General features: G+C 57.2%; 110 protein-coding genes and 2 tRNA genes (2 of these 112 running past the window's edge). 45 read left to right on the forward strand and 67 right to left on the reverse strand.

Annotated features, from left to right (window positions below; all coding sequences use genetic code 11):
* From mrdA to ABF979_RS01130, 4 genes are all read right to left on the reverse strand, one after another.
* Nucleotides 1-399: the 5' end (the start) of a penicillin-binding protein 2 gene (mrdA, locus tag ABF979_RS01115; RefSeq protein ID WP_415557400.1), read on the reverse strand. Its footprint begins 1,527 nt before the window's first position; only the first 399 of its 1,926 coding nucleotides appear in the window; it begins with the start codon at nt 397-399; its stop codon lies off the left edge, out of view.
* A 65-nt stretch (nt 400-464) separates the two neighbouring features.
* On the reverse strand, nt 465-1,031 hold the full coding sequence (locus tag ABF979_RS01120) for a hypothetical protein (protein ID WP_046899733.1): 567 nt from the start codon (nt 1,029-1,031) through the stop codon (nt 465-467).
* A gap of 4 nt (nt 1,032-1,035) precedes the next feature.
* Entirely contained in the window at nt 1,036-1,968 is a 933-nt protein-coding gene (mreC, locus tag ABF979_RS01125) for a rod shape-determining protein MreC (protein ID WP_415557401.1), read from the reverse strand.
* A gap of 16 nt (nt 1,969-1,984) precedes the next feature.
* Nucleotides 1,985-3,034 (reverse strand): rod shape-determining protein, encoded by a 1,050-nt coding sequence (locus ABF979_RS01130; protein ID WP_007283695.1) that lies wholly within the window; start codon nt 3,032-3,034, stop codon nt 1,985-1,987.
* Nucleotides 3,035-3,340: 306 nt separating this feature from the next.
* Between ABF979_RS01130 and ABF979_RS01135 the strand changes: the two genes are divergently transcribed.
* Nucleotides 3,341-3,598: a hypothetical protein gene (locus tag ABF979_RS01135; RefSeq protein WP_202206516.1), complete on the forward strand. Its 258-nt coding sequence runs from the start codon at nt 3,341-3,343 to the stop codon at nt 3,596-3,598.
* Between the two features lie 44 nt (nt 3,599-3,642).
* Entirely contained in the window at nt 3,643-4,101 is a 459-nt protein-coding gene (locus ABF979_RS01140) for a hypothetical protein (protein ID WP_202206515.1), read from the forward strand.
* A 19-nt stretch (nt 4,102-4,120) separates the two neighbouring features.
* On the opposite strand, the gene ABF979_RS01145 is transcribed toward ABF979_RS01140, so the two are convergent.
* The 3 genes from ABF979_RS01145 to ABF979_RS01155 all read right to left on the reverse strand — a co-directional run bounded on the left by ABF979_RS01145 (nt 4,121) and on the right by ABF979_RS01155 (nt 7,622).
* Entirely contained in the window at nt 4,121-4,888 is a 768-nt protein-coding gene (locus ABF979_RS01145; RefSeq protein WP_415557402.1) for a sulfite exporter TauE/SafE family protein, read from the reverse strand.
* A 114-nt stretch (nt 4,889-5,002) separates the two neighbouring features.
* The gene (locus tag ABF979_RS01150; protein ID WP_215748925.1) at nt 5,003-6,571 is read right to left on the reverse strand and encodes a 2-isopropylmalate synthase; all 1,569 of its coding nucleotides are present in this window, start codon (nt 6,569-6,571) and stop codon (nt 5,003-5,005) included.
* Between the two features lie 205 nt (nt 6,572-6,776).
* On the reverse strand, nt 6,777-7,622 hold the full coding sequence (locus ABF979_RS01155) for an N-acetylmuramoyl-L-alanine amidase family protein (protein WP_252347279.1): 846 nt from the start codon (nt 7,620-7,622) through the stop codon (nt 6,777-6,779).
* Between the two features lie 544 nt (nt 7,623-8,166).
* On the opposite strand from ABF979_RS01155, the gene ABF979_RS01160 reads away from it, so the two are divergent.
* Nucleotides 8,167-10,941 carry an Rne/Rng family ribonuclease gene (locus tag ABF979_RS01160; protein ID WP_415557404.1) on the forward strand — a complete coding sequence of 925 codons (2,775 nt, stop codon included), beginning with the start codon at nt 8,167-8,169 and terminating at the stop codon, nt 10,939-10,941.
* Between the two features lie 66 nt (nt 10,942-11,007).
* Here ABF979_RS01160 and ABF979_RS01165 read toward each other — a convergent pair whose 3' ends face one another.
* The 4 genes from ABF979_RS01165 to xseA form a co-directional block, all read right to left on the reverse strand.
* Entirely contained in the window at nt 11,008-11,859 is an 852-nt protein-coding gene (locus ABF979_RS01165; RefSeq protein WP_415557405.1) for an NmrA family NAD(P)-binding protein, read from the reverse strand.
* 116 nt (nt 11,860-11,975) lie between these two features.
* Nucleotides 11,976-12,329: a zinc ribbon domain-containing protein YjdM gene (locus ABF979_RS01170; protein ID WP_046899740.1), complete on the reverse strand. Its 354-nt coding sequence runs from the start codon at nt 12,327-12,329 to the stop codon at nt 11,976-11,978.
* Between the two features lie 85 nt (nt 12,330-12,414).
* Nucleotides 12,415-12,780, reverse strand: a complete 366-nt coding sequence (locus ABF979_RS01175) for a hypothetical protein (RefSeq protein ID WP_215748930.1) — start codon at nt 12,778-12,780, stop codon at nt 12,415-12,417.
* Nucleotides 12,781-12,825: 45 nt separating this feature from the next.
* Nucleotides 12,826-14,322, reverse strand: coding sequence for an exodeoxyribonuclease VII large subunit (xseA, locus tag ABF979_RS01180; protein WP_415557407.1), 1,497 nt, complete (start codon nt 14,320-14,322; stop codon nt 12,826-12,828).
* Nucleotides 14,323-14,398: 76 nt separating this feature from the next.
* On the opposite strand from xseA, the gene purD reads away from it, so the two are divergent.
* On the forward strand, nt 14,399-15,628 hold the full coding sequence (gene purD / locus ABF979_RS01185) for a phosphoribosylamine--glycine ligase (protein WP_415557408.1): 1,230 nt from the start codon (nt 14,399-14,401) through the stop codon (nt 15,626-15,628).
* Nucleotides 15,629-15,667: 39 nt separating this feature from the next.
* Here purD and ABF979_RS01190 read toward each other — a convergent pair whose 3' ends face one another.
* The 4 genes from ABF979_RS01190 to polA all read right to left on the reverse strand — a co-directional run bounded on the left by ABF979_RS01190 (nt 15,668) and on the right by polA (nt 21,828).
* Nucleotides 15,668-16,684, reverse strand: coding sequence for a hypothetical protein (locus ABF979_RS01190; protein WP_415557409.1), 1,017 nt, complete (start codon nt 16,682-16,684; stop codon nt 15,668-15,670).
* A gap of 81 nt (nt 16,685-16,765) precedes the next feature.
* The gene (locus ABF979_RS01195; protein WP_415557410.1) at nt 16,766-18,415 is read right to left on the reverse strand and encodes an ABC transporter substrate-binding protein; all 1,650 of its coding nucleotides are present in this window, start codon (nt 18,413-18,415) and stop codon (nt 16,766-16,768) included.
* A complete protein-coding gene (locus ABF979_RS01200; RefSeq protein ID WP_064273936.1) occupies nt 18,416-19,024 on the reverse strand; it encodes an SCO family protein in 609 nt (202 codons plus the stop codon).
* A 14-nt stretch (nt 19,025-19,038) separates the two neighbouring features.
* Complete coding sequence (polA, locus tag ABF979_RS01205) at nt 19,039-21,828, reverse strand: DNA polymerase I (RefSeq protein WP_415557411.1); 2,790 nt, start codon at nt 21,826-21,828, stop codon at nt 19,039-19,041.
* A gap of 50 nt (nt 21,829-21,878) precedes the next feature.
* Between polA and ABF979_RS01210 the strand changes: the two genes are divergently transcribed.
* Complete coding sequence (locus tag ABF979_RS01210; protein ID WP_415557412.1) at nt 21,879-22,901, forward strand: alpha/beta hydrolase; 1,023 nt, start codon at nt 21,879-21,881, stop codon at nt 22,899-22,901.
* A gap of 62 nt (nt 22,902-22,963) precedes the next feature.
* Nucleotides 22,964-23,040 (forward strand) — tRNA-Arg (locus ABF979_RS01215).
* A 135-nt stretch (nt 23,041-23,175) separates the two neighbouring features.
* On the opposite strand, the gene ABF979_RS01220 is transcribed toward ABF979_RS01215, so the two are convergent.
* The gene (locus ABF979_RS01220) at nt 23,176-23,988 is read right to left on the reverse strand and encodes a mechanosensitive ion channel family protein (protein ID WP_211500028.1); all 813 of its coding nucleotides are present in this window, start codon (nt 23,986-23,988) and stop codon (nt 23,176-23,178) included.
* Nucleotides 23,989-24,303: 315 nt separating this feature from the next.
* On the opposite strand from ABF979_RS01220, the gene fdhA reads away from it, so the two are divergent.
* A complete protein-coding gene (gene fdhA / locus ABF979_RS01225; protein WP_415557413.1) occupies nt 24,304-25,497 on the forward strand; it encodes a formaldehyde dehydrogenase, glutathione-independent in 1,194 nt (397 codons plus the stop codon).
* A gap of 75 nt (nt 25,498-25,572) precedes the next feature.
* Nucleotides 25,573-26,142, forward strand: coding sequence for an NADPH-dependent FMN reductase (locus tag ABF979_RS01230; protein WP_415557414.1), 570 nt, complete (start codon nt 25,573-25,575; stop codon nt 26,140-26,142).
* Between the two features lie 53 nt (nt 26,143-26,195).
* Here ABF979_RS01230 and ABF979_RS01235 read toward each other — a convergent pair whose 3' ends face one another.
* The 4 genes from ABF979_RS01235 to ABF979_RS01250 form a co-directional block, all read right to left on the reverse strand.
* Complete coding sequence (locus tag ABF979_RS01235; protein WP_415557416.1) at nt 26,196-27,233, reverse strand: DUF6624 domain-containing protein; 1,038 nt, start codon at nt 27,231-27,233, stop codon at nt 26,196-26,198.
* A gap of 122 nt (nt 27,234-27,355) precedes the next feature.
* On the reverse strand, nt 27,356-31,876 hold the full coding sequence (gltB, locus tag ABF979_RS01240; protein ID WP_415557418.1) for a glutamate synthase large subunit: 4,521 nt from the start codon (nt 31,874-31,876) through the stop codon (nt 27,356-27,358).
* On the reverse strand, nt 31,873-33,306 hold the full coding sequence (locus ABF979_RS01245; RefSeq protein ID WP_046899753.1) for an NAD(P)-dependent oxidoreductase: 1,434 nt from the start codon (nt 33,304-33,306) through the stop codon (nt 31,873-31,875). Before ABF979_RS01245 ends, gltB begins: the two co-directional genes overlap by 4 nt.
* A gap of 176 nt (nt 33,307-33,482) precedes the next feature.
* Complete coding sequence (locus tag ABF979_RS01250; protein ID WP_415557419.1) at nt 33,483-34,439, reverse strand: complex I NDUFA9 subunit family protein; 957 nt, start codon at nt 34,437-34,439, stop codon at nt 33,483-33,485.
* A gap of 110 nt (nt 34,440-34,549) precedes the next feature.
* On the opposite strand from ABF979_RS01250, the gene ABF979_RS01255 reads away from it, so the two are divergent.
* The 7 genes from ABF979_RS01255 (at nt 34,550) to rpoN (ending at nt 40,146) form a co-directional block, all read left to right on the forward strand.
* Nucleotides 34,550-34,636, forward strand: a tRNA-Leu gene (locus ABF979_RS01255).
* 62 nt (nt 34,637-34,698) lie between these two features.
* Nucleotides 34,699-35,343, forward strand: a complete 645-nt coding sequence (locus ABF979_RS01260; RefSeq protein ID WP_099210532.1) for a ribonuclease D — start codon at nt 34,699-34,701, stop codon at nt 35,341-35,343.
* A 21-nt stretch (nt 35,344-35,364) separates the two neighbouring features.
* The gene (locus ABF979_RS01265; RefSeq protein ID WP_086634479.1) at nt 35,365-36,351 is read left to right on the forward strand and encodes a KpsF/GutQ family sugar-phosphate isomerase; all 987 of its coding nucleotides are present in this window, start codon (nt 35,365-35,367) and stop codon (nt 36,349-36,351) included.
* Nucleotides 36,348-37,118, forward strand: coding sequence for an LPS export ABC transporter periplasmic protein LptC (gene lptC, locus ABF979_RS01270; RefSeq protein WP_415557420.1), 771 nt, complete (start codon nt 36,348-36,350; stop codon nt 37,116-37,118). Before ABF979_RS01265 ends, lptC begins: the two co-directional genes overlap by 4 nt.
* Nucleotides 37,115-38,059 (forward strand): LptA/OstA family protein, encoded by a 945-nt coding sequence (locus ABF979_RS01275; protein ID WP_415557421.1) that lies wholly within the window; start codon nt 37,115-37,117, stop codon nt 38,057-38,059. The genes lptC and ABF979_RS01275 overlap by 4 nt, the downstream gene beginning before the upstream one ends.
* Nucleotides 38,056-38,811, forward strand: a complete 756-nt coding sequence (gene lptB, locus ABF979_RS01280) for an LPS export ABC transporter ATP-binding protein (RefSeq protein ID WP_046899759.1) — start codon at nt 38,056-38,058, stop codon at nt 38,809-38,811. The genes ABF979_RS01275 and lptB overlap by 4 nt, the downstream gene beginning before the upstream one ends.
* A 9-nt stretch (nt 38,812-38,820) precedes the next feature.
* A complete protein-coding gene (gene rpoN, locus ABF979_RS01285) occupies nt 38,821-40,146 on the forward strand; it encodes an RNA polymerase factor sigma-54 (protein WP_415557423.1) in 1,326 nt (441 codons plus the stop codon).
* Nucleotides 40,147-40,161: 15 nt separating this feature from the next.
* On the opposite strand, the gene ABF979_RS01290 is transcribed toward rpoN, so the two are convergent.
* Both ABF979_RS01290 and ABF979_RS01295 read right to left on the reverse strand, forming a co-directional pair.
* Nucleotides 40,162-41,781, reverse strand: coding sequence for an ABC-F family ATP-binding cassette domain-containing protein (locus ABF979_RS01290; protein WP_046899760.1), 1,620 nt, complete (start codon nt 41,779-41,781; stop codon nt 40,162-40,164).
* Between the two features lie 85 nt (nt 41,782-41,866).
* Complete coding sequence (locus tag ABF979_RS01295; protein WP_415557424.1) at nt 41,867-42,922, reverse strand: hypothetical protein; 1,056 nt, start codon at nt 42,920-42,922, stop codon at nt 41,867-41,869.
* A 255-nt stretch (nt 42,923-43,177) separates the two neighbouring features.
* Between ABF979_RS01295 and fucP the strand changes: the two genes are divergently transcribed.
* Nucleotides 43,178-44,512, forward strand: a complete 1,335-nt coding sequence (fucP, locus tag ABF979_RS01300; protein WP_215748950.1) for an L-fucose:H+ symporter permease — start codon at nt 43,178-43,180, stop codon at nt 44,510-44,512.
* Between the two features lie 160 nt (nt 44,513-44,672).
* On the opposite strand, the gene ABF979_RS01305 is transcribed toward fucP, so the two are convergent.
* The 3 genes from ABF979_RS01305 to ABF979_RS01315 all read right to left on the reverse strand — a co-directional run bounded on the left by ABF979_RS01305 (nt 44,673) and on the right by ABF979_RS01315 (nt 45,885).
* Nucleotides 44,673-45,035, reverse strand: coding sequence for a RidA family protein (locus ABF979_RS01305; RefSeq protein ID WP_415557425.1), 363 nt, complete (start codon nt 45,033-45,035; stop codon nt 44,673-44,675).
* Nucleotides 45,036-45,044: 9 nt separating this feature from the next.
* Complete coding sequence (locus ABF979_RS01310) at nt 45,045-45,296, reverse strand: DUF1150 family protein (protein WP_202206487.1); 252 nt, start codon at nt 45,294-45,296, stop codon at nt 45,045-45,047.
* A 76-nt stretch (nt 45,297-45,372) separates the two neighbouring features.
* On the reverse strand, nt 45,373-45,885 hold the full coding sequence (locus ABF979_RS01315; RefSeq protein WP_415557426.1) for an Hsp20 family protein: 513 nt from the start codon (nt 45,883-45,885) through the stop codon (nt 45,373-45,375).
* Nucleotides 45,886-46,051: 166 nt separating this feature from the next.
* Between ABF979_RS01315 and def the strand changes: the two genes are divergently transcribed.
* The 3 genes from def to truA are packed head-to-tail and all read left to right on the forward strand — an operon-like array spanning nt 46,052 to nt 48,296.
* The gene (def, locus tag ABF979_RS01320; RefSeq protein WP_215749418.1) at nt 46,052-46,606 is read left to right on the forward strand and encodes a peptide deformylase; all 555 of its coding nucleotides are present in this window, start codon (nt 46,052-46,054) and stop codon (nt 46,604-46,606) included.
* 6 nt (nt 46,607-46,612) lie between these two features.
* Complete coding sequence (fmt, locus tag ABF979_RS01325; RefSeq protein ID WP_415557427.1) at nt 46,613-47,524, forward strand: methionyl-tRNA formyltransferase; 912 nt, start codon at nt 46,613-46,615, stop codon at nt 47,522-47,524.
* Nucleotide 47,525: 1 nt separating this feature from the next.
* A complete protein-coding gene (gene truA / locus ABF979_RS01330; protein ID WP_046899768.1) occupies nt 47,526-48,296 on the forward strand; it encodes a tRNA pseudouridine(38-40) synthase TruA in 771 nt (256 codons plus the stop codon).
* A gap of 2 nt (nt 48,297-48,298) precedes the next feature.
* Here the strand turns inward: truA and ABF979_RS01335 are convergent, their stop codons facing one another.
* From ABF979_RS01335 to dapD, 3 genes are read right to left on the reverse strand one after another with little or no spacing between them, the layout of a single operon-like run.
* Nucleotides 48,299-48,877: a hypothetical protein gene (locus ABF979_RS01335; protein WP_215748953.1), complete on the reverse strand. Its 579-nt coding sequence runs from the start codon at nt 48,875-48,877 to the stop codon at nt 48,299-48,301.
* Nucleotides 48,878-48,915: 38 nt separating this feature from the next.
* Nucleotides 48,916-50,061, reverse strand: coding sequence for a succinyl-diaminopimelate desuccinylase (dapE, locus tag ABF979_RS01340; RefSeq protein ID WP_415557429.1), 1,146 nt, complete (start codon nt 50,059-50,061; stop codon nt 48,916-48,918).
* Nucleotides 50,062-50,064: 3 nt separating this feature from the next.
* Entirely contained in the window at nt 50,065-50,895 is an 831-nt protein-coding gene (dapD, locus tag ABF979_RS01345; protein WP_099211095.1) for a 2,3,4,5-tetrahydropyridine-2,6-dicarboxylate N-succinyltransferase, read from the reverse strand.
* A 275-nt stretch (nt 50,896-51,170) separates the two neighbouring features.
* Here dapD and ABF979_RS01350 point away from each other — a divergent pair, with 275 nt between their 5' ends.
* On the forward strand, nt 51,171-52,148 hold the full coding sequence (locus ABF979_RS01350) for a GGDEF domain-containing protein (RefSeq protein ID WP_415557431.1): 978 nt from the start codon (nt 51,171-51,173) through the stop codon (nt 52,146-52,148).
* A gap of 6 nt (nt 52,149-52,154) precedes the next feature.
* Here the strand turns inward: ABF979_RS01350 and argB are convergent, their stop codons facing one another.
* From argB to rpoZ, 25 genes are all read right to left on the reverse strand, one after another.
* Nucleotides 52,155-53,090, reverse strand: a complete 936-nt coding sequence (argB, locus tag ABF979_RS01355) for an acetylglutamate kinase (RefSeq protein WP_202206481.1) — start codon at nt 53,088-53,090, stop codon at nt 52,155-52,157.
* Nucleotides 53,087-53,767, reverse strand: coding sequence for a ribosome biogenesis GTP-binding protein YihA/YsxC (gene yihA, locus ABF979_RS01360; protein ID WP_064273916.1), 681 nt, complete (start codon nt 53,765-53,767; stop codon nt 53,087-53,089). Before yihA ends, argB begins: the two co-directional genes overlap by 4 nt.
* Nucleotides 53,768-53,773: 6 nt before the next feature.
* Entirely contained in the window at nt 53,774-55,495 is a 1,722-nt protein-coding gene (yidC, locus tag ABF979_RS01365; RefSeq protein ID WP_415557434.1) for a membrane protein insertase YidC, read from the reverse strand.
* Nucleotides 55,496-55,585: 90 nt separating this feature from the next.
* Nucleotides 55,586-55,834, reverse strand: coding sequence for a membrane protein insertion efficiency factor YidD (gene yidD, locus ABF979_RS01370; protein WP_086634463.1), 249 nt, complete (start codon nt 55,832-55,834; stop codon nt 55,586-55,588).
* A complete protein-coding gene (rnpA, locus tag ABF979_RS01375) occupies nt 55,831-56,178 on the reverse strand; it encodes a ribonuclease P protein component (protein ID WP_415557540.1) in 348 nt (115 codons plus the stop codon). The genes yidD and rnpA overlap by 4 nt, the downstream gene beginning before the upstream one ends.
* Nucleotides 56,175-56,309 carry a 50S ribosomal protein L34 gene (gene rpmH, locus ABF979_RS01380; RefSeq protein ID WP_202206479.1) on the reverse strand — a complete coding sequence of 45 codons (135 nt, stop codon included), beginning with the start codon at nt 56,307-56,309 and terminating at the stop codon, nt 56,175-56,177. Before rpmH ends, rnpA begins: the two co-directional genes overlap by 4 nt.
* A gap of 335 nt (nt 56,310-56,644) precedes the next feature.
* Nucleotides 56,645-57,034 (reverse strand): lactoylglutathione lyase, encoded by a 390-nt coding sequence (gloA, locus tag ABF979_RS01385; protein WP_046899777.1) that lies wholly within the window; start codon nt 57,032-57,034, stop codon nt 56,645-56,647.
* Nucleotides 57,031-57,876 carry an LpxI family protein gene (locus ABF979_RS01390; protein WP_083956267.1) on the reverse strand — a complete coding sequence of 282 codons (846 nt, stop codon included), beginning with the start codon at nt 57,874-57,876 and terminating at the stop codon, nt 57,031-57,033. Before ABF979_RS01390 ends, gloA begins: the two co-directional genes overlap by 4 nt.
* Before the next feature lie 2 nt (nt 57,877-57,878).
* Entirely contained in the window at nt 57,879-58,736 is an 858-nt protein-coding gene (lpxA, locus tag ABF979_RS01395; RefSeq protein WP_215748961.1) for an acyl-ACP--UDP-N-acetylglucosamine O-acyltransferase, read from the reverse strand.
* A gap of 4 nt (nt 58,737-58,740) precedes the next feature.
* Complete coding sequence (gene fabZ / locus ABF979_RS01400; protein ID WP_080951397.1) at nt 58,741-59,259, reverse strand: 3-hydroxyacyl-ACP dehydratase FabZ; 519 nt, start codon at nt 59,257-59,259, stop codon at nt 58,741-58,743.
* Between the two features lie 102 nt (nt 59,260-59,361).
* Nucleotides 59,362-60,423 carry a UDP-3-O-(3-hydroxymyristoyl)glucosamine N-acyltransferase gene (gene lpxD, locus ABF979_RS01405; RefSeq protein ID WP_415557435.1) on the reverse strand — a complete coding sequence of 354 codons (1,062 nt, stop codon included), beginning with the start codon at nt 60,421-60,423 and terminating at the stop codon, nt 59,362-59,364.
* 11 nt (nt 60,424-60,434) lie between these two features.
* Nucleotides 60,435-61,346 carry an OmpH family outer membrane protein gene (locus ABF979_RS01410; protein ID WP_415557436.1) on the reverse strand — a complete coding sequence of 304 codons (912 nt, stop codon included), beginning with the start codon at nt 61,344-61,346 and terminating at the stop codon, nt 60,435-60,437.
* Between the two features lie 58 nt (nt 61,347-61,404).
* Complete coding sequence (gene bamA / locus ABF979_RS01415; protein ID WP_202206473.1) at nt 61,405-63,879, reverse strand: outer membrane protein assembly factor BamA; 2,475 nt, start codon at nt 63,877-63,879, stop codon at nt 61,405-61,407.
* A 168-nt stretch (nt 63,880-64,047) separates the two neighbouring features.
* On the reverse strand, nt 64,048-65,148 hold the full coding sequence (rseP, locus tag ABF979_RS01420) for an RIP metalloprotease RseP (RefSeq protein WP_415557437.1): 1,101 nt from the start codon (nt 65,146-65,148) through the stop codon (nt 64,048-64,050).
* Nucleotides 65,141-66,364, reverse strand: coding sequence for a 1-deoxy-D-xylulose-5-phosphate reductoisomerase (gene dxr / locus ABF979_RS01425; protein WP_415557438.1), 1,224 nt, complete (start codon nt 66,362-66,364; stop codon nt 65,141-65,143). The genes rseP and dxr overlap by 8 nt, the downstream gene beginning before the upstream one ends.
* Complete coding sequence (locus ABF979_RS01430; protein ID WP_086634457.1) at nt 66,357-67,205, reverse strand: phosphatidate cytidylyltransferase; 849 nt, start codon at nt 67,203-67,205, stop codon at nt 66,357-66,359. The genes dxr and ABF979_RS01430 overlap by 8 nt, the downstream gene beginning before the upstream one ends.
* Nucleotides 67,202-67,963 (reverse strand): polyprenyl diphosphate synthase, encoded by a 762-nt coding sequence (uppS, locus tag ABF979_RS01435; RefSeq protein WP_099210568.1) that lies wholly within the window; start codon nt 67,961-67,963, stop codon nt 67,202-67,204. The genes ABF979_RS01430 and uppS overlap by 4 nt, the downstream gene beginning before the upstream one ends.
* Nucleotides 67,964-67,977: 14 nt before the next feature.
* Entirely contained in the window at nt 67,978-68,544 is a 567-nt protein-coding gene (gene frr / locus ABF979_RS01440) for a ribosome recycling factor (RefSeq protein WP_046899786.1), read from the reverse strand.
* Between the two features lie 70 nt (nt 68,545-68,614).
* Complete coding sequence (gene pyrH, locus ABF979_RS01445; RefSeq protein ID WP_046899787.1) at nt 68,615-69,352, reverse strand: UMP kinase; 738 nt, start codon at nt 69,350-69,352, stop codon at nt 68,615-68,617.
* A 126-nt stretch (nt 69,353-69,478) separates the two neighbouring features.
* Complete coding sequence (gene era, locus ABF979_RS01450) at nt 69,479-70,366, reverse strand: GTPase Era (RefSeq protein WP_046899788.1); 888 nt, start codon at nt 70,364-70,366, stop codon at nt 69,479-69,481.
* A 25-nt stretch (nt 70,367-70,391) separates the two neighbouring features.
* The gene (gene rnc, locus ABF979_RS01455) at nt 70,392-71,126 is read right to left on the reverse strand and encodes a ribonuclease III (RefSeq protein ID WP_046899789.1); all 735 of its coding nucleotides are present in this window, start codon (nt 71,124-71,126) and stop codon (nt 70,392-70,394) included.
* The gene (gene lepB / locus ABF979_RS01460) at nt 71,123-71,917 is read right to left on the reverse strand and encodes a signal peptidase I (RefSeq protein ID WP_415557439.1); all 795 of its coding nucleotides are present in this window, start codon (nt 71,915-71,917) and stop codon (nt 71,123-71,125) included. The genes rnc and lepB overlap by 4 nt, the downstream gene beginning before the upstream one ends.
* A 61-nt stretch (nt 71,918-71,978) precedes the next feature.
* Nucleotides 71,979-72,383 (reverse strand): holo-ACP synthase, encoded by a 405-nt coding sequence (acpS, locus tag ABF979_RS01465; RefSeq protein ID WP_415557440.1) that lies wholly within the window; start codon nt 72,381-72,383, stop codon nt 71,979-71,981.
* Nucleotides 72,384-72,387: 4 nt separating this feature from the next.
* Nucleotides 72,388-74,688, reverse strand: a complete 2,301-nt coding sequence (locus ABF979_RS01470) for a RelA/SpoT family protein (protein WP_415557441.1) — start codon at nt 74,686-74,688, stop codon at nt 72,388-72,390.
* Between the two features lie 38 nt (nt 74,689-74,726).
* Nucleotides 74,727-75,122, reverse strand: a complete 396-nt coding sequence (rpoZ, locus tag ABF979_RS01475; RefSeq protein WP_202206467.1) for a DNA-directed RNA polymerase subunit omega — start codon at nt 75,120-75,122, stop codon at nt 74,727-74,729.
* A gap of 205 nt (nt 75,123-75,327) precedes the next feature.
* Here rpoZ and ABF979_RS01480 point away from each other — a divergent pair, with 205 nt between their 5' ends.
* Nucleotides 75,328-75,933: an NYN domain-containing protein gene (locus ABF979_RS01480; protein WP_215768440.1), complete on the forward strand. Its 606-nt coding sequence runs from the start codon at nt 75,328-75,330 to the stop codon at nt 75,931-75,933.
* Nucleotides 75,930-76,508, forward strand: a complete 579-nt coding sequence (locus ABF979_RS01485; protein ID WP_415557442.1) for a hypothetical protein — start codon at nt 75,930-75,932, stop codon at nt 76,506-76,508. Before ABF979_RS01480 ends, ABF979_RS01485 begins: the two co-directional genes overlap by 4 nt.
* Here the strand turns inward: ABF979_RS01485 and msrQ are convergent.
* On the reverse strand, nt 76,480-77,127 hold the full coding sequence (gene msrQ / locus ABF979_RS01490; protein ID WP_415557443.1) for a protein-methionine-sulfoxide reductase heme-binding subunit MsrQ: 648 nt from the start codon (nt 77,125-77,127) through the stop codon (nt 76,480-76,482). The two genes, ABF979_RS01485 and msrQ, sit on opposite strands and share 29 nt — an antisense overlap.
* The gene (msrP, locus tag ABF979_RS01495; protein WP_346005896.1) at nt 77,114-78,058 is read right to left on the reverse strand and encodes a protein-methionine-sulfoxide reductase catalytic subunit MsrP; all 945 of its coding nucleotides are present in this window, start codon (nt 78,056-78,058) and stop codon (nt 77,114-77,116) included. The genes msrQ and msrP overlap by 14 nt, the downstream gene beginning before the upstream one ends.
* Before the next feature lie 79 nt (nt 78,059-78,137).
* On the opposite strand from msrP, the gene ABF979_RS01500 reads away from it, so the two are divergent.
* A complete protein-coding gene (locus ABF979_RS01500) occupies nt 78,138-79,010 on the forward strand; it encodes an NAD(P)-dependent oxidoreductase (protein WP_415557444.1) in 873 nt (290 codons plus the stop codon).
* Between the two features lie 71 nt (nt 79,011-79,081).
* Nucleotides 79,082-79,690, forward strand: coding sequence for a superoxide dismutase (locus tag ABF979_RS01505; RefSeq protein ID WP_046899798.1), 609 nt, complete (start codon nt 79,082-79,084; stop codon nt 79,688-79,690).
* A 79-nt stretch (nt 79,691-79,769) separates the two neighbouring features.
* Here the strand turns inward: ABF979_RS01505 and yajC are convergent, their stop codons facing one another.
* Nucleotides 79,770-80,114, reverse strand: coding sequence for a preprotein translocase subunit YajC (gene yajC, locus ABF979_RS01510; protein ID WP_086634449.1), 345 nt, complete (start codon nt 80,112-80,114; stop codon nt 79,770-79,772).
* A 17-nt stretch (nt 80,115-80,131) separates the two neighbouring features.
* On the opposite strand from yajC, the gene ABF979_RS01515 reads away from it, so the two are divergent.
* Nucleotides 80,132-81,088, forward strand: coding sequence for an ATP-binding protein (locus ABF979_RS01515; protein ID WP_415557445.1), 957 nt, complete (start codon nt 80,132-80,134; stop codon nt 81,086-81,088).
* A gap of 11 nt (nt 81,089-81,099) precedes the next feature.
* Nucleotides 81,100-81,987: a class A beta-lactamase gene (gene bla, locus ABF979_RS01520; protein WP_415557446.1), complete on the forward strand. Its 888-nt coding sequence runs from the start codon at nt 81,100-81,102 to the stop codon at nt 81,985-81,987.
* Between the two features lie 41 nt (nt 81,988-82,028).
* Here the strand turns inward: bla and ABF979_RS01525 are convergent, their stop codons facing one another.
* The gene (locus tag ABF979_RS01525) at nt 82,029-84,443 is read right to left on the reverse strand and encodes a TonB-dependent receptor (RefSeq protein ID WP_415557447.1); all 2,415 of its coding nucleotides are present in this window, start codon (nt 84,441-84,443) and stop codon (nt 82,029-82,031) included.
* Between the two features lie 260 nt (nt 84,444-84,703).
* Between ABF979_RS01525 and ABF979_RS01530 the strand changes: the two genes are divergently transcribed.
* Both ABF979_RS01530 and ABF979_RS01535 read left to right on the forward strand, forming a co-directional pair.
* Nucleotides 84,704-85,816 carry a Rieske 2Fe-2S domain-containing protein gene (locus ABF979_RS01530; protein WP_415557448.1) on the forward strand — a complete coding sequence of 371 codons (1,113 nt, stop codon included), beginning with the start codon at nt 84,704-84,706 and terminating at the stop codon, nt 85,814-85,816.
* On the forward strand, nt 85,813-86,826 hold the full coding sequence (locus tag ABF979_RS01535) for a bifunctional GNAT family N-acetyltransferase/(deoxy)nucleoside triphosphate pyrophosphohydrolase (protein WP_415557449.1): 1,014 nt from the start codon (nt 85,813-85,815) through the stop codon (nt 86,824-86,826). Before ABF979_RS01530 ends, ABF979_RS01535 begins: the two co-directional genes overlap by 4 nt.
* 42 nt (nt 86,827-86,868) lie before the next feature.
* Here the strand turns inward: ABF979_RS01535 and ABF979_RS01540 are convergent, their stop codons facing one another.
* Nucleotides 86,869-87,762 carry an SMP-30/gluconolactonase/LRE family protein gene (locus tag ABF979_RS01540; protein ID WP_415557450.1) on the reverse strand — a complete coding sequence of 298 codons (894 nt, stop codon included), beginning with the start codon at nt 87,760-87,762 and terminating at the stop codon, nt 86,869-86,871.
* Nucleotides 87,763-87,862: 100 nt separating this feature from the next.
* On the opposite strand from ABF979_RS01540, the gene ABF979_RS01545 reads away from it, so the two are divergent.
* A complete protein-coding gene (locus tag ABF979_RS01545) occupies nt 87,863-88,627 on the forward strand; it encodes a competence/damage-inducible protein A (RefSeq protein ID WP_415557541.1) in 765 nt (254 codons plus the stop codon).
* A gap of 44 nt (nt 88,628-88,671) precedes the next feature.
* Here ABF979_RS01545 and ABF979_RS01550 read toward each other — a convergent pair whose 3' ends face one another.
* Genes ABF979_RS01550 through ABF979_RS01560 form a run of 3 tightly spaced genes read right to left on the reverse strand, consistent with a single transcriptional unit; the run spans nt 88,672 to nt 91,022 of the window.
* Nucleotides 88,672-89,646: an acetyl-CoA carboxylase carboxyltransferase subunit alpha gene (locus ABF979_RS01550; RefSeq protein WP_202206454.1), complete on the reverse strand. Its 975-nt coding sequence runs from the start codon at nt 89,644-89,646 to the stop codon at nt 88,672-88,674.
* 60 nt (nt 89,647-89,706) lie between these two features.
* The gene (locus tag ABF979_RS01555) at nt 89,707-90,615 is read right to left on the reverse strand and encodes a tyrosine recombinase (protein WP_415557451.1); all 909 of its coding nucleotides are present in this window, start codon (nt 90,613-90,615) and stop codon (nt 89,707-89,709) included.
* A 17-nt stretch (nt 90,616-90,632) separates the two neighbouring features.
* Complete coding sequence (locus ABF979_RS01560; RefSeq protein WP_415557452.1) at nt 90,633-91,022, reverse strand: hypothetical protein; 390 nt, start codon at nt 91,020-91,022, stop codon at nt 90,633-90,635.
* 62 nt (nt 91,023-91,084) lie between these two features.
* On the opposite strand from ABF979_RS01560, the gene aroB reads away from it, so the two are divergent.
* The 8 genes from aroB (at nt 91,085) to mtnK (ending at nt 101,290) form a co-directional block, all read left to right on the forward strand.
* The gene (gene aroB / locus ABF979_RS01565) at nt 91,085-92,767 is read left to right on the forward strand and encodes a 3-dehydroquinate synthase (RefSeq protein ID WP_415557453.1); all 1,683 of its coding nucleotides are present in this window, start codon (nt 91,085-91,087) and stop codon (nt 92,765-92,767) included.
* A 319-nt stretch (nt 92,768-93,086) separates the two neighbouring features.
* Complete coding sequence (locus tag ABF979_RS01570) at nt 93,087-94,226, forward strand: OmpA family protein (protein WP_202206451.1); 1,140 nt, start codon at nt 93,087-93,089, stop codon at nt 94,224-94,226.
* A gap of 146 nt (nt 94,227-94,372) precedes the next feature.
* Nucleotides 94,373-94,936 carry a GtrA family protein gene (locus ABF979_RS01575; RefSeq protein ID WP_415557454.1) on the forward strand — a complete coding sequence of 188 codons (564 nt, stop codon included), beginning with the start codon at nt 94,373-94,375 and terminating at the stop codon, nt 94,934-94,936.
* 83 nt (nt 94,937-95,019) lie between these two features.
* A complete protein-coding gene (gene alaS, locus ABF979_RS01580) occupies nt 95,020-97,659 on the forward strand; it encodes an alanine--tRNA ligase (RefSeq protein WP_415557455.1) in 2,640 nt (879 codons plus the stop codon).
* Between the two features lie 116 nt (nt 97,660-97,775).
* The gene (locus tag ABF979_RS01585; protein ID WP_415557456.1) at nt 97,776-98,459 is read left to right on the forward strand and encodes a carbonic anhydrase; all 684 of its coding nucleotides are present in this window, start codon (nt 97,776-97,778) and stop codon (nt 98,457-98,459) included.
* On the forward strand, nt 98,456-99,319 hold the full coding sequence (locus ABF979_RS01590) for an endonuclease/exonuclease/phosphatase family protein (protein WP_415557542.1): 864 nt from the start codon (nt 98,456-98,458) through the stop codon (nt 99,317-99,319). The genes ABF979_RS01585 and ABF979_RS01590 overlap by 4 nt, the downstream gene beginning before the upstream one ends.
* Nucleotides 99,320-99,359: 40 nt before the next feature.
* Nucleotides 99,360-100,100 (forward strand): hypothetical protein, encoded by a 741-nt coding sequence (locus ABF979_RS01595; RefSeq protein WP_415557457.1) that lies wholly within the window; start codon nt 99,360-99,362, stop codon nt 100,098-100,100.
* Entirely contained in the window at nt 100,100-101,290 is a 1,191-nt protein-coding gene (gene mtnK / locus ABF979_RS01600) for an S-methyl-5-thioribose kinase (RefSeq protein WP_415557458.1), read from the forward strand. The genes ABF979_RS01595 and mtnK overlap by 1 nt, the downstream gene beginning before the upstream one ends.
* A 3-nt stretch (nt 101,291-101,293) precedes the next feature.
* On the opposite strand, the gene ABF979_RS01605 is transcribed toward mtnK, so the two are convergent.
* The 3 genes from ABF979_RS01605 to rpsD all read right to left on the reverse strand — a co-directional run bounded on the left by ABF979_RS01605 (nt 101,294) and on the right by rpsD (nt 104,549).
* The gene (locus tag ABF979_RS01605) at nt 101,294-102,151 is read right to left on the reverse strand and encodes a PhzF family phenazine biosynthesis protein (RefSeq protein ID WP_415557459.1); all 858 of its coding nucleotides are present in this window, start codon (nt 102,149-102,151) and stop codon (nt 101,294-101,296) included.
* Nucleotides 102,152-102,265: 114 nt separating this feature from the next.
* Complete coding sequence (locus tag ABF979_RS01610) at nt 102,266-103,813, reverse strand: peptide chain release factor 3 (RefSeq protein WP_415557460.1); 1,548 nt, start codon at nt 103,811-103,813, stop codon at nt 102,266-102,268.
* A 118-nt stretch (nt 103,814-103,931) separates the two neighbouring features.
* Nucleotides 103,932-104,549 (reverse strand): 30S ribosomal protein S4, encoded by a 618-nt coding sequence (rpsD, locus tag ABF979_RS01615; RefSeq protein WP_007282513.1) that lies wholly within the window; start codon nt 104,547-104,549, stop codon nt 103,932-103,934.
* Nucleotides 104,550-104,896: 347 nt separating this feature from the next.
* Between rpsD and ABF979_RS01620 the strand changes: the two genes are divergently transcribed.
* Together ABF979_RS01620 and ABF979_RS01625 are read left to right on the forward strand one after the other, a co-directional pair.
* Complete coding sequence (locus ABF979_RS01620; protein WP_202206444.1) at nt 104,897-105,367, forward strand: BON domain-containing protein; 471 nt, start codon at nt 104,897-104,899, stop codon at nt 105,365-105,367.
* 57 nt (nt 105,368-105,424) lie between these two features.
* Nucleotides 105,425-106,669, forward strand: coding sequence for an MFS transporter (locus ABF979_RS01625; RefSeq protein ID WP_415557461.1), 1,245 nt, complete (start codon nt 105,425-105,427; stop codon nt 106,667-106,669).
* Here ABF979_RS01625 and ABF979_RS01630 read toward each other — a convergent pair.
* Complete coding sequence (locus tag ABF979_RS01630; protein WP_415557462.1) at nt 106,632-108,014, reverse strand: MATE family efflux transporter; 1,383 nt, start codon at nt 108,012-108,014, stop codon at nt 106,632-106,634. The two genes, ABF979_RS01625 and ABF979_RS01630, sit on opposite strands and share 38 nt — an antisense overlap.
* Before the next feature lie 87 nt (nt 108,015-108,101).
* On the opposite strand from ABF979_RS01630, the gene cysS reads away from it, so the two are divergent.
* Genes cysS through ABF979_RS01650 form a run of 4 tightly spaced genes read left to right on the forward strand, consistent with a single transcriptional unit; the run spans nt 108,102 to nt 112,094 of the window.
* Complete coding sequence (cysS, locus tag ABF979_RS01635) at nt 108,102-109,460, forward strand: cysteine--tRNA ligase (RefSeq protein ID WP_415557463.1); 1,359 nt, start codon at nt 108,102-108,104, stop codon at nt 109,458-109,460.
* 4 nt (nt 109,461-109,464) lie between these two features.
* On the forward strand, nt 109,465-110,241 hold the full coding sequence (locus ABF979_RS01640) for an RNA methyltransferase (protein ID WP_415557464.1): 777 nt from the start codon (nt 109,465-109,467) through the stop codon (nt 110,239-110,241).
* Between the two features lie 31 nt (nt 110,242-110,272).
* The gene (locus tag ABF979_RS01645) at nt 110,273-111,232 is read left to right on the forward strand and encodes an ion channel (RefSeq protein ID WP_415557543.1); all 960 of its coding nucleotides are present in this window, start codon (nt 110,273-110,275) and stop codon (nt 111,230-111,232) included.
* Nucleotides 111,225-112,094, forward strand: coding sequence for an aldose 1-epimerase family protein (locus tag ABF979_RS01650; protein ID WP_415557465.1), 870 nt, complete (start codon nt 111,225-111,227; stop codon nt 112,092-112,094). Before ABF979_RS01645 ends, ABF979_RS01650 begins: the two co-directional genes overlap by 8 nt.
* A gap of 48 nt (nt 112,095-112,142) precedes the next feature.
* Here ABF979_RS01650 and gltX read toward each other — a convergent pair whose 3' ends face one another.
* Nucleotides 112,143-113,477: a glutamate--tRNA ligase gene (gene gltX / locus ABF979_RS01655; RefSeq protein ID WP_415557466.1), complete on the reverse strand. Its 1,335-nt coding sequence runs from the start codon at nt 113,475-113,477 to the stop codon at nt 112,143-112,145.
* Nucleotides 113,478-113,769: 292 nt separating this feature from the next.
* Here gltX and ABF979_RS01660 point away from each other — a divergent pair, with 292 nt between their 5' ends.
* Together ABF979_RS01660 and ABF979_RS01665 are read left to right on the forward strand one after the other, a co-directional pair.
* Entirely contained in the window at nt 113,770-114,363 is a 594-nt protein-coding gene (locus tag ABF979_RS01660) for a LemA family protein (RefSeq protein WP_046900877.1), read from the forward strand.
* Between the two features lie 23 nt (nt 114,364-114,386).
* Nucleotides 114,387-115,226: a TPM domain-containing protein gene (locus ABF979_RS01665; RefSeq protein ID WP_415557467.1), complete on the forward strand. Its 840-nt coding sequence runs from the start codon at nt 114,387-114,389 to the stop codon at nt 115,224-115,226.
* 27 nt (nt 115,227-115,253) lie between these two features.
* On the opposite strand, the gene ABF979_RS01670 is transcribed toward ABF979_RS01665, so the two are convergent.
* Nucleotides 115,254-115,343, reverse strand: the 3' portion of a protein-coding gene (locus tag ABF979_RS01670; protein WP_415557468.1) for a glycosyltransferase. 984 nt of this gene lie beyond the right edge of the window; the window shows 90 of its 1,074 coding nt (coding positions 985-1,074); its start codon lies off the right edge, out of view — the gene reads right to left on this strand; it ends in the stop codon at nt 115,254-115,256.

Below are 115,343 nucleotides of genomic sequence, written 5' to 3' on the forward strand. Positions count from 1 at the left end.
ATCGCGCTCAATGCGTGCCCGATCATGCTCATCCAGCGGCACAATCTGTGCAAACCGTTCGATGACAGAAGCGATATCAGTCGTTTCTTCTGGCATCAGGAGCGCGCGCCAGCTGACCTTGTTATCAGCAAGGGCCACACCAAAGCGGTCATGGACGGTTCCGCGTGCGGGGGCCAGCAGACGCTTGCTGGTACGGTTACGCTCCGCAAGCTGGCGGAGATGGTCGCCCTCAACTGTCTGGATATTGTAAAGTCGTCGCCCCAGAGCCCCCAGAACACCAGCCTGGACCGCCATCACTACAAGGGCACGACGCGTGAAGACGCCACGCCCGGAGCGAACAGGCACGTCCTGGCTTCGCGAGCGTAGCAGGGTCCGAAAAGGGCGTTTTCTGGAAAACATCAGGTCAGGCGTTCAAGTCCGGAAAAGAAAGCGGCGATTTGCGCGGAGAGCGCGAAAATGCGCCGTCAGGCCTGATCGGGATTGGCAAACGTGCGGCGGCCCCAGACAAACAGCGCGGTAAGACTGGGATAGATACCGATTGTTAGCGCAGCCTGAAAGAGGCCCGGTGCGGGCGATAATAGCGCAAATGCATGCAGACAGACGAGAGCCCACTGAAAAAAGGATGCCAGCGCCGCCAGAAAGCTGAAAATCAGCCAGCAGGCTACGAATCCCAGGCGGGACAACCCATAGCGCCAGTGATGGGCCACTCCGTAAATCACGAGCAGTGACAGAAGGATGGCACCCGGCGGACCAAAACTGAACAGCTCCAGAACGAGTCCGCACACAAAGACTGCCAGGGCCGGCATGGAACGTGGGCGACTAAAGGCCCAGAACCAGACTGTACACATGGCGATGCCAAACTGAAGCTCTGCCTGCCCGGGAATTCCAAACGGTGCAGACAGCAGAACCGCAACCAGAATGATAAACAGCGACGGCATGGCCGCACGAACAAACATGTCCAGCCGGCGGCGGAGCGTCTGTTTCGGCTCAACAGCAGAATGCAAATGAGGGGTGGAGTTTTCGGCAACCATCCGATTATTGCCCTCCCTTCCCCAAAGGTTCAGACATTCCCGGCAATTTGGGAAACGACAATCCGCCTGGCAACGCAGGTTCTGCAGGAGGACGCCGGATCTTGACGCGCCCTGGCGCATCAGGGGCTTGGCCGCCGTCGTCACCGTAGTCAAAGACGCGCACGATATCCAGACGGCGCAAGTCCGCGTCCGGCATTACAACCGGCCGGTTGGGAGCGAGGTAATGAACCGTGCCAATCGGAAGGCCTGCAGGCATTGCGCTCTGCCCGCGCGTCTCCACACGTTCCCCTTCAATGGGATGGTGGTCCTGCGGGTAATAAATCAGTCGGGGTGTATCCGTGTCATCCCCGGCCATAATGGCATCTCCATGAGATGCCGCCAGCGTGACAGGAATTCGGCTGGCATCATCATTGATGAGCAGAACACGAACCGTATGAGGCCCGACCTCCGTGACACGCCCTAACAATCCAGACGAATCCAACGCTACATCACCCATATGAACCTGATGCCCGCTGCCAACATCCAGCAGAACAGCGCGTGAGTAAGGCCCACCATCATCACGCGTAACGCGGCCGGTCACATACTGGGGGATACTTTCCGGAATCCAGTGAAGACTATTCTTCAGGCGGCCATTTTCGGCTGCCAGAGCCACAGCCACATCATACCAGTGGCGCAGAGCATGGTTCTCATCTCGCAGACGAGAGTTCTCCCGTGCAAGATCCGTCGCACCCCGTAGATCTACAAGCCAGTCCCGCAGTTTGGCCTGAGGCAGAACAAGAGCCTGATAAGCAGGCGCCAGAATATCCGTGGCCTGCAGACGTGCCCCATCCACTACCGGCCGCCGAACCAGCCCAAGCAGGACCAGTGCCACTGCGAAGAGGATCAGGATCGGCAGAGTTGCGCGGGCAAACACCTGCCGAGTGTGGATAGAGAACACTGGACTGTGTCCGGGTTCAGTACATGCTGCTCAGAACACTGCGCAGACGGCGCATTTCTTCGAGCGCACGACCCGTTCCCAGCGCCACGCACGACAGCGCATTCTCAGCCACGGTCACAGGAAGCCCCGTGTAGAGACGCAGAACCTCATCGAGGCGGTACAGGAGCGCACCGCCGCCGGAGAGGACAATGCCCTTGTCCACGATATCGGCAGCCAGCTCAGGTGGCGTATTTTCCAGTGCTGTCGTCACAGCATCCACGATCTGCATGACCGGCTCTGCCAGACTTTCGGCAATCTGGGCCTGGCTGACCATTACTTCACGCGGCACGCCGTTGATCAGGTCCCTGCCTTTGATTTCCGTGATGGGGCCATCCGGATTGGATGGATCATCCGGCATCATGGCAGCACCAAGCTCGATCTTGATACGCTCGGCAGAGCTTTCGCCCACGAGAAGATTATAGGTCTTCCGGATGTAGGAGATGATGGCCTCGTCCATCTTGTCTCCACCAACGCGGGCAGAACGGGCATAGACGATGCCACCGAGCGAGATCACAGCCACTTCCGTGGTTCCGCCACCGATATCCACGATCATGCTGCCAGACGGTTCAGTGACCGGAAGCCCTGCACCGATTGCGGCTGCCATCGGCTCTTCGATCAGCATGACCTTGCGGGCCCCCGCGCTCTCGGCACTTTCCTGAATGGCCCGACGTTCAACAGCCGTCGCGCCGGAAGGAACGCAGATGATGATCTGCGGACTCGCGAAGGCCCGGCGATTATGCACTTTACGGATGAAGTGCTTGATCATCTCTTCCGCGACTTCGAAGTCCGCAATAACGCCGTCTCGCAGCGGACGGATGGCGGTGATGTTGCCAGGCGTACGCCCGACCATCTGCTTGGCTTCGTTACCAACAGCCAGAACCTGCTTTTTGCCGCGCACTTCAGCGATGGCAACCACAGATGGCTCATCGAGCACAATACCGCGGCCTTTAACGTAAACGAGCGTGTTGGCAGTGCCGAGGTCGATCGCCATGTCAGCAGACATGAGACCCAGCAGACGAGAAAACATCCAAAACTCCTGGCGCGGCTCTGTGCGGCAGACAGATTATATATCGTTAAGGTGGGGCGGGCTCCCCGCGGGTGGACTTAACGATGCAAAGGCCGTTCAGCAAGGGTAACAGTCCCGATAATGTCATTAGCGACGAACAACTTTTCATCACGAGAGATCAGGACATGGAAAAAAAATCTTTCCGCGCCTCAATCTTGCCACCCTTCAGTCACGTTCTCCACGTTACCACTATATGGTCTTATCCGACATTCCTTTCCGAAAGCAGGGGAAGCGTCGGAGAAACCAAAACAGAACAGGACATAAAAAATGAATATGACCAAGACTCCCCGCCTGATCGCCGTCCTGACCCTCTGTGGCGCTGCTCTTGCGGGCTGCGGTAGCCCGTACGACAGTGGAGCTCGTGCAGGCTCTGGCGCCCTTGTCGGTGCAGGTGCCGGCGCTGCAATCGGCGCCTTGGCTGGCGGCGGTCGCGGCGCGGCTATCGGTGCACTCGCAGGTGGTGGTACAGGCGCTGCTGTTGGTGCAGCAACCACGCCAAGCCAGCGTTCACGGAACGGTTACTGAGCCTGTTATCGGGCTAGCGACCATGAATTCTAAGGATTTGTGACATGAGGTCCGTTATCGACCGCTCTGCTTTTCGGGGCGTAGCTCTGATTGGCGCTTTTGCGACCGTTCTTTCCCTAGGCGGTTGCCAGGGAAACTATGACCCGGGATCGCGCGCCCTTGGCGGCGGTCTTCTGGGAGGCGGCGCAGGTGCGGCCATCGGCGCACTGGCCGGCGGCGGTCGCGGAGCTGCCATTGGTGCGCTTGCTGGTGGCGCACTTGGGGCAACGACGGGCGCCGTTACAGCGCCCAATCGCCCGAGCTACCAGCAGGGCGGGTACCAGAACGGTTACCCCCAGCAAGGTGGCTACCCTCAGGGATATCAGCAGCAGAACGGTCAGTATCCGACCTATCCGCAGCAGCAATATCAGTGCCCACCCAACACGAACTGCCAGAACCCCTACCCTCAGCAGCAGGGCTACAACAACGGCGGTTACCCTCAGCAGAGCAACTACGGCTACTAAGCTTTACGGTTTCCGGATGTCAGATCATCCGGAAACCAATAACGGCCAGAAGAATACCCAGCACCCAGCGCTGGGTATCTTCATGCAATTTCCCTGCACATAACGTCCCCAGAATAATACCCGGGATGGATCCCATCAGAAGCGCCAGAAGGACGGCGGTATCCACCGCGCCCTCCAGCCAGTGACCTCCCCCTGCAATCAGCGTGAGCGGAACTGCATGAGCGATATCCGTTGCAACGAGCGTTCGTGTTGTCAGGCGCGGATAAAGCATCGTCAAGGCGGCCATGCCGACAGCTCCAGCCCCCACGGAAGACAGCGTCACCAACGTCCCAAGTAAAACACCAAGCAGAACCGTTAAAATCGTTTCAGCCCGGTCGCTCAGGGGTTTACGCCCTTCAGCCCATGCTCTCAGCCTTGGCTTCAGCAAAATTGCCGGCGCCGTGAGAAGCAGTGCCACACCGAGAACAACCTGAATGAGACGGGACGCGGCGTCGGACATGCCCGCATGGTGCAGGAAAATCAGGCACAAGAGACCTGCAGGGAGACTCCCCGCCATCTGCCAGCCAACAATCTTCCAGTTCACAACGCCCATATGGCGATTGAGGCCGGTACCAACAATTTTCGTAACGGCTGCGTAAAGCAGGTCTGTTCCGACGGCTGACTGAGGCTTCGCCCCGAACAGCAGGATCAGCAGTGGTGTCATGAGGGACCCTCCCCCCACTCCGGTCATGCCTACCAGAAAGCCTACAAATAGACCCGACGCCGTATAAAGCCACGAATGCGGCATAGCTGCCCCTTCCAAATTCAGAAGGAGACAATATCAATCGTGTTATTTTTGTCTAGATCATCAATAAACTATATTAATTAGTTTATTGATGATCTCTCATGGTTCGTTCGAAGCTTAGAGTGCTTCAGGCTCAGTCCGCTCGCGCTTGGTGAGCAGCTTATTCAGGGCATGGATATAGGCACGAACAGCAGACACAACCGTATCGGCATCAGCACCCTGACCGTCTACGAGCTTGCCATTCTCTTGCAGACGAACCGTTGTACGTGCCTGAGCGTCTGTCCCTTCCGTGACGTTAGCCACCGAGAACAGCGCCAGTTCTGCTGAATGAGGGAATGCCTCACCGATGGCACGGAATGCCGCATCAACCGGGCCATTTCCACTGACAGCCGCATACTGGATGGCGCCATCAACGCTGATTTCCAGCTTGACCTGAGACTTCTGCTTGGTACCGGAAGCAACTTCCAGAGAAATCAGATGAACGCGCTCGTGGTCGCGGCTTTCGTCATCAACCAGTGCGCAGATATCGTCATCGAACACGACCTTTTTGCTGTCAGCTAGATCCTTAAACCGGGCAAAAGCAGCGTTCAGAGCCTCGTCTTCGAGCGGCGGGTAGCCCAGCTGTGCCAGCTTATCGCGGAATGCTGCGCGACCGGAATGCTTGCCCATCACCAGTGAGCTCTTATTCCAGCCCACGCTTTCCGGTGTCATGATCTCATAAGTAGCTGCATTCTTCAGAACACCGTCCTGATGAATACCACTTTCATGGGCGAAAGCGTTCCGGCCAACGATGGCCTTGTTCGGCTGCACGTCGAAGCCTGTGATCGTCGCCAGCATGCGGGACATGCCCAGCAGCTTCGGCGTCTCGATGCCGGTCACCTTGCCGTACTGGTCATGACGCGTCCGCAGCGCCATGACGATTTCTTCCAGCGCAGCATTACCAGCACGCTCACCGATGCCATTGATCGTGCATTCGATCTGACGCGCACCGCCTTCGACAGCAGCCAGCGTATTCGCAACGCCCAGACCCAGATCGTTATGGTTATGCGTAGAGAAAATCACCTGATCCGCCCCCGGAACACGCTCACGCAGCATGGTAAAGATGCGGCGCATTTCTTCAGGCGTTGCAAAGCCAACCGTGTCGGGAATGTTAATGGTGTTCGCACCATTTTTGATGGCGACTTCAACACAGCGGCACAGGAAGTCAGGGTCCGTACGGGAACCATCTTCGGCAGACCATTCCACGTCATCCGTGTACTGGCGTGCCTTCTGATTGCCAGAAGCAATGATGTCCAGAACCGTTTCAGGTTCCATCCGCAGCTTATACTTCATGTGCAGTGGAGATGTGGAAATAAAGTTATGAATACGGGAGCGTTCAGCACCCTTCAGAGCTTCGCCGCAGGACTCAATGTCGCGCTTGCCACCACTGCGAGCAAGACCGCAGATAACAGAGCCACGCACTTGCTCCGCAATGCTGCGAACACTCTCGAAGTCATCCTTGGATGCGACCGGAAAGCCAGCCTCAATAACGTCCACACCCAGAGCGCTCAACGCATGAGCCATGCGGAGCTTCTCTTCGAGGTTCATGGAGAAACCGGGGGACTGTTCACCGTCACGCAGCGTCGTATCAAAAATGATAACGCGGTCGTCGGAAATCGTACCGAAGGACGGATGTTGGAAAGTCATGTCTTGATCATCTCGCTGGTCAGGAAATTTTCTGGTCTGTCATCCCCTGAACGCAACGGAACGCTGCCCGCCTTGATGTGGCGTTCAGGGGCCGATAAGTCGAAGCGAGAGGATCGAAAGAAATGTCATGGGCACGGAAAATGTCCGATTCTTTCGTCATGCGCAACCCACATGACTAAAAACTCTGCCCTGCGTTCTTTCAGGGTCAACCTGTCATCACACCGGGGCGGGTTGAAAAGTACCGATCGACCGCAGTTTTCATAGCACTGGCAACCTGCGTGCGATGCACAGCCTGCCGTAACGCAGCCTCATCCAGCCGGTTGGACATGAAACCCATCTCCACCAGAACTGACGGTATTTCTGCGGACTTCAACACCACAAAAGCCGCATGGCGTGACGGATGCGTCAGCAGCCCTATGCGACTACGAAATGCGCCTACAACGCTTGATGCCATGTGCGCAGACCCACGCCGCGTTTCTTCAGAAACCAGGCTGGAAAGGATCTGCTGGACGTCGGGAGACATGCCATGAAATGCTGGGCCGCCAAACCGATCTGCACTATTCTCCCGCTGGGCCAGAGCCGCTGTTTGAGCATCCGACGCTCCGCTGGAAAGCGTATAGACACTCGCCCCGCGAACATCACGGTCATGCAGTGCATCGGCGTGCATAGAGATAAAAAGATGCGCCTGATGCTGCTGGGCCATTTCCACGCGCCCTTCCAGGGGAATGAAATGGTCCTCTGAACGGGTCATAGCCACGCGGTACTGTCCGGATGCCAGAAGCTGGCGCCGCAGTTCTGTCGCCGCAGCTTCGGCAATATGTTTCTCATACGTACCGGAAATACCGATTGCGCCAGGATCTTTCCCACCATGTCCGGGATCCAGCATGACCAGCGGTTTGGGTGGCGGCGCATTTCGGTGAACGGCCGGGGCCTGAAGCGGTTTGGCAGAGGGAGAATGCGCTGTCAGATGCTTAGTCCGGGCGCCGGCTCCCAAGGGAGCCACCGTGGAGAGGCAGGCAAGACCTTCCATTACCATGCGTCGCGTCAGCATCCGTTTACCCTGCGTCTTTTCGATCATCTTGACCTTCAATCATAACAGACACAGGACAATGTCTGAAACAAGGCAAAGCACCTTTTGGAGAGCCGTAAAAAGCCCTGCTTGCCAGCGGCCCTTCTTTAAGTCATCCTGTGCACCAAGGACCTGAAGAGAGCGGTCCGATCGTTTGTGGGCTTTTATCCTTTCCCCACAACGCTCCCGCCTCGATCGTCCGAGCCGCGACGCCCCATCGTTTGACATGTGCCGGACATTTTCTGCGCCATGTCCTGATCGGGCTGCTCCGGCAGAATTAGTTCAGTCCGGCACAGGCTCACAACCTGACCGGAGTGCGTTTTCATCCGGTACCAGACCACGGGCCGGACGTCTGTCAGGGGTCGAATGTCACGCGACGTGATCACAGCCAGGAGCCTAACCGAAACGGGACCAGATGCGTCCCGCGGTTTGGCATTCCGGCTGATCCGCCCCCTCCACCCCGTACAATCAGGTGTTCCCTCTGGCCCAAAGCGCCACACTGGAGCATCGTGGAGTTCAGTTTTCCATGACCAAGCGTATGCTTATCGACACCACACACGCGGAAGAAACGCGTGTTGTGGTCATGGACGGTGACCGCGTTGAAGATTACGACGTCGAGACATCATCCAGAAAACAGCTCAAGGGCAATATTTACCTTGCCAAGGTCATCCGCGTTGAGCCGAGCCTTCAGGCTGCTTTCGTAGAATACGGCGGAAACCGTCACGGCTTCCTCGCCTTCAGCGAAATTCACCCGGATTACTTCCAGATCCCCGTCGCAGATCGCGAGAAGCTTCTGGCCATCCAGGAAGAAGAAGTTGCGTCTGAACAACGCGCTGAACTTCCGGACAGTGAGGAAGAGCCCGCCTCTGACGAGACGGAAGAGAACGACAACCAGGATCGTCGCGCGCCAGAAACCGTTGGTGGCGAGCACGACACAGGTGAGGAAAGCGCGGCTTCGCGTCGTACGGCCCGCTTCCTACGCAACTACAAGATCCAGGAAGTCATCCGCCGCCGTCAGGTCCTGCTCGTTCAGGTCGTGAAGGAAGAGCGTGGCAACAAGGGCGCGGCCCTTACCACCTACGTCTCTCTCGCTGGCCGTTATTGCGTCCTGATGCCGAACGCCCTGCGTGGTGGTGGTGTCTCTCGCAAGATTACGTCTGACACGGATCGTCGCCGTCTGCGCGACATCATCGCAGAACTGAACCTGCCCAAGACGATGGCCATGATCGTCCGGACCGCAGGTGCAGGTCGTCCAGGACCGGAAATCGTTCGGGACTGTGAATACCTGCTTCAGCTTTGGGACGACATTCGCTCACACGCGCTGTCATCCGTTGCTCCAACGCTGGTTTATGAGGAAGCAAGCCTCATCAAGCGCGCCATTCGCGACCTGTTCTCCAAAGACATCGAAGACATCATGGTCGACGGTGAGTCTGCTTGGAGAAGTGCGCGCGAGTTCATGCGTCTGCTGATGCCGCACAACGCTGGCAAGGTGAAGCTCTGGCAGAACCGTGGACAGAGCCTCTTCGCGCGTTACAACGTCGAAGGGCATCTGGATGCGATGTTCTCCCCGACCGCACGCCTGAAGTCTGGTGGCTATCTGGTTATCAATCAGACGGAAGCACTTGTCGCCATCGACGTGAACTCCGGTAAATCCACATCACAGCGCAACATTGAGGAAACGGCACTCCGCACGAACCTTGAAGCTGCTGAAGAAGTTGCGCGCCAGCTGCGCCTGCGTGATCTGGCCGGCCTTGTCGTCATTGACTTTATCGACATGGAAAGCCGTCGCCATAACGCCCAGGTCGAGAAGCGCCTTAAGGAATCCCTGCGTACTGATCGCGCGCGCATTCAGGTCGGACATATCTCTCATTTCGGCCTGCTCGAAATGTCCCGCCAGCGCCTGCGTCCGTCCATCGCTGAGTCGCTACTGACGCCTTGCCCGCACTGTCAGGGCACTGGCTTCATTCGCGGTACGGAAAGCTCTGCTCTTCATGTGCTGCGTGCAATCGATGAAGAAGGCACCCGCCAGCGTGCCGCCGAGATCGATGTTCATATCGGATCGGACATTGCGCTTTACATTCTGAACAACAAGCGTGACTGGCTGTCGGACATTGAGCAGCGTCACCGCATGCGCGTGATCTTCCGCACGGAAGAAGATCTGCCCGCAGCAGACATGCGCATCGAGCGTATCCGTCCGCAGACGGCTGCACCGGCACCAGAGCCAGTACCGGCTCAGATTGCTGCACCTCACAACGTCCGCACGATCGAAATCATTGAGGACGAGGCGCCTGTCGTTCCTCAGGCGGCCGCTGCTGAAGCACAGGCTGAGCCTGCCCGGGGTGAAGACGTCGAAGTCAACACGGGTGACGAGGAAGAGGGCAACAACGGCAACCGTCGTCGTCGCCGTCGTCGCCGTCGTGGTCGTCGTGATCAGAATGGCGAGAACGAGACCGTTCAGGGCAATGCTGCCGAACCAAACGGCGAACAGCCTTCCGTCCACCGGTCTGACGATGAAACCGAAGAAGTCGGTCTTATCCCGGGTCGTCGCCGGACGCGCTTCAAGCGTGTTCAGAAGGAAGACGAAGTCGCAGCAGAAGCCCCGGTGCAGGAAAAGGTGTCCGTCCAGGAAGAAGCACCTAAGCCAGCACGCCACGCTCCGGTGCAGCAGCCTTCCCAGCGCCGCCGGGAAGAACGCCAGCCTGTTTCGCGGGGATATGCTGGCCCGACGCCGGCTGATCCGTTCGGTGGAAGCTTCGATATTTTCGATGTGATCGAACAGGCTGAAATGGAGCAGGCTTCCCGCCCGCTTCAGACATCTACAGCAACCCCTGCCCGCCTTTCTGTCGAGAGCGCTCCGGTAGTTGACGTTGTCGAGGCCGCTGCCGAGCCGATTGCTGCAGAACAGGAAAAACCAAAGCGCACCAGAGGCCGCCGCAGCAGCAAGGCTGTGAAGGCTGAAGCAGCGGCACCGGTAGTGGCAGAAGAAGTCGTCGTGGCTGCTCTGGCCGCTCCGACGGAAGAGGAAGCTCCGGCAAAGCCAAAGCGTCCACGCACCCGTCGCACGACCAAGGCTACAGAAGCCAAGGCAGACGACGTTGTTGTGGAAGCAATGGCTTCGGAGGCCTCAGCTCCTGTCGCCGAGGAAGAGGCAACCGCCAAGCCGAAGCGTGCTCGCGCCCGTCGCGCAACCAAGGCTGTCAAAGCCGACGATGCCACAGCAGATGATGGAAACACGTTACAGCCCATCAACATTGACGAGTTGCCACCGGTGACGCGTCGCATGGGCTGGTGGAAGCGGTAACACCTGCTTCTCATCCCAACAAAAAGCCGACCGGATATTTCCCGGTCGGCTTTTTTTATGCCCGGTTTACGCGTAACGCTTCAGGCAAGCTTCAAGGCTTGTGGAGCCCCGCACGGGGTCTGCGGGGCGGTCATAATGTTGATAAACAAAGAGCCCGGTCATGTTCGCATAAGACTGCGCGGCCTCTTTCGAGAAGCCATTTCCGCGATAGGCCTCATACCACCTCTCCTGAGGAATGACCTGCACTTGGATGGCGCGACCTAACAGTCTGGAAAGGACAGCAGCAACATCTGAAGGGGTGTAGCTCTCCGGCCCCTCAATATTGTGGATACCCCTCTCTTCGACGTCAGACATCAGTAACTGACCTGCCAGGCTTCCAACGTCTTCTGGAGCGACCATGGGAAACGCCTGTGTTGGCGGCAGAAATGTCTGTAGCACTCCTGTTGCTTTTGCAGCGCTTATCGCCGCCGCCCAGTTGCTTATGTAATAGGCCGCGCGGACAATACACACCGGAACGTTCAGGGCCTGCGCACCCTGTTCCAGCTCATACAAAACGCCGAGATCGCCACAGTGCTCACCAGGCTGCACGCCATAGGTGGATTGCACGACGACCTTTTCCAGAGCAACGCCCCGCAGTGCTTTCAAAATGGAGCATACGGTCTTGCGTTCTTCTACATCCGTATTGCCAGACACTGCCGCAGGGGGATTGAGAACGAATACGCGTTGCGCCCTCTGAAAAAGTGCCCTCAGAGTATCGGTATCATTCACATCCACTGCCGCATAATCTACGCCGGCGTGGCGTTGTTCAAAGGCCGCAACAACCTGCCGGGTTACTACCGTGACGTTATGCCCAGCCGTCACAACAGTTTGTGCGACAGCGCGGCCGACATGGCCTGTCCCGCCAAGAATGACATACATGCCTACATCCCCTGTATTGCCCAATGGCGTATGCCCCAGAACGGCATCAGCCTTCGCAAGGAGACCTCACGAAGGCTGATGAAAGCACACACGATGTTACTAAATGGCGTACCCTGTCAGGATTTTTTTACAAATTCAGACTTCAGGTTCATGGCCCCAATTCCCGCGATCTTACAGGCAATATTATGTCCGTCCGTCGCATCAACAAGACGAATGTTCTTGACCTTGGTGCCGCTTTTCACAACCAGCGAAGATCCTTTGACTTTCAGGTCCTTCACAACCGTAACGCTGTCACCATCTACAAGAACATTGCCATTGGCATCTTTGATTTCCGCAGATGCGTCGCCAGCGTCAGCCTGACCGCCCTCTTCCGGATTCCATTCATTGCCGCAGTCCGGACAGACCCACAGGGTCCCATCCGGATAAACATGCTCCGACCCACATTTGGGACATTTCAGCTCATCAGTCATATCAAACCTCACTCTTTCGTGAGATCCACTTTAAAGCACTGAAGATGATAGGGAAATGCGCCAGCTCAATCTGCCCGGAAAACTTTTACCGGCAGACGCTCTTATTGCCGTTTGCCGCAATGAACGTTCCCGTCAAAGGTTCAAAACACGCATTCTGCGGGCAGGACGATGTTGTGGTGGCTAAACCCTGCGCATAGAGCGCTGATCCTGCCAGATTGGCTTCACGCTGCGCTGTCCCGCAAAGCGGCGTATTTGACGGTGCAGACGGGTCATTCAGAAGCACCTTATGACCATCCGCCGGAGCTTCTTCGGCCAATCCCGGAGCAAAATCCTGCGGGGGAATCTTTTGGGCTGGAGCCTGCACGGCTGCATGAGAAGACGTGGCGGAAGGCTGCTCCGCACAAGCTGCCAGAAGAGGCAGGACAACAAGGCTCAACCAGAACGAACGCATGTGAACTCCGGATCACAAACCGGGCCACGCCCGGACACTTCACCATTAAAGACCCAGATCGGCCTGGGACGTAAGAAGGGTATCGAGTTTTGCCCCACGTTGGCCGTCAGCGAAAGACAGAACCACACGTCCGTTCAAAGGTTCCGCGTCGGAATGGGTCACGGGGCGCCCCTTGCTATCCTGGACGAGCACATATCCCCTGCTGAGGATCGCCCTCGGGGAGACCGCTTCCAGATGACTTCCCAACCCATCAAGACGCGCTTTCTGAAGCCTGAGGGCGCTATTGAGCGTTTCAGGAGACAGTCTCTGTCGTTCTACCCGAAGGTGGAACCGTTGGGACGCGCGTTGCCATGCCGTGACAAGAGCGGTCTCTGACGCACGAAGAGCGCTCTGTCGCCGTTCAATCATTAAACGTGGTGACGGAAGCTGCCTTGAGGGCGCAGTCAGGGCGGCCCTCGCCCGGCTGACAATCAGTTCCGGCGACGGCAGTTGCCGTACTGGAGCATCCAGGCGGCTTCTTGCGCGCATGACAAAGGCTGGAAGAGCAAGATCAAGGCGCTGGCTCCGGTCATCCAACCGCATGCGTGCAGTCTCAAGAAGAGACGGCAGATCTGGCAGTCGCGATGTAGCCTGCTCCAGCCTTGCCCGGGATGTCTGCATGATGCGGCTCAAACCACCTGCCAGACGAGCCGTCCGATGTGCCAGATCTGCGACCAGTTCAGAGCGCAAGGGCACGGCCATTTCTGCCGCAGCCGTTGGCGTCGGTGCACGGCGGTCTGAGACAAGATCGATCAGTGTAGTGTCTGTCTCGTGACCAACAGCAGAAATAACCGGGATGGGACAGGCTGCAACGGCACGCAAAACACGCTCATCATTGAAGGCCATAAGATCTTCAAGAGAGCCACCACCACGGGCCACAATCAGAACATCCGGGCGACGAGACCTCTGTGCCATACCGTCAATGGCCGCAGCGATCTGGGCCGCAGCCCCCTCTCCCTGTACGGCAACAGGCCACAACAACACATCCCGGGGAAAGCGACGTTCAATGGTCGTACGAATATCATGAAGAACCGCCCCGGACCGTGAGGTCACGACACCGACAAGCGATGGCAGAAACGGAATGGGCTTCTTGCGATCGGCTTCGAACAGTCCCTCATCCAGCAGTTTGCGACGCAGGCGCTCGATATTGGCGAGCAGAGCCCCCTCGCCTGCGAATTCCATCCGATCAATGATGAGCTGATAACTGGAGCGCTCGCCGTAGGACGAGACCTTCCCCGTCGCGATGACTTCATTACCGTTCTCGGGCGCCATACCCAGACGCGACACCGTTCCACGCCAGATGACGCCGGAGATCTTTCCACCCTCATCTTTCAGGGACAGATAGATATGCCCCGACGGGTAACGCTTGAGTTCCGTCACCTCACCACGCACACGAACACGCCCGAATCCGGTCTCAAGCGTGCGCTTGATGGCTCCGGAAATCTCGGAAACTGAATATTGCGGCACATTCCCGCGTGCAGACGCGGCATCACTCTCCATCATGGCGCCAGTCTATGCTACGCACGCCGTCAGACGAAGCCCTGATCTCAGGGACCCGCAGATGAAAAGGGAGAGCGGAATGCGCGTTTTGCTGGTCGGTTCCGGAGGGCGCGAACACGCCCTGGCAACATGTCTGGCGCGCTCGCCCAGTCTTTCGGCCCTTTATGCGGCGCCTGGCAATCCCGGCATGACGTCTTTGGCCACCTTGGTTCCCCTCAAGGTTGATGACGTCTCTGGTCTTGTTGCCTTCGCAAAAGAGCAGAAAATTGATCTGATCGTCCCCGGACCTGAAGCCCCTTTGGTCGCAGGCCTTGCTGATGCCTGTGCGGACGCTGGCATTCCATGTGCTGGCCCGACCAGGGCGGCAGCTCTGCTGGAGGGTAGCAAAGCCTTCACCAAAGAAGTGGCAGACGCAGCAGCCATTCCAACTGCAAAATGGGAGCGCTTTGAAGAAGAGGCTCCTGCCCTTGAATTTGTGCGTCGACGCGGCGCACCGATCGTGGTGAAAGCCGATGGACTAGCCGCCGGTAAAGGCGTCGTCGTAGCGTTGAGCGTAGACGAGGCAGAGGATGCCATTCGCAAGCTGGGCATGCCGCTTGTGATTGAAGAATGCCTTGTGGGCGAAGAGGTCTCCCTTTTCGCATTCTGCTCGGACGAAAAGGCCGTTCTGATCGGTGCAGCCCGCGACCACAAGCGTCTGGGCGATGGTGATACGGGGCCAAACACCGGCGGTATGGGTGCCATTTCCCCACCACCCGGCTTTGATCGCGCGGCTCAGGAAAAGGCGCTGGACCTCAGCGTGCGCCCGATGCTGGCGGAAATGGTGCGTCGCGGGACGCCTTTCCGTGGCGTGATTTTCGCTGGCCTGATGCTGACGAATGAAGGCCCAAAGCTGATTGAATACAATGTCCGCTTTGGTGATCCGGAAGCGCAGGCACTCCTGATCCGCCTCAAGTCAGACCTGCTTCCTATTCTTGCAGCTCTCGCAGACGGCAATCTCGATCATGCCGCTGCCGACTTCTCCGACGAAGCGTCTATCTCACTGGTGCTGGCTGCTAATGGCTACCCGGATGCCGCGAAAAAGGGCGGTCGCATTTCGGGCATCGAACGCGCCGAAGCCGTCCCGGGCGTTTCGGTTTTCCATGCTGGGACAAAGCTGGTCGATGGCGTTCTTGTCGCGGATGGTGGACGTGTTCTGACAGTCTGCGCCAAGGCAACAATGCCTGAAGATGCACGTCGTCTTGCTTATGAAGGCGCGTCAGCCATTCAGTGGGAAGACAAGATTTTCCGTACAGATATTGGCCTGTAAAAATATACTTGAGGTGTGAAGTGATCCCTGCCTAAACCTTCACTTCACACCGGTTTCAATCTGACCAGTCTTCTGTGTGACGGCTGTATGCCCGGCATGGTTTTCATCAAAATGGAAATGCAGTGTCGGACGAGACGTGTTTTCTGTTTCGGGAAGAAAAACCGCCTGACCAGCGTCCCTGTCCAGCAAAACAGCCGCTTTCCTGAAAACATCGCCTCCCAGTGCTGCAATCGAAATATCAGACTGGAACAGCACGTTCATGGGCCCAGGGTTATACCCGCCAATATTCAGCCCATTAAGAACATACTGGTGCCCGACTGATATCCCGACATACTGGGTGGTCACGATCGGCTCATGCCGAATGTCATTCGATGTCAGGTTCAGGGCGTCTTCCCAGGATGTCGGTAAAACCGTTTCTGATAAATCCGGGTCAAGAACCATATCCTGAGACGTTGCATTGGCGCGAACAGCAATTAGTGCTCCACGACGGAGTTGCACAACATGTGCCTGAGCCCCCATGAGACGATGCGCCGCATCCTTGCAGGCCTTGTCTGTTCGAAACTTCAGAAACGCCAGCTTGCCATTAGGCACGTCAAAAAGAATATCAGTTTCGGAAAAGATTTCGTTCCCTAACCCCAGCATTCCAACGAGGGGCCGACCATCGACAAGGTGCTCAGCCTGACCGTCCAGAAGATTGGCCCGCATCGCTCCCAGATCCATTGGTCCGATCTGCACATCATCGATGAGTGTTCGGGAGGTTAACGTCACCGCACCATTCTGGGCTTTCAAGGGCATGTCGGCTCCAAGCGGGAACCAGAGCTTTCCGGCATTATGAACCATAACGCGCCCGAACATGGGACTGACATACATGGCCGCGTTAATACCGTTTGCTTGGACGGGAATGATAGGCGCATCTCCCGAGCCGCCCAGCAAAGGCAAAACAACTGCAGCCTTGATGCAGTTTTCGGGAGAGTCCAGAACGTCATGCGCCCGTACTTCCCCAAAACAAGAACTTACAAGACCAGCGACCATGAGGCACGCGAGCAAAATTCTCATAAATTTTCTTCTTACAAACTACACAGTAAGGAGAAGACACCACCAAAAACTATCTGTACAATATTATTCGTCTTTTGATCTCTATTTCACCCAAACATGAGAAAACAGCATGTGGCTCAAAAGCGTCGAGTAATAATTTCCCAGCCTTTTTGACACGAAATCAATAGTCTTCATCTGAATCATCGGAGCACCCGGCATCTGCCGCATGATCTCATGCCCCGCCACCTGCCAGATGGGCGCGGCTTTGGCTGGATCGGTCTGCGCCTTGGCCTGCTCGAACAGACTCTGAACGTGCTGGTCACAGAAGCCGGTAAAGTTTGGGGAAATGGCAGAATTCGGATGATAGTTATCACACCCGAACAAATCATCCAGAAAGGTTGAGGCGGACGGATAATCGGCAAACCAGTAAGCCAGAGCGATCTGCACATGGTTAGCCGTATTCTGCTCGTAAGAATCTGCCAGACCAGCCGTGATCGGGCGTAGCTGCGCTTTCAAGCCAATCTGCTGAAGCACATTCCGCAGATACGTCCCCATGCCCAGTTCGATAGCGCGGTTGGGCACAACCAGCGTGACCGCCTGCCCTTCCGCACCAGCCTCCCGAACCAGTCGCCGAGCCTCGTCCAGATTTTGCGGGCAGGACAACCCAAGGTCCGCGCCGGGAATACCATGCGGCACCATCTGGCAAAGCGGTTCAGAAATGGCACTGCCACCGAACAAAATGGTCATGGCATGCCGGTTCACAGCCATACTGACAGCCTGACGCACCCGCTGATCTGTAAACGGCTTTTCATGCACATTCATGGCCAGATAATACAGCCCCAGCAGCGGCTCGATATGAACCTGCGAGGTGTATTTCGCGCCGAGTTCACCCAATCGGTCAGAGGGCTTGGCATCGAGCATCCAGTCATATTGACCCTGCTCGACCGCAGTAATCTGCGCCTCGTCAGAGAGGCCAAAATTATACTCGATCCGGTCAGCAAACCCGTCTGTCTGGGCCTGCGGGTTCCAGACATGAAAGTAAGAGTTTCGTTCCAGCACAATGCCATGCTCGGGATCGTAATGCGTGATCCGATAAGGCCCTGTGCCCGGCACGGTCTCATTCCCCACATCGTGCACAGACACTGACGCAGGCAGAATAACTGCGTGAGGGAACGCAAGCTTGTAGAGAAACTCTCCATCCGGATGAGCCAGATGAAACACGATCGTTCCATCTGGGCGCCCTTCCACACCCGGCAACGTGCAGTGATCCGGCGCATCCAGGCATTCTTTCGCCCCGACAATCCCGCCGTAAAATGAGGCCGCCGTCGGGCTACCAACCCTATAGATCCGACGAAAAGACGCCACGACGTCTTCAACACGAACCGGCGACCCATTCGAAAACTTCAGACCGGACCGTAAATGAAGTGTCCATGTCAGCCCATCAGGGCTGATAGTCGGCATGGCATCCGCAAGATCGGGAACGACCTCCAGCCCGGTGGGGCCACGCGCCTCTCTAAACGTCAGCAGGGGATCGTACATATTGACGAACACCTGCATGTACTGCGTGCCGTAATTAACCTGCGGGTCCAACGTCCCGCCGGGACCATCAGCGGTGAGCCGAAGCGTTCCACCTCTATGCGGGCTGTCCAGCGTCTGCCCATCCCAGTCAGGAGGTGTTTGCTCCTGAGCAAACGCCGTCCCGGCCACGCCAAGTGAAAGAGCGAGGAGAAAGGCCGGGACACGCATTGCCATTTAGCGCTTTGACAGCTGACGAAGGCGGGCAATCAACGCATCCGCATCGCCAGTCGCATCGATCGTGCCAGCATACCGGGCGCTTGGATCCATGATAACGATCCGCGGGGCCGGAACGTAATGGTCACCCTCTTTCTGATCCGGAGCATGATACTCAGCCGTCATGGCCTTGATCATATTCGGCGTACCCGTGAACGGCATCACATGGGGAGCGACCGGAATGACATAGTTTCTGAGGGCTTCGTTTTCATCAAACGGGTCCAGAGACACCGCGAGCGGAGACACACGGACGCCTTGTGCGTGAAGGGCCTGATACGCCTGCTCCATGCTTTTCAGCACCGGCTGGCAGCGATCTTCCGGGCAGTTGGTGTCAAAGAACCACACCAGAACCCAGGTCCCGTGGAAGTCTCCTTCCGTGACCGTGCTTTCTCCAAGGGAATCAAGACGGAAGCTACCGCCCACTTCATTTCCGTTAGACTGTACCAGCAGCCCCGGTCCACCGTGAGAGGCCAACTGGAAGCCGACCCCGGCCAGAACTGCCGCAACTGCCAGCACCCCCCAGATGATGCGATTGCTGATCCGCTTGCGGCGTTCGTGTTGGGTTTCCATGGTCGTTCAGTCTCTCAGTGTGCGTCAGCCCAGCTCGGGCCAATACCGGTTTCAACCTCAAGTGCCACATCCAGCTTGGCAGCACTTCCCATTTCCTGACGGACGAAATCCGCCAATGCCTGCGCATCCTGCTCCTGAACTTCGAAGAGCAGTTCGTCATGCACCTGAAGCAGCATCTGCGCTTTCAGGCCCGTCTCAGGCAGCTTTCTCGCCAGACTCACCATGGCGCGCTTGATGATGTCAGCGGCTCCGCCCTGAAGCGGCGCATTGATCGCCTGACGCTCAGCATAAGACCGGCGAGCGCCGTTCTTGTCCTTGATGCCGGGCACATAACAGCGGCGACCAAACGGCGTCAGAACGTAGCCATGCTCTTTCGCCTCTTCCTTGGTGCGCTCCATGTAGGCGCGGATACCGGGATAGCGAGCAAAATACGCATCAATGTAAGAGCGTGCTTCACCCGGCGAAATCTGAAGTTGGCGCCCCAGACCGAACGCTGAAATACCGTAAATAATGCCGAAGTTGATGGCCTTGGCCCGGCGACGGGTTAGCGGGTCCATGCCTTCAATGGGAATACCGAACACTTCGGAGGCTGTGCGGGCATGAATGTCCTGCCCAAGATGGAACGCCTCCAGCAAAGGCTCGATCTTCGCCACATGGGCCAGAAGTCGCAGTTCGATCTGGCTGTAATCCGCAGACACCAAAACATGCCCCGGAGCCGCCACGAAGGCCTTACGGATCAGCGCGCCTTCTTCCGTACGGATCGGAATGTTCTGAAGGTTCGGCTCATTGGAAGACAAACGCCCAGTGGTCGTAATGGCCATCTGAAAGGACGTGTGAACGCGCTGCGTTCCCTGATCCATCTGCTCGACCAGCGCATCGGCATAAGTCGATTTCAGCTTGGCCAACTGACGCCAGGACAGGATTTTCTGCGGCAGATCATGCCCCTGCTCCGCCAGTCCCTCAAGGACAGAAGAGTCCGTGCCCCAAGAGCCGCTCTTGGTGCGTTTCCCGCCCGGAAGCTCCATTTCGTCGAACAGGATCTCACCAAGCTGCTTGGGCGACCCAACATTAAAACTGCGCCCAACCTGTTCGTGAATATCCTTCTCGATCACCGCCATACGCGTTTCAAAATCGGCCGACATGCGCCGCAGTTCAACGGCATCCACCTTGATCCCGACGTCTTCCATATCCGTCAGGACTTCAATCAGAGGCCGCTCGATTTCTTCATAGAGGGCCAGCGACTGACGAATACGTAACTGCGGACGCAGAACCTGCCACAGCCGCAGCGTGACATCGGCATCTTCCGCCGCATACGCTGTCGCCTGATCCAGCGGCACTTCAGCGAACGGAATGCGCTTACGCCCCGTTCCCGTTACAGAATCATAAGTGATCGGCGTATGCCCCAGATGAAGCTGGGAGAGCTCATCCATACCCTGCCCGTGCTCACCCGCAGACTGCGCATAGGAAATGAGCATCGTATCGTCGATCGGCGTTATTTCAGACAGACCGGCCTTACGGAACACCGTCAGATCATATTTCGCGTTCTGGAAGATTTTCAGAACAGACGCATCCCGCATCAGCGGGGCAAGACGCTCCAGCGTTGCAGCACGATCAAGCTGCCGATCTGTCGGCTGATCGTCCGGACCATCCTGCAACAGATCCCGCTTGCCTTCATGCAGGAATGGCACATAACAGGCCTTTCCCGGCGCAACAGAGAGCGACAGCCCGACCATATTGGCCTGACGCGCATTGAGGCTGTCCGTCTCTGTATCAACAGCGACGGCCCCAGCCGTTCGCGCCTCGGCAATCCACCGATCCAGCGTCTCGAAATCCGTAACCGTTTCATACGGTCCATAAGACGCTTCAGAGAGCGTCACGGTCGGTGCTTCACCCTCCGCTGGCGCTGCCTTGGGACGAGACGTGGGCCTTGGCTTTGCCGCCAACCCCAAACCCATACGCTGGATCGTGGAATGGAATCCCATCGTGTCGAGCCAGTCCCGGAGCGTTTCCTGAACTGGCTCACGGCACCCCAGTTCATCAATCGGCTGAGGGAGCGGCACGTCATCCGCCAGCAGAACCAGCTTGCGAGACATCCGGGCGGCATCTGCAAATTCAATCAGGTTCTGGCGGCGCTTGGAGGCTTTCATGCCCTCCGCAGCATCCAGAACCTTTTCCAGCGTGCCATATTCATTAATGAGCTGGGCTGCGCCCTTCGCGCCGATGCCCGGCACACCCGGCACGTTATCGGTAGAATCCCCCATCAGGGCCTGAACATCGACAACCTGATCTGGCCGCACACCAAACTTGGCCTCAACCTCAGCTTCCCGAATCGGCTTCTGCTTCATCGGGTCCATCAGTTCGACACCAGGGCAGATCAACTGCATCAGATCCTTGTCCGATGAGATGATCGTGCAGCGTCCACCCTGCGCCACAACAGCCTTGGCGTAGCTCGCAATCAGATCGTCTGCTTCCCAGCCAGCCAGTTCAATCGACGGCACATTGAACGCCGCTGTCGCATCCCGGATCAGACCAAACTGCGGGCGCAGGTCTTCTGGCGGCTCAGGGCGATGCGCCTTGTATTGAGGATAAATCTCGTTGCGGAACGTCTGACGACCAGCATCGAAAATGACGGCCAGATGCGTGCCAACATGATCGCGCAGCAGGCGCGTCAGCATATTCGTGAAGCCATAAACCGCATTGACCGGCACACCATCCGGACTACTCATAGGCGGGAGGGCATGGAAAGCACGGAAAATGAACCCAGACCCGTCAACCAGAACCAGATGAGGCGTTTCAGACGGCACGAATATCTCCCTTCTCGCCCGGAAGGGCCGGACGTTCTAAAATCTTCGCGATGATAGGCTCATTCCCATCCGTTTCAAACCGCCTGTGGCGTCTTTCCTGCACCGTGGCCTGCTTTACGGCCTGCACGCTGTTTCTTGGTGCCTGCACGCACCGGCCAATGCCCGACCTGCATCCGACAGCGAAAGAAACAGCCCTCATCCCTCCCGATGTGACGCTCAGCATGTCCGACGGCGCTCGCATTCCTTTAAGAATTTATCCCGCAATACACCCATTGAAGGCCGTTGTTCTGGCCCTTCATGGCTTTGGAGACAGCCGGGATGCGTGGGAATTCTTTGCACCGCCCCTGAGCGCGGCCGGCATCGAAATCGTCGCCCCAGATCAGCGCGGGTTCGGCGCCACACAGGACGCAGGTGGCTGGAGCAGCACGGCGCGCATGATTCAGGACACGCGGGAAGAGCTTGCGTGGCTCCGCAGGCGTTACCCCGGCGTGCCTCTCTATGTCATGGGCGAGAGCATGGGGGGAGCCGTCGCCCTGCTCCTTGCGACCGAGCCGCCACCAGAACTGTCCGGAACCATTCTTCTCGCACCAGCCATCATGAAACTCGGTGAGCCCTGGCAGACCGTTCTGGATGGCCTCGATACAGTCGCGCCCCACTGGAAACTGGATGGATCAGCCGTCCCCGGAGAGCGCGTTGCGAGCGATAATATCCGTGCCCTGCGACGCATGTATTTCGACCCGCTGACCCAGCATAGTTCGACCATTCATCCACTTTTTGGCCTGACCCACCTCATGACCACCGCCTTCGATGCCGCATCACGAGTCAGGACACCCATGCTTATGATTTTCGGTGGTCGGGACCAGTTCGTTCTTCCGCCTTACACAGCACGTCTGTTGCAACGCCTTCCCGGCTCAGTACGACTGGACGAATTTCCGACGGCCCACCACCTGATGAGCCGGGATAAACGGATGACAGCACAGGACGTCACCTCATGGATTTTGACGCCCGAAAGCGCCCTCCCATCTGGCGGAGACGTGGCGGCAGCTCTCTGGAAAGCCACCGCGCAACCGTAAACAAACAAAATTCTACTAAGGGCTTGGCAAGCCTATCCTGAACCGTCTATTGGAAACCCGACGGACCCGTAGCTCAGCTGGATAGAGCGTTGCCCTCCGAAGGCAAAGGTCACGCGTTCGAATCGCGTCGGGTCCACCATCAATCTCAAAAATCGCTATTTTCAGCCGAGTGAGTTTTCCTTACAGGAACAACGCGCTGCGTTCTTAATGGAACATGCTCCAAAGACCATAACGAGGCCTGCCCAGCATCATCCTGGACAGGCCTCGAAAAGGTTCAAGCCGCAGTGCGGGCCGTAACACCCAGACGGAAGCCTTCTTTCTTCAGTGCCTGAATGGATGCCTCAGAGTACTTGGCAACCAGCGGCGTTACGTTACCCGGTGCGCACCAGAAGCCCAGCGTCACGGCGACATTGGCCGGACGAGGCAGAAACGAAACGGATGGCGCGGGCGTTTTGAGAACCAGAGCGTCATTTTCAAACAGCCCCAGAAGCAGTGCACGAGCCTTGTCGATATCGTCGTTGTAATCAATCAGCAGACTGACCGACGCCAGAAGCCGCTCTGACTGGGAGCTGTTAATGACAACATTGTTCGAGAGCGTCCCGTTCGGCACATAGACGATGTCATTGCTGGCATCCTGCAGCACGGTGCGGAACATCTCGATCGAAACAACCGTTCCGGTATTACCCGCTGCGGTAATGGAATCACCGACCTTGAACGGACGGAACAGCAGGATCAGCACGCCACCCGCAAAGTTGGCAAGACTGCCCTGAAGCGCCATGCCAACAGCCAGGCCGGCCGCGCCCAGAACCGCGACGAAAGACGTCGTTGCAATGCCAACCATCGAAGCAACGCTGATCAGCAGAAGCGCCTTCAGCAGCAGCCCGACGACACTGAGCAGAAAGCCCCGGAGGGTCGGCTCAATGTTGCTGGCAGCCATCATGCGGCCCATGCCACGCGTGATCATGTTGATGATGGACCAGCCCACCAACAGCACGATAATCGCCAGAACAAGCTGCCCGACGTAACTCAGAAGAGTGGGAAGCCAGCCATAAAACTGTCCCCACAATGTATTAACGTGATTTTCCATGACCCCCTCTGTCGCTCGTTCAGTTGGCACAGTCGTGCCTACAGATAGGACACAGGGTAGTGGGCTTCCATGGGCGGCTTCAAGTCTGGCTTGAAAAGTTGGTTGCCTCTTGGTTCACAAATCATCCGACGCAGAAGGTGGCCGCAGGCAAAGGACAGGAATTCCCATCACGTTCGAGCGAGAGGCGCGTCTGTAGCCCTATGTCACGGTTCCAGAGAGCATGACGAACGTTGAGGTCTCTGTACGACAACATTTCGTCGTGCCGGGCGACCCCGGCCGCAAGGGATGGCCGCTGCCCGAACCTGGAGAGAAGCCATGTCTGACGAAAACAGAGGGGTCGTTTATCTCGGCCCTAATCATGTTGAAGTCCAGCGGATCGACGACCCCCGAATGGAAACACCCGATGGCCGGAAGATTGACCACGGCGTCATTCTCAAGGTCGTCTCCACCAATATCTGCGGCTCCGACCAGCATATGGTCCGAGGCCGCACGACCGCCCCATCGGGGTTGGTCCTGGGCCACGAAATCACCGGCGAAGTCATCGAAACCGGATCGGATGTCGAGATGGTCCGCAAGGGCGATCTGGTCTCCGTTCCCTTCAACGTCGCCTGTGGGCGATGCCGATGCTGCCGCGAGCAGCACACGGGCGTGTGCCTGACGGTCAATGCGAGCCGCGCAGGGGGAGCCTATGGCTATGTGGATATGGGCGGATGGATCGGCGGACAAGCGCGCTACGTCATGGTCCCTTATGCCGATTTCAATCTGCTGCGCTTCCCTGACAAGGCTCAGGCACTTGAGCGCATCACAGACCTCACGATGTTGACCGATATTCTCCCCACCGGGTTCCATGGCGCCATCAATGCCAAGGTGGGTGTGGGATCAACGATCTATATCGCGGGCGCCGGGCCAGTCGGTATGGCCGCAGCCGCGTCGGCGCGCATTCTAGGGGCCGCAGTCGTCATGATCGGCGATTTCAATCCTGAGCGCCTCGCCCACGCGAAGGCGGTCGGGTTTGAACCTATCAACCTCCTGAACCATGACCGGCTCGGAGACCTCATCGAACAGGTCATCGGAACACCGGAAGTCGACAGCTTCATTGATGCCGTCGGTTTTGAAGCCAAAGGATATGATGGAAAGGAGCAGCCAGCCGTCATTCTCAATCAGGCCATGGAAGTCACCCGCCCAGCCGGGGCCATCGGTATTCCAGGCTTGTATGTGACGGAAGATCCGGGCGCTCATGAAGCTGCAGCGCAGAAAGGAAACCTGACACTTCGGCTGGGTCAGGGCTGGGCCAAAAGCCAGTCGTTCCACACCGGTCAGACCCCCGTTCTGAGGTATAACCGGCAACTGATGCAGGCCATTCTGCATGGACGCCTGCCCATCGCCGATATCGTCAACGCCACCGTGATTTCACTGGAAGACGCACCACGGGGCTACCATGACTTCGACAATGGCGCGCCGCGCAAATTCGTTCTCGATCCTCACGGAATGCTGAAAAACGCAGCCTGACTCACTCTGACGTCATGTCATGGTTGCCCTAGCTTTTGGCCATGACATGACCGGCACTTCGATGGAGACCTGTCCATGCCCAACGATACACCCCTGCATTTCGTCACCCTGCTCGGAAGCCTGCGCAAAGCGTCCTTCAACGCGGCAGTTGCTCGTGCTTTGCCGGAGCTTGCGCCCGAAGGAATTTCCATTAGCGCGCTCGGATCAATCGGGGATTTTCCCCATTATGACCAGGATGTTCAGGACGCAGGCTTCCCGGCCCCTGTTCTGGCCATGGCCGAGCAGATCCAGGCCGCAGACGGCGTCATCATCGTGACCCCGGAATACAATTATTCCATTCCTGGCGCATTGAAAAATGCAATCGACTGGCTCTCCCGCGTATCGCCCCAACCTTTCAGCGGAAAACCCCTCGCCATCCAGACGGCCTCTCCCGGCATGATCGGAGGTGCCAGAGCGCAATACAACCTCCGGCAGAACATGGTCTTTCTGGACGCATATGTTCTCAATCGCCCTGAAGTCATGATTAGCATGGTGACGGGTAAAGTAGATCCGGAAACGCTGAAACTGACGGACGAACCAACCTGCAAATTTCTGACCGGCCAGATTGACGCACTTGCAAAACTGACACGGAAACTCATGTTCTGATCACTAAAACATCCGCCATGAGCAGAGACAAAACTCGGCCTCCGAGCCTCCGCTCACCGGCAAATGCCCGCTTCTTTCATCTCGGAAATTTTCTGTTCGATTGTTCCAATGCCAAGTGCATGCCTGCGCTGGTTTACGTCAGTGGGCTGCTCAATGGGCAAAGGAATAAGACGCCCTTTGGTGCAGGACATCTGTGATCCATAAATTTGATGCCCTGTCAGGGCAATCGATACGCGATCTGTCAGCAGGGCATAATTGGATTGGTTCACTTCGCCTTTCTTCGCCAGTTGGGTCATGAGCTTTAGCGCCCTGGCCTGAAAGGCAATATCGTCATCAGCATGCTGCACCAGCAACCACGCAGCCTTCGAGGTGACAGAACCAGCCTGTGTCAGAGTGGGCCAGCCCTTGGATGCTACAATTTTCTGCAGCCAACGGGTGTTGGCGTGGTCAATCTCTTCCATCCGCTCTGCGAGAAACATCGTACGAAATTCATTCACCTGAACTGAAGCAGGATGACCCTCCCCTGTTAGATCCAGACCATTCATCAAAGGACGACGAATTGTCTGATCCGTTACCCCACGAATTAGCAATCTCTCAGATTCATGCTCTTTACCGTCTACATCAATAAGATTTTCAGCTTTTTGCGTTTCTTCAACTGCCGTCAGATAAGCACGAATTACGGGACTCTCTTCTGTCACAAGAGTTTTGAATTCAGGCCATGTCTTGACGTTCTGAGGTGAGGAGGACCAGAACCAGAGCCCCGAACACTTCTCATCCGCATATGGGATATAAGGCCGTTCTTCCAAAGACACGCTTACCTTTTCACCCTCTCTCAGCAGCGCCTCAGTTTCCTGCTTCGTAGCCTCATTAAGGCAAGCGGTAGAATAAGCCTGCAAGTGTTCCCAGCGCTTTTTCTGTTCATCATTGGCTCCGGGAAATGCGCCGCGCATCCACGCAAAATCCCCGACTTCAAAATGGCCGTCATGAACATACGACTGAAGTTCGGAAGGAAATGAAACGCTCCCTGCTTTTGCGAGAGAGAAGGTCATCAGCAGACCAGCCGCAGCCGAAACAACACTCCATCTCTTCATTATTTTCCCCACAAATATCGTTTTTATATCGATACAATAAGAAGCGGAAAAGCTAGCTCTTCAAACAAAAAAAAGCCTGCACCGGATTTCCGGTACAGACTTTTCCATGAGACCTGAAACTCTCAGGCTGAAAGCTTGGACAAATCTTCCTGCACATAGCCAATGACTTTGGCATATTCGCGGGGAACGATGTGCCAGAACTGCTCCAGCGTGTGTTCCCAACAATGCAGCAGGTCCGCGGCGTAAGTGCTGCCTGTTTCTACCACATGCTGCTCGACCAGCGTGCGTAGTTCCACGTCCCATCGGCTGCCAGGCTGCACGCGATTCCACATTACCGTGTCCGGATTGATGCGGGATTCAAAGCGGTCCTTCGGATCGAGCACATAGGCCATGCCGCCCGTAAAGCCGGCACCGAAGTTATCGCCCGTTTCACCGAGGATCACGACCTTGCCACCGGTCATGTACTCGCAACCGTTCGAGCCACAGCCTTCAACAACAGCCGTCGCACCGGAGTTACGAACCGCGAAACGCTCACCAGCCTGACCAGCCGCAAAGAGCTTGCCACTCGTTGCCCCGTACAGAACCGTGTTGCCGATGATCGCATTTTCTTCCGATCGCCACGTGGATGCCGGAGACTGACGGACAACAATCGTCGCACCTGACAGACCCTTGCCGACGTAATCGTTGGAATCCCCTTCCACGATCATCTTCAGACCCTGCACCGCGAAGGCACCAAGGGACTGACCAGCCGACCCACGGAGCGACAGCGTAAGCTGACCTTCCGGCAGTTCATGCATCCCGAACTGACGGGTGATCATGCCGCAAATACGTGTCCCGATCGCGCGATGCGTGTTCTGCACGTTGTAGTGCAAGTGCAGCTTCTCACGACGCTCGAACAGCGGGATCGCATCGGCCACGATCTGCGCATCCAGCGTTTCCGGAACCTCGTTACGGCCCTCACGGGTGCAGTAACGGGCATGTTCACCCGGATCGGCCTGCACCAGCAGGGAGTTCAGATCCAGATCATCCAGATAATCAGCACCGCGGGAGACCTGACGCAGCATGTCCGTGCGGCCAATGACCTCCTCAAGGGAGCGAACACCCAGATCGGCGAGGATATGGCGAATGTCTTCAGCAATCAGCGTGAAAAGGTTGATGACCTTCTCTGGTGAGCCCTCGAACTTCGCACGCAGCTTTTCGTCCTGAACGCAGACGCCGACCGGGCAGGTATTGGAGTGGCACTGACGCACCATGATGCAACCCATGGCCACCAGCGCGGCCGTACCAATACCAAACTCTTCCGCACCCAGCATCGCCGCCATAACGACGTCACGGCCCGTCTTGATGCCACCATCCGTCCGCAGCACCAAACGATGACGCAGGCGGTTGAGCATCAGAACCTGATGCGCTTCGGACAGGCCCATTTCCCACGGCAGACCCGCATAATGGATCGAAGACTGCGGGCTGGCACCCGTACCACCGGAATGACCGGAGATCAGGATGGCATCTGCCTTCGCCTTCGCAACACCCGCCGCAATCGTGCCGATACCCGTGCGGGCAACCAGCTTCACGGTGACGGTTGCCGTTGGGTTGACCTGCTTCAGATCATAAATGAGCTGGGCCAGATCCTCGATCGAATAGATGTCATGATGCGGCGGCGGGGAGATCAGCGTCACACCCGGCGTCGCATGACGCAGGCGACCGATCAGCTCCGTGACCTTGAAGCCCGGAAGCTGTCCGCCCTCGCCCGGCTTCGCACCCTGGGCCATCTTGATTTCGATCTCGCGGCAGTCATTCAGATACTGCGCGGTCACACCGAACCGGCCAGACGCCACCTGCTTGATCGTGGAAGACGCATTGTCCCCGTTCGGGCGCGGCTTGGAACGCTCGGCGTCCTCGCCACCTTCACCGGAATCAGACTTCGCGCCAATCCGGTTCATGGCAATCGCCAGCGTCTCATGCGCTTCCGGGCTCAGGGCACCTAGCGAAATACCCGGCGCGACAAGACGACGACGGATCTGCGTGATGCTTTCAACCTCGTCCACCGGGATCGGTGCATGAGGCGCTTTGAAGTCCAGTAGGTCACGCAGCGCCACCGGCGGCATCTGACGCACGGCATCCGCGTAACGGCGATACAGCGTGTAGCTGTTGGCCGAAACAGCGCTTTGCAGCATGTGCACAAGCTGGCCGGAGAATGCATGCGTCTCGCCCTGACGGCGCAGCTTGTAGCGGCCACCGACCGGAAGCGCTTCAACCTTCTGATCCCACGCAGCCGCATGAGCCTTCAGGATGTTGCGGGCGATACCCGGCAGACCAATGCCGGAAATACGCGACGGCATGCCTGGGAAGAACTCGGCCACCAGCGCACGGGACAGACCAATGGCTTCAAAGTTGTAACCGCCGCGGTAAGCCGAGATGATGGAAATCCCGAACTTGGACATGATCTTGAGCAGACCCTTGTCCACCGCTTTGCGGTAACGCTCCATCGCCTCACGCATCGTCATCTGGCCGAACAGGCCACGACGCAGACGATCCGCGATGCTGTGCTGGGCCAGCGCCGGGTTCACTGTCGTCGCACCAACACCGATCGTCACGGCAATAGCGTGAACGTCGATGGCACTGGACGTCCGAACGTTCAGGGACGTGAACGTGCGCAGGGAATGACGCACAAGGTGAACATGCACGGCGGCCGTCGCAAGGATCATCGGCACGGCCACACGATCCGGACCTGTGTTCTCATCCGTCAGGAACAGATGGGTGCAACCGCCACGAACATGATCTTCCGCCTGAACGCGGATGGACGCGATCGCCGCACGCAGCCCTTCTTCGCCGTCCTCAACCGGGAAAGTACAGTCGATCGAGGCAGCGTTCTCACCGCAGACTTTCCGCAATTCATCAAACTCACCAACCGTCAGAACCGGGCTGGGAAGCTGAAGCAGATCGCACTGTTCCGGGCGCTCGTCGAGGATGTTCCCAAGATTACCCAGACGCGTGATCAGGCTCATCACCCGCGTTTCACGCAGGGAGTCGATCGGCGGGTTGGTAACCTGGCTGAAGCCCTGACGGAAATAATGCGACAGACCACGGTAGATCTTGGACAGAACCTGAAGCGGCGTGTCGTCACCCATGGAGCCCAGAGCTTCGGCAGCCGTCTCGACCATCGGGTGAAGGATGGTTTCCAGCTCTTCATGCGTCAGGCTGACAGCCATCTGCTGGCGACGCAGCACGTCTGCGGCCATACCTTCCGGCTCGACCACATCCCGCACGATCGGCTCAATATTGCGGATGCGCTTGACCCAAGACTGGAAATCCTGACGGGAGGCCAGCATTTCAAGCAGTTCATCCGGCTGGTAGAGGCGACCTTCCTTGAGGTCGAGCGCCAGCGTCTGCCCCGGACCAAGGCGCCCGCGACGCTGAATGCGCGCTTCCGGTACGCGGACCATACCCGCTTCCGAACCCACGATCAGCAGGTTGTCATTCGTGATGGAATACCGCAGCGGACGGAGACCAGCACGATCCAACCCGGCGATGACCCAGCGGCCATCCGTCGCACAGATTGCAGCCGGGCCGTCCCACGGCTCGATGACCGCATTGCAGTAGCGGAACATAGCCCGCGCTGCCGGAGAAATCGCGGAGTTCGCACCGCTGGATGCTGGAATGAGCATCATCTTGGCCATCGGCGCGCTGCGGCCACCGAAGGTCATAAGCTCGAAGACGTTATCGAGCGCCGCCGTATCCGAGCCAGCAGCCTGCACGACCGGCTTCAGATCCTCCATGTAAGGATCGAGTGCCGCGTGTGACAGGCGCGTTTCGTGCGACCGCATCCAGTTGGTGTTGCCGGAGATCGTGTTGATCTCACCGTTATGCGCCACCTTGCGGAACGGCTGGGCCAGCTTCCAGGTCGGAAACGTATTGGTCGAGTAACGCTGATGGTAGATCGCGAACCGCGAGACGAAGCGCTCGTCCAGAAGATCTGGATAAAAATCCGTCAGGTTCTCGGCAAGGAACATGCCCTTATAGATGACCGAACGGCAGGACAGCGAGCAGATGTACAGATCCACCTGCTGGCGGGTCGCCTCCTTCTCGATGCGACGACGCAGAACGTACAGATCACGCTCGAACTCGTCTTCCGTCCGACCGAGCGTATTGCGGATCATGATCTGTTCGATCTCGGGGCGCGTCTGGTTGGCCTTCTCACCAATGCAGGCCGTATCGATCGGCACCTGACGCCAGCCATAGATTCCGTAACCGAAGTTCAGAACCTCGGTTTCGATGATCTGACGGCCAGCTTCCTGCGACGCCAGGTCCGTCTTCGGCAGGAACACCATGCCAACGGCAATGCGACCGTCGATCGTGTCATCGCTGGAGCTGTTATGAATGGCCTCTGCGAAGAAATCCTGCGGGATTTCGACATGGATGCCCGCACCATCGCCCGTCTTGCCATCAGCATCGACAGCGCCACGGTGCCAGATATTCCCCAGAGCCTCGATACCTGCCTTCACAACAGCGCGGGACGGCTTGCCATCCAGCGCAGCCACAAGACCCACACCACAGGAATCGCGCTCCTGCGTCGGGTCATACAGACCTTTCAGACGCTCGACGTTCTCAGTGTATTCGCGGATGAAATCGGTGTTCTGTGTCATTCCGCGGCCTCCAGCGCCAGGGTCTCGGTCAGAGAAAGGTGAATTGCATCAGCCGCATCACGGCCGTCCTTGATGGCCCAGACAACGAGGCTCGCACCACGGACAATGTCGCCACCCGCGAACACGCCCGGCAGGCTCGTCTGGAAACCACCCGGCGGAACCGTCAGCGTGCCCCAGCGCGTCACAGCCAGCTCCGGCTGCTGCCACTGGCCCGGCAGGTCTTCCGGATCGAAACCCAACGCGCGGATCACGATGTCGCCTTCAATAATGGAATGCTGGCCCGTGCCTTCGATGGAGCGGCGGCCCGTAGCATCCGGTGCACCAAGACGCATTTTCAGCACCTTCACACCTTCAACCGTGCCTTCGCCCAGAAACTCTTCCGGTGCAGCCAGCCACTCGAAGTTCGCACCTTCTTCCTCGGCGTTATAAACTTCCTGACGGGAGCCCGGCATGTTCGCACGGTCACGGCGATAGACGCAGGTGACCTTCTCGGCGCCCTGACGGATGGACGTCCGAACGCAGTCCATGGCCGTATCACCACCACCGATGACCACAACACGACGGCCCTTGGCATGAAGTGCTGCATCTTCGCCGGGGTCTTCGTCATATCCACGACGGTTTGACGCCGTCAGGAAGTCAATCGCATCCACAACGCCGTTCAGGTCTGCACCCGGAACATCCACAGAGCGCGAACGATACACGCCCGTTCCAAGGAACACTGCGTTATGGCGCGTCCGCAGATCATCCAGTGACGTCTCCCCCTCACCCGCACCGATTGGCGTGGAAAGGTGGAAGATGATGCCCTGCTCTTCCAGCAGCTTGTGACGACGGGCCACGACATGCTTTTCCAGCTTGAAGCTCGGAATACCGTACGTCAGCAGACCACCCACACGGTCCTGACGTTCATAAACATGAACCTCATAGCCGCGTGCCCGCAGACGCTCTGCACAAGCAAGACCGGCAGGCCCGGAACCCACGACGCCCACACTGACTTTGAGTTCACGGTCCGGCAGACGCGGCTGCACCCAGCCCTGCTCAAAAGCATTTTCCGTAATAAAGCGTTCGACAGCACCGATCGTGACGCTCTCAAAGCCCTTTTGGATCACGCAATTGCCTTCACACAGGCGATCCTGCGGGCAGATGCGGCCGCAGATCTCCGGAAAGGTATTGGTGGCCGAAGACATCTCGTAGGCTTCCTGCAAACGGTCTTCCGCCGTCAGCTTCAGCCAGTCCGGAATGTTGTTACCAAGAGGGCAATGCACGGAGCAGAACGGAATTCCACACTGAGAGCAGCGAGAGGCCTGCTCTTCAGCGCGGCTCATCGCAAACCCACGGTAAATCTCTCCAAAGTCTGCACGACGCTCAGCAGCGTCACGCTTCTCCGGAAGGATCTGTGGGTGATTGACGAACTGCAACATCCGTTCGGCCATGCGCCGTGTCTCCTAAAAACAGAACGCACGCCAAGCGTACGAAATTTGTGGAATACCAGCTATTCCGTCAGTTTACGCGATAATAGTCAGCAATACTTACCAATATAAAAAAACCAGCCTCATAGCGTCACTTTTCTCATGTCAGTGTCACATTTTATAGGTCCGATACGGACCAATCAGACTTTTAGCTGGCGATAAAGCTTACAGATGCTTCCATTCAGATACCCCGGAACCACCATTCCCAGTGATGCAGGATGGATTCCGAGTGTCTGCAAGGTCTCAGCCCCCGGCTGCACGACATTATCGACAGACATCATGGCCACCTGGTCCCGCGTCAGCAAATGGCCGGGCAACTTCTCCAGAACAGTCGCTTCAAGGCGCGCTACCACTTGCGGGATCGGGAGCAGAATTCTTTTACGACCCGACGCTTCGAGTACGAACGCCATAAGCTCACGCATACTCAGGATATCGGGACCACCGGCCTCAACCGTTAGACCTGCATTCTCCGGTTGCAGAAGTCGTAGCGCTGCTTCTGCAACATCTTCCACAAATACCGGCTGATAATATGTGCGGCCAGCAAAAACCGGCAAAACAGGCGATAGCGCTGCGATCAAGGCAAACAGATTGAAGAAGCTGTCGTCCGTCCCGAATACCACAGACGGCCGAAGCAGACGCGCATCAGAAAAAACGTCCCGTACGACACGTTCTGCAGCTGCTTTACTCCGACCATATGGCCCTGGAGACGTCAAAGAAGCACCGATGGCAGACATATGAACGTAGTGCTTCACACCTGCCAGATGAGCCCGCACAGCTGCGAGCCGAGCGCCCTCGACATTAATGTGATGCAGAGTCTGCACATCTGGCGTCATGACAGACACAAGATTGATGACAGCGTCCACACCATCAAACAGACGATCAAGCTGCGCTGCATCATTGACTGACGTTTTCAGGAACTCGACGCGCCCTGTTCCACGCGCTTTTCCAAGCCCCTGAATTTTTTCGGGATTCTGACTTCCCACACGAACGACATGCCCCGTGGCAACCAGTTTTCTCACCAGGCTGCGCCCGATAAAACCACCACCACCAATGACAGCGACCTTCTGCTGCCCCGCACCCGAAAAAAGTTTTTCCATTTCCCTGTTTTCTTTCATTCCAACTGTTGACGCTCTCATTCAGTCAATGTAAACGCCTCTTCACCAACCCGGGATGCCTCAGGAAACTGAAAAAACCCGGTGCTTTCTGAGCCCAGATGGCGGAATTGGTAGACGCGCAGGTTTCAGGTACCTGTGTCCGAAAGGACGTGGAAGTTCGAGTCTTCTTCTGGGCACCACAGACGGTCAGGTTCATTAAGAACCTTCCCCTCTGAGTTCATAAAAATTCGGTGACAACAAAATGAGCCAGCAGAACGCCATCCATCTTCATGACGGCGACCTGCCGGAAGATTTTGATATTGGCCCTGTTGTCGCCATAGATACCGAGACCATGGGTCTCAATCCCTACAGAGATCGCCTCTGCCTTGTGCAGCTTTCCGCCGGTGACGGTGAAGCACATCTCGTGCAGATCAAGCCTGTCTCCATGGGCGGCCGTGGCTATGATTGCCCTAATCTCAAAGCCTTCCTTTCGGATGACTCGATCACCAAGCTGATGCACTTCGCCCGCTTTGACGTGGCCGTGCTCCAGAAGGCCTTCGACATCACGATCTCTTCCGTCATCTGCACCAAGATCGCTGCCCGCCTCGTCTATACGTTCACGGACCGGCATGGACTGGCCTATCTGTGCCGCGACCTGCTTGGCGTCGAGATCAGCAAGCACCAGCAGAGCTCGGACTGGGGCGCTGAAACCCTGACGGACGATCAGAAGCGCTATGCTGCATCTGACGTGCTTTATCTCCATGCCCTGTGGGACAAGCTTGAAGCCATGCTGATCCGGGAAGAGCGGCGGGAGCTGGCTCAGGCCTGCTTTGACTTCCTTTCAGCGCGCACCCGTCTGGACCTTCTGGGCTACGACGAGCCCGACATCTTCGCACACCGCGCGTAATCGCCTACACTGCGTCCCGACATGATAAACCCGGCTACCTCGCCCCTTCCCTCGGCCCTGCACACTCTTGCTGTCGAGCGACAGGGGCTTGAAGCGCTCGAAAGCGCCCTCGGCGGCTCTCTGGGGCAAGCTTTTAGCCACGCCATTGAGCGAATCCTTCTCTGTTCTGGCCGGCTGATTGTCACAGGGATCGGGAAGTCGGGTCATATTGGCCGCAAGATCCAAGCCACCCTTGCCTCTACCGGAACTCCGTCTCTTTTCGTGCACCCCGCAGAAGCCGCGCATGGTGATCTGGGCATGGTCGCGGCGGGGGATGTCATCCTTGCTCTCTCGAATTCCGGCGAAACCACAGAACTTGCCGCAATTCTGTCGTATGCGTCACACAGACAACTGGATGTGATCGCCATAACATCCGTCGAGACTTCAGCTCTGGCCCGTGCTGCCAAGATTGCTCTGGTTCTCCCTCCCGCCAGAGAAGCCTGCCCCATGGGACTGGCACCAACCACGAGCACGCTTCTCCAGCTTGCTCTTGGAGACGCGCTGGCCATCGCCCTTCTGGAAAAACGCGGCTTCACAGCCAACGATTTCAGCGTGTTTCACCCAGGCGGCCGTCTGGGCGCGCGTTTGCGCCCGGTGCGGGAGCTGATGCACACCGGAGAGGCCCTTCCACTCGGGGAAAAATCTCTCTCGCTTCGCTCGGTCATTCTGGAAATGACGCACAAAGCTTTTGGCTGCATGGGCGTGACGGACGAGAATGGCGCGCTGTGCGGTCTCATCACGGATGCGGATCTCCGACGGGCACTTCACAGTGATCTTGACACGACCACGGCGGAAGAGGTCATGAATCTCTCTCCAACCACGACAGCCCCCTCGACCCTGGCACAGGACGTCCTTCTTCTCATGAATGCACGCTCCAAACCGATCACGAGTCTTTTCGTCGTTGGAGAGGACGGACGCCCACAGGGCATCATTCACCTGCACGATCTCCTGAGGGCGGGCTTGGCATGACCGACTCGCCCAAGGATGACAAACGCCCCAAACGGGACGACTTTTCAGGAAACCGGAGCGAAAGCCTCGCCAAGCTTGATGCCCTGCGCCGTGCAGCATTCCAGAAAGTACGAACCGCTCCAAATCCGGAAGAGCTGGCCCGCCGTCGTTCTCTTCTGGGGTTCGCCAAATGGGCACTCCCGGGGCTTGCCCTTGCTTTGCTGAGTTCAATTGCGGCGTGGCCCGAGATCTCTCATCTCGTCAATCAGAACCGTGCGGCTCTGAAGGAAATGGCCCGCCTGCGCGTTGAGAGCGGCAATATGGAAAATGCCGTCTATCGCGGTCTGGACGCCCATAACCACCTGTACATGATCACGGCACGCGTTACGCATCAGGAAGGCCCGGACCGTGTAGATCTGGTTGATCCGGTGGCGGATATCGAGCTGGCAGGTAATTCCTGGGCGCATATCAAGGCGGATCGGGGTGTCTACATGCAGCACGAGCAGACCTTGAATCTAGACGACAACGTGGTGCTTTACCGCGATGACGGGACGCTCATGAACGGCCCTTCCGCCGATATGGACCTGAAGCAGGACGTTATTGCATCCCGCGACTGGGTCCATGCCGAAGGCCCATTTGGCAAGCAGGACGCGCAGGGCTATTTCCTGGACCAGCATGCAGGTATCATGCAGTTTACAGGGCCGGGTCTGACGGTCCGCAACGACGATAACGGCCCCCCTTCCATGGCGGCCCGCCTCCGCCAGGAAGGAGCCAAGACAGAGAAATGATGAGCCGCATCGCCAGACTGCTTCCCGTTGCAGGACTTCTCCTCGCCACTACCGCCACACCTGCCGCTTATGCGGATGGGCTGGATATGTCTCATGGCGAGGCCGTTAAGCTGTTCTGGAAAAGCGAGGAAATCTACGACCGGAACGCCCAGACAGTTACCTTGACTGGCGGTGCCCGCGCCGTACGAGGGGATGTAACGGTCGATGCCGATACGCTGATTGGCTATCTGCGCAAGAAAGCGGCTCCACAGGGGCAGCCAGCCACACCGCCACCGCCGACAAATGGACAGACGGGTGAAGCCGACCCGATGGGTGGCTCCCTTGAGCTGTACCGCATCGAAGCTCGCGGTCACGTCCATATCTATAACCAGACGGACCAGGGCTGGGGCGACCGTGCCCTGTATGATATGGATCAGGCCGTCATGGTCATGACTGGCAAGAACCTGAAGCTTACGACGCCGCAGGATGTGCTCACTGCACGTGACGTCATGGAATATCATTCCAAGACTCGCATGTCGGTCGGGCGTGGAAACGCAACAGTCACCACTAATGACGGGCGCCAGATCAAGGCTGACGTGCTGGTCTCCTTCAGTGCACCGGACTCCCCTGCACCAGCAGGACAGACCCAGCCTGCAAAAAGCGACGGCAGCCCTCTTGGGGGCGGTTCTTCCAAACTGGATCGTGCTTATGGCTGGGGCCATGTCGTGTTGCGAACCCCTACCCAGACAGCAACCGGGGACAGAGGCGTTTATGTCTTTGCCAGCCAGATTGCCCGCCTGATCGGCCACGTGCATGTGACGCAGGGCCAGAACCAGAACAACGGGTCTCAGGCTATCGTCAACATGAAGACCGGCATTGCCACGATGCTGCCAGGATCTGACTCTCCTATTCAGGGACTAGTCGTTCCAAACGAAGCCAACAGCAGCCAGGCACCAAAGTGACAGACACATCCCCCTCATTTCCCGTGCTCCAGACCGGCCTGGTCGCCAGTGGGATCGGCAAGACCTACAAAAAGCGGGCTGTCGTCAAGAACGTGTCCATTCAGGTTCAACGCGGTGAGGCCGTTGGCCTCCTCGGACCGAACGGCGCAGGCAAGACGACAAGCTTCTACATGATCGTAGGACTGGTCCAACCAGACACAGGCACCATTACGCTGGATGGCGCAGACATCACCCAGTTGCCGATGTATCGACGGGCGCGTCTGGGCGTTGGTTATCTGCCACAGGAAGCCAGCATTTTCCGCGGACTGAACGTCGAACAGAACATCATGGCCGCGCTTGAAGTGATTGAATCCGATCCGGAAAAGCGCGAAACCATGCTGAACGGCCTTCTCGCCGAGTTTGGCATTACGCATCTGCGCCACTCGCCGTCCCTGGCCTTGTCTGGCGGTGAGCGCCGTCGTCTGGAAATTGCCCGCGCCCTGGCAAGCCAGCCGAACTATATCCTGCTGGATGAGCCTCTAGCCGGTATTGACCCTATTGCTGTCGGCGAAATTCGCGATCTTGTGTCTCACCTCAAAGATCGTGGCATCGGCGTGCTGATTACGGACCATAACGTCCGCGAAACGCTTGAAGTCATTGACCGCGCCTACATCATGCATGGCGGTCAGGTTCTGATGGAAGGTACACCGGAAGCCATCGTCGCCAATGAAGATGTGCGCCGGGTCTATCTTGGAGAGAACTTCTCGCTCTAATCTGACGGGATGCTCAGTCCCGGTCTGATTCAGCGCCAGTCACAGTCGCTCGTCATGACGCCACAGTTGCGTCAGGCGATTGCGATGCTGCAACTGGGCCATCAGGAGCTGACGCAATCACTTCAGCAGATTGCGGAACTGAACCCCCTTCTCGTTCTGGAATCCACGGACACTGCTCCCAACACAGAGCCCGCAGATCCTGCATCTGACTTGCACGATGATGACCCTGAACGGTTTACTTCGGGTTCGGAACGACCAGAGCCTGCGGCCCCCGGCCCCACACTTCATGATGATCTGATTGCCCAGATCCATCTCCGGTTTCCCGTCCAGCAGGACTGTGCTGCCGCTCTTTATCTTCTGGCGTGCCTCGATGAGGCCGGACGATTACCGGAAGCAGTTTCAGGCCTTGCGGTCGAACTCGGCGTCGAACCCGCTGCTCTTGAGACTATCCGCCAAGTTCTGATGCGACTGGAGCCTGCTGGTCTTTTTACACGTTCTTTAGAAGAGTGTCTGGCAGTCCAGCTGGAACAGAAAAATCGGCTAGATCCTGCCATGAAAATTCTTCTGGCTAATCTCGATCTTTTAGCCCGAAGGGACTGGCGGCTGCTTCGCCAGAAATGTCAGCTCGAACAGGACGACCTGCTCGATATGCTGACAGAAATTCAGGCTCTTAATCCCAGACCGGGATTTGATCCGCGCCAGCCAGTCTCCCCCATTCAGCCAGACCTGCTCCTCCGCAAAAATGGTCCAGGGTTCCGCCTGACATTCAATCATCGTCTGCTGCCCCACTGTCGCGTGGATCTGGAGATGCAAAGCGCGCTCGATAGTTCGACAGACGCCGGGCGACAGCTTCTTGCCTATGCAAACGAGGCCAATGCTGTCATCCGCGCGCTGGAAATGCGTCGCCAGACTATTCTGAAGATTGGAGCCGAGATCGTCCGTCAGCAGGCGGCGTTCTTTGAAGAGGGCCTCGCTGCTCTCCGCCCCCTCACCATGCGCGATCTCGCCACCGGCGCAGATGTCCATGAAAGCACGGTCAGCCGGGTTGTGAACGGGAAGTACATAGACACACCCCGCGGCATTCTTCCGCTTCGTATGTTTTTCTCTACGGCTCTTCAGGCCAGCGACGGCTCTACGCAAAGTGCCAGCGCCATTCAGCACCGCATCAAAACGCTGATCGCTTGGGAAGACGATGACATCCTGTCAGATGATGCCCTGACGACCCAACTTCAAAAAGAAGGGTTCGCCATCCAGCGCCGGACAGTGGCAAAATATCGGGAAGGCATGGGGATCGCAAAATCCAGCCAGAGGCGACGCCTGAGGAAAACCTCCTGACGTCCACCGAACTGCTTAATGCAGGCCCGGCGCTTCCTGGCCTGTACGCGCCACATATTCCGTATATCCGCCACCATACTGATGCACACCTTCCGGCGTGACTTCCAGAACGCGATTAGACAGGGCTGCCAGGAAGTGACGGTCATGGGAGACGAACAGCATGGTTCCGTCATAGTCTGCGAGAGCCGTGATCAGCATTTCCTTCGTGGCCATGTCCAGATGGTTGGTTGGCTCATCCAGTACGAGGAAGTTCGGTGGATCAAAGAGCATCAGCGCCATGACAAGGCGGGCTTTTTCGCCACCAGACAGAACCCGGCAGCTCTTTTCCACTTCGTCACCCGAAAATCCGAAACCACCGGCGAGCGAGCGTAGAGCGCCCTGATTGGCCTGCGGGAACGTATATTCCAGCATCTCGAAGACTGTTCGGTCGCCATCAAGAAGATCCATGGCGTGCTGGGCAAAATACCCGATCTTTACATTACTGCCGACGGTTACGGTTCCGGAATCAGGCTCTGTCGTACCGGTCACAAGTTTTAGCAATGTGGACTTGCCGGCACCGTTCACACCCATAATACAGCAGCGCTCACGCCGGCGGATCATCAGATCCAGTCCGTCATAAATCGTGCGGCTGCCATAGCGCTTGTCCACACCTTGAATGTTGACCACCACATCACCCGAACGCGGAGCGGGGGCGAATTCAAAGCTCATGGCCTGACGCCGCTTCGGCGGCTCCACACGGTCGATCTTGTCCAGCTTCTTCACACGGCTCTGAACCTGCGCGGCATGAGACGCACGGGCCTTGAATCGCTCGATGAAGTTGATTTCCTTGGCCAGCATGGCCTGCTGGCGCTCAAACTGTGCCTGCTGGTGCTTCTCGTTCAGGGCCCGTTGTTCTTCATAGAATTCGTAGTTTCCAGAGAACGTCGTCAGGTTGCCGCCATCAATTTCGATCACTTTGTTGATGATACGGTTCATGAAGGCGCGGTCATGGGACGTCATGAGCAATGCGCCATCGTAACCAGCAAGAAACTGCTCAAGCCAGATCAGACTTTCCAGATCAAGATGGTTGCTCGGCTCATCGAGCAGCATGACATCAGGTTTCATCAAAAGAATACGGCCCAGCGCCACGCGCATCTTCCAACCACCAGACAAAAGACTGACGTCTCCGTCCATCATTTCCTGACTGAACCCGAGACCATGAAGGACCTCACGCGCCTTGCCATCCAGCGCATAACCACCGAGATCCTCAAAGCGGCTCTGCACTTCACCAAAGCGCTCAATGATGCTGTCCAGCTCATCCATTCGCTCTGGGTCCGCCATGGCGGCTTCCAACTCGGCCAGCTCGGCCGCCACTTCCGAAACGGCACCTGCCCCGTTCATGACTTCTGCCACAGCACTATGGCCGGACATTTCACCAACATCCTGGCTGAAGAAGCCAATAGTGACGCCACGATCCGTCAGGACATTCCCTTCATCCGGCTCTTCCTGCTTCGTGATCATGCGGAACAGCGTAGATTTTCCCGCGCCATTTGGACCAACAAGACCCACCTTCTCTCCCTTCAGAAGAGCGGCCGAGGCCTCAATAAAAATGACGCGCTGGCCGTTATGCTTGCTGATGTTGTCGAGACGAATCATGGGTCCTCGGAGGCACTGGAAGCTGGAAATAAAGGGCTTTCGGGACTTACCCTTATCCCCGCATGGGCGGAACCCCAGAAAAAGCTTACTCAGGCACGCCTTCGTTCATGGCGTCATAGGCCTGCGGTGACAGGTCATGTGCGGAATTGTCCCGAATGACAGGAATGACTTTCTTCAGCCAGTCGGCATCCCGAATAACAAAATGCTGGAGCGTACGATTGTTACCTATGTTCCACGGCGCCCAAATATCCGATGTCCCAAGCATCTGGACATCGTTCGCCCCTGTATCAAAGAAATATGTGACTTCCTCCCAGGCTTTACCCATCGCCCGGAAATAGGTTGCACCGACGATCGTGGACGGAAAATGATCCTTGTTCTGGCTGATGGCTCTTTCCCCAATCAACAAAGGGAGCGGAGCCTTATCCAGATCCCAATCCGAGTAGGCAAAAGCGACCCTGTTGATGAACCAGCACTCTTCCTGCCCATCCTCCGGCTCCTGCAAAACACCCCGCGCATAACGCCGCACGTAGGCACAGTTTGAATTTGGCTGAAGAGGTGTCAGACTTTCTCCTGCCCTCACCAGCACATAGCCAGTAGGTTCATGACCATCCATACGCGCGAGAAAAGCACCGCGCCTCACCGTTCCATCGGCAGCAGGCCTCTCCAGAACGGTTGCAAGTGTCGTCCAATCCCCTGGAGGCAACGGGATGGAATACGCGCCAAAGTTCAGGTCATGCTGAAAGACGCGCCGTCTGTGATTTTGTTCAGCCGCCGCGGCTTCAAGTCCATTCAGTGAAAAGTCATTGTAACCAATAGCATAGTAAGGGACTTCCGAGGCGTAAAACTCATCACTCCTCAGTTCGACAGACATTCGCTTGGGGGGCTGGGGAGGAATAGGATAGGGAAAAACCTCCAGATCTTTCCGCAGCGCCTGTTCATCCTGCCTGACATCAGAACCCGTCTCTGCCTCTGGTCGACCGGGAACATTCAACCCGTTATCCAGAACGGAAGGCGTGTTGGCAGCTTGAGACGGGCCGAAAAGTCCTGATCTCTGAAGGCTTGGCGTGATCAACGCACCACCCAAAGCACCGAGAGACGCCATCAGCAATAGACTCAGCAACTTCTCCCGACGTGTCATCATCTACTCTTGCATGTTACTTTTAGAAACAAAGAGTGCCGATGCGGGATGAGGCTGTAAAGGTCAAGAAGACAGTGTGAATGTGACATCTCCAGTCAATGTGATCTTTTATCCCTGTAAGAACATTTGAAATGATAAAAATATCGTTTTAGAACGTTATTTATGTGATATGCGCGATGAAAATCCTCTGCCCCCCTGCAGCCGACATGAGACCTCTTTTTTATCTTTAGCGCTAAATCTACTTCCATGAGGCAATCCGTGGCCAAGTCTGACCCTATCGTCCAACTCCCGGACGGCTTTTACCTGAACCGCACGCCCCTTTTGGCTTTCGGGCTTCTATGTTGCCTGTTTTCCCTCTGGGGCTGCGCGATGAGCCTCAATGATGTGCTGATCGGGCAGTTCCGCAAGGCATTCATGCTGTCGGATTTTCAGTCCGCGCTCGTGCAATTCTCGTTCTACATCAGCTATTTTGTGCTCGGCATTCCTGCGGGCATGATCATCAAGCGCTTCAGCTACAAATGGTCGATCCAACTCGGGCTGTTCCTGTATCTGATCGGCTGCTGCCTGTTCTTCCCTGCTGCCCATTTCGCGACATACCAGATCTTTTTCGTCGCCCTTTTTGTTGTCGCGGCGGGATTGGTCTTTATCGAAACTGCGGCCGATACCTATTGCACTCTGCTCGGCCCTCCGGGACGCGGAACACATCGCCTGAACTTTGCCAGCGCATTTCAGCCGATTGGTGCCATTCTTGGCTCCAGCATGGGGGCCTACCTGATTTTCAAGGATGGCGACCTGTCACGCGAGCAGCTTTCCGCCATGCCTGCCGCTCAGGCCTGGCAGCATCAACTCGGCATGATCCACGCCACTCTTGAGCCGTATGTCTACATTCTCGGGGTTCTGCTGGTCGTCATGATCGCGATTGGCGTCACGCGTTATCCGGCCTGCAAAGGGCGCGATCAGCAGCGTAGTCACGAACTGGATACGGCCGGCGCCCTCAAACGGCTGTTCGCAAATAAGCGCTTTGTCCTCGGTATCCTGACACAGTTTCTGTATGTCGGCGCTCAGGTTGGCGTCTGGAGCTTCATCATCCGCCTCTCCATGCGACTAGGGCACATCAACGAACGGCAGGCCTCCGTGTACCTGATCGCCTCATTCTGTGCCTTCTTCGTCGGCAAGCTGGTTGCCAATTTCTTTATGCGGCACGCCCGTCCGGCGCGGGTTCTGTTCGTTTACAGCCTGCTTTGCATCGTAGCGCTGGGTTATGCGGTGATGGTGCATGACTTCACGGCTGTGTACGCGGCCATCCTCGTCAGTGGACTGCTCGGCCCCTGCTGGCCAACCATCTATGGCCTGACCGTCGATGAACTCGGCCATGACCGCGCTTATGGCGGCTCAATTCTGGTCATGAGCATCAGCGGCGGTGGTATCCTTCCGCTTCTGCAAGGCTACATCTCGGACGCTACAGGGGGAAACATGCAGCTTGCCTATATTGTGCCGATGGGATGCTTCGTCGTGATTGCGATGTTCGCAGCGTACTGCATGAAAAGCGGCGACGAAACGGCCGAGCATGTGGTCTTCGACGCTACGCTTTAGGCCGGATGGGACCCACTTTAAGGCTTGTACGAACCTATCTTCGCACAAGCTTTGCCGAACGGTTCTTTAGATAAGGCCAGCAGTCCTACAAGTCGGAAGATACAAAAAAAACGGTATGGCTACTAAAGCCATACCGCTTTTTTATGGAACTCTGCTGAGATCAGCGCAGGGCGGCAATCGCCGTAATTTCTACCCGCCAGTCCGGATCGGCCAGTTTCGCCTCAACCGTGGCACGGGCGGGCTTATGGCCTGTATCAAGCCACTTATCCCAAGCCTTGTTCATGTTCCCGATCTCATTGATGTCGGTCAGGAAGATCTGCACAGACAGAATACGGGTCTTGTCCGTCCCGAGATCAGCCAAAAGCGCGTCGATCTGGCGCAAGATGTCAGCCGTCTGGCCTTCGGTATCCAGCGTGGCATCGTCCGCAACCTGTCCGGCAAGATAAGCCAAACCGTTATGTGTCACCACGCCGGCCAAGCGGTTCTCTTCGAGGTGACGGGTAATATCTGTATTGATGCTCACGCCAGAACCTTACTGAAGAAGAGTAGGAATCAATTCATGTTCGAGGATTGCGTCCATGGCGCTCTCCTCATCTTCGGCAACTGCCATCGGCGTGCCGTCAGCGGCATGAATTGCCACCATCAGTTCGCCGTCATGCAGCACTGATTTGACATAGGCCAGCTGGGACATCCCCAGCGTCCGAAGCTGCGGCCCCGTGATCCGCCTCAGATCTGCGGGGAGTACGTCTTCGTGCCCATCACTGTTTTCGAACGGGTTGTTCAATTCATAATCCTTACTGACACCTGAGGGCCTTTCCAGCCACAGTCAGGTTGAAACATTCATACTGTCGATACGTGACTTACTCGTCGTCAAGTTCCCGCACAGGCCTGCTCCGCCGGGCCGTCTTCACCACAGGCGGGACCACTTCGTGCTGAACCGTCTGCGGACTCCCGCCAGTGCGCCGTCCCTGCGTGATAGCAATCCGTTTGACACGGACTTCAGGCTCCGGACGTAGAAGATCGATATGAAGCAGGCCATTATCAAGCCATGCCCCGCCAATCTCTATGCCTTCAGCCAGAACAAACGCCTTATGGAACTGCCGTGCAGCAATACCACGATGCAGAAAGATCCGTCCCTGGCTATCATCGGTCTGACGTCCACGGATCACCAGCTGGTTGTCTTCCTGCGTGATCTGCAGGTCATCCATCACGAACCCGGCTACAGCCAGGGTAATCCGGAGCGCCGTCTGACTCAGCTGCTCGATGTTGTAGGGCGGGTAACCGTCTGACGTAGACTTGGAAGCACGCTCGAGCATCTGCTCAAGATGATCGAAACCAAGGAACATCGGGGATGTAAACAGGCGACCGGACATAGGGCTAGAGCCTCCTCCATGAGCGAGACAGCGGGAACCAGACCCTCCATGAGGCATCTGACGTGACCCTAGGATATGGTGGAGCAGGCTTTCTATGCAAGTTCTGCCTCGGGAAATGCTTGCTCGGGACTGGCATAAACAGTCGTCGCTCGCTACATCGCAAGGCATGAGCGAATTCGATTTCCTGTCCGGCATCGACGCGGTGCCGCCGACCCCGATCCTGATTGCCCCTGCGCCCGTGCTGCGTCAGGTCACCCGTGACGTCCGCGCGGAAGACATGGCGTTCCTGCGTGAGCAGCTTCCAGGCATGTTTTCCGCCATGTACAAGGCTCCCGGCATTGGCCTCGCCGCCCCGCAGGTTGGTCTTGATATGCGCTTCGCCCTTGTGGACGTCGCAGAAGACGATGCCCCCCGTGAGCCCATGGTTCTCATCAATCCGGAAATCGTCACGGATTCTGAGCAGATGGCTGTGCGGGAAGAAGGCTGCCTCTCCCTGCCGAACCAGTATGCAGAAGTGATCCGTCCCGAATCGATTCGCGTGCGTTACCGCAACCTCGCGGGCGAGATCATCGAGCGTGATGCTGACGGCCTTCTAGCCACATGTATCCAGCATGAAATGGATCATCTGGAAGGGATCCTGTTCGTGGATCACCTTTCCACACTCAAGCGCAACATGATCATGCGCCGCCTGGCCAAAGAGCAGAAGCTGAGAAGGCGTTAATCTCTGATGCGTCTGATCTTCATGGGTACGCCGGATTTCGCGGTTCCGGCCCTGCATGCCCTCATGGCCGCAGGACACGAAATCGTTGCCGTTTATACGCAGCCCCCTCGTCCGGCAGGACGTGGCAAGGCCGTACGGCGCTCCCCTGTCCATGAAGCAGCGGAAGCGGCAGGCATTGAAGTGCGTACGCCTGCCCGCGTTCGCCGGGACGAAGCGGAACATGAAGCCTTTGCTGCGCTCAATGCAGACGCCGCAGTAGTCGCCGCTTACGGGTTGATCCTACCGAAAGCCATGCTGGATGCCCCTCGTATGGGATGCCTGAATATTCACGCAAGCCTGCTTCCCCGCTGGCGCGGAGCTTCCCCTATCCAATCTTCCATTGTAGCTGGAGACACTAGAAGCGGCGTTTCCATCATGCAGATGGACGAGGGTCTCGATACGGGTGCGGTCCTGCTGGAAGAGGCCACGCCAATCAGCCTGTCAGACACTGCCAGCACGCTCCATGATCGTCTGGCAGAAATCGGCGGACGACTGATTGTTCGAGCACTGAGTGAGCAGCCTCAGCCTGTGCCGCAACCTGAAGACGGCGTGACATACGCGCATATGTTGAAGCGCGAAGACGGGCGTATCGACTGGTCACGGTCCTGCGAAGAAATCGATCGCCAAATTCGGGGGCTGACACCATGGCCCGGCGCATTCACGATGCTAAACGGTGTCGTCCTTAAAATTGGCGCAGCTACCCCACGTCCAGAAATTGCAGGGCCTGTTGCCGGTAGCGCACTGGATGATGCTCTGACCATTACCTGCGGCACCGGCGCACTGCGCATTGACCGTATCCAGAAGCCCGGACGCAGCATGATGGATGCTGCAGATTTCGTACGCGGACAGGCAATCCCGGCAGGCACACGCTTTGACTGAAATGGATATCTCCCGTTGGGCGTTACGTCTTGAATATGACGGGACGGGCTTTGTGGGGTGGCAAAAACAGCAAGACGGCGTCTCTATCCAGAGCCTCATTGAGGCGGCAGCGTCTCGACTTGTTGGAAATCGTCCGGTCTCCAGCATCACCGCAGGCCGTACCGATGCCGGTGTCCATGCCTCCGGAATGGTCATTCACATCGATTTCCCGGGAGACGCCAAGATCAACGGGCGCCAGATCCGCGATGGCATGGGTTATTACCTCAAGCCTCACAGGGTTGTAGTTCTGGAGGCCGCACAGGTTAGCCTGGACTGGAGCGCACGTTTCTCCGCCATCTGGCGCAGCTACCAGTTCAAGATCCTGAACCGTCAGGCGCGCCCAGCCTTGCAGGAGACACACGTCTGGCACGTCAAGCGCGTGCTGGATGTAGACCTGATGCAGGAAGGCGCGAACTACCTTCTGGGCTCGCACGACTTTACATCATTTCGAGCCATCGCCTGTCAGGCCAGAAGTGCCGTCCGCACCCTTGATGTTCTGACCATTCACCGGGAAGGCGAACTGGTTATCGTGAACACGAAGGCTCGCTCGTTCCTGCACCACCAGGTTCGGAATATGGTCGGCTCTCTGGTCATGGTAGGCTCTCGCCAGTGGCCGCCGGAAAAGATGCGCGAAGTGTTGGAAGCCCGGAACCGCTGCGCAGCCGGACCAACCTCTCCACCAGATGGCCTCTGCCTCACAGGCGTCGGCTATCCGGAAGATCCGTTCGCCTAAGTTCAGGGTGCCCCAAACAGATCCGCTATTGCGTTGTAATGCGGTGGGACCAGCAACAGCAGGCCGATCAGAAGGAATACGCTGACCGTCTGCAACACCGTCATGATGACAGACTGCCATGCCGTCATCACAAGCCCAACACGCGTGACATACCAGGTCAGCCACAGGCTATAGAGCCACACACCCACTGCGACACCAGCCAGCGCGGCAGAAGACGAGGCAGCAGCAGGCATGATGATCCTCATGATGCCTTCCGCCATGATCATCATGATAACCGGTAGCCACGCACACCAGAGCGAGGCCGTCGCATACCGGGTCCACAAGCCTTTCCGGCCGACAAACACGGCATAGCGTTCCGAGACGACGAGCTGAAGTAAGGGACAAACCAACTGAACCAGTGCGCGTATGGCCTGCAATTCCCGTTGATCCGCGGGCAACAGGAAGACACTGATCAGTTCGATGAGGGTTATGGCAATGGTGGGTGCCAGAGCCGCCATCAGCGGCTGAACCCCAGGGGAGAAACAGTTGATCCCTACCGCACGTCCACGTCCCAGCAGCCAGACACCCAGTGGGATACTCATTCCTCCAATCGGGGGAATACCGGTTGGACGGTCTGGAGTCACAGGCCAAATCTTTCCATGAACGTCAGATAGATCTGCGTCAGATCTTCAAGCGTCGAGACATCAACATGCTCGTCCCGCTTATGCATTGTCGCTCCGACCAGACCGAACTCTGCTACGGCACAGTACTGCGAAATGAAGCGCGCATCAGACGTTCCTCCGCCCGTATCGAGTTTCGGCTGCCGCCCTGTCACATCCTGAACAGCCCGCTCAAGACATTGAACTGCCGGTCCCGGCTGCGTCAGAAACGCCTCCCCACTAATGGAAACTGTAACTTCGCTGTCAGGTGCATGACGAGAGATAACTTCGCGGATCCACTCAGACAGGGCCGTACCAGTATGACAGTCATTGAACCGGATGTTCAGGCGCGCCTTGGCCTCGGCGGGAATGACGTTCGTCGCAGGATTGCCGACGTCAACGCTCGTGACCTGCAATGACGACGGGGAGAACCATTCCGTTCCCTCATCAAGGCAGCGTCCGGTCAGTTCGGTGAGCGCAGGGAGAAGACGGTGGATGGGGTTATCGGCCAGATGCGGATAGGCAACGTGTCCCTGAACGCCCCGAACCACGATCTCTGCATTCATGCTGCCCCGACGACCAATCTTGATCGTATCCCCCAGAGCCGAAGGATTTGTGGGCTCTCCGAGAAGGCAGAAATCCGGCACATCATTTCGCGCTGCCAGCCATTCAATGACAGGCTTCGTACCGAAATGCGCTGGACCTTCCTCATCACCCGTGATGAGCAGGGAAATTGACCCTTTGAGGGTATTGTTCTGAAGAAAACGTGCGATGGCCGCCACGAAACAGGCCACACCGCCTTTCATGTCCGCGATCCCACGGCCATACAGCCGACCATCCTGGATCTGCGCTGCGAAAGGATCGTGTGCCCACCCTTCACCGGGAGGAACCACGTCCGTATGGCCCGCAAAGCAGAGAGCCGGACGCCCGGTACCAATTTTAGCGTAAAAATTCGGCGTAGGAGCGTCCGCTGGCCCGAATGGCAGGTGGACCACCTCGAACCCCATCCCTTCCAGCACAGATGCCAGAAGAGCCTGTGCCCCGTCATCGGCTGGTGTGACGGACTGACAGCGGATCAGATCCTGTGCAAGAGCGACAGGATCAGTCGGAAAAGATGGGGACGGCATGGATCAGTCGCGCAGCAGTTCGTTGATGGACGTCTTGGAGCGGGTGCGCTCGTCAACGCGCTTGACGATCACAGCGCATGCGAGGGACGGCTGCCCTGGCTCCTTCGGAGGCAGCGTCCCCGGAATAACCACAGAATAAGCTGGCACACGTCCCATGAAGATTTCACCCGTCGCACGGTCCACAATCTTCGTGGAGGCACCGATAAACACGCCCATGGACAGGACGGAGCCCTTCTCCACGATCACGCCTTCAGCAACTTCCGAACGGGCACCGATGAAGCAGTCATCTTCAATAATGACTGGAGCAGCCTGAAGCGGCTCAAGAACGCCACCGATGCCTGCACCGCCACTGATATGGCAGTTCTTGCCAATCTGGGCGCAGGAACCAACCGTCGCCCAGGTATCGACCATCGTGCCGCTGTCTACACGGGCACCGACGTTCACGAAGCTCGGCATCAGAACAACGTTCGGCGCAATGAAAGCGGAACGACGAACAATGGCACCCGGAACGGCACGGAAACCAGCTTCAGCAAACCGAAACTGATCCCAGCCTTCAAACTTAAGCGGAACCTTATCGAAAGCAGGCTGACCGCCACATCCACCAACCATCACGCGGCTGTCGTACAAGCGGAACGACAGCAGAACAGCCTTCTTCAGCCATTCATGAACAACCCAGCCATCTTCGCTCGGCTCGGCAACACGCAGCGTACCAGCGTCCAGCCCTTTGAGAGCGGTTTCGACGACCTCGCGGTCCTCTCCCTCTGTCTGGGCATTCAGAGTAGCGCGACGCTCCCAAAGAGCGTCAATAGCGGTGCGGAGCGTATCGTGAGGCATCAGGACCAATCCGGAAAAGGAGCAGAAAACCGCCGGACCATGCGGTCCCCGGTCCCGACTGTCAACGGCTCTTTCCCTGTGAGCATCATCCAGACCAACGTTAAGGCTTTGTTTACCTTTTGATCCTATGAAAAATCCAAGCTCTTTCGTCTCCGGAAAAGATCCGGAAAGCCAAAGGCGCCAGACCGTGTTCTCACATCGATTCACGACGCAGCACATTTATCGCTTCAACGATGCGGCACGTTCAGCCGCAAAATCATGGATCCTTTGCGGCAATGCATGACATTGGCCTGAAAAGCCCTCCCCCTCTGGTGCCGGAGCCGACTTCCCATCAAACCTTTCAGCTCCTGAGAGAGAGTCTGGCCTGCATGCGCAGCGCCATTCTTCCTCGACTTGGCATCGCAGCAGCCCTCACCAAGGTACAGGAAGCACTTGAAGCGGACTGCCTGCTCTTCAGCGCCTTTACACCTTCCGATCATAGCGTGGCCTTGCACCAGTCCGCCCCGCTTCCCGAGGGGTTTCAAGGCGAACTACAGAAATGTGGGCTCATACTTGAGGAACGCGTCACCCAGTTTTCCTCAGGGGTCCATCATACGCTCCTGATCTGCGAACCCATCAGAAGCCAGCCCCCCCTTGGCCTTCTATGCTGGAAAAAAACATCATGGTCAGCAGATGAAACTGATCTTCTTCGCACTCTGCTGACAGTCATTGCGACGTTGCAGGATGCTGAAGGGCTTCACAGAAACGTCCTAAAGGGCGCTCACTATGATCTCTCGTCCAACCTTCTGAACTGGGAAGGCTTGAAACAGGAAATGGAGCGGCGCATTCCGCGCCTGGATCGGGACGGCCTCGCGGCGACCCTCATGATCGCGCATGTTCCCGGACTGAGCGAAATAACCCAAACGCATGGATTTCAGGCAGGAGAAGAGGCGCTCACACAATGCATTGCGTTACTCCGCAAGGCCGTGCGTCCAACCGACGCTATTGCGCGGCTTAGCGGCAACATGTTTGCGCTTTGGCTGGATGGAGGGGATCGTTTTGCCATGGCTGAGCGTGCCGAACGGATGACGGCGCATGGCATCCCGATCCTGATAAACCCACCGGTGCACCTTCCGCTACACATCGGACTGATGTGCCGAGAAGCGAACGATCCGGAAAACACGGCAGACAATCTTCTGGAAAGAGCCAGTCAAGCCCTCCAGACCGGAGAAGAAGAGCAAAAAAAATGGCGCTTCTCACACGAAGCGCCATAAGCCGGATCAGGCTTTGATAAGAGTGCCGGGGCCTGCTCTGGTAAAGAGTTCCAGAAGGCAAGTGTGAGGGACACGACCGTCAAGAATAACTGCGGCCTTGGCACCGCTCTGCACAGCATCCAGACAGGTCTCAACCTTCGGGATCATCCCTCCGGAGATCGTGCCATCCTTGATGAGATTGCGTGCTTCTTCCGCACTCAGCTCTTCAATCAGCTTGCCGTCACGATCCAACACGCCCGGAACGTCCGTCAGCATCAGCAGGCGAGATGCATGAACTGCACCGGCAATGGCACCTGCTGCCGTATCGGCATTGATATTGTAGGTTTCGCCATTTTCGCCCGCACCCACAGGCGCAATGACAGGAATAAGACCTGATCCGAGCAATGCGTAAAGAACGCGCGGATCAATCTTCTCCGGCTGTCCCACGAAACCAAGATCGATAATACTCTCGATCTGGCTATCCGGATCACGCCGCGTGCGGGTCAGTTTACGAGCCTGGATGAGACTTCCATCCTTGCCCGAAATTCCAACAGCCATAGCACCAGCACTGTTGATGAGCTGCGCAACCTGCTTGTTCACACTTCCAGCCAGAACCATCTCGATCACATCGACCATGGCACTATCCGTAACGCGCAGACCATCCACGAACTGTGAGCGGATGTGGAGACGATCCAGCATGGAGCTGATCTGCGGGCCACCGCCATGCACAACGATCGGATTGATCCCGACGAGCTTCAGAAGTGCAATGTCATATCCAAATGCGCTGGCCAGCTTGCCTTCACCCATTGCATGACCGCCGTATTTCACAACGATCGTGTCCCCGGCATAACGGCGCAGAAATGGCAGTGCACTCGCAAGAATAGCAGCCTGCTGCTGGGCATCATCCATATTCACGGCCGGGGGAATTTCCGGCAATTTTTCACTGTGGGTCTTTTTGCTCATGGCCGGACATCTCCTTCCCCTGAGGTCTGAACAGGATCTGCGAAACGGGCAATCTCTGCCCGAAGATCTTCAATGCCCTCCCCGGTCTGACTGCTGGTGCAGACAATCCGCGGGTAGGCCGCAGCCTGTTTGAGCGCGAGCGCTTCAACTTCCGCAATTTTGGCTTTCAGTGCCGTCGGCCGAACCTGATCGCATTTGGTCAGAACAATCTGGAACACCACAGCCGCACGCCCCAACAGATCCATAACGTCCCTGTCGGACTGCTTGATCTCAATCCGTGCATCCAGAAGCAGAATGACGCGGGCCAGCGTGGTCCGCCCACGAAGATAGGCGAACATCATGTTCTGCCAGTCTTCCTTGACGGATTTCGCGGCCTTAGCAAACCCGTAACCAGGCATATCCACAAGAGAAATGCGGTCAGCGAGATTGAAGAAGTTGAGCTGCTTGGTGCGCCCCGGTTCTGAAGATGCTCTTGCCAGCGCACGACGCCCGGTCAAAGCGTTGATGATGCTGGACTTGCCAACATTGGAACGCCCGGCAAAAGCAACTTCCGGCCGACCAACCGGCGGAAGCTGATCGATCTTCTGCGAGCCGAAGAAGAACTCGCACTCTCCTGCGAACAGCAGGCGACCGTCTTCGATCTGTTCAGGGGTAGGAGGGCCAGCGGCTTCTTTCATGGTGTCTCAGCGTCCACTTTTAGTAACAGGAACCGGCAGCTTGGCACGGCTCTGAATGAAGGACTGCTGGGCGAATGTCAGCAGGTTGTTCCACGTATAGTAAACCAGCAGGCTGGCCGGGAAGTTGGACATCACGAACACGTAGACCAGCGGCATGAACTGCATGATGCGGGCCTGAGCCGGGTCCATGCTGACCATCGTCTGCCGCTGAAGCAACCAGAAGGTCACGCCTAGCGCAGCACCCCAGATGCTGACATGCAGAAAGGAAAAATACACGGTCGGATCAAAGGGGATCAGACCAAACAGATTAAAGATGTTCGTCGGATCCGGAACGGACAGATCGTGAATCCAGCCGAAGAAGGGAGCGTGACGCTCGTCAATGCTGATGTTCAGCATCTTGTAGAGGCAGAAGAAGATCGGAGCCTGGATCAGAACCGGAAGGCAACCACTGGCAGGGCTAACACCCTCTTCGCGGTAAAGCGCCATGACCTTCTGGTTCATCACCATCGGGTCGTCCTTATTCTTCTCACGGATCTCCTTGATCTTCGGAGCCAGCAGACGCATGCGCGCAGAAGACCCTGCGGCCTTAGACGCCAGCGGGAAAAGCACAATCTTGACGATCAGTGTGAGCGCCATCAGCGCCAGACCGAAATTGCCCAGATGCAGATACAGCCAGTGCAGCAGATACAGGATCGGACGCGTCAGGAAGCTGAACCAGCCAAAGTCGATGGCTTTGTCGAGATCCGTAATGTGCAGGTTGCTGCTGTAAGCCTGCAGAAGGCTTGGCACCTTTGCACCAGCAAAAAGATGGCTCGTCTGCGTAACAGTGCCATTCGGCATGATCTGCTGCGGAGCCTGAGACACGAAGCCGATACGATAGGACCCTGCATTTTCCGGAACGTAAGCAAAGCTTGCCGTCACAGAAGACGTGGAGTCAGGTGCAACGGCCGTCAGCCAGTACTTGTCGCTGATACCGCCCCAGCCACCTGTGCCACCCTTGGCCCAGAACGTGTGGTCAGGATGCTCAGCGCCCTTACGAACATTCTTGTAGGTCTCGTCGTTCAGGCGACCGTCCATGACGGCAATAGGGCCTTCGTGTGCCGTCCAGAAACCTTCCGGAGCCTGATAGTCACGCTGCACACGCTGGAACGGAAGCAGCGCAACAGGCTGGGAGGAATGATTCTCCACCGACTGCACAGCCGAGAACATATAATGCTCATCAACTGAAAGGTAGATCGAGAAAATCAGACCTTCGCCGTTATCCCATGTCAGCGTGACCGGATGACCAGGAGAGAGTGCCTCGTCCGCACTGGTCCAGACCGTGTTCAGATCCGGAACCTTCGCATTGGACCCCGGAGCGTTGCTCCAGCCAATTACGAAGAAGTTCGGATGCTCGCTGCCGGGCTTGTCCAGCAGCCGGACAAGCGGACTGTCCTTTGCAAGAGTGGCACGGTACTTCGTCAGCACCGCATCATCCAGAAGCGCACCCTTGAGGTTCAGGGAGCCCTGCACGTCGTCGCTGGTAATCGCAATGCGACGAGCGACCACTTCCGGTTCAGGCGAGGCCTGAGCCGGACCAGCAACAGCCGGAGTGGACGGAGACTGTGTCGCAGTGGTTTGCGTCACAGCCGGATGACTGTCCGGACGGGGTTTCGGCATGAAATAGTCGAAACCGATCAGGATGAGGGCCGAGAGGATAATGGCCGCAATGATGCGCTTGATTTCCATCGGGCTGATGCCGGTCTTTCGTCTCTAACGGAGGAATGCTGAGCCTCAAGTGGCCGAAAACCGTTACCAAAACAATAGGCGCACGCGTTTTTAATGCCGATGAGCCTCGGGCGGGAGGTCACATCCCCCTTTTGACCAGGGGTGACAGCGGAGGATTCTCTTCAATGCCAGCCAGCCGCCCCGAACAGGCCCATGCCCTTTGATTGCCATGATGGCATAGGTGCTGCACCCCGGTTCGAAACGACAGTTTCGACCCAGATAGGGACTGATGAAGAGCTTGTAAGCGTCGATCAACGCAAGCAGGAAGACAGTGACAGCCTTATTGAAAAGGCGTGTCATTTTTCCAAGCCCTTGCGGAGCGCTTTACGAAGATCATCCTGAAGAAGGGAAAATTCTCGTCGGCGCGTACCATCACGGCCGATCAGGACAAAGTCTCCCGAAGGAAGACCGTCCTCACGCGCTACAAGACGCAACGCCTCGCGGAGGCGGCGTTTTGTGCGGTTACGGATGACAGAGTTTCCAACCTTTTTCGTGACAGTAAAGCCGACACGGCTATCAGGCTGGCTATCATCCTGCAGCATCTGCACAACCATTCCCGGGGTAGCGACCTTACGTCCCTTCCCGGCAACACGCAGAAACTGCGGCCGCTTTTTCAGGCGGCCAGCTGTGTGGTTCTGGCTCAGGCGGAGAGCTTCGAGCGACCCTTGGTGCGACGGTTTGCCAGTACGCGGCGGCCACCGACTGTAGCAGTACGTGCACGGAAACCGTGACGACGCTTACGAACCAGCTTGGAGGGTTGATACGTGCGCTTCATGACATCGATCCTTTAAAACCATGCAGACGCCTCTCTGGACATCCGCGTCGATCGGGCGCACGAAACGCCCGGTGAATGAGACCCGGGCTTGTACTCACCCGACCCTCCCCTGTCAATGCTACACCCTCAGGAACTTAAGGATATGAGCCAAAATCCCGCTCTACCACCGTCATCAACTGACGACTCCAAGGCATTTCGACACGATCTGCGAAATGCCCTGTCCCCGGCGATGCTGTGTGCAGACATCCTGACATCCCATTCAGACGAATCCGTCAGAAAACATGCAGGAACAATTGTCGAGGCGCTGGAAAAAGCACTGCACCTCCTGAAGAAACCTACTTCTTCTCAATAAGCTCGATCTTGTAGCCGTCTGGATCTTCCACGAAGGCAATGATGATCGTGCCGAACTTCAGTGGCCCGGCTTCACGGGTCACTTTGCCGCCGCCGATCCGAACAGCCTCTACAAGCGCAGCCACATCCGGCACGCCAATCGCAAAATGGCCGAATCCCGTGCCGACGTCGTAATCCGTTTCCTGATCCCAGTTATAGGTCAGCTCAATTTCAGCCTGTCCGTTCTCATTATCAGCGAATCCAATGAAAACGAGTGTGTAACGGCCTTCACGAACTTCCTTGCGGCGCAGTTCTTTCATGCCAAGAAGGCTGTAGAACGCCAGACTGCGATCAATGTCTCGAATACGAACCATCGTGTGCAGAAATGTGCTCATTTTTCTTCTTTCAGATCTTCGCTTGTCAGCCCGTAAAGGAATAGCCCGTATCGGTCAGCCAAGGCGACGCAGCGGTCAGGGTCTGTCAACAACGTGACACCAGGCTGAAACGCGACGCCGCGCAATCCGTTCCGGGCCGCATTTTCCAGCGTCTCAGGGCCTATTGTCGGCATATCTGCTCTCAGGTCCTGTCCGCTTTTGGGCATTTTGATAAGAACGCCACCACTGCCAGCCTGCATCAGCTTGCCGCAGCGCCCCAGCATGGCATCCGTGCCCTCTAGAGCTTCAACAGCCAGAACCAGACCGCTCTGGACGACACACCCCTGTCCGATATCGAGGGCAGCCATGGCCCGCAGCACCTGAACACCACGCGCTATGTCTTGACGCGCCTGTTCGTCCGGCACAACACGGCCAAGCGTCCCGCTTTTTCCGGTAGCATGATCGAGGAATTCATGAGCACCGCGAACGATGAACCCTTCTTCCCCGAGAACGCGCACGACTGCTCCGAGAAGCCCATCATCCCCAAGGAAGATTGCGCGCCCCAGACGTGCAAGAACACGCGCCCCTTCCGCATCAGGACGAAGGTCACGCCAAGCCGGGCGCCGAACCGGCCCGATCAGAACGAGCTCCCGGCATCCATGCTTTTTAAGAGCTGTCAGGATTTCTCCTACAGCAGCAAGGCGGATGATTTCATGTGGATAAGGTGCCAGACGGGCCATGTCCGCAAAATCACGGAATCCAACCACGAACACCGACTTCCCTTTTTCCAGAGCCGCCGCCGCAACCTTCGCAGGCAAGGGGCCAGCCCCGGCCAGAATACCGACGCAACCTGCCCCCATCACGCTCAGGCTCCTTCGGTTTCGGAAAGCCCCTCATTGCGGGCCACACGTGTCAGACCACGTCGGCTTGGCGCTTCCATAAAGTCCAGCATCTCAGCAATACGCGGCAAATGACCATACTCCCGCCGTACATCTGCAATGCGGGCTTCCAGCACAACCTCCGTACTGCCATGCCGAGGGTAGAGTGTCCGAAAGGCGCGACGCATGGCCTGCATTTCTTCCGGGCCGACGCCAGAGCGCTTTAGCCCGATCCAGTTCAGTCCGACCAGACGGGCACGGTTCCCGAGAACACTTCCGTAGGGGATAACATCCATCTCGACGCCGCAAACGCCACCAACAACAGCGCCGCGACCAATGCGCACGAACTGATGGAGCGCTGCTGATCCCATCACCTTTGCATCGTCAGCAATCTCGACATGACCGCCCATGACAACATTGTTCACGATAATCACACGATCACCGAGAACACAGTCATGCGCCACATGAGCATTTGCCATGATCAGGCAGGACGCACCAATTTTCGTCAGCGCATGTCCCTGCGCCGTTCCACGATGAATGGTGACGTTCTCACGGATGATGGTTTTCGCGCCGATCTCACAAAGTGTCGGCTCACCAGCATATTTGAGATCCTGCGGTGCCATCCCGATCGTGACGAACGGATAGACTTCCACTTCCTCACGAAGGGTCGTGTGCCCGTCGACAATCACCGAAGCATGCAGGTGCACACCGTCGCCAAGTGTCACATGAGGCCCGACGATGCACCACGGGCCAATGCGAACATTTTCCCCAATTCGGGCACGTTCATCGACAAGAGCAGTCGCGTGAATCTCAGCGCTATCGGATCGTTTTCCTGCAATCTGCATCAGTTCAGCCCATGATCATGGCACTGAAGGTTGCCTCTGCAACAGCAACGCCGTCAACACGTGCAGTACCCTTGAATTTCCACACATTTGCCCGGGACCTTTCCTTGACCACCTCTATACGAAGCTGATCACCTGGCCCAACCGGACGGCGGAACTTGGCGCCTTCAATGGTCATGAAATACACCAGCTTTCCTTCGAAGGCCTTGCCAAGCGTCAGGACAACGAGCGTTGCCGCTGTCTGGGCCATGGCTTCGATGATCAGAACGCCTGGCATCACCGGATGGGAAGGAAAGTGCCCCTGAAAGAAGGGCTCGTTCACCGTGACGTTCTTGATGCCAACAGCGGACTCACCAGCCTTGATTTCCTGCATCTTGTCGATCAGCAGGAACGGATAGCGATGAGGGATCGCCTGCATGATCTGCAGAATGTCGATGCTCTCAGGAACCTGGTGCGTTCCCGAAGCCCCTTCTGCCGGGGTCGTCTTTTCAGCCGGAGCGTCCACTCGATCCATTTTGTTCACCATGCCCTTCTAAGGGAAAATTTTGTCAGTTTTCTGCTCTCCGAGCAGTGCGGATGGCCTCCCTTAGCAAAACTGGCTACGGGATACCATCCGTCACCGGAAAGGTCAGTCGCCGCTTTTGCGGGAGAGCTTCCGCAAAGTGGCTACGTTCCGGAAGAATTCCCGGAAGGGCATGGCGGGACTGCCGATAACATCCGCTCCCGCATCCACGTCAGACATGACACCGCACTGAGCCCCAACACGGGCCTTGTCACCAATCTTGATGTGACCGATCAGGCCGGCCTGAGCAGCGATCGTGACGAAGTCGCCCAGTTCGGTCGAGCCGGAAATACCAGCCTGTGAGACAACAATGCAGCATTTTCCGAGCTGAGCATTGTGTCCGATCTGAACCAGATTATCGATCCGCGTGCCTGCCCCAATGATCGTATCGCGCATGGAGCCACGATCAATCGTTGAGTTAGCACCGATCTCAACGTCGTCCTCAATGACAACCAGACCAAGCTGCGGCACGGTCTCGAAACCAGCAGGGCCGACAGCAAAACCAAATCCGTCCTGACCGATGCGGGCGCCGGGATACAATGTTACCCTGTTCCCGACACGGGCGTGCGTCAGACTGACATGGCTGCCAATGCGGCAACGCTCACCGATCTCGACACTCCGACCAATCACGGCATGCGCACCAATCAATGTGCCCGAGCCAATTTTCGCGCCGTCTTCAACAACAGCGAAAGCCCCAAACTCGACATTCTCACCGATCTCAGCCGTCTCACTGACATAAGCCGAAGGATGGCGAACACCCGTCGATGACGGTGCAGGATGAAAGAGCGCTGCAATGCGTGCCCATGCAAGGTAGGGCGTTTTGCAGACAAGGCCCGCCGTATGTGCTGGCAGCTTGTCGGCAAAAGCCGGCGCAAGAATGACCACCCCTGCACGCGTTTTTTCCAGAAGAGGCAGGTAACGGCGATTATCCAGAAAACTCACGTCTTCCGGCCCCGCAACGTGCAATGGGGCAACCCCGCGGAAACTGACTGGATCCTCCTGCCCTTCAGCAGCAGGGCGAACCTCGCTTCCCGATACTTCCGCAAGATGAGCCAGACCGAAAGGTCCAGCTCTCAGGAAGAAGCGCTCATCACCAGGTCGGTTTTCGGTGAGTACCTTATCAGCCACGGGATCAGGCCTCAGTGATGCTGCCGGAGAACGGACTCAGGCTGCGCGGGAGCCGAAGATGGCGCTGCCTGTTCAGGACCCTGCGGCGCACGCTGTTCGTCTGCCGTCGTTGGCATCTTGCCAGACTTGGCGAGTTGCTCAGGATCAACGCCTTCGTCAGGAATAAACACGTGCGGCAGCGTCTTGTTCAGCTGGTTCGCCACTTCTTCCGTGATGTCCTGCTCACCCACGTGCAGCACAACCTGCTCGGCATGCAGAACAAGGTTCATGTTATGCGCGCCAGCAACGGCAGCAATGATGCCGTTGCCCTGCTCAAGCTCACGCTCGATCTGGTGAAAGGCGACCTGCGCGGCTTCCTGAACAATGCGAGCCTGATTGCCAAAATCGCGCTGATCCTTGGCGCGACGCTCCTGAAGATGGCGCTCACGAAGCTGGATTTGGTCAGCCGTAAGACTGCGGGCTTCGGATTGCAGCTTCTGCTGCTCACCACGCCAGGCACCCTCTTCACGCTGCACAGCCTGTGCCAGCTTGTCACGACGTGCGCCAAGAACCTGCTGGATCTCCTGCGCAGCAGACGACATCTGCATGACAGCCTGAACATTGATCACACCAATGACTGCAGCTGGTGGCGCAGCGCCCTTCGCAACAGTTGGCGGATTAGGGATCGGCGGCAACGGCAGAACCGGGGGAGCCTGCTGTGCATTCGGAGCAGCCTGCTCGTCTTCAACAGGCGCCTCAGCCATGGGCACACTGCGGCGAGGTGCCGGACGTGCAGCAGCCGGTGCATCCGGGTGTGCGGCCTTGGGAACAAACCATCCACCGTTGTTGGCGGCCTGGGCGTGAGCAGCGGGTGCAACAGCAAGAACCGTCGCAGCCAGAAGCGCACCGACCGAGGCCGGGCGCATCAGGGAAATAAAGGTCATAACCACCTCTGGGAAAGGGGATGGAAGTGCTTGGAGCTCGAAGTCAGACACGCAGTTCTTAGAACTGCTGTCCGAAGCCAAAGCGCAGCGGGTAAAGACGATCGCCCTTTTCCTTACGCAGCGGTATGGCACCATCAATGTTCACAAGGCCGAATGGGCTCTTCCAGGAGATACCAAGGCCCGTGGAAACACGCGGGATCATGGTGTCACCCGTGATCGGGGTGTATTCGTAGCCAGACTGGTCGCGGCGTGAGTAATCCGTATATTTCTGCTTCACGCGAACACTGGAAAGACTACCCGCGTCCACAAAGTAACGACCGGAAATTCCAAGATCGTCACCCATTGGCATCGGAAAGTTAAGCTGTGCAGAAGCCGTATACATGAAACGGCCACCCAACAGATCTTCCTGACCTGCCCGTGGGAGATAGGCGAGTGTCGGGCAAGATCCGCTCGAAGTCCGCTGTGCGGTGGTGCAGATATGCCCCGAACGCGGGCCAACACCACCCTGCAAGAAGCCTCGCAGGTTTTCACCACCCAGGTAGAAGTTATCGATGATGTTACGGCGCCCGGAGTCACTCCAGTCGCCCATGTAACCTACGCCACCCTTGAACTGAAGGGTCCAGTCGTGGCTACCTGTAAGCTGGTCGAGCGGCAGATAATATGCACCGTCAGCCTTGACGCGATAGTACTTCGCATCGCCGCCTAGACCAGCAAAATCACCGCCGACTTTCATCATGTACCCGTCATGAGGGTTCATGCGTCGATCACGGCGATCATACGTCAGAGAGGTGCTAAGCTGCGAGAGGACGGACCAGCCGGCTGAGTCACGAACATACTTGGATGGAACCCATTCAATGTAATCCGGGTTCTCAGCCACGGTCTTCGCATCATAGAAGTTGCCAACCTGACGATCGACCAGCGTGTAGCTGAAGGACTGCGACAGATAGCGGTTATACGCATATCCAAGACGCAGGCTCATACCATACTGGGATTCTTTATAGCTCTGATACGTCTGGTAGTTATTCTGGATGAAGTAGAAATCAGCGCCAGCCACCAGGTTACGGTTCAGGAAGTACGGATCCGTAATGGAGATGTCAGCCTGCTTCTCATAGTACGCAACCGTACCCGAGATACCGGCGTCGATACCCGTGCCAAGCATGTTGTGCTGCTTGATGGACGCATTACCCAGCACACCAACGTCTGTGGAGTAACCACCACCCAGTGAGAACTCACCAGTCGGCTTCTCGACCACGTTGGCAGACACGTTCACACGGTCAGGAGCGGAGCCCTGCGTCTGATCAACAGACACCGTGCTGAAATATCCGAGGTCCTGAAGGGCCAGCTTGGAATACTTCTTGTCAAACGGGGTATACGGGTCGCCCTCTGCCATGGGCAGATTGCGTCGGATCACATTATCCCGGGTGATCGTGTTGCCATTGATGTCGATACGCTCGACATACACGTGCGGCCCTTCGGTCACATCGAACAGCAGATCAACAATCCGCTTTTCCGGATTACGGGCAATTTCAGAGCGAACCATCGCAAACGGATGCCCCTGAGCCTGCAACCACTCCTGCATGTTCGTGGTGTTATGCTGGATAGCAGTTCCATCATAGATCTGATGCTTGAACAGCTCGATGTGCTTGCGCATCATTTCCGGCGTGACGCGACGCACCGTGGAACGAACGTCCATCTTGCCGATGCGATACTGCTCACCTTCATGGATGGTGAACGTCACGTAGAAAGACTTGTGATCGGGAGAAAGCTCGCCCGTCGCGTCGATCATGTGGAAATCGACAAATCCGTTGTGAAGGTAGAAGCGGCGCAGCAACTCTGCGTCGTACTTGATACGCTCAGGATTATACTCATCAGAAGATGAGAAGAAGCGATACCAGGTGTTCTCTTTGGACGAAATCACCTGAGCCAGACGGGCTTCACTGAACGCATGATTGCCAACAAAGACGATCTTATGGATCAGCGTCTGCTGAGCCTCGTTGATCTTGAAGACAACATCCACGCGGTTATGAGAAAGCTTGATGATCTGTGGCGTTACAGTCGCCCCGAAACGCGCCTTGCCCGCATACTGGTTCAGGATCTTCTGGCGATCAGCAGCCGTGGTCTGTGAGGAAAACACTGCACGGGGACGAAGACTGATTTCCTTGCGGAGATCTTCATCCTTCAGGGCGTGATTCCCTTCAAAGACAATGCGATTGACGATCGGATTCTCAACCAGATTCACCAGGAGAGTATTGCCCTCGCGGTGAAGGGTGACGTCCTTGAAAAGGCCCGTTGCATAGAGCGTCTTCAGGGAGCGATCCAGATCGTCCTGATTGAACGAGTCACCTGGCTGGGCAACCATGTACGACAGGACCGTGCTGGTCTCGATACGCGTGTTACCAGTGACCGAAATGGCCTGGATCACGTTGTTGCCTGAGGTTGCACCTGATGTCTGGTGCTGACGAGCAGAGCGGGCCTCCGCCACACCGAGAGCGGTCGGGAGAAGACATGCAGATGCCAGCAGCATCAAGCGCATGTTCGGGGACCGGGAACCTCTTGACCGTGATCCTGACAAACCGGTTTTCCTTGTAACAGATTTTTTGCAGGCGCCTGACACGCTACGCCATTGGCGGAGGTATCCGAAAATCCCCCCACCATGCAAGATCTCCCTTCACTCACGAAGAGTTACCGGGCGTATCTCACATTAGCTTCCTGCGTGAAACATCCAGTGAAACAGACCCAGATTCGTGAGGTCATTCACTGTTGAAAAGAGGAAAAGCGCGCCGATAAGCGCCATTCCGACCTGCATACTGACTTCCTGCACCCGGCGTGAAACCGGCTGTCCCTTGATGGCTTCGGCGGCATAAAAGATCAGTCGTCCACCATCGAGAACAGGGATCGGGAAGAGGTTGATCAGCCCCAGATTGATAGACAGAAGCGCCATGAAAGACACAATGCTGGCCATACCATAGCTGGCGACCTGTCCAGAGATCTGTGCGATTCGGATTGTTCCACCCAGCTCTCTTGCACTGCGCTGCCCCGAGATGATCTGCCAGACGCCCTGCAACGTCCGTACCGACATGGTCCATGTTTCTTGGACCCCCATGACGGCAGCCTTGACAGGAGAAACCGGTTTACCCGGAGATGCGGCAAAACCAACCCCCAGAACACCTGTCGGATGAGACCCAGCCTTCACACTGCCAATCGTAACGGGAAGCGTCAGCTCCTGGCCATTGCGGCGCACTTCAAGTGTGGTCTCAGCTCCCGGTCGAGCCGCCACCGTTCCCATGACGTCTTCAGGGCCGGAAATGGACAGCGAGCCAATCCGGGTAATGACGTCACCCGTTTTTACACCGGCCTTTTCTGCGGCACTGCCTGCCACGACCTGGGAAATATCCCCACGAAGCTGCGGCTTGCCCACTGTCGCGAACAGCAGGGTAAACGCCACAATCGCAAACAGAAAATTGAAAACAGGCCCCATCACGATCACCAGCGCGCGGGAACCGACAGGCTTGTCATGAAAGGTGCGCCCAGGAATCCAGGCCGCTTTCTGCTCATCCGTGGCATCGTCAGGACCTTCAAACCCGTGCGGTTTGACGTATCCACCAAGCGGAATCGCACTCAGACGCCATTCCGTGCCGGATTTGTCATGCCACCGGCGAAGAGCCGGCCCAAAGCCAATCGAAAACGTCTCTACCTTCACACCGCGCCAGCGGGCAGCAAGGTAATGACCCAGCTCGTGAATGAACACGAGGACGCCTAGAATCAGAACATAGGCAAGAATGGTACGCAGAAAATCATGCATGCAGGGCAGTCTCGCTTACTGTGTTCCGCAGTCGGCCGCTTTCGCGAAGAATATGCTCTTCTGCCAATGCCCGACCGCGCGCATCCCATTCCAGGACTTCATCCAGCGTCGTCAGTTCAGGATTTTCCGTCATGGCCTGAAGAGCGCTATCGATGGTTTCACCAATACCAAGGAATCCTATCCGACGGTTCAGAAAAGCGTCCACGGCAACTTCGTTGGCTGCTGAGAAAACTGCGGGAGCAGCCCCTCCTGCCCTGAGAACCTGACGGGCAAGTCGCAGGGGAATAAAGCGCGCCTCATCTGGTGCCTCGAAATCGAGGCGCCCGAAAGCTGTCAGATCCAGACGCTGGCATGGTGTTTCCATGCGGTCAGGCCATGCAAGAGTGTGAGCAATGGGGATACGCATATCTGCTGACCCCATCTGCGCGACCAAACTGCCATCCCGGAACTGAACAAGCCCATGCACCACAGACTGAGGGTGCACCAGAACATCAATGCGGTCTTCTGTCAGACCAAACAGACGCGCGGCCTCAATAACCTCAAGGCCCTTATTGGCCATGGAAGCCGAATCAATCGTAATTTTAGCACCCATCGTCCAGGTAGGATGCTTCAACGCCTTTTCAAGCGTCGCATCACGCATCTCTTCCAGAGTGGACTGACGGAAGGGGCCGCCTGAAGCTGTCAGCACGATCTTTTCGACCGTGCTCATGTCACAACCACCCAGGGCCTGGGCGATCGCATTATGCTCTGAATCGACGGGAAGAAGCGTCGCACCAGCTTCACCAACAGCCCGGAGCATCACATCGCCCGCACAGACGAGAGCTTCCTTGTTGGCGAGCGCGATTGCATGACCATTGCGGGCGGCGGCGAGTGTCGGCTCCAGACCCGCTGCGCCTGTGATGGCAGCCATGGTCCAGTCCGCTTCCATCGCACCGGCCTCGATAACGGCCTGACGCCCGGCTGCGGTGCGAATACCGCTCCCTGCCAACCGTGCTTTCAGATCATCGTGCAGGCTCTCATCGTGAATGACAGCAATTTCAGCGCGAAGTTCACGAGCCTGCTCCGCAAGAAGCGCAACATTCCGCCCCCCGACCAGCGCCCGCACTTCAATATCGCTGCTTATCCGCTTGAGTAGATCGACCGTCGAAGTCCCGATGCTACCTGTACTGCCCAGAACGCTGATCCGCCGAGGCTTGGTCACAGAACCGTCAATCATGAGAAGATTCCCCCTGAGGAATGATACGATGCGCAGACCCGCCTATCAGATCCGCAGGAGTGGCAGACCAGAACACCTGCCCCGCAACTGCCAGTGACAAAAGCGCGGCAAGCGGTGCCGCAGCCAGTAGGCCATCAAAACGATCCAGCAGGCCGCCATGACCTGGAATCAGACGGCCGGAATCCTTGACGTTCAGTCTACGCTTGGCCGCACTTTCAAGCAGATCACCACTCTGGGAGAAAACACCCAGAACCGCCCCCCACAGGAGACCACCACCCACAAAGCCCGCTCCAGACAGCCAGGCCACCATTCCCCCGGCAAAAGACGCACCGATCAGGCCGCCAATTGCGCCCGAGCGGGTTTTTCCGGGAGAGATTGAAGGGGCCAGTTTAGGGCCACCAAAGATGCGGCCTGTCAGATAAGCAAAACTGTCGCTAGCGATCACAACGCACAGCACGAACAGAACGCTCTCTAAACCATAGGGCAAATGTCGAAGCCAGAGGAGCGAGAGACCGCCCAGAATGGAGACGACAACAGGAATACAGGCTGGAATACCAAAAATGAGGCTTGGCCAAACCATCCAGAATGCGCCGCTCCATTCACCGCGAAGGGCCGCAACCCCTGACACCATCGGCCAGAGAAGAAGGAGGACGCCGCGCCAGGTGTGTAATGGCTGCTTGATGAGGGTAAGCCCTTCCCAAACCAGCCCGAACATGGCCAGCAGGATGAGAGCGTTATAGATCATGCCGCCCTGCCAGAGGCATCCACCGGCAACGACAACGAGAATGACAGCTGACGTCAGACGCAGCTTCAGGTCAGACCACCGGGAAGATCCGCTCATGCTGGCCGACCGCCAAAACGGCGCTGCCGCCCGGCAAAATGCGAGAGAGCCTGAACGAACTCGGCTTCCCCGAAATCCGGCCATAAGACGTCCATGAACACCAGTTCCGCGTAGGCACTCTGCCAGAGCAGAAAGTTGGAGAGACGACATTCTCCACTTGTCCGAATCACGAGATCCGGATCTGGCATATCGGACGTCTGCAGCGCCTGATCCAGACGCTCCTCAGTAATATCGGACGATGCCAATGTTCCACTGGCAACCTGATCCGCCAGACGTCGTGCCGCCTGAACAATATCGGCCCGTCCGCCATATGACAGGGCGAGCGTCAGAGTCAGCGTCGTGTTGGAAGCAGTCTTTGCTTCCGCACGGCGCAATTCCTCGCGCAATGCTCCTTCGAACCGCTCAGGCTCTCCGATAACGCGCAAACGCACCCCTTGCTCATGCAATTCATTGAGCTTGTGGCGCAGATAGAAACGCAGGAGCGATGTCAGGTCACCGACTTCCTCAGCAGACCGCCGCCAGTTTTCCGAAGAAAAAGCATACAGCGTCAGATAGCGTACGCCCTGACGAATGGCCGAACGAACGCAATCCTGCACAGCCTCAGCACCTTTCCGGTGTCCGGCTGCAACTGGCAAATTGCGCGAGCGCGCCCAACGCCCATTCCCGTCCATGATCATGGCGACATGGACGGGAACAGCGGCGCCTTCCCCCTCTCTTGATGAAAGAGAAGACGTGCTGGTCTGAGGAAGAGATCCCATTGTCAACGAAGGTATCAGACCTGTTTGATCTCGCGTTCTTTCTCCGCGAGAATATCGTCAACTTTCTTGACGTACTGGTCTGTCAGCTTCTGCACGGAATCCGTCCAGGACTTCATGTCGTCCTGGCTGATGTCACCCTTCTTTTCGAGCGACTTTGTCTGTTCCATGCCGTCACGACGAACACCACGTACAGCGATCTTACCGTTTTCGGCGTAACGATTAGCTGCACGCGCCAGTTCGTTACGACGCTCTTCCGTCAGCACCGGAATGGGAACGCGGATCGTCTGACCGTCAGCAGCAGGGTTAAGACCCAGGCCACCATCACGGATGGCACGTTCCACTGCACCAACCAGCGTACGATCCCAGACGGAAACCGTCAGCATCCGGGCTTCCGGAACAGCGATAGATCCCACCTGAGAAAGCGGCACTTCGGAGCCATAGGCTTCAACCCGGATCGGCTCCAGCAGGTTGGGGCTGGCACGACCAGACCGCAGGCCAGAGAGGTCACGACGCAGACTCTCAATCGCACCATCCATACGGCGCGTGAGGTCAGCCATCAGGTCTTTCAGGTCAGCAGACATTAAGCTGTTCCTTTCTGAATCAACGTAAGTTCAGGAGAATATCCTGAAAGGTTCGTTAAAAATGAGGCGATCAGCCTGCTTCGATAACCCGTGTAAAGCGACCTTCGCCACGCACAACGGCTGCAAACGCGCCCGGAGCATGCATGTTGAAGACCACGATGGGCAATTTATTTTCACGAGCAAGACTGATTGCCGCAGCATCCATGACATTCAACTGACGTGCCAGAACGTCCATGTACGTCAGCTGATCGTAACGCACGGCGTCTGGGTTACGACGCGGATCATCGGAATAGATGCCATCGACCTGCGTTCCCTTGAACACGGCGTCGCATTCCATTTCGTTGGCACGCAGGGCAGCAGCTGTATCCGTCGTGAAGTACGGGTTACCCGTTCCGGCAGCGAAGATAACAACGCGCCCCTTCTCCATATGACGGACTGCCCGACGACGGATATAGGGCTCGGCAATCGCGGCCATCTGAATGGCCGTCATGACGCGTGTCTCAAGTCCCTGACGTTCAAGACCGTTCTGGAGCATCAGTGCGTTGATGACCGTTGCCAGCATACCGGCATAGTCACCCTGCGCACGATCCATGCCACGTGCCGCCGCGGACAGGCCACGGAAAATGTTGCCACCACCGACAACGAGGCAGACCTGCACGCCAGACGCCACAACTGCGGCAATATCGGCGGCAACCATATCCACCATTTCCGGGTCCACTCCACCCGAGCCCTTACCCATCAGGGCTTCACCTGACACCTTGAGCAGAACACGTTTGTAGGAGGGGCTTTTGTCTCGTTGTTCGGTCATCGTGCCCGTCTCTTGCTGGATTTGTGGTGACTTTGCGCCTGTCATACAGACGCAGAGGGCTGGGAACAAGCGATGTCAGACACGAGGCTCCTTATGAAAAGCCCCGTTGACAGCGTTTCCACCCTGTTACTCTTCGAGGCCAATCGCCCTCAGGCGTGCCTTCTCTTCATCCCAGCCTGCCCGCTCCTTGACGTTCAGGAAAAGATGGCAGGTTCGCTCAAGCAGGCCCTGAAGCTCCATTCGTGCTCGTGCACCAATGGATTTGATTTTATGGCCGCCTTCGCCAATCAGGATCGCCTTATGACCAGGGCGTGACACGTAGATTGTAACTTCCACGCGCACTGATCCATCGGGGCGCTCCTTAAAGCTCTCGGTCTCGACTGTCGCCTGATATGGGATCTCCTCATGCGTCTGCATGAAGATCTGTTCACGCACCAGTTCAGCCGCGAGAAGACGATCCGGAAGATCTGTCAGATCGTCTTCAGGGTACAGATATGGACCTTCCGGCAGTTCACGTGCCAGATGATCCATCAGGTCATCAACGCCGTCTCCGGAACGGGCGCTCAGCATGAACACATATTCAACGCTGATCAGGCTGCTGACATCCTTCGTCAGCGGCAGCAATTCTTCAGCACCAACAAGGTCCGTCTTGTTCAGAACAAGCCACACTCTCTTACCGCTACCCGCAAGCTTGCCAATGATCTCACGGACATCATCCCGCAAGCCGGCCTTGGCGTCGATCAGGAGAAGCGTCAGATCGGCATCCTGGGATCCCGTCCAAGCCGCGTTGACCATGGCCCTGTCAAGCCGGCGGCGCGGCTTGAAAATACCGGGCAGATCCACAAGGATGATCTGAGCATTGTTGCGAACCACAATTCCCAGCGTGCGAAAGCGTGTCGTCTGAGCCTTGGGGCTCACAATCGACAGTTTGGCACCGGCAATCCGGTTCAGAAGTGTTGATTTTCCAGCATTCGGGGACCCGACGAGGGCCACGAAACCGCAGCGTGTGGTCATGTACCAATCCTTTTCCACATGCGCCTCACGACGCTACGTTCTGACCAAGACGTTTCAGAAGATCTATTGCCGCCGCACTTTCGGCCACTCTCTTACTGCCTGCTTCTCCATGCCCCGTCAGGCCAAATGCCTGAACGGCCACACGAAACACGGGCGCATGAGACGGCCCCTCTGCGGCGAGGAGTTCATATTTCGGGAGCGGGAGCCCTTTGGACAGGAGATATTCCTGCAAAAGGGTCTTGGGCTCCTTGTGAGGACGGGCATGACTATCGATCCGCCCTTCCCACTGTTGACGGACAACACGCCGTGCAGGCTCCAGCCCGGCATCCAGATAAAGCGCACCCAACAGAGCTTCCATAGCATCTGCCCGGATGCTGGACAGGCGGCGAATACCGGCAGCCTCTTCATGCGGGGAAATCGTCAGAGCCGAAGATAAATGGATGTTATCCGCGATTTCGGCGAGAACAGGTCTGGAAACAAGATGGGCATGCCTCGGACCCAGCGCGCCTTCCTGCTCCAGCGGATAGTGTTCGAACAGCCACTCTGCCATCAGAAGGCCCAGCACTCGGTCTCCAATGAATTCCAGTCGCTCGTTCGAACCGGTTCCCTTAGGGCCCTGCGTACGTTTGCCACGACGAGGATCACGCCCACTGACCGCAGAACGATGCGTCAGAGCTTCCACGAGCAGATCCCGGTTCGCAAAGCGATGACCGAGCGCCTGCTCCATGGCCTCCATGGCCTCTTCCTGTGAAAGTTTCATGTGACAGGATGCAGAAAACGGTTCCAGCGAATTTCGACCGGCCAGTACCAGAACTGCCATGCCGGATGCCGCAAATCCATGGAGAGCAGAACAAGCGGCGCACGCCCTACAAGGTTCTGCATCGGGACATAGCCGAGATCATCCGGACCATCGCCCTGAAAACGACTGTCAGCGCTATCGTCCCGATCGTCACCCATCGCGAAGAAATAACCCTGCGGCACGACATATTCTGGCGTGTCGTTGGCAAACCCTTCGTCCGTCAGCTTGAGAATATCATGCTCAACAGGAGGGCGCCCGGCACTCCCAGGCAGCGCTTCCCGATATCGGTCACCGCTCAGCAGACGGTTATTTTCGTCGACAACCTCGTAATGCCCCAGGGACGTCCGCGGCACTTCAATTCCATTAAGGAAGAGCTTTCCGCCCGTCATCTGAATGTGGTCACCCGGCAGCCCGACAATCCGCTTGATGTAATCAACGGAGGTGTTCTGGGTGAACCGGAAAACAGCCACATCGCCACGATGCGGCTCAGAGCCCATGATCCGTCCGTTAAAGAGATTGGGCGAAAACGGAAACGAAAACCGTGAATAGCCGTAGCTGGATTTCGATACCAGAACGAAATCACCGATCTGCAAGGTCGGGATCATCGAGCCCGAGGGAATATTGAACGGCTCAAACACCAGAGAACGCACGGCGACGACAGCCAGCACCATAAGGGCAAGCCAGCGCACACTCTCTCCCAGAGATTCTTCACGGGCCGCCGGCTTTTCACCAGCCTTCTCTGAACCCTTCACGGGGCTTTTCTCCTGAGTCATGGGACGCTCTTAACGCAGCTTGCCCGCAATGGCGAGCGCTTCAAACCCTAACAGACTGAATGATGACCTGCGCCAATGCAAAGGGAGGGTCATCCGTCAGGCTCACAAGGACCTCTGCCCGACATCCTGAGGGCGTCAGACGCTCCAAGGCAAGCTGTGCTCCGCCGGAAAGAATGAGCCTTGGAGCGCCCTTTTTATCATTCAGAACCCCAATGTCCTGAAGTTGCACACCGTCAGCAACTCCCGTCCCCAAGGCTTTGGCGCACGCTTCTTTGGCCGCCCAACGCTTGGCATAACTTCCCGTTCGCGCCGGACCAGACAGACGCTCGGCGTGACTACGCTCGGCTTCCGTAAATACCCGGTCAAGAAAGCGATCTCCAAACCGGTCAATGCTGCGTTCGATGCGGGAAATCATGCACAGGTCTGTTCCCATGCCAAGAATCACGCCGTCATCCCTTCGCGCGCTCCACCTGCATCACACCCACGGCAGTCCGGAACGCGGCAATAAGTGACGAGAGATGCCTTAGATCGCGAACTTCAAGATCAACCAAGATTTCCATGAAATCGAGCTGACGGTTCACAATCTTGAGGTTGATGACGCTGCCATTGTATTTGGCTGCGGTGTTGGTCAGGGTCGCCAGAACTTCGGGCTCATTTGCCGCAATAACCGACAGGCGCGCGGTGTAAGGAACCGCATCCTTACGTCTTCCAAGCGCCTCATAATCCCAGTCCACCTCAATGAAGCGCTCTGGCGTGTCCGCAAAACTCGACAGGTTCTGGCACCCACGACGATGGATCGTCACACCCTTGCTCTGCGCTATGATGCCGACAATCGGGTCGCCTGGCAGCGGGCGGCAGCATCCGGCAAAACTCGTCGCAATCCCCGTTCCAATACCCTTGAGAATATTGGTGGACTGAACAACAGGCGCCGGACGCGCAGACGCGCTCCCCGCCCCTAAAAGAAGCGACTGACCAAAGCGCGGTGACAGCCCCGGCACCATCCGAGGCGCACGACCATTCTGCCGCAGATCCGGGTATGCGGTATTGACCACATCCTTCGGACCCAACTGTCCGTTCCCGACAGCCACATAAAGATCTTCGATGGAGCTCTGCCGAAGCTCTTTGAGGATTCCGTCAAGGACCTTTTCGGAGCCATCGACACCTTCCTGACGGAAGGCCTTGGCAATGGCTGCACGCCCATTGTCCAAGTGTACCTGACGCTGCTGCGCGGCCACAAAACGGCGCACGCGCGCACGAGCTTTACCCGTAACAACAAACCGCTCCCATGACGGCGACGGTGTACCGCCACGAGCCGTCATGATCTCGACCTGATCACCGTTCTGGAGCTCATGACGCAACGGCAGAAGCCGCCCGTTCACCTTGGCTCCGACGCAGGTATCGCCCACCTGACTATGTACGGCATAGGCAAAGTCGACAGGTGTTGCGCCCCGGGGAAGAGAGATCAGCTGCCCTTTGGGCGTAAAGCAGAAAACCTGGTCCTGATAGAGTTCAAGCTTGGTATTTTCCAGAAACTCATCCGGGGCCTGGCTGTCTTCCAGAATATCCAGAAGATCCTGCACCCAACGCAACTTCCGGCTACCGGCGCCAAAAGCCGAAGATAGCGCTGCGGCTTCACGCTCGCTTGGCGTCGCATCTTCTTTATAGGCCCAATGCGAAGCCACGCCGTTTTCCGCGAGATCATGCATTTCCGCCGTGCGGATCTGCACTTCAATCTTCTGATTACGGGGGTGACGGAGTGTCACCCCCGTATGCAGGCTCTGGTAGCCGTTGGCCTTTGGGGTGGAAATATAATCTTTGAAGCGGCCCGCAATCATCGGATAGGCGCCATGAATGGCACCCAAAGCCATGTAACAGGCATCACGAGTTGGAACGAGCAGACGGAACGCCATGATGTCCGAAAGCTGCTCGAACGCCACATTGCGTCGCTGCATCTTCTCCCAGATTGAAAAGGGAGATTTTTCGCGCCCGGTCACTTCGACCTTGTCGAGACCCGCTTCCGCACAAAGAGCAATCAGCTCCTTGCGAATGTGTTCAATAATGTCTGCGCCCTGCCCGCGTAGGAAGTTTAGACGCGCACGGATCGTGGCGTCTGCTTCCGGCTCAAGCTGAGCGAAAGAAAGATTTTGAAGCTCCGTCTTGACCCGATCCATACCAATACGCTCGGCGAGCGGCGCATAGATATCCATGGTCTCACGGGCAATACGCTGCCGCCGGTCCAGGCGCTGCACATAATGCAGCGTCCGCATGTTGTGCAGACGATCGGCGAGCTTGACGATCAGGACGCGGATATCCCGCGACATGGCCAGGACAAGCTTACGGAAGTTTTCCGCCTGCTTCGTCCGGTCAGACTGCAGCTCAAGCCGCGTCAGCTTCGTCACACCATCGACGAGGGATGCAACGTCTTCGCCAAATCGGTTTTTCAGAGAGGCACAGGAAACGCCTGTATCTTCAACCGTATCATGCAGCAGCCCCACAATGATGGACGTCGTGTCCATCCGGAAACCTGCCAGAATATTGGCAACAGCAATCGGGTGAGTGATGTAAGCGTCGCCATTATCCCGCCGCTGCTCATTATGAGCATCGGCTGCCAGATCATAGGCAACCTCGACGCGGGATAGATCAGCAGTCGGATCGTAACTCTCGATCCGACGGAGCAGCCCGCTGATGGAAGGTTTGAAGTCTCCCGTCGCGACAGCGGTGCGCTCAACAGGAGGAGATGCGTCAGGCATGAAGCATACCCCCCTCAGTCAGGATAAAGCAGAGAAAATCAGCGGCGGCCCCGGCCACCCAGCTCTGCCTCAATGGCAGCAGCTTCATCAGCGGACATGTTGTCTGCCATATGAGCATGCTCTTCTTCAGCCGAAACATCCTGCAGACCAAAAATGTTCTGGTCCGTCGGGATGATGTCCATGACTTCTTCGTCTACAGGCTCCGGCTCGGGAGCGCGGGCGAGCGAACGGATGATGCCGTCACGCAGGCTACCAAGGTTCAGCTTGTCTTCAGCGATCTCACGAAGTGCAACGACCGGGTTCTTGTCGTTGTCACGATCGAGCAGCATCTCTTCGCCACGGGAGAGTGCGCGGGCACGCTGGGCAGCCAGCAGAACCAGCTCGAAACGGTTTGGAACCTTCTCGATGCAATCTTCGACGGTTACACGCGCCATGCGACTGGCCCCCTTCGGGTAAAACTATAGAAAATGAATACAGAAGAGGCTGGCATTAGCATGCTGTTCATGCCAATGCAACGCAGCCCCGCTTTTCTGCCATAATCCTGACCAAACTTAAACGCTGGCTGAATCGTTTCATGTTCTATCGTTGGGGCCTGTCTCTGTCAGGCGAGACAACACATTTTACAACCAGGAATATCATATGATTTTGCGTCAAAACGAACGCACCGCTCTCTTCATCGATGGGGCGAGCCTTCATCACGCCGCACGCAACCTTGGATTTGAAGTAGATTTCCGTAGCCTTCGCAGTCTGTTTGAAAGCCAGAGTCAGTTTCAGCGCGCCTTCTATTATGCCGCCATGCCTGAGACGGACGACTATTCTCCACTCCGCCCCCTGACAGACTGGCTGGCCTACAACGGCTACCACCTTGTGTTGAAAAATGCCCGAGAGTTTACGGATCATTCAGGAAGACGCCGTATCAAGGGAAATATGGATGTCGAACTCACCGTAGATCTGCTTGAGCAGTCCTCCAGACTGGATCATGCCGTCATCATCAGCGGCGACTCGGATCTGCGCCGAGCTGTTGAGGCTGCACAGAACCGTGGCGTACGCGTGACTGTCATTTCTTCCATGCGCTCGACCCCGCCCATGATCGGCGATGACCTGCGCAGACAGGCTGACCGCTTCGTGGAGTTGGCTGACATTGCTCCGTCCTTCACACGGCGCCAGTCAGAAACGAGACCGCGTCAGGCTCCGCCGGTTCGTCATCCAGCAGACATCAACAGTGACGAGAGCAGCGATACATGACGCCCCAGGCTTCTTCCGGTTCAACACCATCAGACGGTCACTCACCTGTTCGTTCGAAGGTCCAGTCATTCTTGTCCCCAAAGGAGGGACTTGGGCCTCTTACCGCTGAGCTGTTGATTGTCTGTCTCGATCCGGAAGAAGCCACCAAGACCCTTGTGCCGTTTCTGGAAGCACAGGGAATTTGTTTCACTGACGACAATCGTGATCCGCTTCTCATTCAGGCGCGGATCACGTCCGTTACCTGCCACCTCCCGCCACAGCAGGTTCCCCTCCCTACCGACATGGAGTTCTGTAGTGCCGCGCTGTGCGAGGAATTGCAGGACATGAGTGGACTACGCCTCGTATTGGTTCTGGGCATCAGCGCTCATATCGCCGTTCTTAGAGCCTGTGGCATTCCCCTGACACGGCTCGATTTCCGGCCCGGCGAAATTACACGTTTGCCAGACGGGCTCCTGCTTGCCGATGCATGTCACCCCCTCTCTGAAGAGGCCGACCCCGATCTTCTAACTCAGCGCAAAAATGCTTTGATAAAGCTTATTCCGCAGATCAGGAGCGCCTTGCGCCCGAGTGCATAAACACACGCCTGCCAGCGCTCACAAGCGCTGGCACTCTTGTCATCAGCACTAGCCCCATTACCGTCAGATAAAAGGCAGTCGTGCTGTTCAGGGTTTTGAACGAGAGAAAGAAATGTATGCCTGCCAGAATGGCGGCGACATAGACCAGTCGATGCAACCGCTTCCAGTTTCGCTTGAGCCCTCGCATGGAGATGCGGTTTGATGTCACGGCAAGCGGCAGAAGCAACACCAGCGCTACCATTCCCAAAATGATGAATGGGCGCCGCGTTACATCTCGCCAGAAAATCGAAATATCAAACTGAAGATCCAGCGCGAGATAAGAGGCCAGATGCATTACAGCGTAGAAAAACGCTAACAATCCGGTTAACCGCCTGAACCTTAGCAGATTGATGCCGATAATTTTTTGCATCGGAGCGAGCGCAAGGCAGATCAGCAGGAACCGGAAAGCCCAAAGACCTAAGCTGCGCTCAAAGACATTGACTGGATCAGCACCAAGCTCTCCGTTTTGTCCCAGCCAGACCAGCCAGACAGCCGGAATGAGACCAAGGGGATAAAGCACGACGTGCCAGTATCTCCGTAAAAAAGCAGTGCTTTTCCCTGATACTCTAGAAGCTTTCATGCAGGTTCATGCCTTTATAGAGACTGGCGACCTGCTCGGCATAACCGTTGAACATCAGTGTTGGCTGACGCTTCGTGCCAAAGAGAGTCTTGGAGCCAATGACACGTTCACTAGCCTGGCTCCATCGCGGATGGTCAACCTGCGGATTGACGTTGGCGTAAAAGCCATATTCGTCTGGCGCCAATCGGTTCCATGTCGTCGGAGGCTGCCGGTCCAGCAGACGGATACGCTGGATGGATTTAATGCCCTTGAAACCATATTTCCACGGCACAACCAGCCGGATGGGAGCACCATTCTGGTTGGGCAGGCTTTCGCCATAAATACCGACGGCCAGCAATGTGAGCGGATTCATGGCCTCATCCAGCCTCAAACCCTCAACATAGGGCCACGAAATTCCTGAAAAGGCACTGCTCTGCCCCGGCATTTCAGAGGGCCTGACAACACTTTCAAAAGCGACATAGCGAGCATTACTGTCAGGCTCAGCCAATGCTAGAAGCTTCGCCAGCGGAATGCCATCCCACGGGATAACCATGGACCACGCCTCGACACAGCGCATGCGGTAAATGCGCTCTTCAATGTCAGAGGATTTTAACAGTGCCCCAACATCAATGTGTTGAGGCTTCTTCACCATCCCTGAGATTTCGAGTGTCCACGGCAGTGGGTGGAAATCACCTGCATGAGAAACAGGATCATCCTTCTCCATCCCGAATTCGTAAAAATTATTGTACCCGGTTACGAACTCTTCCGGTGTGGGCGTTAGCCCTCCCGAATAAGGGCCAGGATGTGCTTTTAGAGCGTCCGCTTCAGCCGTCCCGGCAAGAGCAGCCATGAGACTCATGGCACTCCCTCCCAGCATTCCCCGGCGAGAAAGATAAACCTCTTTTGGGGTAATCTCCGATGGTGCAGGACGTGGATAGCGAAAAATCGCCATGATCAATTTCCGATCTGAATGAAACTCTGGCAGCCATAGTGCGTGAACTGAAGCAACGCATCGTAAGGAGCCTGTTTGCATGCCCGATATAAAAATCGGTTTTATCGGCTACGGCGCCATGGCCCAGCGGATGGGCGCCAATCTCCGCCGTGCCGGATATTCCGTCGTGGCCTTTGCGCCCTCCGGCGGCAAAGACGAGACGGAGATGCTTCCCTCCCCGCGCGCCATTGCCGAGGCTGCCGACGTCATCATCCTTTGCGTTCCCAACGATGCGGCTGAAAATCAGTCCCTTCAGGGAGAAAATGGAATGCTTGCGGGCATTTCAGCAGGGAAGCTGGTGCTCGACACGTCAACAGTGTCTCCGGAGCAAGCACTGGCTCTTGCCAAGATCGCTGCAGAAAACGGATTTGTCGTTCTGGACGCCCCAATGTCCGGCAGTACACCAGAAGCCGAAACCGGCGACCTGGTCATGCTGGTTGGTGGAGATGCCGAGACTGTCGAACGCGCCAAGCCGATTCTGGATGTCATTGGCAAGTTGACAATCCACGCCGGGCCTGCTGGCTCTGCCGCTCGGCTTAAACTCGTCGTGAATGGCGTCATGGGTGCCACGCTCAATGTCATTGCCGAAGGTGTGAGCTACGGCCTGAAAGCGGGTATCGACCGCGATGTCCTGTTCGATACACTTCAGCAGGTCGCCGTTGTCAGCCCCCATCACAAGCGCAAACTGAAAATGGGCCAGGACAAGTCCTTCCCATCCCAGTTCCCGACGCGCCTGATGTCCAAGGATATGGGCCTTCTGATTAATGCTGGACGTAAAGTGGGTGCCTTCATGCCTGCCATGGCCATAGCCGATCAGGCTCTGGGCCTTTCCAACCGCCAGCACGCTGACGAGGACTACTCAGCTCTCATCGGCGCGATGGAACACAGCGTTGCCAACACGCCTCATAAATGAGATCGATTATGACAGTGGTCACCCCTCATCCCTGAGGGAGTGACTTCTTCATTTTGCCAAGGAGTAACATCATGGCCTTCGAACTGCCCTCACTGCCCTACGCCGCCAACGCGCTCGCAGGCGCTGGCATGTGCCAGGAGACCCTGGAACTTCACCACGGCAAGCATCATCAGGCCTATGTCACGGCGCTGAACGGCTTCGTCGAAAGCAAACCGGAACTGGCTGGCAAGTCCCTTGAAGAGATCATCGCGTTCTCTCATGGCAAGTCTGACATTGCCCCGGTTTTCAACAATGCCGGCCAGCACTGGAACCATATCCTGTTCTGGAAGAACCTGTCCCCGACGGGTGGCAAGCTGCCGACATCGCTTGAAAAGAAGATCACGGAAGACTTTGGCTCCGTGGATGCTTTCAAGACCGCATTCAAGCAGGCTGCCACCACGCAGTTCGGTTCTGGCTGGGCCTGGCTCGTTCTCGACAAGTCCGGCAAGCTTGCCGTGACGAAGACGGCCAACGGTTCCAACCCGCTCGCCGAAGGTCAGGGCAAGGCTCTTCTCGGCCTCGACGTCTGGGAGCACGCCTACTACCTCGACTTCCGCAACCGCCGTCCGGATTACATCACGAACTATCTGGACAAGCTGGCGAACTATGAGTTCGCAGAAGCCGAACTGAAGTCTGCCTGAGTTTTTCAGCAGCCTGAAAACGGAAAACGCCCCGACCGGTCTCCCGGCGGGGCGTTTTTCTTGGCGCGCTACGACCCGGTCAGGAGTCGTTTGCAGCCTTGTCGCGAGAGACGATGTTCGTAATCGTGGTGCGAACGATCTTCACACGGACACCCTGAGCGATTTCGACATCAACTTCGTCGCTGCCGTCACGGGTTGCCTGCACGATGCCAACGATACCGCCGGCCGTCACAACCTTGTCACCACGGCGCAGACCACCCTGCTCTTCACGGAGCTTGCGCTGACGCTGCTGCTGCGGACGGATCAGCAGGAAGTAGAAAACAACGAAGATGAAAATCATCGGGGCGAACTGAAGCACCGTCGGGTTCGCGAGGAGCCCGCCGCCATCGGCGGCCTGTGCGGAAGAAATGAACAGACTGCTCATGGAATATTGGTCCAGTCTTGAGTGAAACGTGCGGGGACCATATCGTCCGGAGTTTCCCCGTCAAGGACGGGCGCTTCCTTCATCACTGGCACAAAGCGAATTCCATGACCGATCACGCCCTGCTCAACGTCCTTGAACGTATTGCAGACAGCCTCGAACGCATGAGCCCCAAACCGCCAAGTGCTGATATTTTGAAGCACCATGATGCCTTTATCTGGCAGGCCGCGATGGGAACGCTTGCTCCGGTTGAGAAGGTTTCCGGCGTTTCCCTTTCACTGCTTCGGGGGATTGAGCGACAGATTTCACAGGTCATGACGAACACACGTCATTTCGCGGAAGGCTTCACGGCCAACAACGTGATGCTCTGGGGCGCTCGCGGCATGGGCAAATCCTCGCTGGTGAAGGCTGCGATTGCCACAGTGAACGCCGAGCAGCGCGCCAAGGGAGAGCCGACGCTCGCGCTCATCGAAATCCAGCGTGATGAGCTTTCCACCTTGCCGAAACTTCTGGCCGTTCTCCGCACGACCGATCGCCGCTGCATCCTGTTCTGCGATGATCTGTCGTTCGAAAGCCAGGATGCTGACTACAAATCCCTCAAATCCGTTCTGGATGGTGGTATCGGCGGACGTCCCGACAATGTTCTTGTCTATGCAACCTCGAACCGCCGTCACCTCATGCCACGTGACATGATCGAGAACGAAACCGGGAGTGCCATTAATCCGTCTGAAGCCATCGAAGAAAAAGTCTCCCTGTCAGACCGTTTTGGTCTTTGGATTGGCTTGTATGGTGCCAGCCAGGACGAATATCTGGATATCGTTCAGACTTATGCAGCAACCCGCAAGCTTCCTGTTTCGCCAGAAGACCTACGTCGCAAAGCGCTTCAGTGGGCTCTCACGCGTGGCAGTCGTTCTGGACGTGTCGCGGCGCAGTTCATTGATGACCTGAGCGCAGACCTCGGTATTCCAAACTCATGAATTTCAAACTCATGAAGCGCCGTTCTTTTCTCGCGGGAGCTACCTGCGCGTTCACTGCGCTTCCACACATTGCATCAGCAGAACCCCGCGAGCAGGAGCAATCCGGATGGTGGGCACTGGATCTGGAAACAAACCGAACACTCGGTGAAAACCCAGACATGCACCTGCCCATGTGTTCCACATTCAAATGGTTGCTGGCTGCTGCCACCTTGTCACGAACGGACTACGGCCGTGAACACCTGGGTCGAGAGATTGCCTTCAGCCGCAAGGATCTCATTTCCGCATCCCCGGCGGTCAAAGATGCTCTCGCGGCTTCAAAAACCGCTCATGCCAGCCTGTCTGTTGGAGAGCTTTGCGCTGCAACAGTTTCACTAAGCGACAGCACCGCCGCAAACCTCCTTCTGAAGAGGCTTGGCGGCCCGGCGGCTCTCACACATTGGCTGCGCGATCATCATGACCCAGTGACAAGAGTGGATCGTTATGAAACGGCGCTGAACCGTGCTCCGATGGGGGATCTGCGAGACACCACCACGCCACGCGCCATGGTCTCGAACCTTCAGAACACGCTCTATGGCAACAATCTGAGTTCGGCTTCTCAGGCCCAGCTTCTCAAATGGCTCCTGGCCACCACAACCGGTCCAAAACGTATGCCTGCCGGATTGAGAGAAGGATGGCGCATCGGTCACAAGACCGGAACATGGACTGTGAAACCCGGCTACAATCCAGCCGTGGAACGGGCAGCGTCCGGAGATGTAGCGATCCTGCTTCCCCCTACAGGCAAGCCCGTTCTCGTAGCCGCCTATGCAGCAGGATATTCCATTCCTCAATCAGAGAAAGAGGGCTGGTTTGCCGATATCGCTCATCGTGCAACAGACCCCAACTGGCTACAGCGGCATTAAAAAAAGCTGGGAGACCTGTGTCTCCCAGCCTCTGAACATACTTAGAACGATGCGCTGACTGTTCCAAAGAACTCACGAACTGCGCCGCGTTCCATAGACTGATAATCGCCTGTCGCAGGATTATCGTTCTGGCCCATCATGGCGATATATTTCGTGTTGAACAGATTATAGACGTTGAAGCTCGCCGTGACGTCTTTCAGCACACTCAGCTTGCCGAAACGGTACTGCATACCGGCATTCGCCAACCAGTATCCACCAACGGACGTATCGTTCATGAAGCTGTAGTAGCGGCGGCTATAGTAGTTGGCGTCGAAGTGCGCCGTCGCACCCTTCCAGGTGTAGGACACGGACGTTTTGTACATCCAGGCCGGGTAATTGACAATGTTCTTGCCCGCCAGCGCATAGAAACCACCCGCCGTATCGACGTCCCGGTCGTAGGTACCCTTGTTGTAGCTCAGGTTGTTGCTGATGCTCAGGCCTTCGATCGGCGTCAACGTGATATCGCCATTGGCACCCGTCATGGAAATATGACCGAAGTCGATCACCTGAGACACCGGATTGGTCAGGGACCCAACAGCCGCTGCAAGGATCGGATGGATCAGGCTGGCATGATAAACGGTCGCATTCGCCTGAAGATACTTGGACGTGTAGCGGTATCCACCCAGATAGACCCAGGCTTTGGACGGCTCGAGAGACTTCTTTTGCGCCTGAAAGGTCGTCTGATCTTCAACCGAATAAACCGAGTTCGCCACGCCATAGGCCGAGACTTCGTAGGCGCGCATATTCTCGGCCACATCCACATACAGCTCATGGTGGTTGTTGATGTGCCAGTCCAGATTAAGATGCGGCAGGAAGGCCTGAGAAGCCGTTAGCGAGCCATTCGGCAACTCATCAGAGCCGGTCCAATCCGCGTTGTTATAGTTTGCACCGCCCGCTGTAGTTGCCACCATGGATTTAAATCCGGCATGCAGCGTCAAACCTTCGGTCAGGCGGATGCTGTCCTGAAGGTGAAACTGCATGACATTCGTCGTCCAGTCGAAATTGTAACCCTGTAGAAAAGCACGACCGTAAACATCATACGGACCAACAGCTTTGAGCGGCGCGCCCTCACCCAGCAATGGCTGCTGGTAATTGAACAGGCCAGCCTGCTGGTTGTTGTTCTCGTACCAGACACCGCCCTCGATCGTGTGGCGTCCCCACTTGTAGCGAAGGCTCGTATCAAGACCGTAGCGTTCCTGACGGTTCTGCCAGACTTCTTCTGAGAATGGCGCACCGTTCGGGGATGGGTCTTCGGAGTCCGTGTAGCTGTAATAGCCGGTCTGGCTGTGACCGTAGACCGTTGTGTTCCAGGTCAGATTATCCGTAAGAGCCAGATCGAAGTGCAGGCCACCCATGTAGTTGGTTTCAGCCTGACCGCCGTCATACATAGCGATCTCGGAGCCATCGATACCCGGCACGCCACCATACCCAGCCGGAAGCGCTGCGGTACCTTTTGCGATGCCGTAAGCCAGACCATAATTCGGATAGAGATGCGGCGTCCGCCATCCAAGATTCTTCAAAATCCCGACGGACGTATCCGGGTAGTTCCACTGAGCAAGGCTGGACCAGTTAAAAAACGCAGACATGCGGCTGCGCTGCCCGATGGGCTGCACAAGCTTGGCATCAACCTGCTGCATGAACTGGTCACCACTCCCCATCCACATGCCCTCGTCGGTACGGGCATAAGACGTGTAGAACTTCGTACCAGAGCTGTTCAGCTTGCCGGAATCCAGCCGAACATAGGTGCGATAAGAATTATAGCTGCCAAAAGACTGGCTGACCTTGCCGCCACGCTTGTCGTTCGGATCAGACGACCCGATCTGGATTGTTCCACCCAGCGTGTTTGTGGATGGTAGTTCGACGGATCCGGCCCCCTGAGACATCCGCATGGACTGGATATCGTCAGGAATGATGGCAGAAGCGAGGCTCATGCCACTCACAGACTGATAGGTCTGATCGTTCAGAGGCACGCCATCAACCGTCACACCCATCTGATTCATGAAGAACCCGCGGACGTAAAGATTGGCACCAAAGCTGTCGATTCCGAATGGATCCGTGGAGGTGAAGCTGACCCCCGGCATCCGGTCCAGCATGCGGTAAGGGCTGGTTCCCGGCACAAACTGCCGCATGACGGCTTTCGAAACAGCCTGTTCCGCATCGCGACCGGTCAACTGGCGCGCCGTGACCGAAACGCTTTCTGTCGACCGGGATTCCAGATTTGTCCGCTGTGGGTGCTTCGCTGGAACAGCTGTTTTCTGAGCAGGCACCTTCGAGGGTGCTACCGGTGTCGTCACGCCATGACGGGATGGCGCATGCCGATGACCCGGCGCAACCTGCTTTGTCGTCTCAGCAGCATGTGCCTGCGATTGAATAGCCAACAGTGCAATGGAAGACAGAAGCAGGGGTTTCGTGCGCACTGAGGCCAATACTCCGGGAACTAAGGGTAAGAAGAAAGGAAGCGGTGTCCTAGCCAAGCAATACTCATAGGCAAAGCCTCTGATCCCCGGGATGATGTTTCCATGACATCTAGTCTGTGCTTTTCCCGCCTCATGTTGCTCAAATGACGCGACTTCCCTTGATACATCCTGCCCCCTTCCTGCGAGAACCCTTTGCCTGTTAGGCTCGTTTAGAAAACATGCCTTTTGAAGGCCCGTCTTTACTCAGGATCGGGATATCCATGTCGCAGAGTACCTTAGAAGAAGCTGATATTGTCAGCAGCGTCTCTCCAGAACCCCAAGGACACAATGCGGACCTGCGTCGTATCCGTTCCAACCCGGACTACTGGTACCCTGTCGCGTGGTCTCATGAGCTAAAAAGTGGGAAAACCATAGGCACACGCTACGCTGGCCAGCCAATTGCGCTCGTCCGCCCCCTGGACGGCAATGTGTTTGCTCTGGAAGACCGTTGCGCACACCGTCAGGTTCCCCTCAGCCTTGGCCGTGTGAGTGGTGAAGCGGTACAGTGCTGCTATCATGGCTGGGCCTATGGCCGCTCCGGTCGGTGCATTGACGTCCCATATCTGGGCAAGAACAAGCTTCCGAATGGTGTGCGGACCTATCCCTGCCGGGAAGAAGGCGGCCTGATCTTCATTTTCCCAGGTGATCCGGCAAAAGCAGAAACCACGCCCTTCCCGTCACTCGGCTCCGTTCGTGACCCAGCCTACAAGACGCGCCGTTTCGGCAAGAAAGTCGCCTGTCACTACAGTTTTATGCATGAGAACCTGATGGATATGAACCATCAGTTCATGCACATGAAGCAGATGGGCCAGATGAAGCCCCGCTTCCTTGGTGGCAAGGATGAGCCCACCCTCGTAGAGGCCCGCTACAGCTTCGCACGGACAAGCGGCAAGCAACCCTGGGGCGAAGCGCTGATCTTCGGTGAACGTCGGGACGCAAGCGAGCGCTACGCTCACCGCGACGTCATGACGATCCGGACAGAGTATCCTTACCAGACCCTGAGGATTGCCACGGGTGACGAACCGCCCGTCATGGATCTGTGGATCGTCTATGTGCCGCAGGATGCAGAAGAGAAAACCTGTCGCGTTTTCGGCCTCCTCTCGGTGCGCAAGCCGAAAGTCGGCGTCATTCTGGATATGGCATGGCCCTTCCTTGTCGCCTTTACGGAACGGATCTTTAAGGAAGACCGTGATATCGTAGAGCTCGAACAGGCTGCCTGGAACGAACTGGGCGGAGACCACAATCAGGAAGTTTTCCCTGTCATCAATACGCTGCGCCGACTGTTGGCACGTTGCGGTGTTCCTGAGGAGCAGGATACAACAAGGCCGACATGACACCTGAACTGAAAGCGGGGGATTTTCTTTTACGTCCCCTTCGCCCGGAAGACGCGCCAGCCGTCCATCGCCTCGTGAACGACTGGAGCGTGGTCCGCATGCTCAGTCGTCTTCCCTTCCCTTACCCGCGTGACCTTGCTGAGAAATGGATTGCCTCCACGCTGGAGGACAGTTCCCGGGGAAGCGCTCACCACTTTGCCATCACGCGCGACGGCGTTCTTCTGGGAGCTGTCGGGCTGGTCCTGTCGGACGACAGGCGCTCTGCTTCTCTAGGTTACTGGGCGTCCCCCGCCACATGGGGACAGGGCATGACAACATCTGCGGCCCGACGTGTCACGGAATGGGCCATTCAGGTGCTCAAGCTTGAGAAGCTTACGGCAGACGTCGCGGTTGATAATCCCGCGTCTTCCGCCGTCCTCCGTAAACTTGGCTTTCGGGAAACCGGCCGCTCCAGCCGCCGCTTTGTGTCACGTGGGACCGAATGCCCCATCATTGTGCACGAATTGACGCGGTCGAACTTCCTTCAACTCGACATACCGGCCCCAGTTGAAACGGCTTCTCCGGCTGCACTGGAAGATCAACTGTCCGCTCCCGCACCAATACGCAAACCACGGACTCTTCTGGTCGTCGCAGCAGCTTTGCTGGATGCGCAGGGACGTATTCTTCTCGCGCGCCGCCCTGAAGGGAAACGTCTGGCTGGGCTTTGGGAATTTCCGGGCGGAAAAGTCGAGCGGGACGAAACACCGGAACAGGCTCTCATCCGGGAAATGAAAGAGGAGCTGGACGTCGATCTGACAGGCGCCTGCCTCGCCCCTTTCACCTTCGTCAGTGAAAATGCAGGCCCGTTTCATCTTCTGATGCCGCTCTATGTCGTGCGTCGGTGGCGCGGCGTTCCTGCCCCACGGGAAGGGCAGGCGCTGGCGTGGGTGGAGGCAGCCGATCTGGCAAAATATCCAATGCCAGATCCGGATCTACCACTCATCCCACTCCTTCAGGAACTTCTGGGATAAACAGCCGGAACCGCTTCAATCATTCCGGCTGCACGTTGCTGATCAATCGTTCAGCTGAAACTGATTCTGCGGCACGCCTGCTATGTCGGTGCGAAACGCAAACAGCGATCCGGCCTGCGGCTCCTTGGCAAGAACATCTTCATCCAGACCTTTGCGCGCCGTCGTCACAAAGACTGTCTTGAGATCATCCCCGCCAAACGCAACCTTCGTGACGTTCGTCACGGGCATGTCAATGGATGGCAATTCTGTGCCGTCGGGACGGAAACGCGCGACGCGACCGCCTCCCCAGGTGCCACACCACAGATTGCCTTCGCTATCTGTAACGATTCCATCCGGGTAACCCTTCGTCAGCGTTGCAAAGACGCGCTCGTTCGAGAGATCTCCGTTCTCATCAATATCGAAGGCATAAATCGTCTGCTTCGGGCTATGACAAACATACAGGACACGCCCGCATGGCGAGACAGCCGGACCATTCGAGACAATATACCCCTCGTTATGGTGCGTGATTTCAAGACCGTCTTCCGTATGAACCACACGATAGATGGAGCCAGTCGGTTCTTCTTCCCCGTCATCCATCGTACCAAACCACACACGTCCCAGCGGATCCACACAACCATCGTTCAGACGGTTCCCTGGCATGTCAGGCTCAATCCTGGGGCCAGCTTCGAAGTCTCCGCTTTCAGGGTCAAAGCCATGCAGGCCATCGCGTAAGCCCGCAAGGAAAGTTCCGTTTGCAACCGGCAGCAGAAAGCCCAGACGGTCCGGAGCATCCCACGTCTTGTGCTCCCCTGTTTCCGGCGTGAAACGATGGACCTTGGCAGCAATGATATCGACGAAATAAAGCGACTTTTCAGCCTCACTCCAGACGGGTCCCTCACCCAGCGTTGCACGCAGATCGAGAATACATTCAGGGAGATGGTGCTTCAGAGTGCTCATGAGTGTCCTGTTTGAAATGGGCATGGCCAGACGTCCGACCCTGCTCGACAACGCTGCACAACGCGCTACGTTCGCTGCACAGACTATCAGGACGAGACTCATGCTTCAAAAAAACGCCTGCCTGCTCGTCATAGGCAACGAGATCCTTTCCGGTCGCACACAGGATGCCAACACACAGGTTCTGGCGCGCGCGCTGAATGCCCAGGGTATCCGGCTTCTGGAAGTCCGTGTCATTCCGGATATCGAAGACCACATCGTCCGAACGGTCACAGAATGCCGAGACCGATTCGACATACTCTTCACATGCGGCGGCATCGGCCCCACCCATGATGACATCACGGCTGAATGCATCGCCAAGGCCATGGGCGTTCCGTTGCTGCGTCACGAGCCGACATTCCAGAAGCTTGAAGCCATCATGGGGAAAGAAAAGTTCAACGCAGCCCGCCAGCGCATGGCCATGCTCCCGGAAGGCGCAACACCCATTGAAAATGCTATTTCAGCGGCGCCCGGCTTCAGCATTGGCAACGTGCACGTCATGGCCGGAGTCCCGTCCATTTTCGCTTCTATGGTAGAATCGTTGGTTCCCAAGATGGAAAAAGGCCCACCCCTGACGTCCGTAAGCTGGCATGCGGCGGGATTGAAGGAGGGGGACTTTGCGGACGATTTGCGTCATTTGCAGGAACAGTTCCCGAAAATTGATCTTGGGTCATATCCGTACGGCCTGACGAACGGCACGACGGGGACAGCTCTGGTCGCCAAAGGATACGATGCGTCAGCAGTTAAGAATGCGGGCTCTCTCCTGCATGATCTGATCATGGCGCATGGGCGCGATCCGATCAGCGGAGATCCGCCTCACAAGGCGTAAAGACCAAAAAAAACCGCTGCTCCGAAGGGCAGCGGTTTTTCGTATCAGTTCAAAGACCCTCGGGTCATAGCCAGGAACTTGTCCCGCCGCTTCTGAACGAGAGCCGGACCTGTCAGCTTCTGGAGTTCCAGCAGCTCTTCGGCAATCACATTACCCACCGCGTGCACGGCGTCATCCGGAAGGCGCTGCGCCCCACCGATGGGTTCAGGAATGATCCGGTCAATCAGACCAAGCCCCAGAAGATCCTGCGCTGTCAGCTTCAGGGCTTCAGCAGCAGCCGGAGCGAGCTTCGGATCACGCCAGAGAATGGACGCTGCGGCCTCAGGCGAAATAACGGAATAGATCGAGTTCTCAAGCATCAGCACACGATCACCCGCGCCGATAGCAATCGCACCACCGGAACCACCCTCACCAATCACGGTTGCGATCAGAGGGACAGGAGCCTTGAGGCAGATATCGATTGAGCGCGCGATAGCCTCGGCCTGGCCGCGCGCTTCGGCGTCGATACCCGGCCACGCTCCAGCTGTATCGATGAAGCTCAGAATCGGCAGCCCGAAACGGCCGGCCATTTCCACAAGGCGCTGTGCCTTCCGATATCCTTCCGGGCGGGCCATGCCAAAATTATGAAGCAGACGCGTTTCCGTGTCGTGACCACGCTCCGTCCCAACCACGACAACCGGCTCACCACGGAATCGGGCAAGACCACCAATCATGGCCTTGTCGTCTCCGAAAGCACGATCTCCGGCCAGCGGCGTAAAGTCTGTTGTCAGGAGACGAACATAGTCCAGAGCCTTAGGGCGCTGGGCGTGACGGGCAACCTGCACCTTCTGCAATGGCGTAAGCTTTGCATAGGTTGCACGAAGCTGTTTGTCCGCCTTGTCAGAAAGACGGGCAACCTCGTCATCGATGTTGATGCCGCTGGTGCCGGAGTCCTTCTCCTGGCTGCCCATCTGGCGGAGTTCGTCGATTTTGGTCTCGAGTTCGGCGACCGACTTCTCGAAATCTAGGAATTGGCGCATGGCTGCCGGATAGCACGGCAACGCATCCGGAAACAGCCCCCCGGATCTTTACGGGGCAGATCAGTCTTCAGGCCGGGTTTTCGCCAGTGGATGATGCGCCGTCACGAGCTGCCTCAGACGTTCCGCCATGACCTGTGTGTAAATCTGGGTCGTCGCGATATCCGCATGCCCCAGCAGCATCTGAAGCGCCCTTAGATCCGCGCCATGGGCCAGAAGGTGGCTGGCAAAGGAGTGTCTGAGCACATGCGGGCTCACACGTTCAGGGTCAATTCCCGCCTTTAGCGCGCAGGCCAGCAGAATTTTGTCGAACCCCTGCCGGGTCAGTGGCTTGTCAGGATTTCTGCCTGGGAAAAGATACGGGCTTCCCAAGTCCCGGTCATAGTGAACCAGAGCTTCAGCAGCCTGCCGCGCACTGCGAGACAGAGGAACCAACCGCTCACGGCCGCCTTTGCCTCTCACGAGAAGCATTTCACCCTTTGCCTTCACACATGTCGCGGGCAAAGACAGGAGTTCTGAAATTCGGAGGCCTGTAGTGTAAAGAAGTTCCAGAGCAGCACGGGACAGCAGATCACGCCGTTCACTGTCGTGCCTTCTGGTGCCTTCTTCCAGAAGCAGTCGAATTTCTTTCTCATCCAGAGGACGAGGAAGCGAGGAACTGACTTTCGGAGCCTGCTGGCGATCCGTTGGATCATCGGTCCGAATCGATTCCAACATCAGGAATCGATAAAATTGCTTGAGACAGGACAGTCTGCGCGCTGCCGTACGGGCAGCCATCCCAGCCTGTGACAGTGATGTCAGATAACTCCTGACCTGCTCTCCCGTCGCCTGTGCCAAAGACGTTGGAGCACAATGACGGGAAAAATCCGCGAGGTCAGAGGCATAGGCCTGACGCGTTTTCAGAGCTGCGCCCCGTTCTGCCGCAAGCATTTCAAGAAATGCCTCGACATGCCGATCAGCCACCTCTGACATGCGTCAGGCCAACCTGATCAGTGCGCGGGAACGCCAGCAGGCGCCGGAACAGCAGCCCCCTGCAGAGGAGCAGGCTTAGGTGCAGGCATTGTGGGCAGCGGCGTGGATGGCGTCAGAGCGGGAGCGGCTGGAGCCACGGGTGCCGCAGCAACCGGAGCCGGAACAGGCTGAGCAGTTCCTGCGCCCGGAGCTGTCGGAACCGGCGGCATCGCCGGAAGAGCCGCAGCAGCAGAACCGGATGTGGCGAACATCGCCCCTGGCAGCTCTTTGTGAACCTGTGTCTGCTCAGGCGGGACAACCCCCATCCCCAGACGCAGGAAAAGTCCGCCCAGAACCACCACCAGAACCAGAGCACCAACTCCAGCAATCATGGGCAAACGGGAAGATGAACGATCAGATTGTGCCATTATGTTCAGGTCTCAAAGTGCGGGCAGGACGTGATGCCCTCTCCTATGATAGGTAGCAGAGCATGTCACCTCTGCCACCCTCACTTTCCGCCGATCCGGCGGTATCTCTTCCCGTCCCGACCTGCACTGTTGTTCTGGTTGGCATGATGGGAGCTGGAAAAACCACCGTAGGCCGCCGTCTGGCGCAGCTCTACCGCCTGCCCTTCGTCGATGCGGATGCAGAAATTGAACGCGCCGCAGGCTGCACGATTCCGGAAATTTTCTCCCGTCACGGAGAAGCTTATTTCCGTGCGGGCGAACGCCGGGTCATCGAACGCCTGATCAAAGGCCCGCCCTGCATTCTCGCCACGGGTGGCGGAGCATGGATGGACGCCCAGACGCGCCATCTCGTTCGTCAGCATGCCGTGTCGATCTGGCTTCGCGCGCCTGTGCACGTTCTGCTCAGACGCGTTCAGGGCCGCGGCGGCAGACCTCTGCTCGCTCAAGGCAGCCCGGAAGAGGTCATGACCCGACTGGTGGGCGTTCGTTACCCTGTCTATGCGGAAGCAGACATCATTATTGATTGCGGAGACGAAACCGTGGAGCAAGGCGTGCAGCGCGTCCGTGAAACCCTCGCAGAATACCAACATCCCCAAAAAGTGCCTGTAGCTCTTGCACAGCACAGCTACGATGTTCTGGTCGGGCCGGACCTGATTTCGCGGGCAGGAGCTTGGGTTGCTCCATACCTGCGCCAGAAGAGGGTTGTCGTCATCACGGACGACACCGTTGCCACTCTCCACCTCTCCCGCCTGCTTCTGTCCTTCCAGGAGACAGGCATCCAGGCAGACGTCATCTCTGTGGCAGGAGGCGAGGAGAGCAAATCCCTGCACTGCTACGGCGAGGTCATGACGCGCCTCCTGTCGCTGGGAATCGAACGCGGCACGACAATCGTCGCCCTTGGTGGCGGCGTCGTCGGTGATCTGGCCGGTTTCGTAGCCGCGACAGCTTTACGCGGGATTCCCTTCATCCAGATTCCCACGACTCTTCTCGCGCAAGTGGATAGTTCCGTCGGCGGAAAAACCGGTATCAATTCACCCTCCGGCAAGAATCTGATCGGCGCATTCCATCAGCCCGTCATCGTTCTCGCAGACAACTCTGCACTCGCGACTCTACCACGCAGACAGCGAGTTGCGGGTTATGCCGAAATTGTGAAGTCAGGCCTGATCGCAGACCCGGATCTTTTCGCATGGTGTGAAACCAATGGACGATCTGTTCTTGACGGAGACCCGGCAGCTCTTGCGGAAGCGGTTCAACGTGCCTGTACTTTCAAGGCCGCTATTGTCGCCGCTGATGAACGTGAGCAGGCGAAACTGAATGGTCGCGCCCTGCTAAACCTTGGTCACACCTTTGGTCACGCCCTTGAGGCAGAGCTCGGTTATGACGGGCGTCTTCTGCATGGCGAAGGAGTTTCAATAGGTTTGCACCTCGCAATGGCTCTTTCCGTTCAGCTCGGATATGCGCCAGAGGAAGACCTTTCCCGCCTGGACGAACATTTACGCACCCTCGGCATGCCAGTCAGCTTTGACTGGTTTGATATTCCGTTCTCAGCGCAGGTACTTCTCGATCACATGACTCGGGACAAGAAGATGCAAGACGGGAAAATTTCCTTTGTTCTTCTGCACGGTATTGGCAAAGCATTCACAAGTCGTGACGTTCCAATGGATACCGTCCGTAACTTACTGATAAATGAAGGCTGCACAGCATAAGGACCGTTACAGTCCTTTATGGTTTAGCCTAACTTTTTGTTTTTTAACTGCATTTGAGCAGCACAAATTCCCGGAAGACGCTGGCGTCCCTGCAAGTGTTCAGCTATGGCAGCAGGGACGCGAGGCGTAGATCGTGAAGCGGGCGGAATGAAATGTGACTTTTTTGTCACTCCTTCCACCCGAGTAGGTCTGGAAGGCTCTGTCTGGCTTTGTCCTAGGGAACTCCCCGATCTATATGCGCTTATGCATCGCGCTGGGTCCGTTGGTTGAAGCAGTTTTTCCAACGGCTCGAAACGTTAGTCACTAAGAGGACGAAAACATGCGTCTCCGCACGGCACTCCTTGCCATGACGTCGATGGTCGCCGCACCGTCGCTTGCCATGGCCAGCACGATCACCGGCCCGTACGTCAACATCGGCGGTGGTTACAACCTGGTTCAGCAGCAGCACGGCCGCTTCTCACCAACCACGCAGGCTGACGGCACGTCTAGCAACAACGCTAGCAGCTCACGCCTCCGCCACAAGGACGGCTTCACGGGCTTCGGTTCGTTCGGCTGGGGCTTCGGCAACGGTCTGCGCGTTGAAGTGGAGGGTGTGTACAACTACTCCCAGATCAACCACCGCACGCCGACGGCCGTTCACGGTTCCACGAACGGTTCTGACCAGGCTTATGGCGGTTTCGTCAACGTCCTGTATGACATCGATCTGGCCCACTTCGGCCTGAACGTTCCTGTCACGCCGTTCGTTGGTGTTGGCGCTGGCTACCTGTGGCAGCACTACAACCCGATCACGACGAACTATGCGAATGGTTCCGTCAACCGTATCGGTGGCACGCAGGGCAGCTTCGCGTACCAGGGTATCGTCGGTGCAGCTTACGACATTCCGGGCGTTCCGGGTCTTGCTGTCACGACCGAATACCGCTTCATCGGTCAGCAGTTTGCTGATGGCCCGTACCGCTCCACAGCCTACAACGGCTCTGGCGTTCACAAGGGCAACGTAAACTTCGACCCGCGCTTCTCGCACCAGTTCATCCTGGGTCTGCGTTATGCGTTCGACACAGCTCCGCCGCCGCCGCCGCCGGCTCCGGTCATCGTTCCGCCGGCTCCGACGCCAGCTCGTACGTACCTCGTGTTCTTCGACTGGGACAAGTCTGACCTGACGGGCCGCGCTCGTGAGATCGTTGCTCAGGCAGCTCAGGCTTCCACGCACGTCCAGACGACGCGCATCGAAGTTAACGGCTACACCGATAACTCCGCAGCCCACCCGGGCCCGCGCGGTGAGCGTTACAACATGGGTCTGTCCCTCCGCCGCGCACAGAGCGTTAAGGCTGAGCTGATCCGTGATGGCGTTCCGGCAGCTGCTGTGGACATCCATGGTTACGGTGAGCAGAAGCCACTGGTTCCGACCGGCCCGAACACCCGCGAGCCGCAGAACCGTCGCGTCGAAATCATCCTGAAGTAATTCAGTTTGAAAAAGACGCCGGAGCCCTCGGGCTCCGGGTTTCTGGAAAAGGCGTCCTTCGGGGCGCCTTTTTCTGTTTTAAGGCCTTTGCACCGTAAATCTGCGCACGCTAGAGCAATACCTATAGCTTACCCGGAGACGCTCACTTGCGACGCACCCGAATTTTCTATCCACGTTCACGCCCGCAAGTGATTGATCAATTCCTTCGATTTGGGATCGTTGGAGCGTTTGGCTTCTTCGTAGACTGGGGAAGCGTGGAGGCTTTGCGGCCAGAAATTGGCCTTATCGCTGCAACCATTGCCGCCTATTTTGTTGCCGCCACCGTCAACTGGATTCTGAACCGCGCTTGGACGTTTCGAACCTCGGCGGCCGATAACCAGCATCTGATCCTTCAGTGGCTTCGGTTCCTGATCGCGAATGCCTTCGGGTTCCTTCTGAACCGCGGAGCAGTCTTCCTACTCTACGCCTTCGTACCCTTTACCGTCCGACATCCTGTTACGGCGCTCGCGATTGGTGCGGGTTGCGGCATGATGGCCAATTTCAACCTCTCCCGCCGGCTGGTTTTCAGAGCTAAAATTCCCGAAACCCCGATGGAACTCATGCAAATGGCTGTGGAAATCCCGGCTGCGGGTCTGACCTCTCCCGACCCCGAGCCTCAAATGCCCATTCCACACCCCAGCACGGAAACCCTTGAGCATAAGGCGCCCTGAGGCGCACATTTCCAAGCTGCTCACAATGGTCTAGGAGTAACGCTGGTTTTTCCCGTTTTCTCCGGAATCTGACGCTTCATCCCATGACCAGCACAAACGACATCCGCTCAGCCTTCCTCGAATATTTCGGGTCGAACGGCCATCGCATTGTTCCTTCAGCGCCCCTCGTACCGCAGAACGACCCCACCCTGCTGTTTACGAACGCTGGCATGGTTCCCTTCAAGAACGTTTTTACCGGCCAGGAAACGCGCCCTTACTCCCGCGCCACAACCGCTCAGAAGGTTGTCCGCGCAGGCGGCAAGCATAACGATCTCGACAACGTCGGTTACACCGCGCGCCATCACACATTCTTCGAGATGATGGGCAACTTCAGCTTCGGTGATTATTTCAAAGCCGAAGCCATTGAGTTCGCTTGGAACCTGCTCACGAGAGACTTTGGCCTCCCCAAGGAAAAGCTTCTCGCCACGGTTTACGCTGAAGATGAAGAAGCCGCAGATCTCTGGAAAAAAGTCGCCGGCCTGAGCGATGATCGCATCATCCGCATTGGTACGTCCGACAACTTCTGGCGGATGGGCGACACCGGCCCGTGCGGCCCCTGCTCCGAAATCTTCTACGATCACGGCGACAGTGTTTTTGGTGGCCCTCCAGGCAGCCCGGACGAAGATGGGGACCGCTTCGTCGAGATCTGGAACCTCGTGTTCATGCAGTTCCTGGATCAGGCCGATGGTTCCCGCGACAATCTGCCGCGTCCTTCGATCGATACGGGCATGGGCCTGGAGCGTTTCGCTGCAATCATGCAGGGCAAGCGCGACAACTACGACACAGATACAATGCGCGCGCTCATTGAGTCCTCTGCTGACGTCATGCATCAGGATGCAGACGGACAGTTCAAATCCAGCCATCGCGTGGTGGCGGATCATCTCCGCTCCACGGCCTTCCTGATCGCTGACGGCGTTCTCCCGTCCAAGGAAGGCCGGGGCTATGTCCTGCGTCGTATCATGCGCCGCGCCATGCGCCATCTGCACATCATGGGCGCCAAGGAACCAGTTTTCTACCGTCTGCTTCCTGCCCTGATCCAGCAAATGGGCGCAGCCTATCCGGAACTCGTGCAGCATCAGGCCCTCATCACTGAAACGATGAAGGGTGAAGAAGAGCGCTTCACAGCCCTTCTGGAACGTGGCCTGACCCTTCTGTCCGATGAAGTCAGTAACCTCGGAGACAACCAGGCTCTTCCGGGCGATGTTGCCTTCAAGCTGTATGACACTTTTGGCTTCCCGCTCGATCTGACGCAGGACGCCCTGCGAGAGCAGGGTCGCACTGTCGATGAATCCGGCTTCGAAACAGCCATGGCTGAACAGCGCAAGCGTGCTCGCGCTGCGTGGGTCGGCTCCGGCGATACGGCAGCCGAGACCGTCTGGTTCGACGCGCGCGACAAGCATGGCCCCAGCGAATTCCTGGGTTATGTATCTGAAAAAGCCGATGCAGAAGTGCAGGGCATTTTCCGTGGAAACGACGAACTCGCCGAAGCGCCCGCTGGCGATGACATTATTGCCATCCTGCTGAACCAGACACCGTTCTATGGCGAAAGCGGCGGTCAGGTTGGCGATCACGGCACACTCACAGCGAACGGTCTGCGGGTGCAAATCACGGACACCCAGAAGCGCAACGGCGATCTGATCGTCCACTACGGCAAGGTTGTCGAAGGCACACTGAAGCCTGGCATGGCCGTTCATGCAGAGATCGACCATGGTCGCCGTACGGCCGTCCGTGGCCATCACTCAGCAACGCATCTTCTGCATGAGGCCCTGCGTCGCCAGATCGGCACGCACGTTACTCAAAAGGGCAGCCTGAACGCCCCTGAACGCCTACGCTTCGACATCAGCCAGCCTCGCCCGCTGACGGACGCAGAACTTCAGGCTGTTGAGGCCGAAGTAAACGCCCGTATCCGTGAAAATGCGCCCGTCGAAACGCGCCTCATGACGCAGGAACAGGCTGTTGCCGAGGGTGCAATGGCGCTCTTCGGTGAAAAATACGGCGACGAAGTGCGCGTTGTTTCCATGGGCGTCGGAGAGGAAGGCCGTCCCGCCTACTCTATCGAACTTTGTGGTGGCACGCATGTTGGTCGCGTGGGAGAAATTGGCCCGTTCCGGATCGTATCAGAAAGCGGTGTGTCTGCGGGCGTTCGTCGTATTGAAGCCGTCTGCGGAATTGCCGCAGAAAATCTGGCACTTGAAACTGAAAGCCGCCTGAAGCAGATCGCCGATCTTCTGAAGGTTCCTGTTTCTGATGCCGTCACACGGGTCTCGGCTCTGTTGGAAGAGCGTAAATCGCTCAACAGCCAGATTTCAGAATTGCAGCGGAAACTGGCTACAGGTGAAGGTACGGCTGCAACCGAAACTATCAACGGCATCACACTTTCAGCTCGCAATCTGGGAGACGTCAGCCCCAAGGAACTCAAAAGCCTGGCGGACAGCATCTCCAAGCAGATCGAATCTGGCGTTGTTGCTCTTATTTCGGAAGCCGATGGCCGGGGCAGCATCGTGATTTCCGTCACACCAGACCTCAAAGACCGACTGAATGCTGTCACGCTTGTCCGTGCAGCATCTGAAGTCATGGGAGGAAAAGGTGGCGGCGGACGGCCAGATATGGCGCAGGCTGGTGGCCCCAATGCAAATGCAGATGAAGTCTTTGCAAAGCTGCGCGAGCACCTTGCTGCGTCATAAACCGTAACGACAACAGATGTCAGGGCAGTAACAAATCATGAGACTACCGTTTTACTGCTTTACCTGCCCTGACAAAGCCTCCTAACTGCTCACTAGTTTATAAAAAGGAGAACACCATGGCCTGTGGTCGTGATACTCTGGCAAAACTGCTGAGCGGTGTCCGTACATTCGAGACGGACGTCTATCCTGACAGTGCGGAGCTTTTTGAGAGCCTGGCCTCCAGCCAGTCTCCTTCCACGCTGTTCATCACCTGCGCCGACAGTCGGATCAGCCCGAGCCTCATCACCCAGACTGAACCGGGTGAGCTGTTCATTGTCCGGAATGTTGGCAACATCGTGCCGGCTTACGGTGAGATGCTGGGTGGCGTGTCTTCTGCCATCGAGTACGCCGTTGCGGCACTCAAGGTGAAGAACGTCGTCATCTGCGGCCACTCAAACTGCGGCGCCATGAACGCCCTGCTGGACCTGAACGCGCCGAAGCTGGACGCTCTTCCAACTGTTCGCAGCTGGCTGCGCAACGCAGAAGCAGCACGCGCGGCTATGGGTGATCTGAAAGCAGACGATGCTGGCCCGGCGGACATCCGCCAGCTGGCAGAATACAACGTCCTGCTTCAGCTTGCTCACCTGAGAACCCATCCCGCGGTCGTTCGCGCCCTCTCTCAGGGCACACTGACCCTGCAGGGCTGGTTCTACGACATTCCGAAGGGTGAAATTCTCATTCTGGATGAGAAAACCCGCACGACCTGCTCCATCGAAAGCGTTCTTTCGGAAATGGGCGCAACACAGAAAGAAGCCGTCTGAGGTTTCTTTGCACACTAACCCTCGCCGCATGTTTTCTATGCGGCGAGGCTTTTCCAGCCCAGGCCAGAGACATCAAGCTCTCAACCTGGAATCTGGACTGGCTCTCCCTTCGCCAGACGGGAGATCCAGTACTCCCCGACGATGTTCATGGTCGTAAACCCAGCGACTTCATTCGGCTGCACCAATACGCGACCCACCTGAACGCAGACCTCATTGCTTTTCAGGAAGTGGACGGCCCCGAACCTGCAGCGCAGGTCTTCGATCCCCAAACCTACCAGATCATTCTGTCCAACGCGCCCGTTATCCAGCGTGTCGGCCTAGCCGTCAGACGCCCGCTGAACGTGACGGTGAATGAAGAACTCTCAGCCCTGGATGTTACCGCTCCCGATGCGCCCCACCATCTGAGAACCGGACTTGATGTCACGGTATCAGACGGGAAAAGCCATCTCCGTATTCTGGTTGTGCATCTGAAAACCGGCTGCTGGGATCAGCCTCTCACTCAGCGCAAACATTCCTGCCCGACCCTGTATCAACAGTTCCAAGTCCTGGAAGACTGGATTGCAGAGCGTCAGGACGAAGGAGAACCCTATGCTGTTCTCGGTGACTTCAACCGCCGCCTGACCATGCACGACCCACTCATGCAGCAGATCGAGCATGATGCGCCCGTTCTTCTCACCACAGCAGGCAAAGCCAGTCCCTGCTGGAATGGAGAGTACTTCATCGACCACATCCTCCTTGGTAACGAAGCCCGCAGTTGGCTCGTCCCGGAGAGTCTGCGGGTTATGACCTATCAAAACGATAGTGCGCCGGAAGGATTGTCTGACCACTGTCCCGTTTCTGTGCGCCTGCATCTGCCTTGAGCGAAGCGACATCGGGGAAAGTGTTTTCCAGAAAGGAATTATGCCTCATGAAGACATGTGCTTCCCGTCTATCGTTCAAGGTTCCAACATGCCGCAGTCCCTATCCTGGCCCATCACACCACTTCAGCCAGATGTGCGGGTGTCGGCTGACCGCCCTCTCCCTCCCCTGACGACTGAGCAGGAAGAGGCTGTCTCGCGCGTCTGGGCCAAGGCACTTTCGGCTTATCCCAACCTCTACAATGGCCGCGTCTTCTGTGCCGATGAAATCACCCCAGCCCGCATTCACGGCCACTGGTCCGAATACCGTCGCGTTCTTGCACAGATGAAAGAACCAGACGTTTATGGAGCGCACATCCTGCGCCCACTGGCCGTTGTGGGGTTGATGTTTACGCAAGACGGCATTGTCATTGGCAGACGCGCAGAGACTTCGATCTATCTTCCTGGATATTGGCAGGGCGCTCCAGCAGGAAATGTTGAAAGCCGCGCACAGGAAAGCACCATAGATCTCGCCGCGCAGCTTCTGGCGGAATTTGAAGAAGAACTTGGGCTCGTTCCAGCGGAATGCAGGGTTGGACCGTCCCTTTTGGCCTGTGAGCATCCCTCATCCCATATCGTGGATATCGGGATGCGCATTGACGTCTCCCTGACTTTTGAGGACCTTCAGAAGCGATGCCGCGAACAGGGCAACGCCGAATACGGCGCGCTGCACCTGATCCGCCCAGACCACATACCTGAAGGCCCAATGGTCCCGACCCTGGCCGCTCTGCTGGAACTGTCCTGATGCCGTATTTCACTCTCGATACTTCCAGCCTTCGACACTGGCTGACAGAGCATGCCGATCTTGCATCTCGCCTTGGTGGAAACCCGGCAGACTGGACGATCCGCGAAGTCAGCGACGGTAATCTGAACACGGTTTTTATTGTGGCCGGTCCGGATGGGCAGCTTTGCTGCAAGCAGGCTCTGCCTCATGTTCGCGTGGCACCAGAATGGCCTATGCCTCTGGAACGTGCGCTGTATGAAGCCCGTTATATGCGCGCGACGGCAGACGCGGTTCGCCCGGCCGCGCCAGAGCTGTATTTCTACGATGATGAGATGTTCCTGCTCGTCATGGAATGCCTGACGCCACATGAGGTCCTGCGCTCTGCCCTGATCCGCGATGACGCGCAACCCGGTTTTTCGGCCACCATAGGCCAGTATGTCGCCCGGGGCGTACATGCAACGAGTTGGATCAGTCGCCCCTTTGAAGTCGGCTCAAAACTCCTGGAGGAGTTTTCGGGCAACACGGCCCTCACCCGCATCACTGTCGATCTGATCCTCACCGACCCATTCCGCCCTTGCTCCCGCAACCCGGAGCCCGAAATAGCTCTTCTGCCAGATGTACAAGCCCTGCAGGCTGATAAGCTCCTTCACCGTGCAGTCGGCACACTTCAGGATCGCTTTCTGACGGCAAGACAAGCCCTTTTGCATGGAGACCTCCACACAGGCTCCATCATGTTGCATCGCGATGATGTCCGCGTGATTGACGGCGAGTTCGCCACGATGGGCCCAGTCGGCTTCGATTGCGGACTTTATCTGGGCAATCTGGCCCTTCACGCCTGCGCCGCGCCACACAAGCAGGATTTCATTAGAACCGAGATCATCGCGTTCTGGAGCAGCTTTAAAAATGAACTCCGCGCTCTGCTGAAAACGGGTGGCGGAGACGTCTGGGCGTTATCAGACGATACTCAGCGCGAAGAGATGCTTGAAGATTTCCTGACGAACATTCTACGGGACACAGCCGGTTTCTGTGGTCTCGAAATGATCCGCCGGACTATCGGGTTCGCTCAAGTCGCGGATTATACGCTTTGCTCCACGCCAGAAAGCCGTACGGAGGCGCGTCGTAAAGCTCTTCAGGCCGGTCGGCGCCTCATCTGTGAAGCACCAAGCGTAACAGCGCCAGACGATCTTCTGGCCCTTCTGAAACTTACATAAGGGTCATTCCTCCAGAGACAACTGACCTTCGATGCAGGTCACAACATGCCCGCCAATCCAAATATCATTGCCATCCTGGGTGACGTACACCGTCCCCTCCCGCCCTAAAACCGTTCCCTGCCGCGCCGTATAAGAAGACGGCGCAATTCCACTCTTGATGAGCCACTGCGCGATACCAGCATTCAGGCTTCCCGTGACCGGGTCTTCAAAGCCGGCGGCAGAAAACGCTCGAACCTCGAAGTCAGTATCGCCGGCCTGTACAGGCACAACGATACCCACACGAATACCCGCAATCATTGCAAAATCCGGTTTCAGCGCCAGTGCTGTCGTGTGGCTTTTCAGAAGAAGAGCAAGCCATCCGGGACCGTTATCCACCCACTGCGCGGCAACAATATCGGCATCCGACACTCCAAGACCCAACTTGATACGCGCCAGTACATCCTCTTCAACGGCACCCGTTCGAATAAGGGGCGGCCCCGCGAAAGCAAGTCTACCGCTATCTCGCCGAATCCTGACCAGCCCCGCACCGCACTCCTGAACGATATCCCGCCCTTCTGGCGGGGCGGTGGAAGTCAGCCAGGCATGACAGCTCCCCAACGTTGGATGCCCTGCAAATGGCAATTCGCCAGATGGCGTGAAGATCCGGACACGATAGTCAGCCTGCGGATTTATGGGCCGAAGCAGAAAGCTCGTTTCGCTCAGATTCATCCAGTTGGCAAAAGCTCCCATCTTCTGTTCCGGAAAGCCATCGGCCTCCAGAACAACAGCCAACGGATTACCTTTGAGGGGGCGAGACGAAAAAACATCAACCTGTCGAAAAGAGAATTTTCCCGAACAATCCGACAGATTTTCATGCAACATGGCCGCAGCCTCACTCTTTTCATTTTGCTTAAGCAAGGAGACTAGGCACAGAAACCACGTGCGACAATCACGATAAAAAAACCTCGCTCCCTGTGCAGGAGCGAGGTTTGAAAATCAGACCGGCGCCAGACCGATCTGTTTGATGTCATGAAATGCCAGATCGGGGTTCATTTCGATGGTACGACGCATCATGAAAGAGGAACTGGCGAGAAAAACCGGGTCCCCATCCAGATCGTCCGCCATGGATGAGCGATTCATCATCATGAACGCCTCGATTTTTTCACGGCTACCCGTGATCCAGCGCGCCAATGTAAACGGTGTGCTCTCAAACCCGATGGACACGCTGTACTCACCTTTCAGCCGAGACTGAAGCACATCCAGCTGTAGCGTTCCCACCACGCCGACAATTGGCGGCAGGCCATCCTGCGGACGGAAAAGCTGCACAACGCCTTCCTCAGCCAGTTCCACCAGCGCCTGCCGCAGCTTCTTGGCCTTCATGGCATCATCAAGACGAACACGACGCAGAATTTCAGGCGCGAAGTGTGGTACCCCCGTGAAGCGCAGCTCTTCGCTCTCGCTTAGCGTATCGCCAATACGCAATGTACCATGGTTCGGAATGCCAACCACATCCCCGCCAAAGGCTTCTTCAGCCAACTGGCGATCACGCGCAAAGAAGAACTGCGGCGTATGAAGGGCAAACTGTTTGCCAGTCCGCACATGCTTCAGGCGCATCCCGCGCGTCAGACGTCCCGAACACACACGAGCGAAAGCCATACGATCGCGATGGTTCGGATCCATGTTGGCCTGAATCTTGAAAATCAGCGCCGTCACCTGCTGTTCACTGGCCTGAACTTCACGGGTTTCTGTCGGCTGGGCACGCGGAGCCGGACCGTAAGCAACAAGTGCATCCAGAAGATCGGTCACACCGATTTCTTTCATGGCCGAGCCAAAGAACACCGGAGACAAATGCCCGGCATCAAAAGACTCACGGTCGAATTCAGGCAGAGCGGCTTCCACCAACTCAAGGTCTTCCCGAAGCTGCACCATCCGCGGATCGGCTTCGTCCACCGGGTCCTTGGTGTGAACCTCACGCGTACGAATATCGAACGTACCGATAAACGTCGCAGCACGGCCGATCGGCCACGTAGCAGGCGAAACGTCCAGGGCCAGAGAGTTGGAAATCTCGTCCAGAAGCGCAAAGCAATCCTGCGCCTCACGGTCCATCTTGTTGATGAACGTGATAATCGGAATATCGCGAAGGCGGCAGATTTCGAAGAGCTTGCGCGTTCGGTCTTCGATACCCTTCGCGGCGTCAATCACCATGACCGCACAGTCCACAGCCGTCAGGGTACGATAGGTGTCTTCGGAGAAGTCTTCATGGCCCGGCGTATCAAGCAGGTTGAAAACGCAGTCACCGTATTCAAACGTCATGACCGACGTCACAACGGAAATGCCACGATCGCGCTCAATACCCATCCAGTCAGACTTGGTACGGCGGCGCTCACCTTTGGCGCGCACGTTTCCGGCAAGCTGAATGGCACCACCAGCCCGAAGAATACGCTCGGTCAGGGTCGTCTTACCGGCATCCGGATGGGAGATGATGGCGAAAGTCCGCCGACGGGCGATCTCGCGGTTGATTTCGGCGCTGAGAGCTTCGGACATGGAGACTCCGGGAGAGACTGGAAGCCGGGGGCTTTAAAATGAGAAACGCCGGACGGGATGACCCGCCCGGCGTTTTCCGGTCGCTTGCTGATCCGGGCCCGAAGACCCGGGATCGGAATTAGCGGGAGTAGAACTCGACGACCAGGTTCGGTTCCATCTGCACCGGATACGGCACGTCAGAGAGAACCGGCGTACGCAGGAACGTACCCTTCATCTGGCGGTGATCGACTTCAACGTATTCCGGCGTGTCGCGCTCGCCCGTCTGCACGGAGTCGAGAACGATGGCGAGGTGCTTGGACTTCTCGCGCACTTCGATGACGTCGCCTTCCTTCACGAGGTAGGACGGGATGTTCACCTTCTTGCCGTTGACCGTAACGTGGCCATGGCTGATGAACTGACGTGCTGCGAACGGCGTGATCGCGAACTTCAGACGGTACACAACGGCGTCCAGACGACGCTCGAGCAGACCGATCAGGTTCTCGGACGTATCGCCCTTGCGACGGACGGCTTCGTCATAATACTTGCGGAACTGCTTCTCGCTGATGTTGCCGTAGTAGCCCTTGAGCTTCTGCTTGGCCATCAGCTGGATGGAGAAGTCAGAAGGCTTCTGCTTACGACGCTGACCATGCTGACCCGGACCGTATTCACGACGGTTCACAGGGGACTTTGCACGGCCCCAAAGGTTTACGCCGAGACGGCGATTGATCTTGTACTTGCTCTCAAGACGCTTTGACATGGGTTAACCCCTGTTCATACATCAGGCCCGCCCCATGCTGCATGGCGAGCCGTTTTGTTGCACCGGTAGGCCTCTCCCCGAATTGGGAAAGACGGGCGCGCACCCAAAAACCGGAGCCTGCGGGGTACAGAAACCCGCTTTATTGGTCCGGCCGGTACGTCCACGTTTCCGGCAGTGGACCCGCGCCTAACAGGTCTCACTCTCCCATGTCAATGAAAGGACGATTCTGACCCTTGTTATTTTCTCACATCGGAGGCCTATAAAGCGCGCAACCCTTCCCTAGGGATTTGCGCTAACGGTCTGGTACTCCCCCTGAATCCGGGAGCCATGTCTTTTTGAGTTTGCCCATGAAAATCTATCGCTTCAATCCCAAGGCTGGCCGCATTGCCGAGGGTTCCCTCGAAGGGCTGATCCAGTCTCTGGATTCACCGCCCCCGCCCAAGCCAGGCGAGAGCGCCATCAAGCGCGCCTTCAAGAGATTCGGCCTCGCGCAGATGCACATGTCGCATCTCGTGATTGATGACCGCACGATCTATCTGCGTGGCAAGGCCGATTCCGCCAAAGCCCGTGACCAGATGATCCTCACGGCGGGCAACGTCGCAGGCGTGGCTGCTGTCGAAGCGGAAATCCAGGTGCCCCCCGGTACGCCTGATCCGAAGTTCCTCGAAATCAAGACAAGTCAGAACCTTGATGAGGTGGCTGAGAAGCTCCCGGAAGATATTTCTGGCGATGAGCTGCTTGATGCAAATCAACCGCTTGTCACGAGCAAGGATGACATTTATCCGGGCCAGACAATTCGCCTGCCAACGGAGAATTGAGCTGACCGGCCCGGACGCTTCCATGTGAATGTGTCCGGCTAGCTTTTCAGGGTCCGGATGGTAGGTGGGTTTCCCCCTATTCCGGACCTTTTCCTTATGGAATTAATCGAACCAGTCGATGTCGAGCGGGTGCGTCCACCCCACGGTGTCGAGCCAGCCATGTTTGCTCTCATGCTGGCGACATTTACGATTGGGACTGGCGAATTCGCCATGATGGGCCTTCTGCCCGAATTCTCCCATTCCCTTGGTATTTCCATTTCCCGCGCCAGTTCCGTCATTTCAGCTTATGCGCTGGGTGTCGTGGTCGGAGCACCCCTCATTGCGGTTGCTGGTGCAAAACTCCCCCGTCGCACACTCCTGCTGGCCATGCTTGTGCTGTTCCTTGTGGGGAATATCGGCACGATCCTGATGCCGAACCTGCTCGACATTGAAGTCATGCGCTTCATCACTGGGCTTCCTCATGGTGCCTTCTTTGGTGTTTCGGCTCTTGTTGGTGCGTCCATGGTTGAGCGCGCAAGGCGCGGTCGGGCCGTAGGGCGTGTTCTCTCAGGCATCATGATCTCCACAGTCGTGGGATCACCTTTATCCACTTACGCCGCCAATCATCTTGGCTGGCGCGTGGCCTATGGCGTCATATCGGTGCTCGGACTGCTCTGCTTCCTGGCACTCTGGTACTTCGCCCCACGCGACAAACCCCATCCAGACGCAAATGCGCTGGCTGAACTTAGCGCTTTCAAACGGCCTCAGGTGCTCCTGACGCTTCTGACAAGCGCCATCGGCTTTGGTGGCCTCTTTGCAGTGTACACATTCCTTACTACTGCCCTGTCAGACGTAACGCATCTCCCAGACTGGGCCGTTGCGCTTTATCAGATCGTCTGGGGGCTCGGCATGGTTGCTGGCAATTCGTTTGGCGGAGCCATGGCGGACCGGAATATCAACCGGACGATCCTTTTCTCTCTGGCTGCCAGTTGCGTGTTCATGATCGGGTTCTGGCTACTCCTGCCATTCCCTGTCGCCATGCTGCTGATCACGTTCCTGATCCCGGCAACGCTGATCGGCATTTCCCCAGCCATTCAAACGCATCTGATGGAAGTTGCAGGAGATGCCCAAACCCTTGCCGCATCCCTGAACAACTCGGCTTTCAACATTGCCAACGCTGCGGGCACATGGCTCGGGGCCTATCTGGTGAGTTCAGGGCATGGTCTGGGATCGATCGGCTGGGGCGCCGCGCTCCTCTCCGCAGCTGGGTTCGTGGCCTATCTGATTACGATGGCACAGGCTCGGCTTTCCGCATCACGCTGAACAGCCGAACTCCCAAGGCGACAGAACTCACCGTGAGCGCTGCCGCCATGCCAACCCAAAGGCCTTCCGCACCCCAGTGCTGCTGGAAGGCCAACCACCCCCCAAAGACAAGGCCAATCAGGCCATAATTCGTGACAGCAATTACCATCGGCCACACGGCATCACCGCAGCCTCGCAGGGCGCCACTGAACACAACCTGAAGTCCGTCCACAATCTGGTAGATCCCGGCAATCTTCATCAGCGTGATCACCAGCGCAGCCGTGGCCGGATCCGGGGCATGACCCGTGAAATAAAGGCTCACGATCTTCTCTGGCCAGATCAGCAACAAGGCTGACGACAGCACGGACCAGACCAGTACTACCCAGATCCCGGTCCAGGCAGCCCTGCGGCTCTGATCCATCCGGCCAGACCCACGCCAGTACGCCACGCGGACATTGGTGGCCTGACCAATCGCCAGACACACCATGAACAGCAGTGCACTGACGTTAACTGCAACCTGATGGGCCGCAAGGCTTTGGGTTCCAAGCTGCCCCGCCCGAAGGCTTGTGATTTGAAACATGAGAATTTCGGCCGCTGCTCCCATCATCATGGGCAAACCGAGCTTCAACAGCTCCTTCATGATAGGCCAGCGCACAGGGGCTGGCTTCATAACGGCCCGCACTCGCGGATGCATCAGACACAATCCGGTCAGGGCAAAACTGATCGCCCAGCCCGTCAGGGTCGTAGCCGTGGCCGAGCCGTACATCCCCATCGCAGGCAATCCGAACCAGCCATGAATGAGCGCCGCATTGGTGATGCCATTGCAGATCGCCATAGCTGGCATGATCCACAGCAGAAGCGTCTCCGCACCAAGCGATGGGAGAGCCACACGCAGCACGCCGATCACGGCCAGATCCGGTAGCAGGGACAGCAGAAGGATATGAATGAAGTGGCTGCCCTGCGTCACCACGTCCTCCGGTTCCGCCAGCCACGCAAACAATGGCTGCACGAACCACAATAGCAACGCACAGGGGATGAAGATCAGGAGCGCCAGAACGAACGCAGCGCTCATGACGCTGCGACCGTCATGAGAATCCCGGCCGTGATCTTCCGCGCCACGACCATGGGAGAGAAGAACGCCCGCTCCACCCAGAATGGTCTGGCAGGTCACCATGGTGGTGAAGAAAAAAGTATTGGCTAGGCCACCGACGGCCACTTCAGCAACCCCCAGACCACCCAAAAGAATGGTGTCCGTCACGCCCATGGACATTTCGGAAAGCTGGGAAAGTGCAAGCGGAAGAGCCACGCGCAGCAGGGCAAGAGCATGCCCGCGTGAGGAAGTCGGATCTTTGAAGGTTCTACACATAAGCCTCACTATCGCAGTGAAGATCATACAGACAAGAGTAACAAAGCCTGTTGCACCAAAACGGTGGCTGGCGCATTGATCCCATCTATGGCCGATCCCGTTCCTCACGTGCTCCGTCTGCACGACACCCACGCGCGCGAAAAGCGACTGTTCACACCACTCGATCCGCAGAATGTGCGGGTCTATTTCTGTGGACCCACAGTCTATGACCGGGCGCATCTGGGCAATCTGCGCGCCATGATGGGCGCCGATATCCTGATCCGACTGCTCCGTGTGCTGTATCCATGCGTCACTTACGTCCGAAACGTTACGGACGTGGACGACAAGATCACAGCACGCGCGAAGGAGAACGGTGAGGACATCTCCGCCCTGACCGCCCGTACGACTGAAGCCTTTCATGAAGATTTGGCGTCACTCGGGATTCTGCCGCCGGATATCGAACCCCGCGCGACCCACCATATTGGTGAGATGCTGGCAATGATCGGGCGCTTGGTCGAAAACGGGCATGCATATGAAGCCGAAGGGCACGTTCTGTTCGCTGTCCGGAACTTCCCGTCTTATGGCGAACTTTCCGGCCGCTCGCTGGATGACATGATCGCTGGCGCCCGCGTCGAAGTGGCGCCCTACAAACGTGACCCCGGCGATTTCGTGCTCTGGAAGCCGTCCACCCCGGATCAGCCCGGCTGGGACAGCCCCTATGGCCGTGGTCGCCCCGGCTGGCACATCGAATGCTCCGCCATGTCTCACCGGTATCTGGGAGACAGCTTCGACATTCATGGCGGCGGCGACGATCTGCTTTTCCCACACCATGAAAACGAACGTGCGCAGTCTCTGTGCTGCTATCCGGGCAGCAAATTCGCCACGCACTGGCTCCATAACGGCATGCTGCTCTCCAATGGAGAGAAGATGTCCAAGTCTTTGGGCAATTTCTTCACCATCCGTGAAGTTCTGGAAAAATCCCCGGCTGAACCACTGCGCCTCCTGTATCTGGGCGCGCATTACCGTTCGACGCTGGATTTCACGTGGGAGAAGCTGGAAGAAGCCCGCCGCGTTCTGGATCGCCTCTATCGGGCACTTGAACGCGGTGATGCCCAACAGGGGGCAAACGTTCCTACGACCGTGCTCGATGCCCTGTGCGATGACCTGAATACACCGCTCGCCATCGCAGCCCTTCACCCGCTGGCAGACGCCGCCATGCAGGGCGATCAGGAAGCCGCATCCGGTCTTCTGGCCGCTGGCAAACAGCTTGGTCTGTTTCAGGTTTCCCCGGCTGAATGGTTCCGCTCAGGCGTTGATGCGTCCGCCATTGAAGCTCTGATCGAAGAACGTCTGGCAGCCCGCAAAGCCCGCAACTTCGCCCGCGCGGATGAAATCCGGAACCAGCTTGCCGCAGACGGCATCACGCTGGAAGACGGCCCTGGTGGTACCACATGGCGGAAGGCATAATTTCATGACCGGACGTGATGGTGGCGCCGATCTGGAACCGATCGGCGAATTTGACCCCGTTGTCATTCTTGTGCGCCCACAGTTAGCCGAAAACGTCGGCACAACCGCGCGCGCCATGGCAAATGGCGGCCTGTTTCACCTGCGCCTTGTCGCCCCACGGGACGGCTGGCCGCAGGAACGCGCCTGGCCTGCGTCTTCTGGCGCCCATCGCATCCTCGACAACGCACAGGTTTTCGAGACGGTGGATGAGGCCGTGGCTGACCTGCACCGCGTTTTCGCCACGTGCCCCCGCCCCCGTCATGTCGTGAAGCCGGTCATGACCGCACGCGGAGCGGCAGTAGAACTCCGTGTGGCCTCTACGCGTGGCCTGCGCACCGGCATCCTGTTCGGCCCGGAACGCGCGGGCCTCGACGTCGAAGACATGGCCCGCGCCGATACGCTGGTCCGTTATCCGCTCAATCCGAAGTTCATGTCCCTCAACCTCGCACAGGCCGTGCTCGTCATGGCCTATGAGTGGTATCTGACCGAAGACATGACGCCTCCGCGTGATCTCATGACCAATGAGACGCATGTGGCCACCAAGGGCGAGCTGGAAAACTTCATGTCCCATCTGCTGCGGGAACTTGATGACTGCGGCTTCCTGCGGAACGAGCAGAAGAAACCGGGCATGATCCGCAATCTGCGGCATTTCTTCACACGAGGCGAAGTGACCGAACAGGAACTGCGCACGCTCCATGGCGTGGTCAGCGAACTGGTCAGCGCCAGAAAGGCAAGACGGTAAGGCCATGATCCACTGGCGACACAGGCACCGGATGCATCCACGGCCTGAGGCGCTGGTGGCGGAAACGGCCAACCGCATCCGCGCTCACGTCCTGGAAGAAAACGGCCGGGGCGACATTATCCGTACCGGTCTGAAAGATGGCTCCTTCGGAGACCTCTACCATCACCTGATGACCATGACATGGGGGACGTTCTTCTGGGCGTCCCTCCTTTTATATCTGGTGATCAACGTTGCCTTTGCAGCGCTCTATTACATAATTCCCGGTAGCGTCAGCGGCGTCCCGCACGGGGATTTCCTGGATGACGTGTTCTTCAGCGTCCAGACAATCTCAACAGTCGGATACGGGACGATGGCTCCCGTAGGACGCTTAACCAACACCATTGTTTCCTTTGAGGTTCTCGCAGGGATGATGCTCAATGCGCTGGCAACCGGGCTCGTCTTCGCCCGCTTCTCCCGCCCCAGGGCCCGCATCCTGTTCAGCCATGTCGCCGTCGTGTCCTATGATGACCTGATCCCGACATTAACCATCCGCATTGCCAACCGCCGGCGCACACTGATCCTGTCGGCCAACATCGAGATGACCCTGACGCGCCTGATGCCAGACGATCATGGCCGGCTTGTCCGCCGCTTTGACCGATTGGCTCTGATCCAGTCACATATGCCGATTTTTCGGATCAGCCTGAACGCCACACACATGATTGATGAGACCAGCCCGCTTTATGGCCTGTCAGCAGACACCCTGATTGACCAGAATGCGGAAATCATCATCACGATGGATGGGACAGACGAAATCTCCTCCCAGACACTCTTCGCACGACATGCCTACGAGATCGGCCATGTGAAACACGGATACCGTTTCTCGGACATGATCCATCACCGCCCGGATGGCAGGGTCGAGGTCGACTTCACCCAGTTCCATACAACTGAACATGGCGACCACGAGCCGATTGATCCGTCCACAGCGCATGAAAGGCACCCTCACCATGTCTGATACTCAACACAGCTTCGGCAAAAACGGCCTAACGGCAACGGTTTCCGCTCACGGCGCAGAGCTGACCTCTTTACGGACGGCTTCAGGACAGGACCTGCTCTGGACCGCTGGCCCCGCCTGGAAGCGTCACTCGCCCATTCTGTTTCCCATCGTCGGGAAACCGCCGCAAAACATGACACTCAACGGAAAACCAGTCACGCTGAAGCAGCATGGCTTCGCACGTGACATGCTCTTCCACTGGGTTGAGCGGACAGAAACCGGCTGCGTTCTGGAACTGGAGGACACACCCGAGACCCGCGCACTCTTTCCCGCTGCCTTCCGCCTGCATCTTATTTATCGAATGGAAGAAACCGGCCTGCATGTCGGCTATGTTCTGACCAACCCGTCCGAAGATGCCACGCTACACGCGTCCCTTGGTGTGCATCCGGCATTCATGTGGCCCCTGAATCCAGAAACGGGCCGCGAAAATCATCGCCTGACCTTTGACACGAATGAAGCCGATCATATCCGGCGCATCAGCCCGGATGGTCTGCTTCCGGAGGCAGTCCCGTCCCCAATCCATGACCGGATTCTTCCGTTGCAGGACAGCCTGTTCGAGGCTGATGCCATCATCCTGCTGGATGCCCGCAGCAAGGCTGTCAATTTCACAGGCCCGGACGCAAGCGGCCTACGTGTCCGCTGGGACGGGTTCAAGGATCTTGGAATCTGGACCAAGCCAGGCGCCGGTTTCCTGTGCATCGAGCCTTGGTATGGCTACGCCACACCCGTTGGATTCAGCGGCGATTTTTCGGAAAAGCCGGGCCTGCTGCATCTACAGCCTGGCGAAAGCTGGGAAGCTTTCTGGAGCGTCGAACCCGTCTGACGCCCGGAAGTGGGAATGCCCGGACAAACGGGCATTCCCACTCATCACTCAGGCGCCAATAGCGTCCTGAAGACGTGACACCGTCCGGGCGTGTCCCATCAGGCTCAGAAGAACATGCAGTTCTGGCCCATTATCCTCGCCCGTCAGCGCCAGACGGAGCGGCATGAACAGGGTCTTGCCCTTACGGCCTGACTTGTCCTTCAGGGCTGTCGTCCAGTCCTTCCAGGTATCATCTCCCCAAGGCTCGGCAGGCAGCGTTTCAAGCGCCTGCGTCAGGAACTCACGGTCTTCCGGCTGTGAGGGCGGAACAATCGTGCCCTGCGTCACATCCCACCAATGCGGGATTTCAGCCGTCAGATCGACATTGCCACGCACTGCATTCCAGAATTCTTCAGTCGCCTCGGCCGGCAGATGTTCCTTCGCCACCGAGAACGGCAGATTGTGCAGAGCCTTGCGGTTCAGAGCCAGAAGCTGGCGCATATCAAACCGCGCCGCAGACTTGGAAACATGGGAGATCTCGTAGGCCGCAATCGCCTCTTCCATCGTCATGACTTCCGGATCATCGGACGTCCCAACGCGGGCCAGATAAGACACGATGGACATCGGCTCGATCCCATCCTGACGAAGCGACTTCAGGCCCAGCGCATCGAAACGCTTGGACAGCTTCCCGCCATCGGAATCCAGCAAGAGTGGCAGGTGCGCGAACGTGAAGCGATCCGGCTTTGCACCCAATGCTTCGGCGATGTCGATCTGAACACCCGTGTTCGTCACATGGTCTTCACCGCGGACGATATGCGTGATGCCCATTTCCAGATCATCAACGACTGACGCCAGCGTGTAGAGGATCGTGCCATCTGCACGGATCAGAACCGGATCAGAAATCGCCGTCAACTTGACGGAGCAATCGTCCATGACGAGATCCTGCCACTTGCGGCTGCCATCCGTCAGCTTGAAACGCCAGTGCGGCGTCTTGCCATTGGCTTCGGCACGGGCCCGCTGGTCCGGCGTCAGTTTCAGCATAGCGCGATCATAGATCGGGGCCTTGCCAGCCCGGATGCGCATCTCGCGCTTGGCGTTCAGTTCGTATTCGGTCTCAAAACACGGATAGAGCCGACCAGACGCCTTCAGTTTGTCGATGGCCGCCGCATACCGCTCCATCCGCGAGGACTGACGGGCCTCTTCATCCCAGTCCAGACCGAGCCACGCCAGATCCTTACGGATCGCGTCCTCATATTCAGGCTTGCTGCGCGCGACGTCCGTATCGTCGATACGCAGGAGGAACTTGCCGCCATGGCGGCGGGCGAACAGGAAGTTGGCGACGGCCTGACGGGCGTTACCAACATGGAGATAGCCGGTTGGCGATGGGGCAAAGCGCAGTTTCATGCCGCCTTAATGCCGCATGATTGCGCGTCATGCCAGATGCATGAAGCATCGTGTTCAGAACACCCGACACTCTCCAGTTTCTCGACGCTCCGGCGGCCAAATAAAACATGGCCACTCTACCGATATAACATAACGGGAAACCGGAATACTTGGCCCACAAACATGGACTAAAAAGAAACGTTTTTTCCTTCAGTCCATCCTGTTGTATAAAGGCGAAGAACAGACACTCACGACTGACGCTTTTTTCTGCGATCGGAGTGATGATCCGTTTTTTGATTTAAGAGGACCCCTGATGAGAAAACTTCTCATTCCTGCCATTCTGGTAATCGGCATTATTGCCCTGCTGGGATCAAGCTATAACCGTTTCATGGGAGCGGACCAGAACGTCAAGGAACAGATGGGTCAGCTTCAGAACGAAGTGCAGCGCCAGACCGACCTGATTCCCAATCTGGTCAACACAGTCAAAGGCTATGCCACCCACGAGCATGACACCCTGACGGATTACGCTGCGGCACGTTCGGGTGAAACGCCCCTGAACCGCATTGATCCCCGCTCGGTCAGCGATGAAGACCTTCAGAAAAAAATCCTGGACGCACAGACCCGTAACGCACAGGAAATCAAGGCCATCAACGTTGTGGCTGAACAGTCCCCGCAGCTACAGGCCAATCAGAACTTCACGAGCCTGATGGTTCAGCTTGAAGGCACACAGAACCGCATCACCGTGGCACGCCAGCGTCTGCAGCAGGCCATTTTGGCTTATAACCAGACAGTCATGCACTTCCCGGGCAACCTTGCCGCCGGAATCATGGGCTACCATCAGCGCGTCTACTACGAGGCTTCCCCAGCCGCACAGACGCCGCCAGTCGTAGACTTCTCCAAGCATTGATTTGACTGAAGGACCGGATGAACGTGCCGACTGTTTCCCGCCTGCTTCTAACGCGCACCCTGCATCTGGTCCTTGCCGTGACTGCCCTGCTGTGCCTGTCCCTGACGGGTGCGGCAGGCGCGACCACACCCTTGACCGAACTCGTCACAGATCCGCATCAGAGCCTGTCCGAGCAGGAACAGGATCAGCTCATTCAGAAGCTGACGGATCTTCGGCAAACACTCCCAAGTCACCCGCACATTCTGATCGTTCTTCCCGGCCATGTGGACGATATCGATCAGTATGCGAATGAGACGTTCCATGCCTCCGGCATTGGTCAAAAAGGGCAGGACAACGGTCTTCTGATCGTTCTGGATATTCCGGATAATCAGGCCCGCATCGAAGTCGGGTATGGGTTTGAAGGCGATCTGACGGACCTTCAGACATTCAATATCCTGCATGCTGCCCAGCCAGACCTGAAAGCCGGCCACTATGGCGCCGCGCTAAACGGGATGCTGGATTCCATCGCCGACATTTTGCGCAAAAGCGAGACGCAGGTTCACGAGGAGCAGGCCACATCCGATACGGACTTCAACATCAACGGATTTGATCTCGCACTCGGTGTCGGAGGAATGGTGCTGTTTGCTCTTGGCTCTGGCTTTACCGTCCGCGCTCAACGCCGCGAAGCTCAGGGCCTGCCACTTTCAATCTTTGACCGTTTTCTGATTAGCATTCCCTGGGACGTCATCCTGAGCCTGCTGATCAATATTCTGTCGGCCGCTTCGCGCAATAACGCCAACGCGTCCGGCAGCGATAAGAAACGAAACTCCTACAAATCCGGCGGTGGAGATTCTGGCGGAGGCGGCGCGAAGGATTCCTGGTAAAAGGCACCTCTGTAAGTTTTTCTTGGATCAGCGGCCTGCTGCATCAATACGCAACAACTGATCCAAAGCCGCATCAAGTTTCTCGGGCGTATGATGCTGCGATATCAGATCACGCCC

Origin of the sequence: Gluconobacter sp., assembly GCF_047723935.1 — a bacterium.
GTDB lineage: Bacteria > Pseudomonadota > Alphaproteobacteria > Acetobacterales > Acetobacteraceae > Gluconobacter.

Bases quoted from the DNA above. Each gene is read 5' to 3' on its own strand.
- truA (WP_046899768.1), top strand. From the start codon at position 47,526: ATGGATATCTCCCGTTGGGCGTTACGTCTTGAATATGACGGGACGGGC.
- rpoZ (WP_202206467.1), bottom strand. From the start codon at position 75,122: ATGGCGCGTGTAACCGTCGAAGATTGCATCGAGAAGGTTCCAAACCGT.
- uppS (WP_099210568.1), bottom strand. From the start codon at position 67,963: ATGGGATCTCTTCCTCAGACCAGCACGTCTTCTCTTTCATCAAGAGAG.
- ABF979_RS01135 (WP_202206516.1), top strand. From the start codon at position 3,341: ATGAATATGACCAAGACTCCCCGCCTGATCGCCGTCCTGACCCTCTGT.
- def (WP_215749418.1), top strand. From the start codon at position 46,052: ATGAGCGAATTCGATTTCCTGTCCGGCATCGACGCGGTGCCGCCGACC.
- ABF979_RS01170 (WP_046899740.1), bottom strand. From the start codon at position 12,329: ATGACTGATGAGCTGAAATGTCCCAAATGTGGGTCGGAGCATGTTTAT.
- era (WP_046899788.1), bottom strand. From the start codon at position 70,366: ATGACCACACGCTGCGGTTTCGTGGCCCTCGTCGGGTCCCCGAATGCT.
- ABF979_RS01630 (WP_415557462.1), bottom strand. From the start codon at position 108,014: ATGTGTAGAACCTTCAAAGATCCGACTTCCTCACGCGGGCATGCTCTT.
- rpmH (WP_202206479.1), bottom strand. From the start codon at position 56,309: ATGAAGCGCACGTATCAACCCTCCAAGCTGGTTCGTAAGCGTCGTCAC.
- ABF979_RS01610 (WP_415557460.1), bottom strand. From the start codon at position 103,813: ATGTCCGAAGCTCTCAGCGCCGAAATCAACCGCGAGATCGCCCGTCGG.
- ABF979_RS01625 (WP_415557461.1), top strand. From the start codon at position 105,425: ATGGTAGGTGGGTTTCCCCCTATTCCGGACCTTTTCCTTATGGAATTA.
- cysS (WP_415557463.1), top strand. From the start codon at position 108,102: ATGGCCGATCCCGTTCCTCACGTGCTCCGTCTGCACGACACCCACGCG.
- ABF979_RS01430 (WP_086634457.1), bottom strand. From the start codon at position 67,205: ATGAGCGGATCTTCCCGGTGGTCTGACCTGAAGCTGCGTCTGACGTCA.
- ABF979_RS01545 (WP_415557541.1), top strand. From the start codon at position 87,863: ATGCTTCAAAAAAACGCCTGCCTGCTCGTCATAGGCAACGAGATCCTT.
- ABF979_RS01585 (WP_415557456.1), top strand. From the start codon at position 97,776: ATGGCCTGTGGTCGTGATACTCTGGCAAAACTGCTGAGCGGTGTCCGT.
- rpoN (WP_415557423.1), top strand. From the start codon at position 38,821: ATGCTCAGTCCCGGTCTGATTCAGCGCCAGTCACAGTCGCTCGTCATG.
- ABF979_RS01140 (WP_202206515.1), top strand. From the start codon at position 3,643: ATGAGGTCCGTTATCGACCGCTCTGCTTTTCGGGGCGTAGCTCTGATT.
- ABF979_RS01555 (WP_415557451.1), bottom strand. From the start codon at position 90,615: ATGTCAGAGGTGGCTGATCGGCATGTCGAGGCATTTCTTGAAATGCTT.
- ABF979_RS01620 (WP_202206444.1), top strand. From the start codon at position 104,897: ATGAAAATCTATCGCTTCAATCCCAAGGCTGGCCGCATTGCCGAGGGT.
- ABF979_RS01130 (WP_007283695.1), bottom strand. From the start codon at position 3,034: ATGTTTTCTCGTCTGCTGGGTCTCATGTCTGCTGACATGGCGATCGAC.
- ABF979_RS01410 (WP_415557436.1), bottom strand. From the start codon at position 61,346: ATGACCTTTATTTCCCTGATGCGCCCGGCCTCGGTCGGTGCGCTTCTG.
- ABF979_RS01470 (WP_415557441.1), bottom strand. From the start codon at position 74,688: ATGCCTGACGCATCTCCTCCTGTTGAGCGCACCGCTGTCGCGACGGGA.
- rpsD (WP_007282513.1), bottom strand. From the start codon at position 104,549: ATGTCAAAGCGTCTTGAGAGCAAGTACAAGATCAATCGCCGTCTCGGC.
- ABF979_RS01195 (WP_415557410.1), bottom strand. From the start codon at position 18,415: ATGGCAATGCGTGTCCCGGCCTTTCTCCTCGCTCTTTCACTTGGCGTG.
- ABF979_RS01335 (WP_215748953.1), bottom strand. From the start codon at position 48,877: ATGAGTATCCCACTGGGTGTCTGGCTGCTGGGACGTGGACGTGCGGTA.
- ABF979_RS01160 (WP_415557404.1), top strand. From the start codon at position 8,167: ATGACCAAGCGTATGCTTATCGACACCACACACGCGGAAGAAACGCGT.
- ABF979_RS01540 (WP_415557450.1), bottom strand. From the start codon at position 87,762: ATGAGCACTCTGAAGCACCATCTCCCTGAATGTATTCTCGATCTGCGT.
- aroB (WP_415557453.1), top strand. From the start codon at position 91,085: ATGTCACCTCTGCCACCCTCACTTTCCGCCGATCCGGCGGTATCTCTT.
- ABF979_RS01260 (WP_099210532.1), top strand. From the start codon at position 34,699: ATGAGCCAGCAGAACGCCATCCATCTTCATGACGGCGACCTGCCGGAA.
- ABF979_RS01155 (WP_252347279.1), bottom strand. From the start codon at position 7,622: ATGCTGACGCGACGCATGGTAATGGAAGGTCTTGCCTGCCTCTCCACG.
- ABF979_RS01350 (WP_415557431.1), top strand. From the start codon at position 51,171: ATGCATGACATTGGCCTGAAAAGCCCTCCCCCTCTGGTGCCGGAGCCG.
- ABF979_RS01250 (WP_415557419.1), bottom strand. From the start codon at position 34,439: ATGGAAAAACTTTTTTCGGGTGCGGGGCAGCAGAAGGTCGCTGTCATT.
- ABF979_RS01190 (WP_415557409.1), bottom strand. From the start codon at position 16,684: ATGAGAATTTTGCTCGCGTGCCTCATGGTCGCTGGTCTTGTAAGTTCT.
- ABF979_RS01315 (WP_415557426.1), bottom strand. From the start codon at position 45,885: ATGTCCGGTCGCCTGTTTACATCCCCGATGTTCCTTGGTTTCGATCAT.
- ABF979_RS01650 (WP_415557465.1), top strand. From the start codon at position 111,225: ATGTCTGATACTCAACACAGCTTCGGCAAAAACGGCCTAACGGCAACG.
- yidC (WP_415557434.1), bottom strand. From the start codon at position 55,495: ATGGAAATCAAGCGCATCATTGCGGCCATTATCCTCTCGGCCCTCATC.
- ABF979_RS01210 (WP_415557412.1), top strand. From the start codon at position 21,879: ATGATAGGCTCATTCCCATCCGTTTCAAACCGCCTGTGGCGTCTTTCC.
- ABF979_RS01660 (WP_046900877.1), top strand. From the start codon at position 113,770: ATGAGAAAACTTCTCATTCCTGCCATTCTGGTAATCGGCATTATTGCC.
- ABF979_RS01505 (WP_046899798.1), top strand. From the start codon at position 79,082: ATGGCCTTCGAACTGCCCTCACTGCCCTACGCCGCCAACGCGCTCGCA.
- lptC (WP_415557420.1), top strand. From the start codon at position 36,348: ATGACCGACTCGCCCAAGGATGACAAACGCCCCAAACGGGACGACTTT.
- ABF979_RS01145 (WP_415557402.1), bottom strand. From the start codon at position 4,888: ATGCCGCATTCGTGGCTTTATACGGCGTCGGGTCTATTTGTAGGCTTT.
- yidD (WP_086634463.1), bottom strand. From the start codon at position 55,834: ATGACACGCCTTTTCAATAAGGCTGTCACTGTCTTCCTGCTTGCGTTG.
- ABF979_RS01605 (WP_415557459.1), bottom strand. From the start codon at position 102,151: ATGTTGCATGAAAATCTGTCGGATTGTTCGGGAAAATTCTCTTTTCGA.
- ABF979_RS01235 (WP_415557416.1), bottom strand. From the start codon at position 27,233: ATGAAGAGATGGAGTGTTGTTTCGGCTGCGGCTGGTCTGCTGATGACC.
- argB (WP_202206481.1), bottom strand. From the start codon at position 53,090: ATGAGCAAAAAGACCCACAGTGAAAAATTGCCGGAAATTCCCCCGGCC.
- ABF979_RS01640 (WP_415557464.1), top strand. From the start codon at position 109,465: ATGACCGGACGTGATGGTGGCGCCGATCTGGAACCGATCGGCGAATTT.
- ABF979_RS01175 (WP_215748930.1), bottom strand. From the start codon at position 12,780: ATGCGTTCGTTCTGGTTGAGCCTTGTTGTCCTGCCTCTTCTGGCAGCT.
- ABF979_RS01245 (WP_046899753.1), bottom strand. From the start codon at position 33,306: ATGGCCGAACGGATGTTGCAGTTCGTCAATCACCCACAGATCCTTCCG.
- ABF979_RS01220 (WP_211500028.1), bottom strand. From the start codon at position 23,988: ATGGAAAATCACGTTAATACATTGTGGGGACAGTTTTATGGCTGGCTT.
- ABF979_RS01290 (WP_046899760.1), bottom strand. From the start codon at position 41,781: ATGATTCGTCTCGACAACATCAGCAAGCATAACGGCCAGCGCGTCATT.
- ABF979_RS01595 (WP_415557457.1), top strand. From the start codon at position 99,360: ATGCCTCATGAAGACATGTGCTTCCCGTCTATCGTTCAAGGTTCCAAC.
- ABF979_RS01570 (WP_202206451.1), top strand. From the start codon at position 93,087: ATGCGTCTCCGCACGGCACTCCTTGCCATGACGTCGATGGTCGCCGCA.
- frr (WP_046899786.1), bottom strand. From the start codon at position 68,544: ATGTCTGCTGACCTGAAAGACCTGATGGCTGACCTCACGCGCCGTATG.
- purD (WP_415557408.1), top strand. From the start codon at position 14,399: ATGCGCGTTTTGCTGGTCGGTTCCGGAGGGCGCGAACACGCCCTGGCA.
- gltX (WP_415557466.1), bottom strand. From the start codon at position 113,477: ATGAAACTGCGCTTTGCCCCATCGCCAACCGGCTATCTCCATGTTGGT.
- ABF979_RS01500 (WP_415557444.1), top strand. From the start codon at position 78,138: ATGCCCGATATAAAAATCGGTTTTATCGGCTACGGCGCCATGGCCCAG.
- xseA (WP_415557407.1), bottom strand. From the start codon at position 14,322: ATGATGGAGAGTGATGCCGCGTCTGCACGCGGGAATGTGCCGCAATAT.
- rnc (WP_046899789.1), bottom strand. From the start codon at position 71,126: ATGAAACTTTCACAGGAAGAGGCCATGGAGGCCATGGAGCAGGCGCTC.
- ABF979_RS01165 (WP_415557405.1), bottom strand. From the start codon at position 11,859: ATGTATGTCATTCTTGGCGGGACAGGCCATGTCGGCCGCGCTGTCGCA.
- bla (WP_415557446.1), top strand. From the start codon at position 81,100: ATGAAGCGCCGTTCTTTTCTCGCGGGAGCTACCTGCGCGTTCACTGCG.
- bamA (WP_202206473.1), bottom strand. From the start codon at position 63,879: ATGCGCTTGATGCTGCTGGCATCTGCATGTCTTCTCCCGACCGCTCTC.
- rseP (WP_415557437.1), bottom strand. From the start codon at position 65,148: ATGCATGATTTTCTGCGTACCATTCTTGCCTATGTTCTGATTCTAGGC.
- gltB (WP_415557418.1), bottom strand. From the start codon at position 31,876: ATGACACAGAACACCGATTTCATCCGCGAATACACTGAGAACGTCGAG.
- ABF979_RS01560 (WP_415557452.1), bottom strand. From the start codon at position 91,022: ATGGCACAATCTGATCGTTCATCTTCCCGTTTGCCCATGATTGCTGGA.
- ABF979_RS01150 (WP_215748925.1), bottom strand. From the start codon at position 6,571: ATGACTTTCCAACATCCGTCCTTCGGTACGATTTCCGACGACCGCGTT.
- pyrH (WP_046899787.1), bottom strand. From the start codon at position 69,352: ATGACCGAACAACGAGACAAAAGCCCCTCCTACAAACGTGTTCTGCTC.
- fabZ (WP_080951397.1), bottom strand. From the start codon at position 59,259: ATGGTGAACAAAATGGATCGAGTGGACGCTCCGGCTGAAAAGACGACC.
- ABF979_RS01230 (WP_415557414.1), top strand. From the start codon at position 25,573: ATGCCCAACGATACACCCCTGCATTTCGTCACCCTGCTCGGAAGCCTG.
- yihA (WP_064273916.1), bottom strand. From the start codon at position 53,767: ATGAAAGAAGCCGCTGGCCCTCCTACCCCTGAACAGATCGAAGACGGT.
- fmt (WP_415557427.1), top strand. From the start codon at position 46,613: ATGCGTCTGATCTTCATGGGTACGCCGGATTTCGCGGTTCCGGCCCTG.
- yajC (WP_086634449.1), bottom strand. From the start codon at position 80,114: ATGAGCAGTCTGTTCATTTCTTCCGCACAGGCCGCCGATGGCGGCGGG.
- ABF979_RS01295 (WP_415557424.1), bottom strand. From the start codon at position 42,922: ATGATGACACGTCGGGAGAAGTTGCTGAGTCTATTGCTGATGGCGTCT.
- ABF979_RS01200 (WP_064273936.1), bottom strand. From the start codon at position 19,024: ATGGAAACCCAACACGAACGCCGCAAGCGGATCAGCAATCGCATCATC.
- ABF979_RS01485 (WP_415557442.1), top strand. From the start codon at position 75,930: ATGACGCCCCAGGCTTCTTCCGGTTCAACACCATCAGACGGTCACTCA.
- msrQ (WP_415557443.1), bottom strand. From the start codon at position 77,127: ATGAAAGCTTCTAGAGTATCAGGGAAAAGCACTGCTTTTTTACGGAGA.
- dapE (WP_415557429.1), bottom strand. From the start codon at position 50,061: ATGCCGTCCCCATCTTTTCCGACTGATCCTGTCGCTCTTGCACAGGAT.
- dapD (WP_099211095.1), bottom strand. From the start codon at position 50,895: ATGCCTCACGATACGCTCCGCACCGCTATTGACGCTCTTTGGGAGCGT.
- ABF979_RS01535 (WP_415557449.1), top strand. From the start codon at position 85,813: ATGACACCTGAACTGAAAGCGGGGGATTTTCTTTTACGTCCCCTTCGC.
- fdhA (WP_415557413.1), top strand. From the start codon at position 24,304: ATGTCTGACGAAAACAGAGGGGTCGTTTATCTCGGCCCTAATCATGTT.
- msrP (WP_346005896.1), bottom strand. From the start codon at position 78,058: ATGGCGATTTTTCGCTATCCACGTCCTGCACCATCGGAGATTACCCCA.
- lpxA (WP_215748961.1), bottom strand. From the start codon at position 58,736: ATGCAGATTGCAGGAAAACGATCCGATAGCGCTGAGATTCACGCGACT.
- ABF979_RS01645 (WP_415557543.1), top strand. From the start codon at position 110,273: ATGCATCCACGGCCTGAGGCGCTGGTGGCGGAAACGGCCAACCGCATC.
- ABF979_RS01530 (WP_415557448.1), top strand. From the start codon at position 84,704: ATGTCGCAGAGTACCTTAGAAGAAGCTGATATTGTCAGCAGCGTCTCT.
- mtnK (WP_415557458.1), top strand. From the start codon at position 100,100: ATGCCGTATTTCACTCTCGATACTTCCAGCCTTCGACACTGGCTGACA.
- ABF979_RS01480 (WP_215768440.1), top strand. From the start codon at position 75,328: ATGATTTTGCGTCAAAACGAACGCACCGCTCTCTTCATCGATGGGGCG.
- ABF979_RS01275 (WP_415557421.1), top strand. From the start codon at position 37,115: ATGATGAGCCGCATCGCCAGACTGCTTCCCGTTGCAGGACTTCTCCTC.
- ABF979_RS01265 (WP_086634479.1), top strand. From the start codon at position 35,365: ATGATAAACCCGGCTACCTCGCCCCTTCCCTCGGCCCTGCACACTCTT.
- ABF979_RS01120 (WP_046899733.1), bottom strand. From the start codon at position 1,031: ATGGTTGCCGAAAACTCCACCCCTCATTTGCATTCTGCTGTTGAGCCG.
- gloA (WP_046899777.1), bottom strand. From the start codon at position 57,034: ATGAGCACATTTCTGCACACGATGGTTCGTATTCGAGACATTGATCGC.
- dxr (WP_415557438.1), bottom strand. From the start codon at position 66,364: ATGATTGACGGTTCTGTGACCAAGCCTCGGCGGATCAGCGTTCTGGGC.
- ABF979_RS01550 (WP_202206454.1), bottom strand. From the start codon at position 89,646: ATGCGCCAATTCCTAGATTTCGAGAAGTCGGTCGCCGAACTCGAGACC.
- alaS (WP_415557455.1), top strand. From the start codon at position 95,020: ATGACCAGCACAAACGACATCCGCTCAGCCTTCCTCGAATATTTCGGG.